This is a genomic window from Peribacillus sp. SIMBA_075 (assembly GCF_046534585.1).
The window spans coordinates 57,672-143,210 of record NZ_JAWRYN010000011.1 but is presented as its reverse complement, the minus strand read 5'-3'; the positions used below and the strand labels follow the sequence as shown (position 1 = coordinate 143,210).

Annotated in this window: 87 protein-coding genes, 4 pseudogenes and 3 riboswitches; of the genes and pseudogenes, 77 read left to right on the top strand and 14 right to left on the bottom strand. The window is 41.0% G+C overall.

Translation table 11 applies throughout. The features are described 5' to 3' along the window. From SB775_RS11370 to SB775_RS11360, 3 genes and pseudogenes are all read left to right on the top strand, one after another. Positions 1 to 392 (top strand): DMT family transporter (locus SB775_RS11370; protein ID WP_410861656.1); only part of this gene is annotated, 392 nt, incomplete at its 5' end. A 39-nt stretch (positions 393 to 431) separates the two neighbouring features. After that, complete coding sequence (locus SB775_RS11365; protein WP_410861655.1) at positions 432 to 746, top strand: DMT family transporter; 315 nt, start codon at positions 432 to 434, stop codon at positions 744 to 746. A gap of 74 nt (positions 747 to 820) precedes the next feature. Then, positions 821 to 1,354 (top strand): annotated as a pseudogene (locus tag SB775_RS11360) (D-serine ammonia-lyase); the annotation flags it as partial. Here the strand turns inward: SB775_RS11360 and SB775_RS11355 are convergent. The 3 genes and pseudogenes from SB775_RS11355 to SB775_RS11345 all read right to left on the bottom strand — a co-directional run. Next, positions 1,355 to 1,685, bottom strand: a pseudogene (locus tag SB775_RS11355) (transposase); the annotation flags it as partial. 380 nt (positions 1,686 to 2,065) lie between these two features. After that, entirely contained in the window at positions 2,066 to 2,611 is a 546-nt protein-coding gene (locus SB775_RS11350; RefSeq protein WP_410861654.1) for a chromate transporter, read from the bottom strand. A gap of 71 nt (positions 2,612 to 2,682) precedes the next feature. Then, positions 2,683 to 3,312 carry a chromate transporter gene (locus SB775_RS11345; RefSeq protein ID WP_250211789.1) on the bottom strand — a complete coding sequence of 210 codons (630 nt, stop codon included), beginning with the start codon at positions 3,310 to 3,312 and terminating at the stop codon, positions 2,683 to 2,685. Between the two features lie 241 nt (positions 3,313 to 3,553). On the opposite strand from SB775_RS11345, the gene SB775_RS11340 reads away from it, so the two are divergent. From SB775_RS11340 to SB775_RS11330, 3 genes are all read left to right on the top strand, one after another. Next, the gene (locus SB775_RS11340) at positions 3,554 to 4,432 is read left to right on the top strand and encodes a LysR family transcriptional regulator (protein ID WP_410861653.1); all 879 of its coding nucleotides are present in this window, start codon (positions 3,554 to 3,556) and stop codon (positions 4,430 to 4,432) included. A 1,080-nt stretch (positions 4,433 to 5,512) separates the two neighbouring features. Beyond that, positions 5,513 to 6,946 carry an alanine/glycine:cation symporter family protein gene (locus tag SB775_RS11335; RefSeq protein WP_089363098.1) on the top strand — a complete coding sequence of 478 codons (1,434 nt, stop codon included), beginning with the start codon at positions 5,513 to 5,515 and terminating at the stop codon, positions 6,944 to 6,946. Positions 6,947 to 7,161: 215 nt separating this feature from the next. Next, on the top strand, positions 7,162 to 7,383 hold the full coding sequence (locus SB775_RS11330) for a YozQ family protein (protein ID WP_089363097.1): 222 nt from the start codon (positions 7,162 to 7,164) through the stop codon (positions 7,381 to 7,383). Positions 7,384 to 7,476: 93 nt separating this feature from the next. Here SB775_RS11330 and SB775_RS11325 read toward each other — a convergent pair whose 3' ends face one another. The 4 genes from SB775_RS11325 to SB775_RS11310 are packed head-to-tail and all read right to left on the bottom strand — an operon-like array spanning position 7,477 to position 10,160. Continuing rightward, positions 7,477 to 8,322: an energy-coupling factor ABC transporter ATP-binding protein gene (locus SB775_RS11325; RefSeq protein WP_089363096.1), complete on the bottom strand. Its 846-nt coding sequence runs from the start codon at positions 8,320 to 8,322 to the stop codon at positions 7,477 to 7,479. 18 nt (positions 8,323 to 8,340) lie between these two features. After that, positions 8,341 to 9,063 carry a cobalt ECF transporter T component CbiQ gene (cbiQ, locus tag SB775_RS11320; protein ID WP_286140856.1) on the bottom strand — a complete coding sequence of 241 codons (723 nt, stop codon included), beginning with the start codon at positions 9,061 to 9,063 and terminating at the stop codon, positions 8,341 to 8,343. Between the two features lie 40 nt (positions 9,064 to 9,103). Beyond that, positions 9,104 to 9,415 (bottom strand): energy-coupling factor ABC transporter substrate-binding protein, encoded by a 312-nt coding sequence (locus tag SB775_RS11315; RefSeq protein ID WP_089363094.1) that lies wholly within the window; start codon positions 9,413 to 9,415, stop codon positions 9,104 to 9,106. Between the two features lies 1 nt (position 9,416). Then, entirely contained in the window at positions 9,417 to 10,160 is a 744-nt protein-coding gene (locus SB775_RS11310; RefSeq protein WP_061462939.1) for an energy-coupling factor ABC transporter permease, read from the bottom strand. A gap of 179 nt (positions 10,161 to 10,339) precedes the next feature. Continuing rightward, positions 10,340 to 10,537, bottom strand: a riboswitch (cobalamin riboswitch). Between the two features lie 202 nt (positions 10,538 to 10,739). Then, positions 10,740 to 10,929: riboswitch (cobalamin riboswitch) on the top strand. A gap of 151 nt (positions 10,930 to 11,080) precedes the next feature. Here SB775_RS11310 and SB775_RS11305 point away from each other — a divergent pair. The 17 genes from SB775_RS11305 to SB775_RS11225 all read left to right on the top strand — a co-directional run bounded on the left by SB775_RS11305 (position 11,081) and on the right by SB775_RS11225 (position 26,266). Then, a complete protein-coding gene (locus SB775_RS11305; RefSeq protein ID WP_377384626.1) occupies positions 11,081 to 11,449 on the top strand; it encodes a (2Fe-2S) ferredoxin domain-containing protein in 369 nt (122 codons plus the stop codon). 14 nt (positions 11,450 to 11,463) lie between these two features. Then, positions 11,464 to 13,119 (top strand): precorrin-3B C(17)-methyltransferase, encoded by a 1,656-nt coding sequence (gene cobJ, locus SB775_RS11300; protein WP_377384624.1) that lies wholly within the window; start codon positions 11,464 to 11,466, stop codon positions 13,117 to 13,119. An 18-nt stretch (positions 13,120 to 13,137) separates the two neighbouring features. Then, a complete protein-coding gene (locus SB775_RS11295) occupies positions 13,138 to 14,046 on the top strand; it encodes a sirohydrochlorin chelatase (RefSeq protein ID WP_410861652.1) in 909 nt (302 codons plus the stop codon). After that, entirely contained in the window at positions 14,043 to 14,813 is a 771-nt protein-coding gene (cobK, locus tag SB775_RS11290; protein ID WP_410861651.1) for a precorrin-6A reductase, read from the top strand. Before SB775_RS11295 ends, cobK begins: the two co-directional genes overlap by 4 nt. Before the next feature lie 12 nt (positions 14,814 to 14,825). Next, on the top strand, positions 14,826 to 15,473 hold the full coding sequence (locus SB775_RS11285; protein ID WP_089363089.1) for a precorrin-8X methylmutase: 648 nt from the start codon (positions 14,826 to 14,828) through the stop codon (positions 15,471 to 15,473). A gap of 3 nt (positions 15,474 to 15,476) precedes the next feature. Then, the gene (locus SB775_RS11280; RefSeq protein WP_410861650.1) at positions 15,477 to 16,610 is read left to right on the top strand and encodes a cobalt-precorrin-5B (C(1))-methyltransferase; all 1,134 of its coding nucleotides are present in this window, start codon (positions 15,477 to 15,479) and stop codon (positions 16,608 to 16,610) included. Further along, entirely contained in the window at positions 16,573 to 17,787 is a 1,215-nt protein-coding gene (gene cbiE, locus SB775_RS11275; RefSeq protein WP_410861649.1) for a precorrin-6y C5,15-methyltransferase (decarboxylating) subunit CbiE, read from the top strand. The genes SB775_RS11280 and cbiE overlap by 38 nt, the downstream gene beginning before the upstream one ends. After that, on the top strand, positions 17,780 to 18,487 hold the full coding sequence (cobI, locus tag SB775_RS11270) for a precorrin-2 C(20)-methyltransferase (RefSeq protein ID WP_284470942.1): 708 nt from the start codon (positions 17,780 to 17,782) through the stop codon (positions 18,485 to 18,487). The genes cbiE and cobI overlap by 8 nt, the downstream gene beginning before the upstream one ends. Further along, the gene (gene cobM / locus SB775_RS11265) at positions 18,484 to 19,260 is read left to right on the top strand and encodes a precorrin-4 C(11)-methyltransferase (RefSeq protein WP_089363086.1); all 777 of its coding nucleotides are present in this window, start codon (positions 18,484 to 18,486) and stop codon (positions 19,258 to 19,260) included. Before cobI ends, cobM begins: the two co-directional genes overlap by 4 nt. Next, positions 19,257 to 20,381, top strand: a complete 1,125-nt coding sequence (locus SB775_RS11260; protein ID WP_410861648.1) for a cobalt-precorrin 5A hydrolase — start codon at positions 19,257 to 19,259, stop codon at positions 20,379 to 20,381. The genes cobM and SB775_RS11260 overlap by 4 nt, the downstream gene beginning before the upstream one ends. 13 nt (positions 20,382 to 20,394) lie before the next feature. Continuing rightward, positions 20,395 to 21,789 carry a cobyrinic acid a,c-diamide synthase CobB gene (locus tag SB775_RS11255; protein ID WP_410861647.1) on the top strand — a complete coding sequence of 465 codons (1,395 nt, stop codon included), beginning with the start codon at positions 20,395 to 20,397 and terminating at the stop codon, positions 21,787 to 21,789. A gap of 35 nt (positions 21,790 to 21,824) precedes the next feature. After that, positions 21,825 to 22,634, top strand: coding sequence for a uroporphyrinogen-III C-methyltransferase (gene cobA, locus SB775_RS11250; RefSeq protein WP_089363083.1), 810 nt, complete (start codon positions 21,825 to 21,827; stop codon positions 22,632 to 22,634). After that, complete coding sequence (locus SB775_RS11245) at positions 22,613 to 23,176, top strand: nitroreductase family protein (RefSeq protein WP_061462950.1); 564 nt, start codon at positions 22,613 to 22,615, stop codon at positions 23,174 to 23,176. The genes cobA and SB775_RS11245 overlap by 22 nt, the downstream gene beginning before the upstream one ends. 14 nt (positions 23,177 to 23,190) lie before the next feature. Then, positions 23,191 to 23,727 (top strand): cob(I)yrinic acid a,c-diamide adenosyltransferase, encoded by a 537-nt coding sequence (locus SB775_RS11240; protein WP_125162129.1) that lies wholly within the window; start codon positions 23,191 to 23,193, stop codon positions 23,725 to 23,727. A 12-nt stretch (positions 23,728 to 23,739) separates the two neighbouring features. Beyond that, positions 23,740 to 25,260, top strand: coding sequence for a cobyric acid synthase (locus SB775_RS11235; RefSeq protein WP_410861646.1), 1,521 nt, complete (start codon positions 23,740 to 23,742; stop codon positions 25,258 to 25,260). Positions 25,261 to 25,450: 190 nt separating this feature from the next. After that, positions 25,451 to 25,723, top strand: coding sequence for an HU family DNA-binding protein (locus SB775_RS11230; RefSeq protein ID WP_061462953.1), 273 nt, complete (start codon positions 25,451 to 25,453; stop codon positions 25,721 to 25,723). A gap of 375 nt (positions 25,724 to 26,098) precedes the next feature. After that, entirely contained in the window at positions 26,099 to 26,266 is a 168-nt protein-coding gene (locus SB775_RS11225; RefSeq protein ID WP_410861645.1) for a hypothetical protein, read from the top strand. On the opposite strand, the gene SB775_RS11220 is transcribed toward SB775_RS11225, so the two are convergent. After that, positions 26,263 to 27,051, bottom strand: coding sequence for a protein kinase domain-containing protein (locus tag SB775_RS11220; protein ID WP_410861644.1), 789 nt, complete (start codon positions 27,049 to 27,051; stop codon positions 26,263 to 26,265). The two genes, SB775_RS11225 and SB775_RS11220, sit on opposite strands and share 4 nt — an antisense overlap. Positions 27,052 to 27,393: 342 nt before the next feature. On the opposite strand from SB775_RS11220, the gene SB775_RS11215 reads away from it, so the two are divergent. From SB775_RS11215 to SB775_RS11080, 28 genes and pseudogenes are all read left to right on the top strand, one after another. Next, positions 27,394 to 27,861 carry a flavin reductase family protein gene (locus SB775_RS11215; protein ID WP_089363080.1) on the top strand — a complete coding sequence of 156 codons (468 nt, stop codon included), beginning with the start codon at positions 27,394 to 27,396 and terminating at the stop codon, positions 27,859 to 27,861. A gap of 11 nt (positions 27,862 to 27,872) precedes the next feature. Continuing rightward, complete coding sequence (locus SB775_RS11210) at positions 27,873 to 29,354, top strand: 4-hydroxyphenylacetate 3-hydroxylase family protein (RefSeq protein ID WP_061462954.1); 1,482 nt, start codon at positions 27,873 to 27,875, stop codon at positions 29,352 to 29,354. A gap of 30 nt (positions 29,355 to 29,384) precedes the next feature. After that, on the top strand, positions 29,385 to 30,134 hold the full coding sequence (locus SB775_RS11205; RefSeq protein ID WP_410861643.1) for an IclR family transcriptional regulator: 750 nt from the start codon (positions 29,385 to 29,387) through the stop codon (positions 30,132 to 30,134). 45 nt (positions 30,135 to 30,179) lie between these two features. Continuing rightward, positions 30,180 to 30,740, top strand: coding sequence for a 3-hydroxyanthranilate 3,4-dioxygenase (locus tag SB775_RS11200; RefSeq protein ID WP_410861642.1), 561 nt, complete (start codon positions 30,180 to 30,182; stop codon positions 30,738 to 30,740). Next, a complete protein-coding gene (locus SB775_RS11195) occupies positions 30,725 to 31,723 on the top strand; it encodes an amidohydrolase family protein (protein WP_410861641.1) in 999 nt (332 codons plus the stop codon). Before SB775_RS11200 ends, SB775_RS11195 begins: the two co-directional genes overlap by 16 nt. A gap of 10 nt (positions 31,724 to 31,733) precedes the next feature. Next, positions 31,734 to 32,195 (top strand): RidA family protein, encoded by a 462-nt coding sequence (locus tag SB775_RS11190; protein WP_089363075.1) that lies wholly within the window; start codon positions 31,734 to 31,736, stop codon positions 32,193 to 32,195. 41 nt (positions 32,196 to 32,236) lie between these two features. Next, on the top strand, positions 32,237 to 33,712 hold the full coding sequence (locus tag SB775_RS11185; RefSeq protein WP_410861640.1) for an aldehyde dehydrogenase: 1,476 nt from the start codon (positions 32,237 to 32,239) through the stop codon (positions 33,710 to 33,712). Positions 33,713 to 33,729: 17 nt separating this feature from the next. Beyond that, complete coding sequence (locus SB775_RS11180) at positions 33,730 to 34,512, top strand: 2-keto-4-pentenoate hydratase (protein WP_317777639.1); 783 nt, start codon at positions 33,730 to 33,732, stop codon at positions 34,510 to 34,512. Positions 34,513 to 34,528: 16 nt separating this feature from the next. Then, the gene (locus SB775_RS11175; protein WP_081108992.1) at positions 34,529 to 35,410 is read left to right on the top strand and encodes an acetaldehyde dehydrogenase (acetylating); all 882 of its coding nucleotides are present in this window, start codon (positions 34,529 to 34,531) and stop codon (positions 35,408 to 35,410) included. A gap of 34 nt (positions 35,411 to 35,444) precedes the next feature. Continuing rightward, positions 35,445 to 36,464 (top strand): 4-hydroxy-2-oxovalerate aldolase, encoded by a 1,020-nt coding sequence (dmpG, locus tag SB775_RS11170; RefSeq protein WP_410861639.1) that lies wholly within the window; start codon positions 35,445 to 35,447, stop codon positions 36,462 to 36,464. Next, a complete protein-coding gene (locus SB775_RS11165; RefSeq protein WP_089363071.1) occupies positions 36,461 to 37,234 on the top strand; it encodes a 2-keto-4-pentenoate hydratase in 774 nt (257 codons plus the stop codon). Before dmpG ends, SB775_RS11165 begins: the two co-directional genes overlap by 4 nt. 19 nt (positions 37,235 to 37,253) lie before the next feature. Next, the gene (locus SB775_RS11160) at positions 37,254 to 38,615 is read left to right on the top strand and encodes an MFS transporter (RefSeq protein WP_410861638.1); all 1,362 of its coding nucleotides are present in this window, start codon (positions 37,254 to 37,256) and stop codon (positions 38,613 to 38,615) included. Positions 38,616 to 39,764: 1,149 nt separating this feature from the next. Next, positions 39,765 to 40,016: pseudogene (locus SB775_RS11155) on the top strand (2-oxo acid dehydrogenase subunit E2); the annotation flags it as partial. A 42-nt stretch (positions 40,017 to 40,058) separates the two neighbouring features. Further along, complete coding sequence (gene lpdA, locus SB775_RS11150) at positions 40,059 to 41,471, top strand: dihydrolipoyl dehydrogenase (RefSeq protein ID WP_410861637.1); 1,413 nt, start codon at positions 40,059 to 40,061, stop codon at positions 41,469 to 41,471. A 465-nt stretch (positions 41,472 to 41,936) separates the two neighbouring features. Continuing rightward, complete coding sequence (locus SB775_RS11145; RefSeq protein ID WP_410861636.1) at positions 41,937 to 42,512, top strand: TetR/AcrR family transcriptional regulator; 576 nt, start codon at positions 41,937 to 41,939, stop codon at positions 42,510 to 42,512. Positions 42,513 to 42,794: 282 nt separating this feature from the next. Then, complete coding sequence (locus SB775_RS11140) at positions 42,795 to 43,631, top strand: alpha/beta fold hydrolase (protein WP_410861635.1); 837 nt, start codon at positions 42,795 to 42,797, stop codon at positions 43,629 to 43,631. Between the two features lie 241 nt (positions 43,632 to 43,872). Next, positions 43,873 to 45,114: an NADH:flavin oxidoreductase/NADH oxidase family protein gene (locus SB775_RS11135; protein WP_410861634.1), complete on the top strand. Its 1,242-nt coding sequence runs from the start codon at positions 43,873 to 43,875 to the stop codon at positions 45,112 to 45,114. Positions 45,115 to 45,349: 235 nt separating this feature from the next. Next, positions 45,350 to 46,135, top strand: coding sequence for an SDR family NAD(P)-dependent oxidoreductase (locus tag SB775_RS11130; protein ID WP_089363065.1), 786 nt, complete (start codon positions 45,350 to 45,352; stop codon positions 46,133 to 46,135). Between the two features lie 157 nt (positions 46,136 to 46,292). Beyond that, positions 46,293 to 47,333 carry an NADH:flavin oxidoreductase gene (locus SB775_RS11125; RefSeq protein ID WP_410861633.1) on the top strand — a complete coding sequence of 347 codons (1,041 nt, stop codon included), beginning with the start codon at positions 46,293 to 46,295 and terminating at the stop codon, positions 47,331 to 47,333. Positions 47,334 to 47,922: 589 nt separating this feature from the next. Beyond that, a riboswitch (TPP riboswitch) is annotated at positions 47,923 to 48,051 on the top strand. Positions 48,052 to 48,187: 136 nt separating this feature from the next. Further along, complete coding sequence (gene tenA / locus SB775_RS11120) at positions 48,188 to 48,871, top strand: thiaminase II (RefSeq protein WP_410861632.1); 684 nt, start codon at positions 48,188 to 48,190, stop codon at positions 48,869 to 48,871. A gap of 13 nt (positions 48,872 to 48,884) precedes the next feature. Next, complete coding sequence (locus SB775_RS11115; RefSeq protein ID WP_410861631.1) at positions 48,885 to 49,469, top strand: ECF transporter S component; 585 nt, start codon at positions 48,885 to 48,887, stop codon at positions 49,467 to 49,469. 12 nt (positions 49,470 to 49,481) lie between these two features. Then, positions 49,482 to 50,942 (top strand): ABC transporter ATP-binding protein, encoded by a 1,461-nt coding sequence (locus SB775_RS11110; RefSeq protein ID WP_410861630.1) that lies wholly within the window; start codon positions 49,482 to 49,484, stop codon positions 50,940 to 50,942. A gap of 16 nt (positions 50,943 to 50,958) precedes the next feature. Further along, the gene (locus SB775_RS11105; RefSeq protein ID WP_089363060.1) at positions 50,959 to 51,735 is read left to right on the top strand and encodes an energy-coupling factor transporter transmembrane component T family protein; all 777 of its coding nucleotides are present in this window, start codon (positions 50,959 to 50,961) and stop codon (positions 51,733 to 51,735) included. A 40-nt stretch (positions 51,736 to 51,775) separates the two neighbouring features. Continuing rightward, positions 51,776 to 52,387: a thiamine phosphate synthase gene (locus SB775_RS11100; RefSeq protein ID WP_410861629.1), complete on the top strand. Its 612-nt coding sequence runs from the start codon at positions 51,776 to 51,778 to the stop codon at positions 52,385 to 52,387. 1 nt (position 52,388) lies between these two features. Beyond that, a complete protein-coding gene (gene thiO / locus SB775_RS11095) occupies positions 52,389 to 53,513 on the top strand; it encodes a glycine oxidase ThiO (RefSeq protein ID WP_410861628.1) in 1,125 nt (374 codons plus the stop codon). A gap of 14 nt (positions 53,514 to 53,527) precedes the next feature. Next, positions 53,528 to 53,731, top strand: coding sequence for a sulfur carrier protein ThiS (gene thiS, locus SB775_RS11090; RefSeq protein ID WP_061462977.1), 204 nt, complete (start codon positions 53,528 to 53,530; stop codon positions 53,729 to 53,731). A 1-nt stretch (position 53,732) separates the two neighbouring features. Beyond that, positions 53,733 to 54,500, top strand: coding sequence for a thiazole synthase (locus SB775_RS11085; protein WP_061462978.1), 768 nt, complete (start codon positions 53,733 to 53,735; stop codon positions 54,498 to 54,500). Further along, positions 54,497 to 55,516: a thiazole biosynthesis adenylyltransferase ThiF gene (locus SB775_RS11080; protein WP_410861627.1), complete on the top strand. Its 1,020-nt coding sequence runs from the start codon at positions 54,497 to 54,499 to the stop codon at positions 55,514 to 55,516. Before SB775_RS11085 ends, SB775_RS11080 begins: the two co-directional genes overlap by 4 nt. Before the next feature lie 187 nt (positions 55,517 to 55,703). Here SB775_RS11080 and SB775_RS11075 read toward each other — a convergent pair whose 3' ends face one another. Then, on the bottom strand, positions 55,704 to 55,838 hold the full coding sequence (locus tag SB775_RS11075) for a small acid-soluble spore protein P (protein ID WP_061462980.1): 135 nt from the start codon (positions 55,836 to 55,838) through the stop codon (positions 55,704 to 55,706). A gap of 113 nt (positions 55,839 to 55,951) precedes the next feature. Here SB775_RS11075 and SB775_RS11070 point away from each other — a divergent pair, with 113 nt between their 5' ends. Next, positions 55,952 to 56,215 (top strand): hypothetical protein, encoded by a 264-nt coding sequence (locus SB775_RS11070; protein WP_061462981.1) that lies wholly within the window; start codon positions 55,952 to 55,954, stop codon positions 56,213 to 56,215. A 116-nt stretch (positions 56,216 to 56,331) separates the two neighbouring features. Here the strand turns inward: SB775_RS11070 and sspO are convergent, their stop codons facing one another. Continuing rightward, entirely contained in the window at positions 56,332 to 56,484 is a 153-nt protein-coding gene (gene sspO / locus SB775_RS11065) for a small acid-soluble spore protein SspO (protein WP_034312428.1), read from the bottom strand. 385 nt (positions 56,485 to 56,869) lie between these two features. Here sspO and acnA point away from each other — a divergent pair, with 385 nt between their 5' ends. The 7 genes from acnA to SB775_RS11030 all read left to right on the top strand — a co-directional run bounded on the left by acnA (position 56,870) and on the right by SB775_RS11030 (position 62,211). After that, positions 56,870 to 59,581, top strand: a complete 2,712-nt coding sequence (acnA, locus tag SB775_RS11060) for an aconitate hydratase AcnA (RefSeq protein WP_089363055.1) — start codon at positions 56,870 to 56,872, stop codon at positions 59,579 to 59,581. 207 nt (positions 59,582 to 59,788) lie between these two features. Then, positions 59,789 to 60,295: a redoxin domain-containing protein gene (locus SB775_RS11055; RefSeq protein ID WP_410861626.1), complete on the top strand. Its 507-nt coding sequence runs from the start codon at positions 59,789 to 59,791 to the stop codon at positions 60,293 to 60,295. A gap of 304 nt (positions 60,296 to 60,599) precedes the next feature. After that, positions 60,600 to 60,728, top strand: a complete 129-nt coding sequence (locus tag SB775_RS11050; protein ID WP_081108788.1) for an FbpB family small basic protein — start codon at positions 60,600 to 60,602, stop codon at positions 60,726 to 60,728. A gap of 140 nt (positions 60,729 to 60,868) precedes the next feature. Beyond that, positions 60,869 to 61,012 (top strand): acid-soluble spore protein N, encoded by a 144-nt coding sequence (locus tag SB775_RS11045; protein ID WP_048678620.1) that lies wholly within the window; start codon positions 60,869 to 60,871, stop codon positions 61,010 to 61,012. A 56-nt stretch (positions 61,013 to 61,068) separates the two neighbouring features. Beyond that, positions 61,069 to 61,314 carry a small acid-soluble spore protein Tlp gene (gene tlp / locus SB775_RS11040; protein WP_061462984.1) on the top strand — a complete coding sequence of 82 codons (246 nt, stop codon included), beginning with the start codon at positions 61,069 to 61,071 and terminating at the stop codon, positions 61,312 to 61,314. 146 nt (positions 61,315 to 61,460) lie between these two features. Then, positions 61,461 to 61,892, top strand: a complete 432-nt coding sequence (locus SB775_RS11035) for an acyl-CoA thioesterase (protein ID WP_410861625.1) — start codon at positions 61,461 to 61,463, stop codon at positions 61,890 to 61,892. A gap of 25 nt (positions 61,893 to 61,917) precedes the next feature. Then, positions 61,918 to 62,211, top strand: coding sequence for a hypothetical protein (locus tag SB775_RS11030; protein ID WP_410861624.1), 294 nt, complete (start codon positions 61,918 to 61,920; stop codon positions 62,209 to 62,211). Between the two features lie 38 nt (positions 62,212 to 62,249). On the opposite strand, the gene SB775_RS11025 is transcribed toward SB775_RS11030, so the two are convergent. Then, complete coding sequence (locus SB775_RS11025; protein ID WP_318684963.1) at positions 62,250 to 62,546, bottom strand: HesB/YadR/YfhF family protein; 297 nt, start codon at positions 62,544 to 62,546, stop codon at positions 62,250 to 62,252. A 110-nt stretch (positions 62,547 to 62,656) separates the two neighbouring features. Here SB775_RS11025 and SB775_RS11020 point away from each other — a divergent pair. Further along, positions 62,657 to 62,824, top strand: a pseudogene (locus SB775_RS11020) (NUDIX domain-containing protein); the annotation flags it as partial. After that, positions 62,809 to 63,003 carry a hypothetical protein gene (locus tag SB775_RS11015; protein WP_410861623.1) on the top strand — a complete coding sequence of 65 codons (195 nt, stop codon included), beginning with the start codon at positions 62,809 to 62,811 and terminating at the stop codon, positions 63,001 to 63,003. The pseudogene SB775_RS11020 and the gene SB775_RS11015, both read left to right, overlap by 16 nt. Before the next feature lie 499 nt (positions 63,004 to 63,502). Here the strand turns inward: SB775_RS11015 and SB775_RS11010 are convergent, their stop codons facing one another. Next, on the bottom strand, positions 63,503 to 63,646 hold the full coding sequence (locus SB775_RS11010; RefSeq protein WP_410861622.1) for a YycC family protein: 144 nt from the start codon (positions 63,644 to 63,646) through the stop codon (positions 63,503 to 63,505). Between the two features lie 493 nt (positions 63,647 to 64,139). On the opposite strand from SB775_RS11010, the gene SB775_RS11005 reads away from it, so the two are divergent. Then, the gene (locus SB775_RS11005; protein WP_410861658.1) at positions 64,140 to 64,271 is read left to right on the top strand and encodes a methyl-accepting chemotaxis protein; all 132 of its coding nucleotides are present in this window, start codon (positions 64,140 to 64,142) and stop codon (positions 64,269 to 64,271) included. Between the two features lie 63 nt (positions 64,272 to 64,334). On the opposite strand, the gene plsY is transcribed toward SB775_RS11005, so the two are convergent. Next, the gene (plsY, locus tag SB775_RS11000) at positions 64,335 to 64,922 is read right to left on the bottom strand and encodes a glycerol-3-phosphate 1-O-acyltransferase PlsY (RefSeq protein ID WP_061462989.1); all 588 of its coding nucleotides are present in this window, start codon (positions 64,920 to 64,922) and stop codon (positions 64,335 to 64,337) included. A 484-nt stretch (positions 64,923 to 65,406) separates the two neighbouring features. Here plsY and SB775_RS10995 point away from each other — a divergent pair, with 484 nt between their 5' ends. The 14 genes from SB775_RS10995 to SB775_RS10930 all read left to right on the top strand — a co-directional run bounded on the left by SB775_RS10995 (position 65,407) and on the right by SB775_RS10930 (position 83,250). Then, complete coding sequence (locus tag SB775_RS10995) at positions 65,407 to 65,817, top strand: CoA-binding protein (RefSeq protein ID WP_089363050.1); 411 nt, start codon at positions 65,407 to 65,409, stop codon at positions 65,815 to 65,817. Between the two features lie 403 nt (positions 65,818 to 66,220). After that, complete coding sequence (parE, locus tag SB775_RS10990) at positions 66,221 to 68,206, top strand: DNA topoisomerase IV subunit B (protein WP_089363049.1); 1,986 nt, start codon at positions 66,221 to 66,223, stop codon at positions 68,204 to 68,206. After that, entirely contained in the window at positions 68,196 to 70,640 is a 2,445-nt protein-coding gene (gene parC / locus SB775_RS10985) for a DNA topoisomerase IV subunit A (protein ID WP_410861621.1), read from the top strand. The genes parE and parC overlap by 11 nt, the downstream gene beginning before the upstream one ends. 486 nt (positions 70,641 to 71,126) lie before the next feature. Further along, positions 71,127 to 71,261 carry a hypothetical protein gene (locus SB775_RS10980; RefSeq protein WP_410861620.1) on the top strand — a complete coding sequence of 45 codons (135 nt, stop codon included), beginning with the start codon at positions 71,127 to 71,129 and terminating at the stop codon, positions 71,259 to 71,261. A gap of 406 nt (positions 71,262 to 71,667) precedes the next feature. Further along, positions 71,668 to 72,582, top strand: coding sequence for an N-acetylmuramic acid 6-phosphate etherase (murQ, locus tag SB775_RS10975; protein ID WP_410861619.1), 915 nt, complete (start codon positions 71,668 to 71,670; stop codon positions 72,580 to 72,582). Positions 72,583 to 72,593: 11 nt separating this feature from the next. Then, a complete protein-coding gene (locus SB775_RS10970) occupies positions 72,594 to 73,451 on the top strand; it encodes a MurR/RpiR family transcriptional regulator (RefSeq protein ID WP_061462994.1) in 858 nt (285 codons plus the stop codon). Between the two features lie 32 nt (positions 73,452 to 73,483). Beyond that, complete coding sequence (locus SB775_RS10965) at positions 73,484 to 74,851, top strand: PTS transporter subunit EIIC (protein WP_410861618.1); 1,368 nt, start codon at positions 73,484 to 73,486, stop codon at positions 74,849 to 74,851. Next, a complete protein-coding gene (locus SB775_RS10960) occupies positions 74,848 to 75,882 on the top strand; it encodes a MupG family TIM beta-alpha barrel fold protein (RefSeq protein ID WP_410861617.1) in 1,035 nt (344 codons plus the stop codon). Before SB775_RS10965 ends, SB775_RS10960 begins: the two co-directional genes overlap by 4 nt. A gap of 184 nt (positions 75,883 to 76,066) precedes the next feature. Further along, positions 76,067 to 78,007, top strand: coding sequence for a glycoside hydrolase family 3 protein (locus SB775_RS10955; RefSeq protein ID WP_410861616.1), 1,941 nt, complete (start codon positions 76,067 to 76,069; stop codon positions 78,005 to 78,007). A gap of 13 nt (positions 78,008 to 78,020) precedes the next feature. After that, positions 78,021 to 79,259, top strand: coding sequence for an exo-beta-N-acetylmuramidase NamZ family protein (locus SB775_RS10950; RefSeq protein ID WP_410861615.1), 1,239 nt, complete (start codon positions 78,021 to 78,023; stop codon positions 79,257 to 79,259). A 187-nt stretch (positions 79,260 to 79,446) separates the two neighbouring features. Next, complete coding sequence (gene nagE, locus SB775_RS10945) at positions 79,447 to 80,922, top strand: N-acetylglucosamine-specific PTS transporter subunit IIBC (protein WP_410861614.1); 1,476 nt, start codon at positions 79,447 to 79,449, stop codon at positions 80,920 to 80,922. 458 nt (positions 80,923 to 81,380) lie between these two features. Next, positions 81,381 to 81,803, top strand: coding sequence for a DUF1801 domain-containing protein (locus SB775_RS10940; protein ID WP_410861613.1), 423 nt, complete (start codon positions 81,381 to 81,383; stop codon positions 81,801 to 81,803). A gap of 66 nt (positions 81,804 to 81,869) precedes the next feature. After that, the gene (locus SB775_RS10935; protein WP_410861612.1) at positions 81,870 to 82,913 is read left to right on the top strand and encodes an oxidoreductase; all 1,044 of its coding nucleotides are present in this window, start codon (positions 81,870 to 81,872) and stop codon (positions 82,911 to 82,913) included. Positions 82,914 to 83,070: 157 nt separating this feature from the next. Then, a complete protein-coding gene (locus tag SB775_RS10930) occupies positions 83,071 to 83,250 on the top strand; it encodes a hypothetical protein (protein ID WP_410861611.1) in 180 nt (59 codons plus the stop codon). Positions 83,251 to 83,340: 90 nt separating this feature from the next. On the opposite strand, the gene SB775_RS10925 is transcribed toward SB775_RS10930, so the two are convergent. Continuing rightward, entirely contained in the window at positions 83,341 to 84,528 is a 1,188-nt protein-coding gene (locus tag SB775_RS10925; protein WP_089364485.1) for an MFS transporter, read from the bottom strand. Between the two features lie 122 nt (positions 84,529 to 84,650). On the opposite strand from SB775_RS10925, the gene SB775_RS10920 reads away from it, so the two are divergent. Further along, positions 84,651 to 85,097 (top strand): MarR family winged helix-turn-helix transcriptional regulator, encoded by a 447-nt coding sequence (locus tag SB775_RS10920; protein WP_410861610.1) that lies wholly within the window; start codon positions 84,651 to 84,653, stop codon positions 85,095 to 85,097. Positions 85,098 to 85,539: the final 442 nt, after the last annotated feature.

Sequence of the window (85,539 nt, the reverse complement as noted above, 5' to 3'; positions counted from 1 at the left end):
CGATATATGGAGAACTTCGTGGTTCAAAAATAAGTGTCAATGCCGAAGGAGCGAGCGATAAAATGGCATGGATATATATCATAATGGCAGGACTTTTGGAAATCGTCTGGGTGATCGGTCTTAAATATTCTCACGGATTCACCAAAATTATACCTAGTATAGTAACGGTAGTTATTATAATCTATAGTTTCTTTTTACTTTCAAAAGCTTTACATTCCATTCCCTTAGGAACTGGTTACGCCGTTTTTACTGGATTGGGAACGGTGGGAACAGTAGTAATTGGGATGCTTTTTTTGGGAGAGACCATTAATCCACTAAAAGTATTTTTTATGGCTTTAATGATATTGGGTATAATTGGAATAAAAACCGATCCAGCACAACCTAAGCATTAAAGGAATTATATGATTTATACATGGTTAGGGGATGATTCAATGGCTTGGTTTTTTCTTCTTATTGCCGGATTTGCCGAGATTGGTAGTGTTATAAGCCTGAAACGTGCAGACGGGTTTAAAAAATTGCTTCCCTCTGTAGCGTGTCTTTTTTTGGGGAGTTTAAGCTTTTATTTTCTTTCTTTGTCATTAACTTCTATTCCAGTGGGGACTGCCTATGCAATATGGACCAGTATCGGCTCTGTTGGAAGTGTTTTAGCAGGAATGATCTTCTTTAATGAACCTAAAAGTTTAAGATTAACCCTATTTATAATGTGTATTATTGCAGGGGCTGTAGGTATTAAAATGACTTCTTGACATTAAGGTCAGGGTTTTAAATGGCAATAAGTAGATAAAGAAAAAAGGTACGATACCTATGGAAGAGAAGAGTGATGAAAACAATTCAAGATTGGATAAAAGAATATCCTTTAATAAACGAGTTAGTTGCTACAAAGGATGTATTTTGGCCAAATCCTAAATATGAACCATTTCAAAAGGTACTTAAAAAGCGGCCACATAATGAGAAAAATGTAAAAGATGCCGAGTAAAGGCTACAGCGTTTTGCTCTTTACATTGCTAAAGTTTTTCCTGAAACAAGAAAACTAAACGGAATCATTGAATCTCCTATTGTACCCATCCCGGCGATGCATCAACAGCTATCACACATGTATGAGCATCCATTAGAAGGGACATTTTTGTTGAAATGTGACAGCCACCTTCCCATTTCAGGTTCCATTAAAGCACGCGGGGGCATTTACGACGTGTTGAAACACGCAGAAGTATTAGCTCTTAAACATGGTTTATTGACGTAGATGATGATTATTCGATCTTTGATAGTGAAAAATTTAGAAACTTCTTTTTTCCATATGTCTGCTGATGCAAGGATATGGAAAAAAGATCTTCTTAAAAGCAAAGGAGTAACGGTTACACATTGCTGATATCGAGTATTTATGCTGATTATTCTTAATCACATTTACTTTGTCCTAGTATCAGCGCGGCTTGCTTTAACATGTCATTTTCCATTTCGAGTTGCTTATTTCGCTTTCGGAGTTCCATGAGTTCCTTTTGTTCATCGGTTAGATTGTCTTTTTCCTTAAAAGAACCCGAGTTCTGACACTGACCCACCCACTTATCTAAAGAAGAAGGAGTCAGATCATACTCACGAATAATCTCTTTTCTTGACTTACCATTTTGGTACAGCTGCACAATCTGTTGTTTGAACGCTTCGGTAAATGTTCGGCGTTCTCTTTTGGCCATGTAGATTCTCCTCAAATGTAGTATCTGTAGTCTACTTGACCTTAAAAATTCTGTCCGTGTAGCCTATTCAATCAATATTTATAAAGTAACAAAGTCGCTCCTCATCTGAACTATAAATTCGAATTCTCCTGCTTGATATTTCTTTAATTTATGGAACCAACTTTTGCCCATATTGATGAACGGCGGAAAATCCACGTTCCTCCTTCATTTCCACAAAATCACGAAACTCAGGTTGTACCATCGCACCATTTTAAAAAATATGTCTGTTTGATAATGTTTCACTTGAACAAATATTTCGTTTCCATACCAATCAGTCATATTTTCAGTATGTCCAAGATTTAGAGATTACATGGAAGTGTGTTGAACGGAAAAATGAGTCGTTATGAATAGAAGACAACACCAACTAATCCAGAAAGAATAAGGACATAAGCTGGATGCCATCGTAATTTCAATAAGGCAAATAATGATAATCCAAAAACAAGTAATAAGCTTATCGTATGCCATGAAAAGTTCATAGCTATCATATGATTGGAAATGGCAAAACTTATCGCTGCAAAAAGGATTAAACTAGTGACAATGGGTCTTAGTCCATAAAACATCGATTGAATAATTGGATAATGATTCAATTTGCTGAAGAAGGTGGCTATAACGATTATGACTATAATTGCAGGAAGCAGGATTCCGAGAGCAGATGATATGGCTCCTGCTAATCCAGCAGTCGAATAGCCAACGAGAATGGCACTATTGGTGGTGATAGGACCTGGGGACATGCCGGAAATGGCAATTACATCGGTAAATTGTTGCGTCGTCATCCAACCATGCTGTGAGACTTCCGATCCTATTACGGGAATCATGGCGTATCCCCCTCCAAACGATACAAATCCGATAATAAAGAAGGTACTAAACAATTCCCATAATTCCGTCATCCTTTATCCCACGCTTTCTTGAAAATTAGTTTAAACCGATAACAGGGAAACATCACCCACCTTTCATGGACCTATATGCCTGCACCCATGAAATATTCGAAATCATTCTCTTCTTCTTTCCTTTCTTTTCGGTCCATGTTGATTTTGTAACCTAATTTCCTCTTAATAGAGATGGTCACAACACCTGCTATCGCGCCTGCTAATATAGCTAAAACAGGGTGAATGAAAAAAAGGATTGGGATCCCCACTATTAATATACCTAATGTTGATTTGTCAACAATAGCCGTTTTTCCTATCTTGATAGCCGCATAGGCGATGATGGCAACTATGGAAGCTCTAATCGATATGAATGCGGATTCTATCTTTGGATTATCCTGAATGAAAAAATACAAAATGCCGAGGAGCAGTACAATTAAAAAGGTAGGAAGTGTAACACCGATCATAGCTGCCATTGCGCCCTTCATTCCGGCAATTCGATGGCCGATAAAGGTGGCGGAGTTAACGGCGACAGCTCCCGGTACAGACTGAGATAATGCAAAAACATCCGTAACTTCTTCGCTTTTCAGCCATTTTCTCTTCTCCACTACTTCTTTTTCGATTAAAGGGATCATCGCAAACCCGCCTCCGAATGTGACAGGTGCTATTTTAAAAAAGGTCCAAAATAATTGGAGCAGTGTTTTCCATTGTCCTTTCATCGTCATCAGTCCCTTCCTATGCTGCTCTATATAAATCTTATTATTAACATATCAAAGAAAAAGGAATGGGTAAATTGCAACAAAATCATCGGGTATAACAAAACGTTATACCCAGAAGATTTATCCGTTTTATAGAATTGAATAGAATCACCTGTTCAGGGAAAATAGCGTTGTTTTTCCATTTCACCATTTACCTATATGATGCTATCATTTTATTAAACTATTTATAGACATGGAGGTCGGCGTCTTGAAATTAGAAAATCTAAAAGTGTTTTGTTTAGTGGTGGATGAAGGAAGCATAAGCCAGGCAGCGAGGTTAAGTTTCTTATCTCAACCGGCGGTAACAAGACAGATTCACCAATTGGAAAATTTTTATAACACTTTGTTATTTGACCGTGAGGAAGGGAGGCTAAGGGTGACAGAAGCAGGAAAGTTGTTATACCCTTTTGCAAAAGCTATGGTGAATGACTTCAACCATTCAAAAGAAGTGATTCAGCAATCAGTGGGCGAGTACAATTTAAACCTCATAGTAGGTGCATCCCTGACTATCGGCGAGTATTTATTGCCAAGCTTGCTGGGGAGATTTAAAAAACAGCAGCCTGAAATAAAAGTGACATTAACGATAAAAAATACCCCTCGAGTTTTGGAGGATTTATCAAACGATGTCATTGATTTGGCCTTGGTGGAAGGACTCGTGGAAAACACCGATTTTATTGTAGAAAAATTCGCAGATGACGAATTGATATTGGTTTGTCCACCCGACCACACATGGAGAGACAGAAAAGAAATCCAGGTAGAGGAATTGGGAAATGAAAGGATGATCTGGCGTGAATCCATTTCAGGGACACGACTTATCGTAGAAAACATGTTAAGGGAGCATGGGATTTTAGAAAATATAGAAAACTACATGGAGATTGGAAGTACACAAGCGATAAAAAGTGCAGTCGAAGCTGGACTTGGAATCAGTATTCTGCCAAGATTGTCATTGGCCAGGGAATTGGATCAAGGTTTTTTGCGGGAAGTCGGTATTTCCGGTATAAATATAACAAGAGATTTATGGCTAGTCAGAAAAAACAAGCGTTTTAATAAAATAGGTGTGTCTAATTTTGTGAATTTTCTTCAATAGATAACTGAAGGATCAGTCATTTTACGGTCGCATGCGTTCCTATTCACATGATGTGCAGCGTTTTTTAGGTTCTTGGTTAGTCAATCAGGATTAATGACGAGCCTTAGCATATCGTTTATGAATAAAGCGGAAGTGATTGGAACTGTTATCACTGCTGTTCATATCAGTCAGAAGGAGCAAACATATAAATTGGTTTTGTGAATTCTATCCTATTTGCAGCTGGCTTACTTCTAATTTAAGGAATCTTGTTCTTAATCTTCGTTAAACCAGTTAAAGGGGTTCTCAGGTGGACTATTAGTGCAATAGTAAAAAAACTTCTCCAATATAAAATTTTTAGAGGTATTATTTTTAAATAAAAGCTTTTCTCATTCGAGAAGGGCATTATTTGTATTTGGATATTCAGCGTCCGCATCCTTTTAAGAAATGAATACAAAATTGGGCATTACATATTTTTCCCTATGAAAATCAAAGTTGATGTTCAAATTATACTGCAAACTAATTCCCTAATTTGATAATCATTCGTTAAATCCCTTGTCTTGACATAATCCCTACAAAGAGAATTATACCTAGATTGTTTACGATTACACTTTTTTTGAATTTCATACATTGAAGCCTCTTCTGCGATGTAGATGATAACTAAATTTCAGCACGGAATTTTTCTTATATTGGGAGTGGTTTAAGAAAAATGATATGAATCCGATGTTTGCAAAAAGCCTTGCACGTTAGCCTTGAACAGAAGGTAAGAGGCTTTTTGGTGCTATATTAAAGTTTTTTGGATGATTTGGACGAAAAAGGGATTCTGCTGACGTCTGGAATGAACTAAAATAAAGTGGGGGAAGAAAGATTAATATCATAAGGAAGAATACTGAAATATTATATTTTTCTTTTGATTCCACCAATTCATGAATGAAAAAAAATGTGAGTTAGGATATAATATAATTATTGTATTGGAGATTCATTCGGGAATTTCCTTTTTTTTATGGGCTTTATTAGTTTATCTCCCTGAAGAACAGGGAAATAAATTATAGCTGTATATGTTTTTGTAATAATAATTAAAGTGAAGTAGAGGGGATTGTTTTAATGGGGATGTTAGAAAAATTTATTAGTGAGACAAATGATGTGTTATGGTCATCCATTTTGATCATCATGTTGATTGGATTGGGCCTTTATTTTTCCGTACGTACGAAGTTTGTCCAATTCAGGATGGTTGGGGAAATGTTCAGACTTTTGGGGGAAGGAGCCACGGCGGAAAAAAAGGGTGTGACATCCTTTCAGGCATTTTGCATAAGCACGGCTTCCAGGGTAGGAACTGGTAACCTTGCAGGTGTTGCCATCGCAATCACGATGGGCGGCCCAGGAGCCGTTTTCTGGATGTGGTTAATAGCATTGATTGGGTCTGCTTCAGCTTTCATTGAAAGTACACTTGCTCAAATCTATAAGGTCAAGGATGGGGATGCATTCCGCGGAGGACCTGCGTATTATATGGAAAAAGCTTTGAACGCCCGATGGATGGGTATCACGTTCGCTGTATTGATTTCGCTTACATTTGGACTTGCTTTCAACTCGGTTCAAGCCAATACGATTTCAAGTGCATTCAATGAATCGTTTGGAATCGAAAAGTGGGTTACGGGTCTCATTCTGGCTGTTGTCACAGCTGTCATCATTTTTGGCGGTATCAAAATGATTGCAAAGGTATCTGAAGTCATCGTCCCGATTATGGCAGGAGCCTATGTGATAGTGGCGTTGATTATCATCATCATGAATATTACCGAGTTACCGGGTGTTTTTGTTCTGATTTTTGAAAGTGCATTTAATGGAATAAAAGAAGTGGCTGGCGGTGTACTGGGAGCTGCCATGATGCAGGGAATCAAGCGTGGCCTATTTTCAAATGAAGCTGGGATGGGTAGTGCACCTAATGCTGGAGCGACGGCAGATGTAAGTCATCCCGTCAAACAAGGACTCATTCAGTCACTGGGTGTTTTTGTCGATACGCTCATCATTTGCAGTTCGACTGCCTTCATCATTTTGTTCTCAGGTCTTTATACATCGAAAGAAACGGATGGAATCGTCCTTACCCAAAATGCACTTGGGACGGCATTGGGGTCTTGGGCTGGTATTTTCCTTGCCATTATCGTCCTGTTATTCGCCTTCAGTTCCATTGTCGGCAACTATTATTATGGAGAGTCGAACATCGGCTTCATCAATGAAAATAAGGCTTGGTTAAACATCTATCGTATCGCAGTAGTAGGGATGGTGATATTCGGTTCGCTTGCCTCACTGAAATTTGTTTGGGGGCTAGCTGACTTGCTGATGGCACTCATGGCCATTATCAACCTGATCGCCATAGCATTACTTGGGAAGATCGCTTTTGCTGCACTGGCGGATTATCAAAAGCAAAAGAAAAGTGGAAAAAATCCTGTTTTCCATGTGAACAATATTAAAGGTTTGAAGAATGTGGAATGTTGGGGAGACCCATCCGATGATGTGGATGTGAATGTGTATAAGGAGAGCTAAGCTCTAATAAAAGCTTACAGGTAGAGCCCTTGAGAAGGGATTTTACTTGTAAGCTTTTTTTGTATGATCAAGTGATTGAAAATAAGGAAAGTCAGGCTTTTTCCTCTTTTTTCTATCATGATTGAATATTGTTTTGTTTTTTACACAAAATACCTTTGTCTTTAGTACTGCTGTCAATCGATGGTTGGACAATTTGAAAACTAGGAGTGAAAACTATGGATAGCAAGCAATCAAAAAATGAATCTTCAGAAATTGCTGGAAGAATATATGATGTCAGTGATTATAAACGGGAAGATGCTGTATCTTCGGGATTGGCTACAACCCACGAACAAGTCTCGGATACTTATGCGGAAGGCGAGATAAAAGCAGTCATTGATGATGTAAATGGAAAGGATATTGAGATTAAAAAAGAAGGATCCGAGGAAGAAGGCAAATGAAGTGATTTTATTTTTTAGGAACAAGAATTATCGACTGAAATTTTAGAAAATATTGATTTAAACCCCTAGCTTTTTAAGCTAGGGGATATCTAATTAATAAATTCTTTCTCTCTCCATTTTTCGAAGTAACTCTTCCTTCGTTCTTGGGACAAGGTCCTTTTCTGCGGGTATCCTTGATTGAAGAAGGGCTTGAAACATTTCAAAAACCCACGGCTTTTCCAGATGTGCTCTCATTAGAATGTCTTCATCAAGAAAAACGGATACAGGGTCCCCTTGGTATATGACCTTCCCATCGTTCATGACAACGACTTCATCAGCCCATTGATAGGCCAAATTAACATCATGGGTTGATAGAATTATCGTTTTGTCAGGATGGTGAATACTGTCCAGCAGAGACATGATCTGTCGGGAGAAATAAGGATCCAATCCAGCGGTAGGCTCGTCCAAGAGCCAGACATCGGGTTCCATGGCTAGTACGCCTGCAATGGCGACACGTTTTTTTTGCCCTAAGCTCAAAAAATGGGTGGGTCTGTCCTTTAATTCCGTTACTTCCGTTTGAGCCATCGCCCATTGTACTTTCTCGCGGACTACGTTTCTTTCCCATCCTAAATTCATCGGTCCAAACGAAATATCCTGTTGCACATTAGCGGAAAAAAGCTGAGAATCAGGATCTTGAAAAACGATCCCGACTTGTTTTCTTAATGATAATAATGCTTTACGGTCATATTTAATTTTCTTGCCCTTATATCTGATGGTTCCTGATGTTGGTTGTAAAAGACCGTTTAAATGGAGGAACAGAGTCGATTTGCCGGCTCCATTATTGCCTAATAATGCAATCTTTTTACCTTGTTGAACCGTTAGTGAAAGATCTTTTATAGCGAACGTTCCATCTGGGAATTGATGGGTGAGGCCCTCTATATTAAAAATATGCTCTTCCATTTTTGAATTGCCTCCAATTTACATATATCCATAAATAAAGATTAAGCTTCCTAGTATGATAATGGCGATCAGCCAATTGCGGGAGGAATAGGTGTAAGTATCATCGATAAATGATAGGTTTTCCTGATATCCTCTTGCATTCATGGCCATCGTCAATTGCGCAGAGCGCTGGAATACTCCCAAAAATAATGATGAGATTAGTAACCCGAGAGAGCGAATGCCTTGCCTTATCGAGCCATATCCAAGTCGTGAAGCTTGTGATAGGTGAATGGCCAAAGCTGTATCTAAAAAAATAAAGATGAAGCGATAGGTCAATTCTATTAAATCGATCAATAAAGACGGCAATTTAAGTTTCCGCAGCACGGATAGAATGACGGTAATGGGTGTTGTTAAGGTTAAGAAATATAAACAGCTTATACTGGCAAATACGACAGTGATCAAATTGATCACTGTACCAATGCTGTCATCGCTGATGAATATTTGCCAGTTTCCGGCTTTCCAAGACCACCATATATTGGATATTGAAGTGGGTTTGCTTGTAAAAGAAAAAAGGATTGTAATTGTACCTGATAATATAAAGAACCCCGGTAGTAAGAGTAATTTCAGATAATAAGAAAGTGGGATTCTTGCCGCAAAAATGATTAAAGCACTCATCACCGTAAAAGTGATGAGCGAAACGGCCATATCCCTTACAGTTAAGGAAAAAAGCAAAAGGGAGAGTGCAAAAATCATTTTTTCCAACGGATGTTCATCCTTTAGCCCATTGAAATAGGCATATTTATCAATGAGTAACATGCTTGGATTCTTCGGGCATGGCTTGTTTGGCTTGCTTATTCCTTTGTCTCATTACGCCAATGAAATATCCAATGAAACCAGCTCCGATTGCAGCTTGCAGCGCAAATAATAAGCTTTCTGTTTCTGCACCTGGTGGCTCCCAAATACTGTTGAACCATGGCTTATATTCCGGATGGATATTTGTGATGGCTTCTTCAGCTTCGCCGTCGGCACCGCCAAATTCCGTTCCTTGTTGGGTGATTAACGGTATGGTAGCAAGAATGACAACCAGGAAAAGCAGCAGTAAACTTTTTTTCATATTAACGGGCCTCCTTAGATAAAACTCGCAGCAATTTCAATTCGCCTAGATTGTATTTTTTTAAGAAATTCATCACAACGACTGTCAATAATCCCTCGCTGATTGCCAAGGGAATTTGGGTCAGGGCAAAAATCCCTGCAAACTTAGTGAATGAGGCCATGAATCCCCCTACCTCGGATGGAAAAGCAAGAGCAAGTTGAACGGAAGTTACCACATAGGTTCCTAAATCTCCAAAAGCAGCTGCCAAGAAAACGGCAAGAGAAAAAGACCACCCCAATTTAGTTGCGCCCTTGAAGACAAAGTAAGAAATGAACGGTCCGCATACTGCCATGGAAAATGCATTGGCCCCTAATGTCGTCAACCCTCCGTGAGCCAGTAATACAGCTTGAAATAACAGTACGATGGAACCCACGACACTCATGGCCAATGGTCCGAATAATATGGAACCCAAACCAACTCCTGTAGGGTGTGAAGAACTTCCCGTAACGGAAGGAATCTTCAGGGCCGATAATATGAATACAAATGCTCCCGATAGGCCGAGTATCATTTTTGTTTCTGGGTTTTCCTTTACTTTGGACCTAATCGACCGGTAACCCAAGATTAAAAATGGAAGGATAATGGCCCACCAGAATATGGCCCATTCAATCGGTAAAAATCCCTCCATAATATGCATGGCCATAGCACGTTTTGGTACAAGAAGCAATAAAATGACAAAATAAAGAATTTTCCAATTGTCTTTTTTCATTCTTTCTCCTTTCAACACTTTTAATTTTTTCTAATCAAGGCTTTTAGAAGAAAAGCGGCGCCCAACATAAAAAGCACTTCTCTAAAAAAGAAAGAAGTGCGTAATGAACAGGAATTCCATAGCATAAACCAACCACGGGCTATTCTGCCTGATCCGCACACCCATCCTCGTAGGCTGAAACAGTTTCACGCTTCATGGCAGGTCTCCTGGCTTTGGTTCATCATCCCATTACATCCTTCCCATCTCATTTGACAGTGGATTAACCTTAAGGCAATAGGACTTCCCTTTACAGTGGCGGGACCGCTCCGGATTTTCACCGGCTTCCCTTTTAAGCTGAATTTCCGAGAAAATTCAACACCATAAAACTTATGTAATTATTTTGAAAAATCTCGTATAGTTTATCATAAAGAAATAATTCCAGCTACACTCTCTTTTTTTTTTTTAGGCTAATAACGCAGAGAAGCGAGGCATGGTGCTGGATTTACCCTATTAAACTTTTCTAAACAGTCGGAATAAACTTTGAATTTTGCTAAAGTTGTTATATGATAGATAAAGTTAGCTAGAAATGTATAATAAAACCAAATATTTCATTTTAAAAGTGCTCTTGTGTGAATTATCAAGGGATAATAGGGAAATCGGTGAAAATCCGATGCAGCCCCCGCTACTGTAAACGCTGATGAAATTGTCGATGACCACTGGCTTAATGCCGGGAAGGGACAAAGTAAAATGAAGCGTAAGCCAGGAAACCTGCTTTTGAAATTGTATGATACTTTTCGGAGGGAAAGGTAGAAGGACTATGACGATTTTGGGAGATTCAGCATATTTGCCGAAGGCTCCTCATTCATATAGTTTTTTTAAAACCTTAACTCTTATGTTAAGGTTTTTTATTTTGCCTTTTCCCTGAACTCAGGAGGAAGAAGATGACTACTTGGAACTTGCAGGGTACTAATACGCATCTGTTGATTTGCAATGGAAGCAGTTGCATGAAAAAAGGCGGGGAAGAAGTAACCCAAGCGATTCGCGATGAAATTACTTCAAAGGGACTGGATATGAAAGTTCATACAACCAGGACACGCTGTAACGGAAGATGTAAGGACGCCTGCGTTGTAATTGAGTATCCCCAAGGGAGATGGTATCGGGTGGATACCCCAGATTACGGTCGGAAGATTGTAAGTAATATCGATGATGGGGAGTTTGTGCCACAGATGATCTACCAATTCAGTGATGGGGAAATGATCCCTAATCCAGATTTTCCTGCTCATACGGGTATTTCAAAGAACAAATCGTAAAAGGAGATGTCTTAATGAGTACTAACGGTAAATTATTCGTCGTGGGCTTTGGGCCAGGGAATTTTGAACACATTACCAAACGTGCTGTCGAAGCCCTTCAAGAAAGTGACTACATCATTGGTTATAAGACTTATGTTGAACTCATTCAGGGACTGCTTACAGATCAAACGATTATTAGTACGGGAATGACTGAAGAAGTATCACGTGCTCAGGAAGCAGTGAAACAAGCGGAGCTGGGAAAGAAAGTGGCTGTAATTTCCAGTGGTGATGCCGGAGTGTACGGGATGGCAGGGCTGGTTTATGAAGTATTGATTGAAAAAGGGTGGAAAGAAGATACTGGAGTGGGCATTGAAGTCATCCCTGGTATTTCTGCAATCAACTCTTGTGCGTCTTTACTTGGGGCACCTGTCATGCACGATTCGTGTACCATCAGCCTCAGTGATCATTTAACGCCTTGGGAACTTATCGCTAAAAGGGTGGAAGCTGCTGCAATGGCTGACTTTGTCATTGCCCTTTATAACCCGCGTAGCGGAAGGCGGACTAGGCAAATTGTAGAAACACAAAAAATTCTCCTTCGCTACCGTTCACCGGATACACCTGTCGGGTTGGTGAAAAGTGCTTATCGCGATCGGCAGGATATTGTCATAACCAATTTGAAAGATATGTTGAATCACGATATTGGAATGTTGACCACCGTCATTATTGGTAATTCATCTACCTTTTTATATGATGACAAAATCATCACACCAAGAGGTTATCAGAGGAAATATACATTGAATTCGGAAAAGCAAACATTGAAGCCGCATCAGCGTCTGCAAAAAGAAGCAGAACCGTGGGCATTAGATCAAGAAGCCGATTCCATGCAAGAAGCCTACGCTGAGCCTGATGGAGGGGTTGGATTACTTACAAAAGCACCAGAAAAGAAGGCGACTTCTTTTGAAATGGCGATGGAAGCCCTGTCTATAGTTAAGGGCCAAACCGTTCAGCAACCCATTAAGCCGTTTGTTCAGCAAAAAATGGAGTCGGTATTCGAACTTGCGGTCAGTCCAGGTGTGGCGAATAAACAATTCACTCCCAAACAAATGATGACACTTGCGGAAGTTGTCGGGGAAAAGGGATCGATGGAATACACGCCAAACCATAAGATCGTTTTAAAGATTCCGACAACGGATCCGGAAGTCATTACGGGGAAATTGCAATCAGCAAACTTTCTGTTATCGCCGATTGGAGATGTACTGACATTAAAAGCCTGTGATTTCTGTGATGGGGAAAAAGCGGAATCCATTCCTTTTGCGGATGAAATACACCGGGTGCTCGGCGGAATGAAAATGCCTAAGGAACTGAACATCGGTTTTAATGGGTGTGGAATGGCTTGTTATAGTGCTGTGATGGATGATATCGGGATTGTCTTCCGAAAAGGGAAGTTCGACTTATTTCTTGGAGCTAAACCGGTTGGAAGAACAGCCCATCCAGGTCAGCTGGTTGCTGAAGGCATTGAACCGGAACAGCTTGTTGAACTGATTACGGACATTGTCGGGGAGTATACGCAAAATGCCCATCCAAATGAGCGGCTTTTTAAATACTTCAAACGTGCAAAAAAGATACAGAGTTTTTCTTATCAGGACATTGCTCCCAAAATAAACATAGAGCCTGCGCCTTGTGAAGACTAATCAAGAGGGGGAAAGTAAATGAAAGCAGTTTTGTTCGTAGGACATGGAAGCCGCTTGGCTTCAGGAAACGAAGAAGTCCTTCATTTTATTAAAAATATGATTCCGGCAATGGATGACGGCTTTTTGGTAGAAACGTGCTTCTTGGAGTTTGCGGCACCGAATATATCTAAAGGCATTGATAATTGTGTAAAACGAGGAGCTACGGAAGTTATCGTCATACCAATCATTCTGTTGCATGCAGGACATTCGAAATTACATATCCCGGCTGAAATAGAGGATGGGAAAACCAAGTATCCAGAAGTGAAATTCACATATGGTCAAACGATCGGGGTCCACCATGATGTATTGACGATCCTGACAGATCGTCTTGAGGAAGTTGGTTTCGATACATCCTCAAAACAGCCTGAGACAGCAATTTTGCTAATCGGCCGAGGCGGCAGTGACGCTGATGCAAATAGTGATATATATAAAATTTCACGATTATTATGGGAAAAATTAAACGTGAAATGGGTCGAAAGTGCCTTCATGGGTGTAACGGACCCGCACGTGGATGAAGCCATTGATCGATGCATCCGCTTAGGGGCAAAAAAAATAGTGATGCTGCCATATTTCCTTTTCACGGGTGTGTTAATGGAAAGAATGGAAGATATGCTGAAAGGCTATCAAGAGCAATATCGTGATCGAGAATTTATTTTGGCGAAGTATTTTGGGTATCATCCAACCTTACAGAACATTTTGCAAGAACGTGTAATTGAAGCTAGCGAAGGCAGATCAAGTGGGGCGCGTGATCTGGAAAACTATCGTAAACATGTCGAGGAACATGGACATGCCCACCATCACCACCATCATGACCATGATCACGACCACGACCACGATCACGACCATGATCACGATCACGATGAGCAAGTAGTGGGGACATCAAAATGATTTTGTTCTTGGCAGGTACAAGTGATGCAAGGGAATTAGCGATTGAGATGAAGCAGGTGGGATTCGAGGTTTTGGCAACTGTTGTAACCGCGTCGGCGGCGAAGAGTTTGCAAGATGAAGGGATATCCACCCGTATTGGCCGATTAACTGCAGAGGATATGACATCCTTAATCTCTGAAAAAGGTTTTCAGGCTGTAGTTGATGCAAGTCACCCATTTGCCGAAGAAGCATCCAAAAACGCCCTTAACGGAGCAAAGGCAGCAAATGTTCCATATATTCGTTATGAGCGTGAAAGTCAACGGTTTCAGAATGATAAATTGATAGTTGTCCGTGATTATGAGGAAGCTGCCAAGCTTGCCGCTGCCAAAAGGGGAGTCATCATGCTTACGACCGGAAGTAAAACCCTAGCTGTATTCGCAAAAGAATTGCTAGGTCTCGAGAATACCAGAGTCATAGCAAGAATGCTGCCACGCATGGACAATATGGAAAAATGTGCACAGCTGGGCATTGAACAAAAGAATATCGTTGCGATTCAAGGTCCATTTTCCAAAGAATTAAATAAAGCTCTATATGAACAGTATGGCGTCACATTGATGATAACGAAAGAAAGTGGCAAGGTCGGTGCGGTTGATGAGAAATTGGAAGCCGCCTTGGAATGTGGAATAGAGACGATTATGATATCCCGGCCAAATGTCGACTATCAAAATGTCCATTCCAGTTTTGATCATGTCATTGCCGAATTGAATAAACAGCTAACTCAAAAATAGGAGGAATGCAAGATGGACTTTAAAACGGATTTTAAACCACTAACGGTAGACCCGGACAAAATATATGATTATAGCTTTGCAATGATAGCTGAAGAAATGGGGAATCATGATTTTTCCGAAGATGAATGGAAGATTGTCCGCAGGGTCATTCATGCTTCAGCGGATTTTGAATTGGGAAGAAGTGTCATCATCCATCCAAATGCCATTCAAGCTGGTGTGGAAGCCATTCGCAAAGGCAGGCATGTCATTGCCGATGTGCAAATGATCGAGAGCGGTACAGGCAAAAAACGTTTTCAAAAACATGGCGGGGACGTTCATTGCTATATTTCAGATCCGGATGTGATGGTCGAAGCGAAACGTTTGAATACGACACGGGCAATCATTTCGATGCAAAAAGCCGTAAAGGAAAATGAAGGGGGCATTTACGCCATCGGCAATGCACCTACCGCTTTACTTGAGCTCATCCGACTTATTAAAGAAGGGATAGCAAAACCGGACTTAATCATTGGAATGCCTGTTGGGTTTGTTTCTGCAGCAGAATCGAAAGAGGAACTCGCTAAGATCACGGAAGTGCCATTCATTACGAATATTGGCCGAAAAGGTGGAAGTACTGTCACAGTTGCCGCATTGAACGCGATTTCCCTTTTAGCTGATAGTTAAAAAATGGAAAAGAAAGTGAAGAAAGACCCCTCACAAATGCGTCATGGATATACGACTGGAGCATGTTCGACAGCCGTGACCAAAGCGGCATTGACCGCCTTGATCACGGGGGATGCGCTGGAGGAAGCAACGATTTCCTTGCCTATCGGCCGAGATGCCACTTTCACTATTGAGAAATATGATATATCGGATAATGCGGTTAGTGCAGAAACGATAAAAGATGCCGGAGATGATCCCGATGCCACCCATCTGGCACATATCATTTCTACTGTCAGCTGGTCGGATGTCCCTGGGATTATCTTGGATGGAGGGATTGGTGTGGGTCGTGTGACCAAACCCGGGCTTCCGGTTCCTGTAGGAGAAGCTGCCATTAATCCTGTACCGCGCAAAATGATTTTAACCACTGTGCAACAAACATTGGAAGAATTTAAGATCAATAGAGGAGTGAAAGTCGTCATCTCCGTGCCCGCAGGTGAAGAAATAGCGAAAAAAACATTAAATGGCCGCTTGGGGATTGTGGGAGGCATTTCCATTTTGGGAACAAGGGGCACCGTCGTCCCTTTTTCCAGTTCGGCCTACATGGCAAGTATCGTCCAGGCTATAAGTGTCGCCAAAGCGAGTGGTTGTGAGCATCTTGTCTTAACGACTGGCGGGCGAAGTGAAAAGTATGCAATGGGCCTTCTTCAGGATTTACCGGAGGAAGCCTTTATTGAAATGGGTGACTTTGTGGGCTTCTCACTTAAGCAATGTAAGAGGCAGGGAATAAAAAAGGTATCACTGGTCGGCATGATGGGGAAATTTTCTAAAGTTGCCCAAGGTGTGATGATGGTGCATTCAAAGAGTGCCCCGGTTGACTTCGGTTTTCTATCGGAAATAGCCCATAGCGTTGGAGCAGGAGATGATCTTGTTCTTGAAATCAAGAATGCAAACACAGCATCACAAGTTGGGGACATGATGTCGGCGATCAATAATTTTGATTTTTTTAATAAACTATGTGAATCCTGCTGTCACTCTGCCATAAAGCAAGTGAAGGGTGGCATTGAAATGGAAACGGCGATTTATTCGTTGAAAGGACAATTACTGGGAAGGGCTGTTGGAATTGAGTCAATTGATGAAATTAATCGGGATAGGGGATAACGGTCAGGAAAGCTTACTGCCGCAATATGCCCAATGGATTGAAGAAAGTGAAGTGCTGGTCGGAGGCGAGCGGGTCTTATCCTTCTTTCCGAACTATTCTGGCCAGAAGATTGTCATAAAGAGCGGTTTGAAGAAATTAGTGGAACAACTGCAGGATGAAACTCGTCCAACTGTTGTCTTAGCTTCCGGTGACCCATTGTTTTACGGAATGGGAGGCTATCTTTCCAGCAAAATCAACATGGAAGTTTACCCATATTTCAGTTCCATTCAGCTTGCTTTTGCAAAAATGGGTGAAAGCTGGCAAGATGCTTTCCTAGTTAGTATTCATGGCCGCAGTATGAAAGGGCTGGCCCAAAGGATTGATGGGAAAGCAAAAGTTGCCTTGCTTACTGACATCGAAAATAGTCCAAACCAACTGGCTAAATATCTCCTTTCATACGGAATGACAGAATATCGGGCATTCGTTGCTGAAAATCTTCAAGGAGAAACTGAAGACTCTGGCTGGTATGAACTTGATGAAATGATGGAGCGGGAATTCTCCCCGTTGAATGTTGTCATTTTAAAAAGAAAATCAGAAGGTCCAAGCTGGTCTTTAGGGATAGATGATGAAGAATTTTTGCAACGGAAGCCGGATAAAGGACTCATAACCAAAAAGGAAATTCGAGTATTGAGCCTGCATGCGTTGAAACTCGAAAAAAATAGCATAGTTTGGGATGTCGGGACGTGTACGGGATCAATGGCAATTGAAGCGGCTAAGCTTGCATCAGAAGGCCAAATCTTCGCAATTGAAAAAAATGAGCCTGATTTAGAAAACTGTTATCAAAACCAACGAAAATTCCGTACCGATATAACAGCTATTCATGGAAAAGCTCCGCAAGGCCTGGAAACTTTTCCAGACCCTGATGCGATTTTTATTGGCGGGACAGGCGGCGAAATGGTAGATCTAATCAATACTTGCTGCAAACGGCTGAAAGAAGGCGGCAGGATCGTTCTAAATGCTGCAACGATCGAGAATCTTTACCGGGCTAATGAGGCATTTGGGGAAGCTGGTTTTCACACTTCCATCATGCATGCGCAAATTTCCCGAAGTAAGCCAATATTGGGAATGAACAGATTCGTACCGCTTAATCCGGTTTATATCATTACTGCACAACGAAAGGAAGACATGAATGAGTAATCTTGGTACATTATATGGCCTAGGCGTGGGCCCGGGCGATCCAGAGCTTATTACAGTAAAGGCATTTCGCGTGATTCAGGAGTCTCCTGTCATTGCATATCCCAAAAAAAGAAAAGGGAGTAAAAGCTACGCCCATCGCATCGTTGAAGTTTACATTCGTCCTGAAGAGAAGGAAATGCTGGGCCTAGTTTTTCCGATGACGAAAGATCAAGCAATTTTGGATCGGGAATGGAACGGAACGGTTGAAAAGGTTTGGCAAAAATTATACGAGGGAAAAGATGTTGCTTTCGTTACGGAAGGTGATCCCCTTTTATATAGTACGTTCATACATATGATGAAATTGATGCAGGAGTTACATCCTGAAGTCGAAATTAAGACAGTCCCGGGCATTTCTTCGTTTAATGGATCAGCGTCAAGGTTAGGTATCGCTTTGGCGGATGGTGATGATCATGTGGCGATTGTTCCGGCAAGGGATGATTATGAAGCGATGAGGAAGGCGATTGAAGATCATGATGCTGTGGTGTTCATCAAAGTGGCAAAAGTCATCGATTTAATGATTACTGTTTTAAAAGATTTAAACTTGCTTGAAAAGGCGTCGGTCGTAACAAAAGTCACATCCGATGAAGAAGTGATTTGGAAAGTGAGTGAATTGGAAGGACTTGAACTAGAATACTTAACATTGATGGTGGTGAGAAAATGAAGATATATATTGTAGGTGCTGGCCCAGGAGATCCGGATTTGATTACTGTAAAAGGATTGAACATTCTCCAAACTGCTGATGTGATTTTATATACGGATTCATTAGTGAATGAGGAATTAATTGCTAAGGCAAAACCGGATGCTGAAGTGCTAAAAACGGCTGGAATGCATTTGGAAGAAATTGTTGGCATTATGGTTGATCGTGTTAAAGAGGGAAAGATGGTTGCCAGAATCCATACAGGGGATCCTGCTATGTATGGGGCGATCATGGAACAAATTGTCCTATTGAAGAAAGAGGATATTGGTTATGAGGTGATTCCTGGCGTAAGTTCAGTATTCGCCTCGGCAGCGGCAATAGGAGCAGAGCTGACTATCCCGGATTTAACCCAGACACTCATTTTGACGAGGGCTGAAGGACGTACTCCTGTTCCTGAATTTGAGAAGTTACGTGATTTGGCAAGTCATCACTGTACGATTGCCCTCTTCTTGAGTGCGACCTTGACTAAAAAAATCGTTAAAGAACTCAAGGAAGCCGGTTGGAAGGATGATACGCCGGTCGCAGTCATTCAACGGGCAACATGGCCGGACCAAAAAATAGTCCGTACCACGTTAGTTAATTTAGATGATGATATGCGTAAAAATGGTATCCGCAAGCATGCAATGATTTTGGCTGGATGGGCGTTAGACCCTACTATCCATGATAAAGATGAATACCGTTCAAAACTATATGATGCGAGTTTTACCCACGGTTTCAGAAAAGGTGTTAAGCCATGATCATTGAATTGAAGGAAGAGGAACTTGCTCCCATTAAACAGTCTCATGCTTATGCGATCGTGGCAATTACAAAGCATGGTGTCGAGCTGGCACGAAAATTACATACCGTTTTTTCGAATTCCGATCTATATTACATGAGCAAGTTTGAAAAAGGGGACGAAGAGCATAAACAGATCCAGCTTTTTTCGGGAAGCGTCCGTATGCTTTTACCAGCTTTATTCAAGGAATATAAAGGAATCATATTAATTATTTCACTCGGGGCAGTCGTCCGGATGATTGCTCCCATTTTGAAGGATAAGAAAACGGATCCAGGTGTGGTTGTCATTGATGACAAAGGGGAAAATGTTATAAGTGTATTGTCAGGGCATCTTGGCGGAGCAAATGAACTGACTAAGGAAGTTGCTGCTGCCCTTGACGCGAAAGCTATAATCACTACGGCTTCGGATGTACAGAAAACGATTCCTGTCGACTTATTTGGCCAGCGCTTTGGCTGGATTTGGGATTCAGCAGAAAAATTGACGCCAGTAAGTGCGTCCGTTGTAAATGAAGAGCATGTTGCCGTTGTACAGGAGTCAGGTGAACGGAACTGGTGGTCGTATGAAACGCCATTACCTGAACGCATAATCATATACCCTTCAATTGAAGAAGCGCTTCAAGCGAAGCCACAAGCAGCTCTGGTCGTCACTCACCGCATGCTTAGCCAGTCGGAAAAGAGGATCCTGGAAAATGGGATCGTTTATCGTCCTCAAGTAATTGTTCTTGGTATCGGGTGCAATAGGGGAACATCGGCTGCTGAAATTGAGCAAGTGATTACAGAAACGCTAGAGGAATTATCGTTTTCCTTAAAAAGCGTTAAAGCGATTTGTACAATTTCCTTAAAGAAAGACGAAATTGGCTTGATTGAAGTAGTTAAGAAATATGGCTGGGAATTTGTATATTATGAACCGGAAGAGCTTAATCAAGCTCAAATCGAAGCGCCATCCGATACAGTTTTTAAATATACAGGTGCATACGGTGTGAGTGAACCGGCTGTCAGGATTTATACTAAAGCTGAACAATTGGAGCTGGTTAAGAAAAAATCGGGGAATGTAACCATATCAGTTGGGATCATTCCTTTTTAAGGAGGGAATATAAATGAACGATAGAAGATTGGTGATTGCAGGTACCGGAAGCGGTGTCGGGAAAACGACATTGACCATCGGAATCATGGCAGCCCTCCAGAAGAAAGGCTATACCGTTCAAGGGTTCAAATGTGGTCCTGACTATATTGATCCAACCTATCATACCGCAGTTACAGGACGAATTTCACGCAATCTTGACAGTTGGATGTTTGAACACGATACCGTCCGAGAAATTCTTAACAAAGCAAGTAACGGAGCTGATATCTCGATCATCGAAGGAGTCATGGGCTTTTTCGATGGCAAAAGTCCTTTAGCCAATACAGGATCGACGGCTGAAATCAGCATGATCACCCAAAGCCCTGTCTTGTTGATAGTCAACTGTGCCAGCATGGCGCGAAGTGCCGCAGCCATTGTAAAAGGGTTTCAGGACTTTTCAACCGGTCCGAACATCATTGGGGTAATTGCCAATCAAGTGGGAAGTGTAGGGCATTACCAAATTGTCAAAGCGGCCATCGAGCAAGAATGCGATGTTCCGGTGCTGGGATATATGAAGCGGGAATTGGATATTGATATTCCTAGCCGTCATTTGGGCTTAATTCCTGCTATTGAGCGCGGGGAACTTGACCCGTTTTTCGATAAGCTTGCACACTTAGTCATGGAAACGATTGATATCGATCAGTTGTACCGTTTGTCCATGACTAGCGCCGTTTCCAGTGGGAATTCAAATATATTTCAGCACCAAAATAAAAAAGGCGTGTGCATTGCCGTCGCAAAAGATGCGGCCTTTAATTTTTATTATCAGGAAAACCTTGAGTTGCTTGAAGCGAATGGGGCAAACATCAAGTATTTTTCTCCATTAAAAGGGGAAGAAGTTCCATTGGATGCTGATGGTTTATACCTTGGAGGCGGTTTTCCAGAGGAATTTGCAGCCGAACTTTCTGGTCATTTGGGTACTATTAAATCCATCCGAAGCTCTATTGAAAAGGGGTTGCCGACTCTAGCGGAATGTGGTGGTTTCATGTTTTTGAGCAAATCAATTGAAACAACTTCCGGAGAAACGCACCAGATGGCAGGGATAATACCAGGCAGGATTAAGATGCAGAAAAAACTTGCAGCACTTGGATATCGTGAAATTACAGGAACACAAAGCAATTTTTTGATCAATGAAATTGAGCAGGCAAAGGGTCATGAGTTCCACTATTCGACATTTGAAGCAGATGGTGATCTTACACATGCTTATGAAGCCAAAGGCAGATTCGGTTCGAAACAAGAAGGGTGTGTATTAGGTAACCTTGTTGCCGGGTATACCCACTTTCATTTTGCTTCCAATCCAAAACTTGCAAAGAACTGGATCGATGCTTGCTTAAAACAAAAAAACAGATCTACCCAGGAAACTATCATCAAGTAAAAGGTATTTTTTGAAGATTAAGAGGAGGCACGAGCATGAAACCGGGAAAAGTACATCTGGTCGGTGCGGGTCCCGGAGATCCGAAACTGATTACGGTATATGGACTGGAATGTATCCAAAAGGCGGATGTCATCGCATATGACAGGCTTGTCAATCCAGAACTATTAACCTATGCAAAAGAAAATGCAGAACTGGTGTATTGCGGGAAATCACCAGGGAAACATCATCTCATTCAAAATGAAATTCATGAACTTCTTGTGGAAAAAGCCTTACAGGGGAAAAATGTCACCCGGCTAAAGGGCGGAGATCCATTTGTCTTCGGTCGGGGCGGTGAGGAAGCTGAGATACTGGCTGCTAACGGAATTGAATATGATATAGTCCCGGGAATCACAGCGGGTATCGCGGCTCCGGCTTATGCGGGCATCCCGGTTACCCACCGTGAACATGCATCAAGTTATGCGATTGTGACAGGACATGGCCGTGATTACAAGGGACAGGATAACCTGAATTGGCAGGCATTGGCTCAAGGCATCGATACCATCGCTTTTTATATGGGGATAGGTAATATGCCGTTTATATGTGAAAAATTGATGGAGCATGGCAGGGACGGTAAAACGCCAGTGGCTGTCATTGAATGGGGCACGACAGATAAACAAAGGACGATCACCGGTACGTTGAGTTCGATTCCTTCGCTTGCTATAAAAGAAAAAATTCAAAATCCGTCAATCTTCCTAGTAGGCGATGTCGTCCAATTAAGAGAAAAAATCCAATGGTTTGAAAGAGTGATTGAATCAGAATCCATTATAGAAGGGAATGAGTCGGAATGTCCATCATTCAGGAATTGAAGGAACGCAGGGCAATAAGGAACTACGAAGATAAAGAAGTGGAAGATGAAAAAATCAGGATGTTATTGGAAGCGGCTACCTATGCCCCTAACGACCGATTACGTGAACCTTGGGGCTTTTATGTAATCAAGGGTGAAGCGAAGCACCGTTATGAAAGATTGGCAGAAAAGTATTTACATGAACGCTTCCCGACCAAACCAAAATTGATTGACAGTTCACTGGAAGTTGTTAAGACTACACCGCTCATCATTGTTGTGACTTCTGATATTTTGCCGGATGATCCAGATTCATCCGAAGATAATGTATTTGCCTCTTGTTGTGCCGTCCATTCGATGTGGCTTGCCGCAAAAGAACTGGGTCTTGGGTTCGTTTGGCGTACTAGAGGAGTGGGTCTTGTCAGGGATGAACGACTTCACGGGTTTATCGGTTCACCGGAAAACAAAAAAGTGATCGGCACCATTTTTGTCGGATATCCAAAAGGTGATCAACCAATTCCTGCTACTCAAAGGACTTCATACATAGAAAAAACAGTTTGGTTATGAAGGTAGGTGAGCGAGTGGCACGCAGAGGATTAATGCTTATTTATACGGGAAATGGGAAAGGGAAGACGACTGCCTCATTAGGGGTGACTTTACGGGCAATCGGCAGAGGAATGAATGTCAAATTCCTTCAGTTCATAAAATCTCCAGAACGTACATATGGAGAAGCGTTGGCTTTAAAAAAACTAGGCGTTGAAATGGAACAGCTTGGTATTGGTTTTACCTGGACCAAAACACCAGATGAGCATCGAAGCGCATTATCGTTAGCTTGGGAAAAGGCGAAACAGGCCCTTAGTGATCCTGACATTGATTTACTCGTTTTGGATGAGTTGAACAATGCGTTAGCCATATCCAAATTCCCTATTGAAGATGTCTTGCCATTGGCTGAAATCATCGAGGCGATTCGTAATCGTCCCGCTCATATGCATATAGTCATTACCGGTAGGGATGCCAAGCCAGAGCTTATGGAAATGGCGGATTTGGTTTCATCCATTGAGGCGACCAAGCATTATTATGACGAGGGTATCGGAGCTGTCAAAGGATTAGAGTTTTAGGGGGTGAGCGGAATGAAGGCACGGTCCATCATGATACAAGGGACGTCATCTGATGTAGGGAAAAGTTTGATTTGCACGGCATTTTGCAGGGTATTTTCCAATAAAGGATTACGTGTCGTCCCATTCAAATCACAAAACATGGCATTGAATTCTTATGTAACCTTGGATGGCGGTGAAATCGGACGGGCGCAGGGAGTACAGGCGGAGGCAGCACGAATCACGGCAACAACTGATATGAATCCGATATTACTGAAGCCGAAGAAGGATATGGTTTCGGAAGTCATCGTGCACGGAAAGCATTTTCTTGATATGAATGCAAAAAGCTATCGGAATCAGTTTGTCCAAGAAGCCATGCCCATCATCCGTAAATCGGTGGAAAAACTTCAAGATGAATATGACATCATCGTACTGGAAGGCGCAGGAAGTCCAGCTGAAATTAACCTTAAGGACCGGGATATTGCGAATATGCGAATGGCCAAACTCGCGGATGCGGCTGTCATTTTAGTGGCAGATATTGACCGTGGTGGCGTATTTGCTTCCATCATCGGGACACTTGCCTTATTGGACAAAGATGAACGCGATTGTGTAAAGGGGATCATCATCAATAAATTTCGTGGCATGCGTGAACTGTTGGACGATGGCATTGATTGGGTGGAAAAGGAAACCGGGATTCCGGTTCTCGGAGTGCTTCCCTATTTAGACGTAAATATCGAAGCGGAAGATTCACTGGCACTCTCTTCTTTACGTTTTAAAAAGCCTAAAAAGGCTGAGTTTCCGATCGATGTTGCCGTCTTGAGATTTCCGCGGATCTCCAATTTTACAGATGTGGATCCTTTTTTTGATGAACCCGGAGTGGGTGTCAGGCTAGTAGGAAGTGTCCATGAGTTAGGAAATCCCGACCTTCTTATTTTGCCGGGTACGAAAAACACGATGGAAGATTTAGAGTGGATGAAAAGTGTAGGCTTGGATGAGGCCATCAATGACCTGCGCGAACAAGGAACGGTGATCTTTGGTATATGCGGCGGTTTTCAAATGCTAGGGACTAAACTTTTCGATCCTGATGCAGTAGAAGGTAACGGTGAGAATGCAGAAGGGCTTTCGCTTCTTCCAGTGGAAACCGTATTTCAAGCAGAAAAGAAAACGGTACAAATGGAAGGTGTCCTTTCTGATGGGATGATAATGGAAGGTGAAATGAATCTTAACGGTTTCGAAATACATTTAGGCAGAACGACATTGAAGCCACAAGTAAGACCTTTTCTTTTATTGAAGGATGGAAGAGAAGATGGAGCCATTTCCACTGACAATAAGGTAATGGGAACATATCTTCATGGTATTTTCCATAATCGCTTGTTCACTAGATTACTAGTTAACCAAATTCGACGGAACAAGGGGTTGGAGGAAGTGAAGGAAAACGTTCGAAGCGACTCAGAGCGAAGGGAAGAAGCATATAATCTTTTGGCTTCCCATTTAGAAGAAAACATTGATATGGAAACCATCTATCAATGGCTGCAGCTTGAAACCACGGAAAGCTGAAAAATGGTCTCGGCAAAATCATTTTATCCTGTTGATCAAAGCCTTTTAACCTATATGAAATGGACTGGAAACACATTGGTATAAGGGTAAACTTCCTTTTAATTAGCCATATTAAGTGACAGACGTATATAAGATATGTTATGTTGTCTTCTCTACATACTTTAAGAATATAAAAGGATGAGGTGTTCATATGAATAAAACAGAATTAGTGAGTAGTGTGGCAGCACAAGCTGAACTAACAAAAGACGACGCAAAAAAAGTAGTGGATGCATTGTTTGAAACAATCACGACTACACTTGCTAAAGAAGAAAAGATCCAACTAGTTGGTTTTGGTACATTTGAAGTGCGCGACCGTGCAGCTCGTACAGGAAGAAACCCACAAACAGGTGAAGAAATACAAATTGCAGCTAGCAAAGTACCCGCTTTTAAAGCAGGTAAGGAATTAAAAGAAGCTGTAAAATAAAAAAATGAACAAAGAAAAACCTGGCGATCAATATTCGCCAGGTTTTTTGTTTACTGCCTGATTTTCATTCCAAATAGGGTTGGTGACAAGATATGGATTATAGGATGTATAAAAGCTCTTGATTTAACGTATTAGTTGGCATAAATCCATCGTGTTGAAAATGTGGTGATTTTGGATGATGATGGCTATTTAATCTTTCTTTATCAATTGACCAAAGAAAGAAAATAAGCTCAATCCATGAAAAAAAGGAAGACAGTCATGGAATGTAACACAAATGAAAAGAATTTATAGTACTTATTAATAAGGTTTAAACTGAGGCTATGTTAGGCTAAATGAATAACAAGCTTTAAAACCAAAATAAAAGAGGTGATAAATATGTTGAAGAAGATAATGAAAAAAATCAAACAACTTTCCCAAGGCAGCAGTGAGCGAAGGAATGGTCATTATCGCCGAGGCAGCAGTAGCAGCAGCAGAGGATATAAACGATCCCCCATGAGTGGAAGTGACCGCTACAAGAGAAAAGGGCGGGGCAGTAGCAGCTAATTCAATTCCTTTGACTCTAATGCTGCATGCAGGTCCATTGAGATTTCTTGGATATCAGAATAAGGTTCTTGGATGCTAAATAACCTTTTGAGTATGTGCACGGTATCTTTTTCCAACGAAAGCTCTTCTGTCCAAGGGAGAGCCATTTTATTTTTGGAAGTGTATGTCGTATAAAGTACATATAAGAGTATTTCTCCCAAGTCGTAAAAATCCTGCCTTTTCAGCTGCAAAATGGCTTCTTTTGCGAGATCGGCCGAAACGGCACGTTTAGACAAACCAAAGTCTATCAAAATGGGCTGATTGTCTTTAAGTAAGATATTTGGTATACGTAAATCTTGATGGAAAATATAATGGCTGTGCAGATAAGATACTAATTCGACCAACTCACCAAGAAATAGTAGAGACTCTTTCTCATTGAACGTTATATGATTCAAAAAAATATGGTCTTCCAAATTATCCCCTTCAATGAAATCCATCACAAAATAATAATTTCCGTCTTGTGAAAATTTCTCGTGAAATTTAGGCATTTCTTTATGATTTAACATTCGTAATATGGAGATTTCATTCTCAAACTGTTCAATCTCTTTTTTGCTGCGGCGTTTACTTGTCCGGAGCTGTTTGATTACGGTATTCACATTCGTTTTTAAATCAATGCAAAGATAGATAATACCGTAGCTACCTGTTCCTATTACAGCCGTTACTTCGTAGCGGTTTTTCAAAACCACGCCTTTTTTTAAAGGTATATCCACAAAAAATTGATAGATCTTTCGAATGGAACGCAACATTGAAACTTCCCTCACCACTTTCATATATTTGAGTGGAAAACTCAAAAGACCATTATGATAACTAAACTGGAAATATGAATGATCATGGATAGTGTACCATTGATTTTTGATATTGCGGTAATGAAAGTCTTTTCTTCGGTAGTGTCCTTTTACACGATATTCAATAAAATGTTGATCAATATATATATGGAAATAGATTCCTCATCGATGAAAAAAGATCAAATTAAAGATGACTATTGAAAATAAAAAATTTTCGTAATTTCATATTATGAAATTATTGGATTTTTTAAATTTTTAAGTTTAATATAATGAATTCATAATCAAAGAGTAGGAGGTGAAAAGATGGATGGGCGCGAGTTAAGAAATTGCTTTGGTAAATTCCCAACCGGAGTTACGATAGTGAGCTGGTTTGATGGGAAAGTTCAAAATGGCATTACTGTGAATTCATTCACTTCGGTTTCCTTGGATCCCCCGCTTGCTTTAGTGTCAATTCATAAAGAAGCAAAAGCCTGCAATAGCATGAAAGATAGAGCATTTACCATTAATATTTTGTCGGATGAACAAGAATCCATTGCATGGCAATTTGCGGGCAATAAACGGGAAGCACTTGAAATTGACTGGGATAACAAGGGGATTTCACCAAAAATAAAAGGAAGTGTCGCCTGGATGGAATGCAAACCATGGAAAGAATATGATGCGGGTGATCATGTTTTGTTCATAGGTGAAATCCAGGGATTACATTTCGAAGACTTGGAAGCGCTTACTTTCTATCAAGGGAAAATGGGGTCTGCTAAACAACTCGTAAAATAAGGGGGATTCTTATGGGCATTAAAACCGGCGAAGAATATATTAATAGAATTAAATCCAGAAAGCCAGAAGTCTGGCTTGGTGGAAGAGTGGTTGAGGATATTTATAATGAACCAATTTTTAAACAGCCGATACAAGAAATTGCGAAGTTGTATGACATTCAACATGACCCGGAATATCAAGATGAAATTACCCACATTTGTAAAGAAACCGGAGAACGTGTTAATAATGCTTTTTTATTCCCGAAGACTTCGGATGACCTGCAAAAAAGAAGTAAGTTATTTGAAGTGTATGCCAGGATGACATATGGACTTATGGGGAGAACGCCTGACTTTTTAAATGTTGTAGTCACTTCCATGGCGCATAATTCCTGGTTTCTTGATAAATACAACAAAGACTGGTCTAAGAACATCAAGGATTATTATACCTATATTCGTGACAATGATTTATTCCTTACGCATGCAATCATTAATCCTCAAAATGATCGAAGTAAGGAATCTCATGAGCAAAAAGAAACATATACACACTTGGGGACCGTTGAGGAAAAAGAAGAAGGAATACTTGTCCGCGGTGCAAAAATGTTAGCAACCCTGGCTCCCATTACTGATGAAGTAATTATCTATTCTTTCCCGGGATTCACACCAGGAGATGAGCGTCATGCGGTAGCATTTGCGCTGCCGATCGATACGCCGGGACTGCGCATAATCTGCCGGGAACCAATGCAGGACGGAACACGCTCGATGTTTGACCATCCACTGGCCTCACGCTATGAGGAAATGGATGCCCTGCTTGTATTTAATGATGTATTGGTTCCTTGGAATCGCGTCTTCTTATACAACAATGTAGAGGCGGCAAACCGCTTGTATCCAATGACAGGAATCGCTGAACAGCCTGCACACCAATCAGGTGTCCGTGGATATATTAAACTGGCATTTGCCGTTGAAGTTGCTTGTAAAGTGGCAGACTCTATCGGAGTTGATGGATTCCTGCATGTCCAACGTGATTTGGGTGAACTTGTTCAATCCGTCGAAGTCATCCGTTCACTGCTTCGGGTAGCGGAATATGAGTACACGATTAATGACTACGGTGAGGCCCGGCCAAATCCAGATGCCTTGGAATCGATTCGCGGTTTCCTTCCAGAGATGTATCCCCGTGCCATAGAGGTTATCCAGACAATTGGGGCTGGCGGGCTGTTGATGTCACCGACAGGGGCGGACTTTGATAATCCGGAATTGCGCTGTGATATCGATAAATATTATGGAGGACGAAGCGGAGTTTCAGCGGAAGAACGCGTAAGGGTGTTTAAACTTGCCTGGGATTTATGCGGGGAAGCATTCGGGCAGCGCCTCCTTCAATACGAGCGCTATTACACGGGTGATCCAGTTCGGAAAAGAGCCATTTTTTATAATAAATATAAGAAAAACAAAAACTTCACCATGGTAGATGAAGTGCTTAACAAACCGATACAAGTAGCCATCGATGCGATCAACCAGTAATTTTAATAGTTGAATAGGGAGGGGGGCGTCATGATTTCGTCCGTTGAGAAGGTAATAAAGATACTTGATTTATTCACTAATGAAGAACCCTCACTTGGAAATAAGGAAATTGCTGAAAAATTGAATATGAGTCCAAGCTCATCACATCATCTCGTGAAAACGATGTGTAAGGAAGGGATGCTGATCCAGGGCAAAGATCGAAAATACCGGCTTGGGTGGAAGTTACTTGAGTGGAGCAGTAAAGTCATGTATCAGCAGGATATTCATTATGAAGCAGGACCTATTTTAAGTAATCTTGTCCTGCAATTTAGAGGGAATTCTCATATTGGGATGTTTCACGAAGGCGAAGTCAGGTTTGTGATGAAAATGTCGTCCCCTCATGCTGAGCATATGACCACATATATAGGAGCAAGAAAACCAGCGTATTGTACGAGCAGCGGGAAAATATTACTTGCTTTTAACCCATCCTTTATTCAGCCTACGCTTGCAAAAGGGCTTTTGAAGCACTCAACAAATACGATTACTTGCATTAACCAATTGAATGAAGAATTAAAGGCCATCCGCAAACAGGGATTTGCGATCAGTGATGATGAAAATGATTTTGGGTTATATGGGGTTGCTGCCCCCATTAAATCCTACAATGGTCAAGTTATTGCAGCACTTAACCTTGTCGGAGATCGAAATTATATGATTGGGAAAGAGAAGACGAATATTATTCAATCTGTAATTCGATCGGCACAAATGATTTCAAAACAGGTTGGTTATATGTCGTTAGTGTGAATTTTCGCAAATATTACGAAAATGAAAACGGGAGGTAGTTTATTTATGAAGGGATATGCTCAATCTTTAAAATTACAGGCTAGATCATTAAATGTAATGAAAGTTATTGAAGACAATAAAAATTTATTGAAGCCGCCGGTTAATAACAAAGTACTTTGGGAAGATTCCGAATTCATTGTCATGCTTCTGGGTGGCCCGAATTTCAGGCGTGATTTTCATGTTGACCCTTCAGACGAGTTATTTTATCAGATAAAAGGCTCCTGCTATGTAGAATGCATCACCCAAAACGGCGAGCGTGAAGTAGTGGAGGTGAAAGAGGGGGAAATGTTCATGCTGCCAGCTGGTGTACCCCATTCCCCTCACAGGGTATCGGATACATACGGCATTGTTATAGAGCGCAAGCGTGCAATAGATGAGCTTGAAGATTTCGTTTGGTTCTGTGGGAAATGTAATCATGAGATGCACAAAGTTACAATCCAATTGACGAATATTGAGGTTCAGGTGAAAGAAGCCATTGAGGCTTTCAATGGAAGTAAGGAACTTCGCACTTGTCATGAATGTGGTCATGTTATGTCAGAAAACGTTGAGGCTTGGAAATGCGAATAGATTTTCATACTCATATTCTGCCGTTGGATCTGCCGGACTTAACCGGAAAATTTGGTCAGGGACGCTGGCCGGTGTTAGAGCAGAAATGTTCATGCGGGGCGGATATTATGGTAAGCGGGAAGCTGTTCAGGAAAGTGACTGACCAGGTATGGGACCCGGAAAAACGCATTCAGGATATGGATGCCGAAGGAGTCGATATGCAGGTGCTGTCTCCGGTGCCAGTGACATTTTCATACTGGGCGCCAATAGACCAGGCGCTATACATGTCCCAATTCCAGAATGATTTCATTGCTGAGACTGTGAACAGGCATCCTGACAGGTTCATCGGTCTCGGGACTGTTCCGCTTCAGGATTTGAAAGTGGCAATTGGCGAAATGGAACGCTGTAAATTTGAACTTGGTTTGGCGGGGATTGAGATTGGTACAAACGTAAACGGAGCGAATCTAGATTCACCTGTTTTATTAGAATTCTTCCAAATGGCTGAAAAATGGAATGTCCCACTGTTTATACACCCTTGGGAGACAATGGCAAAAGACCGAACGGAACGGCATAACCTTATGTATACAATCGCGATGCCGAGTGAAACCGCACTGGCGGCAGCAAGCATTTTATGGAGTGGCGTCATGGAAAAGTTCCCGGATCTGAAACTATGTTTTGCTCATGGCGGGGGCTCATTCCCATATATTTTACCGCGGATAGATCAGGGATGGGAAGTATGGCCTGATTTAAGAAAAACCTCAATGCCGCCAAGCCATTATGCACAAAAGTTTTATTTCGATTCCCTGAACTATGATATCCGGAATATTCAGTATCTGGTTGAACGTTTTGGATATAAGAAAGTGCTGATGGGTTCCGACTATCCATTTTTATTAAGAGAAAAGCCTCCAGGAAAAGTAATTGATGAAGCTCTAAATCTTTCAGATGAAGTGAAAGCGAATCTTCTTGGGAAAAATGCATTGAGGTTTTTAAATTTGGAATCGTGAGGGGAGAAGCATGGAAAAACAGATTAAAGCACCGGAACAAGTTCTTGAGGAACTTGGAATCATGCTTGATATGCCAAGGGAAGCGGTCGGCAACTACGTCAGCCACGTACGGGTGGGAAATTTGATTTTCACATCCGGACAAGGTGTTGATGATTTTCACGGCAAGCTTGGCAAAGAGCTGACGGAAGAAGAAGGGTATCAGGCAGCGAGGCAGTCAATGATTAATCTTCTGCGGGTGCTGAAGGCTGAGCTTGGTGAACTATCCAGAGTGAAGAAGATAGTCAAAATTCTCGGCATGGTTAATTCAGCTGAAAATTTCACAGGACAGCCTAAAGTTTTGAATGGCGCATCAGACCTGCTTGTTAACGTGTTTGGAGAGAGGGGAAGACATGCTCGGTCAGCGGTGGGAATGGCCCAGCTTCCAAATAATACTGCAATTGAAATTGAAATGATTGTGGAAATACAAGATTGAGACCTTTTGCAATTATCTCAATAAAGAGAGAGGGATGTTTCATGCAAGCAGCAAAAGATAGTATAAATACTGTTAAATCAATAGATTGCCGGCACTTTATTAACGGGGAATTCCTGAATCCAAATCAATCTAAAACTTTTGACAATATCAATCCCGCAACGGAAGAAAAACTCGGATGGGTTGCTGAAGGAGGAAAAGAGGAGGTGAATCAAGCTGTTTCTGCAGCAAGGCTTGCGCTTAAAGGTCCTTGGAAATCTTTTACCGATAATGAACGCTCTGCGGTTCTAAGGCGAATCGGCGATCTCATTTTAGAAAAGAAAGAAGAACTGACCATGTTGGAGACCCTCGATACAGGGAAACCGTATAGCCTTGCACTAGAAATGGACATCAAGCGTGCAGCTCACAATTTCCATTTTTTTGCTGATTATATCACCACACTTGGTAATGAATCCTACAATCAGAACAACATTGCCCTTCATTATTCGATTAGACGACCCGTAGGGGTGGTAGGGATGATTAATCCTTGGAACTTACCATTGTTATTGTTGACATGGAAGTTGGCACCATGTCTGGCAGCCGGCAATACTGCCGTTATGAAACCAGCTGAACTGACCCCGATGACAGCGACAAAATTGATGGGAATTTGTAAGGAAGCCGGAGTTCCGGACGGGGTAGTCAACCTTGTGCATGGATATGGTGTAAATTCAGCTGGAGCCGCTCTAAGCGAACATCCTGACGTTGATGCGATAACATTCACTGGGGAAACAAAAACGGGAACAGCGATCATGAAAGCTGCCGCACCCACGTTGAAAAAAATCTCTTTTGAACTGGGCGGGAAAAATCCGAATATTGTGTTTGCAGACTCGAATCTCGATGAAGTGATCGAAACGACATTGAAATCAAGCTTTATGAACCAAGGTGAAGTTTGTTTATGTGGATCACGTATCTACGTTCAACAAGGATTGTATGACGAATTCCTTGAAAAGATGGTTGTGCGTACAGAAAAATTGAAAGTCGGGGATCCGTTTGATTCCGAAACGGAAGTAGGAGCGGTAATAGGAAAAGAACATTATAAAAAAGTGATGAGTTACATTGATCTGGCGAAAGAAGAAGGAGCGAAAATATTAACTGGAGGAAGAAGAGCCGGTCAGTTTGAAAAAGGTTTTTTCATTGAACCGACAATCATTGCCGGGGTAACGCGTGAATCCCGTTGCGTACGGGAAGAAATTTTTGGTCCTGTGGTAACGGTCATGCCTTTCGAAACGGAAGAAGAGGTCCTGGAGCACGCTAATGATACTCATTACGGACTGGGGGCAACGATTTGGACCAATGATTTAAGGAGGGCGCATCGTGTCGCTTCTAAAATAGAAGCGGGTATCATTTGGGTGAATACCTGGTATTTACGTGATTTGCGCACACCTTTTGGGGGCATGAAGCACAGTGGCATCGGCCGTGAAGGTGGGTCTCATAGTTTTGAATTTTACAGTGAATTGTCTAACGTCACGATTAAATTATAAAGAAGGAGGGTAGCATCATGATCGTTAGTTTAACAGAATGGTCTGCCAGGTTTTTGAAAGCGGAAAAAACAGGAATAGGAATTTCAGCCCCCACCAATGAAATTCCGGATTTGAATGTGGAGGATGCCTACCAAATTCAGCTTGAAACCATTCGAAGCAAAATTCAGTCCGGTCTGGAAGTATCAGGTAAGAAAATAGGCTTGACTTCAAAGGCTATGCAACAGGTTCTTGGAGTAAATGAACCAGATTACGGACATTTACTTAATGGGATGAAGGTGCAAAATAACGGATATATTCCCAGATGCCGGTTAATTCAACCGAAAGTGGAGGCAGAAGTGGCTTTTATTTTAAAGAAGGATCTGCACGGTCCAAATATTACGGTTGATGATGTAATCGAAGCCACTGATTATGTGGTTGCTTCGATCGAAGTCGTTGATAGCCGTGTGATGGACTGGAAGATTAAACTCCAGGACACTGTGGCGGATAATGCATCATCGGGCTTATATATTCTGGGAGATCGCAAAATTCACTTGAGTGAAATCGACCTCCCTTCCATTCAAATGAGCCTATATAAAAATGGCGAATTCATGAACCAAGGGACGGGTGATGCAGTACTTGGAAATCCAGCAACGTGCGTAGCCTGGCTCGCAAATAAACTAAATGGGTTTAAAGGTTCATTGAATGCGGGCGAAGTCATTTTATCCGGTGCATTATCCGCAGCAATCGAAGCGAAACCAGGTGACCGTTTTTCTGCTGACTTTGGAGATAAACTTGGAAAGGTCTCGGTTAATTTTGAGTGAAAGGAGCCCAGCGGCCTTGAAAAAACTAAAAGTGGGTATTATTGGATCAGGGAATATCGGCACGGACTTAATGATGAAAATTCATCGGTCGGATGTTCTCGAAATGTCGGTAATGATTGGTATCGACAAGGAATCAGAGGGTTTGAAGAAGGCTAGGATGCACGGACATCATGTCATTGAAAATGGCATGGATGGATTTTTGGAAAAGTCTGAACTCGCAGACATTTTATTCGATGCCACATCTGCTAAGGCGCATGTTTTTCACTGCGAAGCCTTGAAAAAGATGAACAAGAAGCTGATAGACTTGACACCTGCCGCGATCGGACCGTTTATCGTTCCTTCCGTGAATTTAAAAGAAAATTTGAATGAAGCGGTTGTTAACATGATTACATGCGGCGGTCAAGCGACAATCCCCATCGTTCATGCAATCAGTCAAGTGGCCCAAGTCGAATATGCCGAAATAATTGCGACAATTTCCAGCAAGAGTGCCGGTCCCGGAACTCGGGCTAATATTGATGAGTTTACCCAAACGACGGCAAGGGCCCTGGAACAGGTGGGTGGAGCAAAAAAAGGAAAAGCTATCATTCTGCTAAATCCGGCCGAACCGCCGCTCATTATGAGGGATACCATTCATTGTCTGCTTCAATCAGATTCCTTTGATGTGGAAGAGATAACAACGTCTGTCAATAAGATGGCGGAAAAGGTTTCTGAATATGTTCCAGGTTACCGTCTTAAGACAGAGCCGATATTTGATGGGAAACAAATAACAGTCCTTCTGGAAGTGAAAGGATTAGGTGATTTTCTTCCCGTATATGCAGGTAATTTGGATATAATGACGGCCTCAGCTGTAAAAGTAGGGGAAGAGATCGCTAAAAGCCAATTCGAACATTATGTTTGAAAAAAGTAATCGGAACTGTAAAGGTGGGGTTCATTTGCGTAAAGATGTATTGGTGACTGAAGTTGCATTGCGGGATGGGAGCCATGTAGTGGCACATCAATATACAATCGATCAAGTAAAGAACATGACTGGGAAACTTAGTGCTGCAGGTGTCCCTTATATTGAAGTATCGCATGGGGATGGCCTAGGCGGATCATCCTTGCAATATGGATTTTCAAAAGTGAATGATATTGAATTGGTGGAAGCCGCTGTTGAAGCTGCCGGAAAATCGGTTATTTCAGTGCTTTTAATTCCTGGTATCGGGACAATTGATCAATTAAGGGAAGCTGCTCACGTTGGGGCGAAAATGGCGCGGATTGCAACCCACGTAACGGAAGCGGATGTCTCAAAGCAACATTTGGAAGCTGCGAAACATCTCGGTATGGAAGCAATCGGGTTTTTAATGATGTCTCACATGGCATCACCGGAAAAACTTCTTGAGCAAGCCAGTTTAATGGAATCCTATGGAGCAGATGCTGTGTATGTTGTTGATTCCGCTGGATCTTTTTTGCCAAATGAAGTCAAGACGCGGATCAGGTTATTAAAATCAAAACTGAATATCGATATCGGTTTTCATGCTCACAATAATTTATCTCTTGCTGTGGCAAATTCCCTTGTGGCAATTGAAGAGGGGGCAAATAGGATCGATGGCAGCATTCGCTGTCTCGGTGCAGGTGCTGGCAATACCCAGACCGAAGTGCTTGTTGCCGTGCTGGATAGGCTGGGTATCCGTACTGATATTGACTTATATAAAATGCTTGATCTTTCGGAGGAAGTTGGAAATACGATCATGCCAAAGCCCCAGGAAATAACAGACTCGAGTTTAATCATGGGTTATAGTGGCGTTTACTCCAGTTTTTTATTGCATGCAAACAAAGCGGCGAAAAAGTATGGAGTGGACGCCCGGGATATTTTGATGGAGCTGGGTCGACAAAAAGTGGTTGGTGGTCAGGAAGATACGATAATTGAAGTAGCTGAGCAAATGGCGCTGCAGAAGGAGGGGACTTTAAGATGAAACTAGTTCAACTAGCAAAACGGGTAGCCGAATCGCAAAAAAATGGCCGTGAAATGGATAAGCTTACATTATCCAATCCTGAACTAACAGTAAATCAAGCATATGAAATTCAGAAGTTGAGCATAAATGAGACGATCACTGGTGATAACAGATTCATCGGGTGGAAGATGGGCTTGACCAGCAAAGCCAAACAACAGCAAGTAGGGGTAGAAGAAGCGATCTATGGCAGGTTGACATCTGCCATGGAACTAACCAAACCAGTATTAAAAGTAGGCGAATTCATTCATCCAAGAGTGGAACCCGAATTTGCTTTTTTATTCAAAGAAGAACTGAAAGGTGCAAATATAACGGCGAAAGATGTCTGGCCGGCTGTAGAATGCGTATTTCTAGCTTTAGAGGTTATTGACAGCCGTTATAAAAATTTTTCCTTTACACTTACAGATGTAGTAGCGGATAATGCATCCTCAGCTAAGATTTTGCTTAGCAATCAAGCTTTTTCACCGTATCACACGGACTGGGCTCAAGCAGAAGTTAGGCTTTATCAAAATGGTGAAATACAAAAGAAGGGTCTTGGAGAAGCTGTACTGGATCATCCGATTCATTCGATTGTGGAACTTGTAAAAATGATTAGCCGTGAAGGACTATCCATTCAGGCTGGAATGATTGTTTTAGTGGGCGGGATTACAGATGCCATTCCCATACAGGCAAACGATGAAGTTATAGCTGATTATGGTGAATTAGGGAAACTGACTTTACATGTTATAACGTGAACTAAGAGGAGGGAATTAATTGCGTGAAGTAAATGCCTCAGAAGTGGTGGGTAATAGTAAATTTGGCTGTTTTCATTTAATGGTCTTTATGTGGTGTTTGTTCGCAATTACCTTCGATGGATTTGATATAGCCATGTATGGAGTAGGTTTGCCTTTGATGATGGAGGAATGGAACTTGACGCCAGTGGAAGCTGGCGGAATAGCAAGTTATTCATTGTTCGGAATGATGGTAGGAGCCCTTATTTTTGCACCCCTGGCGGATAAAATGGGGAGAAAAAGAGTGCTTGCCATTTGCATCTGTATATTCAGTGTTTTTACATTACTTTCAAGTTTTGCCCCAAACCCTGCCTTTTTCTCGATTATGCGATTTATAGCAGCCTTGGGAATGGGAGGATTAATGCCAAACGTTATCTCCTTAATGGCGGAATATTCACCCAAAAAGAACAAGGTGCTCATTGTAACCTCTATGTACTGTGGATATTCCATAGGAAGCATACTGGCCTCTTTAATTGGAATGTATGTGATGGAACAAATGGGCTGGAGGGTTTTGTATTGGATTGGGGCGCTTCCCTTATTGGCACTTCCTTTTTTCATGAAGCAATTTCCTGAATCCCTTTCCTATTATGCTATTCGAAAAGAAGGGGTAAAGCTTGCCGGAATTCTGAACCGCATTGATCCAGAGGGCGACTATAAAGATTTGGACGATTATGAGTTTGCCAAAGTCCAAGAAAGGGCAAAGGGCTTTCCAGTCAAGAAACTCTTTGAAGATAAGCGTACTCTTAGTACATTTGCGTTTTGGGTAGCTGCCTTTAATTGTTTACTTATGGTATACGGACTCAATACATGGTTACCAAAAATCATGCAGCAGTCCGGATACGGCCTTACATCCAGTTTATCTTTCAATCTTGTATCGGGGATAGGGCAAATTGGCGGATCGATAATTGGAGGGTACTTAGTTGGAAAAATGGGCCATAGAAGAGTGCTTGTATCCCTCTGTGCCATTGGTACGGTCTGCTTTGTAATATTAGGATTAACCTCAAATGTAGTAGCGTTATATAGTTTAATCGCTTTTGGAGGTGCCTGTACAGTGGGTACGATGAATTTGGCCAATACGTATATTTCCGAGTATTATCCACGGGAGATAAGGACCACCGGGATAGGCTGGGCCTTGGCGTTTGGCAGAATTGGAGCGATTGTTGCCCCTACATTAATAGGTTTATTGCTGGCTGCAAACTATTCGTCACAAAATGCATTTATGGCCTTCACAGTTCCGAGCATAATGGCGGCCTTGGCGTTACTGGTTGTAAAAGAGAGGTATGGTAGCTATGATAAACCACAGATGGAGGAAAATATAAAACTAAAAGCAACATCGAATGTATAAATAATATTATACTTTCTTCGGGTAGTGGATGGCCTATATGTCAGGTGACAGTCATGCAGACTGTTCCCTGACATATAGGCCATTTTTTAGAAAATAAAAGAATTCACGAGTAAACCGACTGAATTCATGAGTAAACTTTCCGAAATGAATACCCCTTTTGTTATAGTATTTGCTTGGCAATAAATGTGGTAATCTCCTTACAAATATGTGGAGGTTATTTTATGTGATAAAAGGGAGCAACAAAAAGTAGTCCCGAAAACACAGTTTTTATCGTGTATTTGGAGCTACTTGACGTTTAAATAATTACTTTGCTTATTTTCTTTAGTGCTGCGACATAATTTTAAATTATATTTTTCGAACATCAGAAATTGACGTTTATGATTTTGGTACAACTTTAGGCTTAACCTTAGGATTATCCTTTCTAGAAGTAAAGATCACTAAAGAGATAAGAATGTAAAGGGTTGGTGGAGTCAGAAGTTCTCATTAAAGCACTCCAATTGGATTAACCTCTTATGTTCGTTCTGGCCGAGAACACCTTGATTCGGTACATAAAATCCCTTAAGGAATGACGGATTATCCAGATTATGAAAAAAGGTGAACGCGGCTCGCGAATTGATTTAAGCGTATAACAAAAAGTGCATTAAAGTATTATCATGTTCAATACTTGACATAAACGGTATTAATGATGTTAAATAATAAAAAAGACCGATTGTTCTTTTTTTAGAAAAGGAGGTTAGAAAAGATGAATAAAGGGGAACGAACGAAAAAATTTATTATTGAGCAATCATCGTCTTTATTCAACACAAATGGCTATAATCCACTTCTATCCCTGAAATAATGAAGGCGACAGGAATAAAAAAAGAAGGTATATTAAAAGCGATTCTTTTCTAATTCAGTTATTGATTCTTTTTTTTGGATAAAAAAAGACCGTTTGGTTTTTTTAGTGAGTTTATATTCTATAAGAAAATGATGACGGGTGAAATACCTGAATATCCAGTTGCAAAAGTGCTTGGTTTTAAGGGTTGTAGATGTGTGAAGAAGGCAGAGTCGTTATTGGGATGGGACTTTATGGAATATATCGAAATCTAGGGGGGGCATGCTACTTGTGGGTTACTGTGATAAAGCTGCTGCGATGGAATATGCTTTTGCAAACTTGCACCGAATGAAATGAGGGGTGCATCAGTAAGATTTCAGACATTGGTTCAGCTGACTGACAATGGTTTACAACTGTTATTACCACCATCCTGAAATAGCTATTCGTTGGTTGGCCGTATTGCTTAGCAACCAATTGTTCCAGATGGTTAAATTCTAATAGCGCCTGTACTTACTCTTTCATTAAGGTTTGACCACAGAAGGATCGACGGAGCTACAGCGCTGAATGCAATGAATCATATTAAGTGATTATTAATCGACCCAAAACTATTGTTAATGGAGGCGTAAGTAATGGTTGTCGGAAATTTCCCAATTGAAACAGATACTATAGTCATCGGTGCAGGTCCTGGGGGTTATGTAGCAGCAATTCGTGCTGCCCAGCTGGGACAAAAAGTAACAATTGTTGAAAAGGAATATTTGGGCGGTGTATGTTGTAATGTCGGCTGTATTCCTTCAAAGGCATTAATTGCCGCTGGTCACCGCTATGAAACAGCTAAGCATTCGGATGCATTTGGGATAACAGCAGAGAATGTAAAGGTTGATTTTTCAAAAGTACAAGAGTGGAAAGCTAGTGTAGTGAAAAAGTTAACTGGCGGTGTCGAAGGACTATTAAAAGGAAATAAAGTTGAGATTGTACGTGGTGAAGCATTCTTTGTAGGCAGTAATTCATTACGCGTAATGGGCGAAAAAAATGCTCAAACATACACCTTTAAAAATGCAATTATTGCAACAGGATCGCGTTCAATCGAGTTGCCTACATTTAAATATTCAAAACGCGTTCTAAATTCGACTGGTGCCCTCAGCTTAAATGAAGTTCCTGAAAAAATCGTTGTTATTGGCGGCGGTGTTATCGGAATTGAACTTGGCGGTGCCTATGCAAACTTTGGTACCCAAGTAACGATTTTAGAGGGTGCAGATGAAATTTTAGGCGTAGGTTTTGAAAAACAAATGTCAGCCGTTGTTACGAAGAGTATGAAGAAAAAAGGTGTAGAATTTTATACCAAAGCAATGGCAAAAGGTGTAGAAGAAACAGAAAATGGCGTCACTGTAACCTTTGAGGTAAAAGGCGAAGAACAGCAAATAGACGCTGATTATGTGTTTGTAATGGTTGGACGCCGCCCGAATACGGATGAAATAGGTCTTGAACAAACAGGCGTAAAAGTGATTGACCGTGGACTTATTGAAATCGATAAGCAATGCCGCACGAATGTTCCTAATATTTATGCAATCGGGGATGTTGTTCAAGGTCCGCAATTAGCACATAAGGCATTCTATGAAGCAAAAATTGCTGCTGAAGCGATTGCCGGACATCCATCTGAAATTGATTATATAGGCATTCCAGCAGTCGTATTTTCAGACCCTGAGCTTGCAACTGTAGGTTATACTGAACAACAAGCAACAGATGAAGGTATTGAAGTAGTAACTGCAAAATTCCCATATGCGGGAAATGGACGTGCGTTGTCACTTGACAGCACAGAAGGGTTCGTTAAGCTTGTAACTCGTAAAGAAGATGGACTTATTATCGGAGCGCAAGTTGCCGGAGCAAATGCATCAGATCTCATTTCGGAGTTAGCTTTGGCTGTTGAAACAGGATTGACAGCAGAAGACATCGCTTTGACAATCCATGCCCATCCCACACTTGGAGAAATGACAATGGAAGCTGCCGAAGTTGCACTTGGAACCCCAATTCATATCATTAAATAATTTATGGATTATGTGCCGAATTAATCAATATAAGCAAAAGTAAACTTGCAATCTGTACTCCAGAAAAGCGCCATTTTCTTGAATAACTAAAATATGGTCTCAGTCGTAAAATCACTTTTGAATTGAAGGGGAGTTCAATAAAGAACTCCCAACCATTACTTTTAATGCGTTATACGTATTTTGAGGAATAAGATGCTTTTTGCTTTCATCGGCATGAATAAGTTCTAACAAGTTTGAAATTAATGTTTTTCACCATCATTAATAATTCTTTACTGGTCGTTCTTAAATTGATATGCTTAAAGCAAGCTACAGTTTTGTTTCCCTTTCCAAATGAGAATGATCATTCTTTTATTCTGAAGAATTGATTGAGGGAGGGGTGATATAAAATTGTTGCGATCTAAGTACGTCAAATGATTCTCAGACCTTTTCAGAAGTAAGAGATAATACGTTCTAAGGTGGGACTACATGGCTAGAAGTAAAGAATTTGATGAAAAAGAAGCATTAAGGAGAGCAATGGAGCTTTTCTGGCAGCAGGGTTATGAAAAAACATCCATGCAAGATTTGGTGAACCATATGGGCGTTCACCGTAGAAGTATCTATGATACATTTGGTGACAAGCATACGTTGTTCATGAAAGCATTGGAACGCTATGACGAGATAGTAGAAACCCAAATTGACACGCAAGTAAAGCAGCTCGGTTCGGTCAAGAAGGCTATCAGGCGTTTATTTGAGATGGTGATCGACACAAACGAAAAACAACAGATCGGATGCTTGACAGTGAATACAGCAGTTGAATTGTCTTTGCATGACGAAGAAGCAGCAGAAAAGGTTGTGGAGAGTTTTACCAAGGCAGAAAGTCTGCTGTATGAGCTATTGTTGCGTGGTCAAAAATCGGGGGAAGTATCCGAACATCATGCTGCGGAAAGGCTCTCCCAGTTTATCCATAATTCATTAGTGGGATTACGCGTCTTGGCGAAAACCACCGATGACAAACAAAAACTGGAAAACATTATCGACATAACACTGTCTGTCTTGGATTAAGTTTTCTTTTTTTGATAATTTAAGAACGACCATTCTCAAGTTATAAGTGTTTCAACGGCACCCACACTTGTCAAAAAGCCAACAAGCCAAGTGTGTGCGTTAACGCTTGCTTATCCAAAGTGCAACATTGTGATGAAATAATAACTAGAAGCAGATAATTTCGCCGTATTAGTAATGAACATAACTGGGAACTATTCGCGTAATCAACAAGTTAATCATTGCGTAAGGCGATGTCTCGCTTAAACAACTACCCGAACGATTAGTTCGAAAGGAGAAAAAATTATGTCAACATTTACTATTCCAAGTACAACAAGATATGTCGAAGCGGAGGGAATTCGGTTTGCCTATAGGAAGTTTGGCAAAGAAACTGGTATTCCACTGGTGTTCTTTATCCACTTCCGAGGAACAATGGAAAACTGGGATCCCGAGCTTATTGGGGCTCTAGCTGAAGATAGACCCATTATTCTTTTCGATAATAGCGGTGTCGGTGAAACCAGTGGCGAAACTCCTTCTACTATAGCTGAAATGGCCAAAGATGCAGCGTCCTTCATTAAAGCACTTGGTTTACAACAGGTCGATGTGCTTGGCTTCTCAATTGGTGGGTTCGTAGCTCAGGAGTTAGTATTGCAACATTCGAATTTAATTCGCCGCATAGTATTGGCGGGTACCGCTCCACAATCAGGCGTTAATAAATTTCGGCAGGATGTTAATGAGGCTATGGCTAGCGAAGATGCTAATGGCGCCTTCGAAAGATTCATGTTCCTTTTTTATAATCCTACCGAAACTAGTCGCGCGGCTGGAAGTGCTTCACTGAAGCGTATTATTGCCCAGAAAAAATTTGAAAGTTCGCTGCAGGTACGCGACGCACAATTGAAGGCGATAGAACAGTGGGCTGATCGGTTACCTAACCAATCGTATGAATGGTTGCATAAGATTAAGCAACCAGTGCTTGTAACTAACGGTGTTGAGGATATCATGGTTCCTACCGAAAACAGTTACATTCTTGCTCAGCAACTACCTAACGCACAGCTCATCATTTACCCGGACTCCGGGCATGGACACCTGTTCCAATACCCTGAACTGTTTGCCGCACATGTGAAGCTGTTTCTTGATGCATAGTCTCAGGTGAGATCGTCAGTTTTTCCTCTCCGTATAGCGAGGCACCAACTTATTATATCCTGATTCTTACAGTTGGTGATATTTACATTAAAGAATGTGATTTTAAAATGAAGGATTAGAATCGATTAAAATACATTTACCCTAAATTAAAAGATGGTCAAGTCGGTATAATATTTGTTAACAAAGGAAGAGTATAGGTGCTCTTTTATATAAAAGAAATTAATTGAGGTGAGAGAAAAAAATGAAAAATAACAATACTATCTTAGCAAATTCTCTACAACTCCCAAATGGAGTAAACATCAAAAATCGATTTTTTAAATCAGCCATGAGTGAAACACTAGCGACAGCTGATAATAATCCTACACAGCCCTTAATTACTTTATACGAAACATGGGCAAATGGCGGTGCGGGGCTTCTGGTGACAGGAAACGTTATGATTGATAGACAAGCCTTAGGGGAACCTGGAAACGTTGTTATTGAAGATGAGCGTGACTTAGACAAACTCAAGAAATGGGCAAAAGCTGGCACGCAAAATGGAACTCACCTTTGGACGCAATTAAATCATCCTGGAAAACAGTCACCTAAGACCATATCAAAGGAACCTGTCGCGCCAAGTGCTGTCCCACTTTCTGGGGAAGTTAAGGACTTTTTTAATAAACCGCGCGCCCTTACTACACCGGAAATCAAAGACCTGATTATACGCTTCGGAAATGCAGCTAAAATTTCAAAAAATGCTGGATTTACAGGTGTTCAAATTCATGCAGCCCATGGATACCTAGTTAATCAATTTTTATCAGCATATCATAACCAACGTACAGATGAATGGGGTGGAAGTTTAACGAATCGAATGAGATTTTTAATGGAAATTTATCAGGAAATACGTAATCAAGTAGGCGAGAACTTCCCCATTGGTATCAAGTTAAATTCCACTGATTTTCAACGAGGTGGTTTCACGGAAGAGGAATCGATGGAGGTTCTTCAGAGAATATCTGAAGTGGGTATTGATTTAATTGAAATTTCCGGGGGGAATTACGAAAATCCCAAGATGATGGGGGGCGAAGTGAAAGAAAGTACAAAGAAACGGGAAGCTTATTTCTTGGAATATGCTAATAAGGCAAGAAAGTTAGTCTCTACACCATTAGTTGTTACAGGAGGGTTTCGTTCTCAAGAAGGTATGACTGAAGCTATAGCCAGTGGGACGATAGATATGGTTGGCTTAGCAAAACCATTTGCACTTGTACCCGATCTACCAAACCAAATCTTTGAGGGGAAATATGAAACGGTAAAGATTAAACCAATTAAGACAGGAATTACAAGTTTAGATAAAAAAGCGTCATCTATGTTAGAGCTAGGTTGGTATGAGCAGCAATTAGCACGAATAGGCAAATCAAAACTTCCTAAACCTAATTATAGTGTTTGGTTGTCCCTACTTCACAATATTTCTAAGAATGGACTTTCAGTGTTTAAAAAAAGAAGAGCATAAGAGTATCTACTTCATGTCAATGAAATCTTTTGAGAAAACTGTTTGCGTTATTATTTTTCACCTTACTAGAATGTTCGTTCTTTAATGTTGGGCGAGGCTGGCAACTTTTCTTGAGTACGGTCCGACCAGAGGATTCTGCTGTATGGCTAAACACCATCCATAGTCACAATCTGGGGTTAGAAAACGCTGCAAAACGGTTTAAAGTTTTACACTAAAAACAGAGGTGGATTGCAAAATGAGAAAAACTGTACTTATCACTGGAGTGTCGGGTGGGATTGGCCAAGAGCTGGCGGATCGTTTCGCCAAAGATGGACATGATATAGTGCTGGTGGCGCGGAGCGAGGGTAAACTTTTGGAACTAGCGAAGGAATATCGGAATAAATATGGCATCCAAACGACAGTCATCGCCAAGGATGTCGCATCACCCGGCGTACCGGAGGAGATTGTCGCGGAGCTTAAGGAGAAGGGGGTTGTCGTCGACTATCTTGTCAATAATGCCGGCTTCGGTTTGTACGGGACATTCTTGGAAACGAAGTTGGAGCAAGAGACGAATATGATTGATGTCAATATCAAGGCTCTGACTGTTATGACGAAGTTGTTCTTGCCAGATATGGTCAAACGGGGCCAAGGAGGCATTATGAATGTTGCTTCATTGGTGGGTTTTTTCCCGGGACCTATGATGTCGGTTTACTACGCGACGAAGGCGTACGTGCTGTCGTTCACCGAGGCTCTCGAGAACGAGGTGAGCGGCACGGGTGTTACTGTGACGGCACTATGTCCGGGGCTGACGTCAACCGGATTCGTCGATCGCTCGGGTATGGGCGCCTCGAAGCTGTTCCAGAGTGGGGCCATAATGGAGGCCGGGCAGGTGGCTGAGGAAGGGTACCGAGGCTTCTTGCGCGGGAAGACACTCATTATGCCAGGGGCTCGCAACCGGTTCGTGGCGTTCATTCCGCGATTAATGCCGCGCAAGATGATGACCCGTATGGTCAGATCCATGCAGGACAGAACGGGGGATTGACCTTATGGAGGGCGGCCAGGATTGGCTGTTGATTACGGCCTGACAACCCAGCCAAGGGCTCCCAACTTATCCGAACGATGCTCTCAGCAAAGAACGCAATTACTAATCTGTTGTGGATATATTCTACAACACTATTTCAATTATTTGGAGGTCAATTATGAATTATTCTCAATCAATTCAAAACTTGTTTAAACCATTCGCATTCGGAAATACGACGCTGGCAAATCGTATAGTGATGGCACCGATGACGAGACAATTTTCTCCTGAAGGAGTGCCTGGTCCGGATGTGGCCGCCTATTATCGCCGCAGGGCTGAAAATGGCGTTGGACTTATCGTGACAGAAGGTACGGTGATTAATCATTCGGATTCGTCCAATCAAGCCAATGTACCGCATTTCTATGGCGAAGCTGCATTAAACGGTTGGGCAAACGTCGTGGCTGCTGTACACGAAGTAGGCGGACGGATTATTCCGCAGATTTGGCATATGGGTGCGCGAGGCCATGTTGGCGATTATTCGGAATTGGATATCGCCGCAATCGTTCAAGCCTTTGCGCAGGCAGCATTCGAAGCCAAGCGGCTTGGCTTCGACGGCATTGAGCTTCACGGTGCGCATGGATATTTGATCGACCAATTCTTCTGGGAGAAAACGAACCCGCGTACCGACAGCTATGGCGGCGACATGGTTGCCCGCACCCGCTTCGCGGTCGAGGTCATCGAAGCTTGCCGCCGTGCCGTCGGACCGGAATTCCCGATTGTGCTGCGGTTCTCGCAATGGAAGCAGACGGATTTTACAGCGAAACTGGCAGCAACGCCGGCGCTGCTGGAACGGTTCCTGACGCCACTTTCCGATGCGGGCGTCGATATTTTCCACTGCTCGACCCGCCGTTTCTGGGAGCCTGAGTTCGAAGGCTCCAATCTGAATCTCGCCGGATGGACAAAAAAGCTGACGGGTAAACCGACGATTACGGTTGGATCGGTCGGTCTGGATAACGATTTTACGAGTCACTTTACGGAAGGAAAGAGTGCCAAAAATACCAAGATCGACGGGTTAATCGAAAGGCTTGAACGTGAAGAATTTGATCTGGTAGCCGTGGGTCGGGCATTAATGGTTGATCCTGCTTGGGTAAACAAGATTCGTGACGGCCGAACAGCTGAATTGGTTCCCTTTACATCTGAGTCAGTGAGAACACTTCATTAAGCCTCCGTTTGATTAGTTAACACAAGATACATTCTGGAGTTTATGGATAAAAGTGCTATACGATTGCCGCACAGCGAAGCATATGGAGATTTATGACAGCGATAAAGTTGTAGGGACTGTAGACGAAAACTATGAATTCAAATTAAGAGATCCAATCTATCCAATACTTTGATGCATAATATTTTGTTATGTCTGTCTTTAAAAAAGACTCTTTTCGTAAAGATTGTTGTTTTTAAAACGAAACTATTTAAGGTTGATTGGAGCGGAAGTGCGAGACTCCTGCGGGAGCACCGCCCGCCCCGCGGAAAGCGAGCATCTGGAGGGGAAATCAACCACAACTCACTACCTGGTAAATAGCAACAAAGTATGTGAAAACAGCCTTAAAAAAAGAGGATAAGAGTATCTTATTATTCCATAGAGAATGGGGGGCTGCGGCATCCTCTTTTCTTCATCCTTAGCGTATTAGAAGATTGAAAGACTAGTAATCCAAAAGATTAATAATGAACATCTTTGATTGAAAACTTTTCTAATACGTTTGACAATTGGATTTATCGTGTTAATATAAAGGCAAATGAAATATATATACAATTTGTACCACTAGGGGTGCTTTATAGGTAAAAACTGATTTTACCTGAGAAGCTGAGATTAAAGTATGACTTTAAGACCCTTAGAACCTGATCTGGTTTATACCAGCGTAGGGAAGTGGGGTCTGGGACAATACGTTTCTGTATTATTTCAAGTACAACCACTTTCTTTACGTTAAAGAAAGTGGTTTTTTATTTGCAAAAAAAAGGGGTTATAAAAGGCTTTTATCCGTATCATTCATAAAAAAATAGAATTTGGAGGTAATGGACATGAAGTTTTCAGAGGAAATCCGCCAGGAAGTTGATCATATTTGGGAAGCTAGCTTTAATCACCCGTTTGTTGCAGGAATAGGAGATGGCACATTGCCAATAGAGTGTTTTCGTTTTTATGTCAAGCAGGATGCCTATTATTTATCTCATTTTGCTAGAGTTCAAGCTTTAGGAGCAGTCAAGGCTACAGATTTACATACAACAAGCAGGCTTGCCGGCCACGCACAGGGAACATATGAAGCGGAGTTGAAGCTTCATGAAAATTTTTCTGAGAGATTAGGCATCACCAAAGAAGAACGGGAAAGTTTCAAACCTGCCCCGACTGCCTATGCTTACACTTCCCATATGTATCGTGCGGCATATTCTGGACATTTAGGTGACGTTATTGCGGCTATCTTGCCATGTTATTGGCTGTATTATGAAATAGGTGAAAAGCTGCAAGAGTGTAAACCGGAAGAGCCGATTTATCAAGAATGGATAGCAGCTTACGGCGGAGAGTGGTTCCGCTCTTTGGTAGAAGAACAAATTGCCAGGCTTGATGAGATTGCTGAAAAGGTAACAGATGAAGATAAGGAAAGAATGAAGGAGCATTTTATCCTTAGCAGCCAATATGAGTACTCATTTTGGGAAATGGCTTATCGTTTAGAGACATGGCCTGTGCATAAGGAAACACTAGAAGTATAAAGGAGATTGAAACATGAAAAAAGGATTGAAATTAACGGATATATTAGTCACGATCGTGATTGCCGTAGCATTTGGAATCGTTTATATCCTTTGGGGTTCGATTTATTATTCTGTTAAACCATTAGGATTACATCTAGATCAACTTATTTATGGAATGTGGTTTATAGCTGGCCCCGTCGCCTTTTTGATTTTACGGAAACCGGGTGTGGCACTTCTGGCAGAGATAGCTGCAGCTTCAGGTGAATTCTTTCTAGGTTCACCATGGGGGCTGTCCGTACTCTTATATGGGGTGGTCCAAGGTTTGTTCGCTGAACTGGTATTCATGGCGTTCAAATATAAAAAATTCAATATGCCGGTGGCCGTTTTAGCTGCGATAGCTTCCTGCCTTGCATCAGTAATAATGGATTTTGCCTACGGGGAAATAGGTGCTCTCACTCTTTGGAATTTATCGTTATTCATGATAGCGAGGTTTGTGGGTTCCATATTCTTTGCAGGTGTAACTGCTTATTATCTAGTTAAAGTCCTGGAAACAACAGGAGTAACTAATCTAGTTCGTCCAGTTTCAAGTAAAGATTATGCAGAACTGGACCAAAAGTAGAGGTTGATGGCCATGAAACCAATCGTTTCTGTTGAGAAGTTAAGAATGAAATTTCCAGGTGATGGGTCTTTGATTTTCAAGGACCTATCCGTCTCGATTGATAAAGGTGAAAAAGTTCTATTGTTGGGACCATCAGGATGTGGTAAGTCGACTCTTTTGCAAGTGTTAAGCGGATTGATTCCGAATTCCATCGAAGTCCCGATGAAAGCGGAGAAATTGAAATGCGCTTCTTCATGGGGATATGTTTTTCAAGACCCTGATAGTCAGTTTTGCATGCCATTTGCCGATGAGGAAATTGCCTTCGTCCTTGAGAACCTTTCCGTCCCTAAAGAAGAAATGAATGAGAAAATCCAAAATCATATTCGTAAAGTAGGATTGAACCTAGGCCATACAAGTATAGAAACATTATCAGGCGGGATGAAACAGCGTCTGGCAATCGCTTCAGTATTGGCCCTTGAACCGGAAGTGATATTTTTAGATGAACCAACCGCCATGCTTGATCCGGAAGGAACTAAAGAAATCTGGGATTTGTTGAAGGAAGTCGGTCGAGACAAAACGGTAATTATCGTCGAGCATAAAATCGACCATGTTTTAGAATTCATCGAACGAATCGTGCTTTTTAACGGTGAAGGTGAAATCATGGCTGATGGTCCAAGAGATACCATCCTTTCACTATATAAAAAGGAAATGAAAGAACATGGAATTTGGTTCCCTGGTGTTTGGGATGAATATATACAAGAGAATGCCCCCATTCGGGAACAACAATTTGCAGACGGTTCACCCTTAGTGCATGTGCAAGGCTTTAGCGGTTTTCGGAATAAAGAGGAAAAAATCAAGGTTGAAGAATTGATGGTCCATTCAGGGGAATGGATTGTAATCAGGGGAGAAAATGGCGCGGGAAAGAGTACTCTTTTGCATGCACTGATGCAGTTCATAAAAACGAATGGTACGTATGAATTAATGGGAGCCCCTATTAAAAGGATGAAAAATCTAACCGATCATATGACGTTTGTCTTTCAAAATCCTGAGTTTCAGTTCATTGCAAATTCTGTATATGAAGAGATTGCTTATTCATTGCGAATTGGAAAAAGGCCACAACAAGAAATAATGGAGAGAGTTCAATCATTGCTTGAAGTGTTCCGCCTAGAGGCCCATCGGGATAAACATCCATTTCAATTATCAATGGGTCAAAAGCGTCGCTTAAGCGTAGCTGCCTCTATCGTCATAGACAAAAAAATCATTCTCTTGGATGAGCCTACCTTTGGCCAAGATTCGAAAAATACCTTTGCATTACTGGAATGGTTTGAGGAATATCGAAGGCGCGGAACAACAGTGATCATGGTAACTCATGACGATCATATTTCGAGAAACTTTGCAACCAGGATCTGGACGGTTAAAGACGGAAATGTAATAAGTGATGAAAAGGTCAACACGCAATCCGGATTTATGGAGGCCAAAGTTTTATCATTTTAAAAGGAGTGTCATGTAGATGAATGTTTCAAGTGCAGAAACATGGCTCCATAAGGTTAATCCAAGCCTTAAACTATGCGCATTGCTTGTTTTATGCATTGTGGCATTATTCATTCATGATCTGAATTATATGATGAATGTGACCATTGGTGTTTTATTCTTATTTTTGTGTTTTACGGGGCATTCGATGAAACGCATCTTACTTTTGTCAATCCCTTTTTGTTTCATTTTTATATCCACTTCTCTAGCAATGATTTTATTCGGTAAAGGTGAGACACTTTGGTTTAAGTGGGGTCTTATATCGATTACGGAAGAAAGTTTCATGAGGGGATTACTGGTAGGCTTTCGAGCTTTGCTTTTTGCGGCACTTGGTTTAACTTTTTCCTTGACGACGAGACCTGTGAACTTGTTTTATTCCTTAATGCAGCAAGTTAAGCTTAAACCGAAATATGCTTATAGTTTCATGGCAGCTTTAAGGCTCATCCCCATCATGATGGAAGAGTTACAAACGATACGAAACGCGATGAAGGTACGCGGTTTCGAAAGGGGAAAAGGGATCAGATCGGTATATTATAAAATGAAAGCCTATTCCATCCCATTGTTATCCGGAAGCATCAGACGTGCTCACAGAATCGCGGTTGCGATGGAGGCGAAGCGATTTACAGACACTCGGGATCGAACATACTATTATGAATTTGGGTTTTCAATAAAAGACCATGGATTCATTCTGTATTTTATCATCCTGCTGTTGGCAGGGTTTTATCTATCGGTTCATTTCCCGCTACTACCTATTTGATTTTATGAGATTGCAAGTTTACTAGTTAGGGGTTCTAAGTATGAATGCACAAGAATTGCATATTATTTCTACTGGAAAACAGCCAATTGAAAAGTTCGTAGAAATCGCTTCAAACATTCAGGAACATGTTGATTTCTTCTATCTAAGGGAAAAAAATATGAATGCATCAGAACTCTATCGAGCAGTGACCCTGTTACATAATAATAAGATTCCGCTTTCTAAGATCATCATTAATGACAGGGTGGATGTAGCCTGGGCGCACAAAGTATTTGGTGTGCAATTGGCTTTTCATAGTTTAGATGCAGGAGTCGTAAAAAGAGCATTTCCAGGGATGAGTGTTGGCTGTTCGATCCATTCCATGGATGAAGCAAAAGCCGCTTTTTGCTACGGTGCCAATTACGCGATATATGGTCATGTTTTTGAAACGGATTCAAAACGCGGTCTTCCTCCTAAGGGAGTTGAGGAGCTACATGCAATCACAAAAAATGTCAATCTTCCGATTATTGCAATAGGCGGAATAACACCCTCCAATTGTCAAATCGTGCGCGATGCTGGGGCACAAGGAATTGCAGTCATGTCAGGTGTGCTTGAAGCGGAAAATCCGGTTAGAGCCGTTAAAGAATATTCGAAGTCTTTAGGAAAGGAGACATAAGATGAATTCCATATATGATGCAATCATTGTTGGGGGAGGAGTAATTGGTGGATCCATTGCTTTTCAATTAGCCAAACGAGGTAAAAAGGTCCTTTTATTGGAAAAAGATAGACTTGCCAGTAAAGCTTCCAGTGCTGCAGCCGGGATGTTAGGAGCACAGGCTGAGCTGGATGCAGATAACCCGCTCTTTACATTGGCAAGCCGAAGCAGGGGGATGTTTCCTGCACTGTCGAAAGAATTGAAAGACATAAGTGGAATAGACATCGAATTAGTGAATAAGGGTATGTTTAAGGTGGCGCTTACGGATGACCAGGTTGCAGAGTTGAAGAAAATGATCAAAGTCCAGCAAGATGCGGGACTTGAGGCGGAATGGTTATCTACTGCCGAAATAAGGAAAACGGAACCGCTTCTTTCGGATGAGATTAAGGGAGGCATGTTCATTCCGGGGGATGGACAAGTTTCAGCAACAAGTCTGTCGCTCGCTTTTACTAAATCTGCAGCTGCCCTTGGTGTGGATATAAAGGAATTTGTCCATGTTTTTGATTTACGTACGGAAAATGGATATGTAAAAGGAGTGTCCACTAATATAGGCGAATTTTCAAGTGAAAATGTAATTGTGGCAAGTGGGGCTTGGAGTGCTTTCCTCCTTGAAAAGTCAGGAATAAACCTCGATACCTATCCGATAAAGGGGGAGTGCTTCTCCGTCCTGACTGATCGTCCATTGCTTGAAAAAACGATCTTTTCACATGGCTGCTATCTTGTACCCAAAGTTGGCGGGAGAATCATTGTCGGGGCAACGGTAAAAGCGAACACTTTCGATCAAAAGGTAAGTATGGAAGGGATCTCAACGTTAATAGAAAAGGCAACGCAATTGCTTCCGGCAATTAAAGAAACCGAGTGGGAAAAGACATGGGCAGGTATACGCCCCCAAACAGGGGACGGCCTTCCGTACTTTGGTGAACATCCAGCATACAAAGGACTTTTCATTGCAACGGGTCACTTCAGGAATGGTATCCTGCTTTCTCCAATTACAGGTGTACTTATTGCGGATATTGTGGAAGGGAAGACAAACCCTGAATGGTCCGCTTTTCGATTGGAGCGTTCGATACAGACCCAATTTTCATAATGGAGGTGAATGAATTGGAATTGATTATTAACGGGGAAAAAATACGGATTCCTGCTGATGAGTCAACAGTTACAGGACTTTTGCAACACTTTAATTTACATCAAAAAGTAGTGATTGTTGAATTGAATGATGAAATATTAGCAAAAGAAAATCAAAGTGAAACACTTTTGTCAAATGGGGACAAGGTCGAGATTGTACATTTTGTAGGAGGCGGATGATATGTTAAAGATTGGTTCTTATGAATTTTCTTCTAGGTTATTATTAGGTACTGGGAAATATCCAAACTTCGATGTTCAAAAGCAATCAGTGGAGGTTTCGGAGACGGAAATATTAACATTTGCAGTTCGGAGAATGAACATTTTCGAAGCCAGTCAACCAAATTTTTTAGAAAAGCTTGATTTGAAAAAATATACACTCCTTCCCAATACAGCAGGAGCCAAGACGGCAAAAGAAGCAGTGCGCATAGCCCAACTTGCTAAGGCTTCTGGTTTATGTGACATGATTAAGGTGGAAGTCATCGGCTGTCAAAAAACACTTCTGCCTGATCCGATTGAAACCTTAAAAGCTGCTGAAGAATTAGTGAAACTGGGATTCACTGTATTACCCTATACTTCGGATGATGTTTTGCTTGCAAAACGCTTGGAAGAAGTGGGCTGTCATGCAATAATGCCTGGTGCTTCACCGATTGGCTCAGGTCAAGGAATTATAAACCCACTGAACTTGCGATTCATCATGGAACAATCAGAGGTTCCTGTAATTGTTGATGCAGGGATTGGAACACCCTCCGATGCGGCAATCGCCATGGAATTAGGTGCGGATGGCGTGTTGCTTAACACTGCAGTTTCCGGAGCAAAAAACCCAATCAAAATGGCGAAAGCAATGAAACTTGCCATTGAGGCAGGTCGCATGGGTTATGAAGCGGGCAGAATAGAAAAAAATGAATACGCCATTGCAAGCAGTCCAGTTGAAGGAATGAGCATTGGATGACTGAACGTTATTCACGACAAGAAATTTTTGGCCCTATAGGGAATGAAGGACAATTGAAAATTCGCAATAAACACGTTTTGGTGATTGGAGCGGGTGCTCTCGGTACGGGAAGTGCAGAAGGCCTTGTACGAGCAGGAATTGGGAAACTGACCATTGTTGACAGAGATTATGTGGAGTGGAGCAACCTGCAAAGACAACAGCTTTATTGTGAAGAAGATGCTGAAAAAAGAATACCGAAAGCTGTGGCAGCGAAGAATCGTTTGAATGCGTTAAATTCAGATGTTATCGTAAAATCGCATGTTGCGGATGTTTCGGTGGATGAACTGGCAAAGCTCGTTGAAGGCGTGGATTTAATATTGGACGCCACAGATAATTTCGATACCAGGATGCTAATTAATGATAGCGCACAAAAATATAAAATACCCTGGATTTACGGGGCCTGTGTAGGGAGTTATGGGATAAGTTACACGGTGATCCCAGAGGTGACCCCATGCTTGAATTGTTTGCTGGAAACGGTTCCGATTGGAGGACTGACCTGTGATACGGCGGGAATCATTAGTCCTGCTGTTCAAACGGTCGTTGCCCATCAAATGACGGAAGCCTTAAAAATCCTTGTAGAAGATTATGCATCACTTAGAAACAAGATCGTTTCGTTCGATCTTTGGAAAAATGAGCATTCGTCCATAGATGTAGCGAAATTAAAAAAAGACAGTTGTTTGTCTTGTGGGACAAATCGTACTTATCCGCATCTATCCTATTCAAATCGTATAAAGACTGCCGTATTATGCGGGAGGGATTCTGTCCAGATTCGGCCGGCGATCAAACTTGAAAGAGACTTAGCGGAACTTGAAAAAAATCTGTTTGCACAAGGTGGCAAAATCGTTAGAAATCCCTATTTACTTTCATTTTCAATCGGAACCCATCGAATGGTTGTTTTTAAAGATGGACGTGCTTTGATCCATGGAACAAAAGAAATCTCAGAAGCCAAAACTTTATATCATCGTTATTTTGGCTGAATAACTGTAATGAACGGATCTGAAATCCAAGGTAAAGTGTTTTAAAGAGGTACCGATAATTTCTGCATTATAATAGGAAGTTATCGATCATTCTTCTTGCGACTTGATTGCTGAGTAAACATCAAACGAAAGCGGTGTCTGCCTTAAGGGCGGCACCGCTTCGTTATGGAACGTTTATAAAAGCTGCCTACATATCATGACTGCTATTATGCTTCTGACGGGAGTGCTGTCTATTTTTTACCTTATGAGAACCGCTTAACGGTGCAGGTTGACCTGTGTTATTCCCTTTAGGTGCGTTGTTTTTACCATCATTTTTGTTCATGTCCGATCCCTCCTACTTCTTAAGATAATCAGTCCGTGAAATTTTATTCACATACATATATTTGCAAACCTCGTACATGCTATGGATGGACACTAATTAAGGAGCTGAACCAAATGCAGGATAAACAAGATAAGCGAAGGACATTCCAGGAAGCCCAGCAAAGCTATCAACAAGTATTTGATGTATATTCATCCATCGAGAAGAACGCACCGAATTACGGAACGGAATTGAAACATGTGAAGCAGGAGGTGAACGAGGCCTATCAGCAAATTCAATCTGCTTTAGTCACCGCTTCCGAGCATCAGAGAGAACAATTGAAACAATTCGAGCAGGATATTCAGGCAATCGTCAATGAGGTCAATTCAGAGGACTATTGAGTGACTGGTTCTATCCGGCGTTTCCTGTTTTTAGAATGGAATAGGCTTCTTGAAAAATGCAGTAAATCTGCCATTTCAAAAAGCCTATCTTATTTAAAGCCTAGAAATGAGGGAAATCATTGGTTTTTCTTTCTTTTTTTATTATTTTGCCTTTGCATTTCCGATAATGGCGGTTCATTTCCCAGTTCATCATTATACCCAGCTCCATTACCTTGCGCTTTTGCAGCATTCATACCTGGTATAACATGATTTGCCTTTTGTTTTGTCATTTCGACACCTCCACCCATAGAATGCGATAATGTTGAATGATTATGTATGAATGACCAATATGTTTTACTGGAATAATTTATCAGGCCAAAAATAGGGTATTTTCGATAAATTGCATATCAGTAAGGCTTCCTAAATGCACTTTAATATGTGGGGAATTTTTTTCTATAAGAGAAACTTATCAAAAACAATAACTTTCTTGTTATTTACTTATACTCATTTCTATATTAGTATTAAGTTGAAGGAAGAGTTAGGGTGGGAGAAGAGAGAAGAAATTCGACATACTAACTTTTTTTACTTATATTTATAGTAGACATGGTTTCAGAGAACCAGGTTTTACTTTTATGTGCAGAATAAGTTCTGACAGTTTAATTGGGGGTAATATTCATGACGAAAAATGACGTATACCAAGCGCGTAAATCCTTTGAAATTGAAGGGGAACGCTACAACTACTACAGCCTAGACGCTATTGAAAAAGCAGGGGACGGCCAAGTATCACGCCTTCCATATTCCATTAAAGTCCTACTTGAAGCAGTACTTCGCCAAGTAGACGGAAGAGTAATCACAAAAGAACACGTTGCGAACCTTGCTAAGTGGGGAACAAGTGAGCAGCAAGATATAGATGTTCCGTTCAAGCCTTCACGTGTTATCCTACAAGATTTCACTGGTGTTCCAGTTGTTGTAGATTTAGCTTCTCTACGTAATGCATTCGCTGCACTTGGTGGAGATCCTGATAAAATCAACCCGGAAATTCCAGTTGACCTTGTAATCGACCACTCTGTACAAGTTGATAAAGCAGGTACAATTGATTCTCTTGATGCCAATATGGATCTTGAATTCGAACGTAATGCAGAACGTTACCAGTTCCTAAGCTGGGCTCAAAAATCATTCAATAACTACCGTGCGGTTCCACCAGCAACTGGTATCGTTCACCAAGTTAACCTTGAGTACCTTGCGAACGTAGTACATGCGGTTGAATCTCCAAACGGCGACTTTGAAGTATTCCCTGACTCTGTATTCGGTACAGATTCACATACTACTATGATCAACGGTATTGGTGTTCTTGGTTGGGGTGTCGGCGGTATTGAAGCAGAAGCAGGTATGCTTGGACAGCCTTCATACTTCCCAGTACCAAAAGTGGTTGGTGTGAAACTAACTGGTCAACTTCCTAAAGGAACAACAGCTACTGACCTTGCATTGAAAGTAACCCAAGTTCTTCGTGCACACGGCGTAGTTGGTAAATTTGTTGAGTTCTACGGCCCTGGAGTAGGATATCTTCCACTTGCTGACCGTGCAACAATTGCTAACATGGCTCCTGAATACGGTGCTACAGTCGGTTTCTTCCCAGTTGATGCAGAAGCTATCGATTACATGCGCTTAACAGGCCGTGATGAAAAACAAATTAAAGTTGTTGAATCTTACTGCAAAGAAAATGGATTGTTCTACTCTCCTGAAAACGAAGATCCAGCTTACAATGATGTTGTGGAAATCGACCTTTCAGCAATTGAACCAAACCTTTCAGGCCCTAAACGCCCGCAAGATTTGATTCCACTTTCTCAAATGAAACAATCTTTCCATGATGCTATCAATGCACCTATGGGTAACCAAGGTTTCGGCATGGACAATTCTGAATTGGATAAAGAAGTAACTGTTAAATTTGCCGATGGTAAAGAAACGGTAATGAAAACAGGTGCGATTGCAATTGCTGCAATCACAAGCTGTACGAACACTTCTAACCCATACGTAATGCTTGGAGCAGGTCTTATTGCTAAAAAAGCAGTTGAAAAAGGATTGACTGTTCCGGATTATGTAAAAACATCATTGGCACCAGGTTCTAAAGTTGTTACTGGTTACCTTCGTGATGCAGGTCTTCAACCATACCTTGATCAATTAGGGTTCAACGTAGTTGGTTATGGCTGTACAACATGTATCGGTAACTCAGGTCCATTAGCGGACGAAATCGAAGCAGCGGTTTCTGAAGCAGATCTTCTAGTAACTTCAGTACTTTCTGGTAACCGTAACTTTGAAGGTCGTATTCATCCACTAGTGAAAGCAAACTACCTTGCTTCACCTACTTTGGTTGTGGCATATGCTCTTGCTGGAACTGTGGACTTTGATCTAAACAATGATTCACTTGGTAAAGATAAAGATGGCAACGATGTATATCTTGCTGATATCTGGCCATCACAAGAAGAAGTTAACGCTGCTGTTAAAGCAACAGTTACACCGGAATTATTCCGTAAAGAATACGAAACAGTATTCAACGATAACAAACGTTGGAATGAAATCCAAACAAGCAACGAAGCAATTTACGCTTTCGATTCTAAATCAACATACATTCAAAATCCTCCATTCTTTGAAGGATTATCACCAGAACCAGGTTCAGTTAACCCACTTTCTGGCTTGCGCGTAGTTGGTAAATTCGGTGACTCAGTAACAACTGACCACATTTCTCCTGCAGGTGCAATCGGTAAAGATACACCAGCTGGTATCTACCTTCGTGAAAATGGTGTGAAACCACGTGACTTTAACTCTTACGGTTCTCGTCGTGGTAACCATGAAGCAATGATGCGTGGAACATTCGCAAACATTCGTATCCGTAACCAAGTTGCTCCAGGTACAGAAGGTGGTTACACTACTTACTGGCCAACAGGCGATGTAATGGCTATCTATGATGCTTGTATGAAATACAAAGCTGATGGAACAGGTCTTGCTGTCATTGCTGGTAAAGACTACGGTATGGGAAGCTCTCGTGACTGGGCTGCAAAAGGTACTAACCTTCTTGGCATTAAAACAGTTATCGCTGAAAGCTTCGAGCGTATTCACCGTTCTAACCTTGCGTTAATGGGTGTTCTTCCTCTTCAATTCAAAGAAGGCGAAAACGCTGAAACACTAGGATTAACTGGTAAAGAAGCGATTGCTGTTAAAATCGACGAAACAGTTAAACCACGTGATATCGTAACAGTTACAGCTACTGATGAAGCTGGAAACGTAAAAGAATTTGATGTACTTGTTCGTTTCGACTCTGAAATCGAAATCGACTACTACCGTCACGGTGGTATCCTTCAAATGGTATTACGTAATAAATTAAAAGGCTAATTTAAGCTTTTGAGAGCGGCAAACCTACATGTGTAGGTTTGCCGCTTTTTTTTGTGTCAAGTTTATGAAACATTGAGAGATCATGATATGATTTAATAGAATTGCACTTTTCCGCATACCCTTTTATTGTTAAGATGGAATAGGGAAGTTGTTCTATTTCTGGAAATGGACTAATATTTTTATTGTAATGGGACTAGGGGGACGAGTATGATTAAAAAGATTATTGCTTCGGTGGTCTTACTGTCACTTATTACGATAGCGATCGTACAGGCGATGGATAATGAACCGAGAGGAGTGAAAATTGGAGCTAAAGCACCGGATTTCACCCTGAAAACTTTGGATGGGAAACAGGTTGAATTATCGGATTATAAGGGGAAAAAGGTAATGCTGAATTTTTGGGCAACGTGGTGTCCGCCTTGTAAAAAGGAAATGCCGGATATGGAGAAATACACACAACAAGCGGGTGATGATGTTGTCATACTAGCAGTCAATATTGACCCTGAAAATGATGTACAAGGATTTGTGGAGGATAATGGAATTTCTTTTACCATACCGCTTGACAGTCAAAGTGCAAAAGAGGCAGTGAATGATCGCTATAAGATTTCGAGCATTCCGACGACTTACTTCATCGACAAAGAAGGCATTATCAGGAATAAGGTAATTTCAGCCATGACATTAAAAGATATGGAACGAAATATAAATAGTATGCAGTAGGGCAATCTTATAAAGTTTAAAGTGATTTACGACACATTACAAAATCTGACGGAACCTTATGAGGTTCCGTTTTTATTGTTTGTTAACAAAGTTGTCAAAAATTAATGGAAAAATCAAAAAAATTAAAAAAATATAGTTAATGTTTATGAAAAAAGGGTTAAAGTATAGAGAGTGGAGAAATTGGATTTTTATCAGATTAAAAATCTGATAATTATGACAATTAATGGAGTGAAGACCATATAGTCATAATTTTACGTTAATTAGGCAATGCTGAATAGTATATTAAAAATAAGTAGGTGAAAGCATGAAAAAAAGAAAAAGGACATTTGAAGAATTAATTAAAGAAAACAAAAAGGAATTATTGATGGACGTTAAACAAATGGAAAGACTTGAGGAACGTCTGGAAAAAAAACATATGCAAAAGGCTGAATAAATTTTGCAAAAGATTCCTTAAAAAGAGCCAATGCCATGAAGGTCCCTTCAAAGTGCTGGCTCTTTTTTCATGGCTTTTTCAAAAACTGGCATTCATGAATTTCCGCTTTTTTATCCATGATAAGAGGAGGAGGCGATAGAATGGGTAATCCAAAAAAAGATTCCAAACACTTTAGACCGAGCCATCAAGGGACACAACCGATAGCAGCGGGTGGGAATAACGGTAAGAAAATGCAGGACAAATCCGGCAAACATGCTCAGGTCATTCAAACTAAAGGCGAGTAACCAGGGGATAATAATCGTAATAATATTATGTAAACAAATAACGTGAGGTGAAATTAATGGGCTCATATAAACACAACCAGGATAACCGTTTAGATAATGTTGAAAAAATTCAGGATGCAATTCAAAATACAGAAGAAAACATAAACGCTGCAAATGAAACGTTATCATTTTCTTCAGAGGTGGAAAAAATGTCAATTAAGGCCAAAAATGACCGAAGAAGAAAGAGCATCGAGGGAATGAAGGAAGAAATGCAAGATGAACAAGAAGCACGGGAAAGCGGTTATAATAACGATAATATTTAACAAATAGGTAATGGGGAGAAAGAGGTGCGTAATCTTTCTCCCCTTCTTTATAAAGTGAAGCAGACAGTTGAGACAGCTTAAATGAAATTTGAACAGTTGTTATGTTAAAATGTTTATTGCAATAGAAATGAAAGTGGGGAAACAAAATGTTCATAGCTGAAAACGAAATTGAAGTGCGGTATGCAGAGACGGATCAAATGGGTGTCGTTTACCATGCGAATTATTTTATATGGATGGAACTAGGCAGGACAAAATTGATAAATGATTTAGGGTTTTATTATGCTGATATGGAAGCGGATGGCATCCTCTCACCTGTTATGGATATTCAGGCTTCGTATAAAACCCCTGTTAGATATGGTGATAAGGTAAAGGTTAAAACCTGGATTGAAAAATATGACGGCTTACGGGTCATTTATGGATATGAGATCGTAAATGAGAGAAATGAAGTGGCGGCTACAGGTCATTCTTCTCACGTTTGCGTTAAAAAGGAGACCTTCCGCCCGATATCCATTAAACGGATGTTTCCTGATTGGCATGAGGCCTATGAGAAAAATAAAAAGCAGGATGAATTGGTTTAATGACAATCATTGAGGTGATTAAAAAATGGCTTTTGGGATTAAACGGACAGACGTAGTAACCTGGAAGCAGAAAATCGATCAAGGTCAAATAGCTTTTTTAACTCATTATTGGCTGGACGACCGATTTCCTGGTTGCAAGACGGTTACAAAAGTGGGATGCAAAGATTTACGGCGTTTATCGGAGTGGGGTAAGAAATACGGGCTTAAAAAAGAGTGGATTCATCACAGGAAGGATGGCTACTCGCATTTCGATCTTTTAGGGGACAAGCAAAAGGAAATTCTTAGGGCGGAGAATATTAAAGAGCATCTGCTCGATTGAAACAAGAAAAAACAGCAGTTTACACCGCTGCTTTATTGTCAAGCACTCTTTTCATAGTGAAATTCAGGTTCAGTCAGTTTTTCATTAAAAGTAATAAGTAAATCGTGACCATCAAAGTACCATAAATCTTTTTCTTCTACATAAAAATTAATCTCATTCATAGTTGTTATGGCTGCTGCAGTTTCAGGTTCTTCTTTCATGATACCTAATGAAAAGCCGCTTTGGACGGAACTATGCCCGCCATATCTTACATAAAAGCGCAAATGAGAGCCTTCTTGAAGCCCCAGCTCATCAATATACCACTTAGCTGCTTGATCGGAAATGGTCAGTTTCATACTAATTCTCCTTCCTAGAGGTTCGTTATTTAAGTATAAAGTAATTATGAAGTAGATGCGAATAATGTGGATTTAAGAAAGGAAACGACTATCGCCAAAGGAATCCGAATAGGCATAAATTCAATGGTATAGGCGGGAAAATAGAACAAGGTGAAACCGTCGATGAATCGATGGAACGCGAAATTCTAGAAGAAACTGGAGTGAAGGTAAAGGTTATGGCCTTTCGAGGGGTTGTGACATGGAATCAAACGGGTGGGAATGTATGTTTACAGAGCTGAAGAGGCAGGAGGCGGGCTTTCTTGCCTGTGATGAAGGGGAACTTGCCTGGAAGCCATATCAAAGGGTTATGGAGGCAAATGAAGTTGTTTCCAACATAGAGTATTATCTAAAAGATAAATTACAGGATGACAGCCACAGGAATTTGCCTGTTCCTAAGCCGTTGCCTGATTTAATTTAAATGACTTTCACCAATTGAAAAACCGCCAATAAGCGGTTTTTTTGTATATTTAATGGGTGACAAATATTCTGGAAAGTATATATTTGGATGATAAAAGTGAAATGCCATCTAATTAATTTCCTTATATAGAGGGGGCAGCTGATTGCGGAAAACAGAGCTGTTAAAATGGAGTACAGAAATGGTGTTGCTTTCATTATTGGCTCAAAAGAAAATGTAAGGGTATGAGATGATCGAACAGCTCAAACAGTTAAGTGATGGTTATTTACATTATAAAGAAAGCATGTTTTATATCCAGCTTTAAAAAGACTGGAGGAGAAAGAGTATGTAAATAGTTACTGGCAGGACATAAGGAACGAAAAGGAAAAATTATTATGCGACGAAGTTGGGTATTGCTCAGTTTCAAGATCAATTGGAAGAATTGAACGCCTTTCAAGGGTAATCCGTAAGGTCGTTTCACACCTATATGAACGCACACAAAAATAGCTGCAGATTCCTGCAGCTATTTTGTATTTTCTTGTGCTTCAGCCTCGGCAAGCTTTCTCAGCAAGACGGGTGTAGGCATATGCATGATTTGCTCTAAAGGCAAGTTAAGGGACTTGGATAACTTTATTGCGGTTTCCGGTGATATTTGCAATGGCTTCATGGCGCTTTCTCCAATCAATTTTTATTAGCTAATTCCAGTTTAGCCTCTGTTCTCCAATTATTCAATCCTTACTTGACCATTTCTCCATCAAACAAAATCCATACTATTCTTTTGATGGGAAGTTAATGAAGAAAAATTCCAGTACCTTATACCTTGACAATAGAATTGGATCGAAGGCAGAATTGGGTTTTTTATGGTTCGAATGAACTGTATATTTTCAATTGAATGGATATAAAGCCCGTATGATTTGATGGAATATCTTAGATTCGTCTTATCGTGATTTACAAGATCAGGGGGAGTGGGAAAATGGGGATTTTCATAAATTGAAGCCGAAAAAAGCAATCTGGTTTCAAAAAGCAAAAGAGACAGAGGGTATATTGGATGTAAGCAGTGAACAGGTGAAACTTCAGGTAACCTTGTTATTTTCATGAAAAATGTTGATGAAAACCGTTATATTAAACCAAGACAAATTTACTATCATTGAACTAAAGCCATCGAGGCAGCGCATGCAGGCGAACATGGTAATGGATTTGCGGCTGTTTCGAATGAGCTCAGGAAACTTGCTGAACAGACAAAGTCGATAGCTGAAATGGATGCAATCGTGCAAACATCAAATGAATTATAGAATGGAAAAAAGCCCGTGCGCCGGACGGGCTTTTTCCCATTTAAATATCCTCAAGAATTTCTCTTACAGCCATTTGACTTTGGGCTCAGTTTTATCGATAATTCGTTTAATGTTCGCCCGATGCCGGTAAAAAATGAAAATCGTTAATATACCGATTACAATAATAAGGGCCAAATCATTTGTATGAAACACTAAACTGTATATAAGAGCAAGAAGACAAGCAATCATCGAAGAAAGCGAGACATATTTGGATATGTATAAGGTAATGAAGAATATGATGACGGCAATGACAAAAAGTAATGGTTCATAAGCAAGAATGACACCGGCAGAAGTTGCCACAGCTTTCCCGCCCCGAAAGTTTGCGAAAATGGGAAACATATGCCCAATGACGGCAAATAAGCCAGCTAGCAATAAATTCATTTCCACGCCTAGCAATAACGGGAGAAAAGTTGCTAGAGTTCCCTTTAGTATATCCATGGTAGTAACGGTAAGCCCTGCCTTGACACCTAGTGTCCGGAAGGTATTTGTCCCACCCAGATTTTTACTGCCATGCTCCCTAATGTCGATTTTGTAAAAGGTTTTACCGATAATTAAACCGGAAGGAATCGAACCAATCAAGTAGGCAGACAGTATAGTGATGAATGTAAGCATTGTATGACCCTTTCTTTATAGAAAAATCTTCTTATTTTTATCACGATTAAGAGGCTGTTTTTTCCCTTTTTCGGAAATAAACTGAAGGAATAGCTAAAAAACAACCTAAAAATACCTGATATGCTTCTCTTATTGTAACATTTTCGTGACAAAATGGTACGGATGTCCAAAAAAAATCCATTGAAAAATGAATTTTCCTTGATGAACATCCGTCTTTTGATATACGTTTAAGTTCATGAAGGGCAAAAGGTTTATGTTTTCTTTTTTTCGTAAATATAATGAAGAGTACCTAATTGTGTATAATGATACAATACGCGGTAGCCTGTATGAACATAAGTGGTGCACACCTTTTCGAAACCTATTCTTTCTTGTATAATGGTTTTTCTTAATAATGGTAATACTCAGCTTTACTCTGTGAAATATCTTTGTTAAGGAATACTTTTTAAGCAATTATTACATTTTATGATAAAGGGGATTGATAAGAATGATACAAAATCCAAGTAGAGAAGAAATGGGTCAGATGTTAAAAAAATCGAAGCGCATCGCTGTTGTTGGTTTATCAAATAACCCCGAGCGTACTTCTTATATGGTATCGAAGGCCATGCAGGATAGCGGGTATGAAATCATCCCTGTAAACCCAGCTGTATCTGAAGTGCTGGGTGTCAAGGCAGTAAAGTCACTTAAAGATATTGAAGGGCACGTCGATATCGTAAATATTTTTCGCCGTTCAGAATTCCTTCCCGGGATTGCCAAAGAATTTGCAGAAATCGATGCTGATATCTTTTGGGCGCAGCTAGGGGTAGAAAACGGGGAAGCCTATAATTTTTTGAAAGAAAAAGGTTATACTGTCATCATGGATCGATGCATAAAAGTAGAACACGCCCTTACTAAGTAGAGTGAAAAGAGCGGAACTTCCGCTCTTTTTTAAAGGAATCGCAATGTTTAGCAGTGTAAAAATCAATAATGCTAGCCATGGCGGAGGTTGAGAACGGGCGGCATATCCATGCAATTTAAGAATAATTTGATTAAAAAAGTAAAAGTATATTTGCCAAATGAAAAATTACCGCTACAATTAGAACGGTAGCTATGACACGTTTCAACAAAGTGAAAAGATCCAACCAAGGGTGCTAACGCTAATAAAAGGGACGAAAAAATAGAACACTTGTTCTTTGTTCGTAAAAGTATTATACTTTTAATATGATATTAACGTATGAATTAATTTGTTAAAGCTAGTGAGTCATTTCATTGCAGTATGATTTGGCCCGGAAATTGTGTTTAGTAAGGAAAGGGGAATTTCTGTGGCAAAGAAAGTAAAAACAATCGAGTACAATGATGATGCAATTCAGGTACTGGAAGGACTCGAAGCGGTCAGAAAACGTCCCGGTATGTATATCGGCAGTACTGATGCACGCGGACTTCATCATTTAGTGTACGAGATTGTAGATAACTCCGTAGATGAGGCTTTGGCTGGATATGGAGACCAAATTAGTGTGAAAATACATAAAGATAACAGTGTAAGTGTGTCAGATAAGGGGCGTGGAATGCCTACCGGTATGCATAAATTGGGTAAACCTACGCCTGAAGTCATTTTGACTATTCTTCATGCTGGCGGTAAATTTGGACAGGGCGGATATAAAACGAGCGGAGGCCTTCATGGAGTAGGTGCCTCGGTCGTCAATGCGTTGTCTGAATGGCTTGTCGTGACAATCAAAAGGGACGGGTTCATTTACGAACAACGGTTTTTCAATGGCGGAAAGCCAGAAACGACTCTTGAGAAAATCGGTAAAACCAATCAAGCTGGTACCAAAATCCACTTCAAGCCCGATCCGAAAATATTTTCGGTGACAACTTTTAATTATGATATCCTTTGTGAACGTCTCCGTGAATCGGCATTTCTTCTAAAAGGCATGAAAATTGAATTGACGGATGAACGTAACGACCAGCAAGAAACTTTTCACTATGAAAATGGAATAGAAGCTTTTGTGGATTACTTGAATGAAGAAAAAGAAACCCTTCATAGTGTTGTCAGTCTGGAAGGGGAACAGAATGGGATTGAAGTCGATCTGGCCTTTCAATTCAACGATGGTTATTCAGAAAATATTTTAAGCTTTGTAAATAATGTTCGAACAAAAGACGGCGGCACCCATGAGATTGGCGCAAAGACGGCCATGACGAGGGCATTTAATGATTATGCCAGAAAAATGGGGCTATTGAAGGAAAAAGATAAAAACCTCGAAGGTACCGATATACGCGAAGGATTGTCTTCAATAATTTCTGTACGTATCCCAGAAGAACTTCTTCAATTCGAAGGACAGACCAAGAGCAAGCTTGGAACCAGTGAAGCCCGTTCTGCAGTCGATTCCATCGTGTCAGAGCACTTAGCCTACTTTTTTGAAGAAGATCCGACCACGAGTACCCTGTTGGTCAAAAAATCGATTAAAGCTTTCCAGGCCCGGGAAGCAGCACGCAAAGCGCGTGAAGATGCAAGAAGCGGGAAGAAACGGAAAAAATCCGATGCCATCCTTTCTGGAAAATTAACGCCAGCTCAATCTAAAAATCCTGAACGGAATGAACTGTATCTTGTAGAAGGGGACTCTGCAGGAGGTTCCGCAAAGCAAGGTCGTGATCGCCGTTTCCAAGCGGTACTGCCATTACGTGGTAAAGTTATCAATACGGAAAAGGCCAAACTAGCGGACATTTTTAAAAACGAGGAAATAAATACGATCATCCACGCTATCGGGGCAGGGGTCGGGGCAGAGTTCAATACGCCGGACACCAACTATGATAAAGTGATCATCATGACTGATGCCGATACGGATGGGGCCCATATCCAAGTGCTTCTGTTAACATTCTTTTACCGCTATATGAAGCCATTGATAGAGTCAGGAAAGGTTTACATTGCCTTGCCTCCTTTATATAAAGTGAGTAAAGGGACCGGAAAGAAAGAAATCATTGAATATGCTTGGAGTGATGAGGAACTTCAGGGAGCGATAGACAAGGTAGGGAAAGGCTATATGATTCAGCGCTATAAAGGGCTGGGTGAAATGAATGCCGATCAATTATGGGATACTACCATGAACCCGGAAACCAGGACATTGATACGCGTGAAGATCGACGATGGTGCCCGTGCAGAAAGACGTGTGACAACGTTAATGGGGGACAAGGTTGAACCGCGCCGTAAATGGATTGAAGCCAATGTCGCTTTTGGTCTCGAAGAAGAATCGAATATTTTAGATAATGAAAATATGTCGATTGAAGAGGAGGTCATTAACGATGGCATTTGAAGAAACGTTTAGAGATTTGCCGCTTGAAGAGGTAATCGGAGACCGCTTCGGGCGATACAGTAAATATATTATCCAAGATCGGGCACTGCCAGATGCAAGGGACGGATTAAAACCGGTACAGCGCAGGATATTGTATGCGATGCATGTAGAAGGAAATACACAGGAAAAAGGATTTAGGAAATCAGCAAAAACAGTCGGTAATGTAATTGGTAACTATCACCCCCATGGAGATTCATCTGTTTATGAGGCGATGGTCCGGATGAGCCAAGACTGGAAGCTTCGGAAAGTCATGGTTCAAATGCACGGAAACAATGGTAGTATTGATGGCGATCCGCCTGCTGCGATGCGGTATACTGAAGCCAGGCTTTCATCGATCGCCTCAGAGATGTTACGTGATATTGAAAAAAGGACTGTAGATTTTGTACCGAACTTCGATGATACTTCGGAAGAACCCATTGTATTGCCAGCAATGTTCCCTAACTTGCTTGTAAACGGATCCACAGGAATATCTGCCGGCTACGCAACGGAAATACCACCACATCAAATAGGTGAAGTCATTGATGCAGCCATTATGCGAATCGATAAGCCTGAAGCGACAGTCGCTGATTTAATGACGGTCATTAAGGGGCCGGATTTCCCTACAGGCGGTATCATTCAAGGAATTGAAGGCATTCGTAAAGCCTATGAAACAGGTAAAGGGAAAATCATCATTCGCGGCTTGGCGGAAGTGGAAACGATTCGCGGCGGCAAACAGCAAATCGTCATCACTGAAATCCCATATGAAGTCAATAAAGCGAACCTTGTTAAGAAAATGGATGAGTTCCGTCTTGACCGGAAAGTTGAAGGCATCGCTGAAGTAAGGGATGAAACGGACCGTACAGGACTGCGTATCGTCATTGAATTGAAAAAAGAAGCGGATGCAAATGGAGTCCTGCATTATTTATATAAAAATTCCGATCTTCAAATTGCTTACAATTTTAATATGGTCGCGATTTATAAAAAACGGCCGACATTGATGAGCCTGCCAAAAATGCTTGATGCGTATATCGATCACCGTAAAGAGGTAATTGTGAATCGTTCCCGTTATGAGTTGCAAAAAGCACATGACAGGGCACATATCGTAGATGGTTTAGTGAAGGCTTTGTCCATATTAGATGAAGTCATCTCTGTCATCCGTGCGTCAAAAGATAAACGGAATGCCAAAGATAACCTCATTGCTAAATTCGCTTTTACAGAAGCGCAAGCTGAAGCCATTGTTTCCTTACAGTTATATAGGCTGACAAATACTGATATTACGGCACTTGAAGCAGAGGCAGCGGAATTGAAGAACAAAATTGAGGAATTGACCAAGATTCTCGGCAGTGAAAAAGTCCTTCTTCAAGTAATAAAAAAAGAACTTCGATTCATTAAAAAGGGCTTTGATGACGGACGGCGTTCCAAAATAGAAAAAGAAATTGAAGAAATCAAAATTAATCTTGAAGTCTTGATTGCGAGTGAAGACGTGATGGTGACAGTGACGAAAGAAGGGTATGTTAAACGGACGTCATTACGGTCATTTGCAGCTTCAGGCGGTCTTGATTTTGGTATGAAGGATTCCGATCGCCTGCTCCAGAGGCTGGAGATGAATACAACAGATGTCCTGTTGCTTTTCACATCCAAAGGGAACTACCTCTATTGTCCGGTTCATCAGCTTCCTGACATTCGATGGAAGGAAACAGGTCAGCATATCGCGAACATCATTCCGATTGACAGAGAAGAACAAATCATAAAAGCGATTCCGATCAAAGATTTTACCCTGCCGCAATTCTTAGTGTTCATCACGAAAAATGGTATGGTTAAAAAGACTGAAATAGCTTCTTATAAAGCACAGAGACATTCAAAACCGTTGGTTGGTGTCAATTTAAAAGGTGAAGATGAACTGGTCGATGTCCATCATACCGATGGACAGGCAGACCTTTTCCTAGTCACTCATAACGGCTATGGTTTATGGTTTGATGAAGAAGAAGTAAGTATTGTCGGTGTCCGGGCAGCAGGAGTCAAAGGGATTAATTTGAAGGAAGATGACTATGTCATTGGCGGAAAGGTTTTAGCCAAGGATAGTAAAGAATCGATCTTTATAGTTACCCAGCGCGGAGCCATCAAGAAAATGAAATTAACCGAGTTTGAAAAAACGAGCCGGGCAAAACGGGGTGTCGTGGTCTTGAGGGAATTGAAATCAAATCCTCATAGGGTCATTGGATTTGATACCATTAACAAAACCGACAGTCTATTCATTCTTTCTGAAAAGGGAAGCATTGAAACCATCCATGCCGCTTCATTAAAAAATCATGATCGTTACACGAATGGATCTTTTGTTTTTGATGAAACGGTTAGTGGAAAAGCGAAAGAAATGTGGAAAATATCATTGGAAGATGACTCTGCCATTGAGCAGTGAATCATTTTTAAAAACGGGATGCTGATTATAATCGGCATCCCGTTTTATATTGTAACAACAAATGGACAGTAAGTAGTTGATATGCAACAGTTATATCGGTCAAGAAAATACCCCGGTCATCACCATGTATATTGACTTCATTCTGTGGTTACCTTCTTAAGTCAAAAATGACTTATTGAGTCATTTTTAAATCCTTGTATTACGACCTTAAAAATCTTACTCGAGCCATAAATAATTCAATTTTGAATTTTAATTTCGATTGAATCTAGGTAGTATAACGATTCCAATTCAGCAATTAAATGGATCACGGGCATTCCAAAAGAGTATTATAGTGAACCGGCAGTGACCGAGAGCGGAAAATACAGTAACCGTTCGGATTACCGGAATTATAAAGGGTATATCGAACCTTTTACAACATAGGCTTGGAATATTTTCGGCAAGAAAAATGCCGCGTTACCAACTTATTCTCAATAGGGTAAAGGCTGGATGAAAGCCGTTCTTCCATATTGGGAAAAGCAAGGCTGTGTCGATTATAATTCGTCGATTGATGAAAATGGAGGATTTGCACCAACAATTGTCGTAGGCGCAGTAGAATTCGGGAAAGTTGCCCCCATCCGTTAACTGGGTCAAGGGATGGAGGTGTCCCGGGTCCGGCGAAATATCCTAGTTTAGCATTTTGTTATATTACTTTGAGTGTACCGTTCCCAAATTTGGGGAACAGTACACGTTTTTAATTGTAGAAAAAGTCAGGACAAAAAAGAAGGATCCTATGAGGGAATTACGGCACATTAATAGGCTATATATCCACGATTATATCCAGAGTAATGAAATTTTCATGGATTCCGGATAATGTGCAATGGCAATGGTTTTTTAGGAAATAAATGAATGCTTACTAAAAAACATCACAAAAATATCTTGTATCTAAGTAATGAAAACGCTATCATTGAATATAATATGAAATATAATTTCATTATTATCTATTGAATAATGAAATTATATTTAAGTAATTGATAATAGGAGGATTCAATTGTCTATGGAAGAACATCTGCGTTCATTAACGACTGAATTACGGAACGAAGATACGATGAATATCGATAGTGTAAATACGATGGAAATCATTTCAGCAATCAATAAGGAAGATTTAAAAGTGGCAGCAGCGGTCCAGGAGGTTTTGCCAGAAATAAAAACGGTAGTTGAATGGGCTTTAGAATCATTAAAAAAAGGTGGGAGACTCGTATACATCGGTGCAGGAACGAGTGGAAGACTCGGTGTGCTGGATGCCGTGGAATGTCCACCGACATTCAGCACACCACCTGATAGGGTGCTTGGCATAATCGCAGGAGGGGAAAAGGCGTTCGTTCGAGCCATCGAAGGAGCGGAGGATAAAGAAGAGTTTGGGGAATGTGATTTAATCGACGTGGATCTAACAGCAAATGATACGGTTATTGGCATTGCGGCAAGCGGCCGTACCCCATATGTGAAAGGCGCTTTACGTTATGCAAGAAAGGTTGGGGCTAAAGCGGTGGCATTATCATGCAATAAAAACGCGAGCATCACAGAAGCAGCTGATATAGGGATTGAAGTGGTGGTCGGACCGGAAGTCTTAACAGGTTCCACAAGAATGAAAGCGGCAACCGCACAGAAAATGGTCCTCAATATGATCTCAACGGCTACCATGATCCGGTTGGGAAAAGTCTATGAAAATCTGATGGTTGATGTAAATGTCAGTAATCAAAAACTGAAGGATCGTGCAATTAGCATCATAGAAACTTTAACAAATGCTGACTATGATCATGCTTTGAATATGCTTGAAAAAGCAAATAATCAAGTTAAACCAGCGATAGTCATGATAAAAACGTCAACAGATTATGATAAAGCAATGGAGTTACTAGAAAAAGCGGGTGGAGATGTCAGAAAAGCCATTTCGATCCATGAAGATTAAGGAGGGAAGCAATGGCTACAGGAGGATTATCCATCATACAGACGATGTTGAGCAAGCTCCCGCAATCAGAACAAAAACTAGCAGAATATATTCTTCAGAATCCTCATGAAGTTGTGAACAGCACTGTACAGGAATTGAGTACTTCTGCTCAAACAAGCGGGGCTGCTGTTATTAGGTTGTGTAAATCGCTCGGAATAAAAGGGTTTCAAGATTTGAAAATAAGGATTGCCGGAGATTTGATGAAGACTGTTGAACAGGGCTACAGGGATATCGAGCCCTCAGAATCACTGTATCGGATTGTTGAAAAAACAACGAGTAATTCAATTCAGTCCATTCGAGACACATCTGAAATAATCGATCACGACACTCTGAAACAGGCGATAACGTTGATGCTGAACGCTAAAACTGTCCACTTTTGCGGAGTGGGTGCCTCGAATATAGTTGCTGCAGACGCTCAGCAAAAATTACTTCGCATCAATAAAGGGGCAACGGCTTTTACGGATATGCATTTAGTTGCAACCCTGATTGCAAATGCTGATGAAAATGACATCGTTTTTGCCATTTCATTCTCCGGGGAAACACCTGAAGTTGTCAATATACTGAAGCTTGCTAAAGAACGTGGTGTCAAAACGATCGGGCTGACTCATTTTGGCCAAACAACGGTATCTTCCCTGTGTGACGCCACACTGTATACATCCTTTTCGAATGAAGCACCATTTAGGAGTGCAGCGACATCATCAAGATTGGCGCAGTTATATATGATTGATATTTTGTTTTTGGGGATGGCTTCAGAGCAATATGAAGAGACTGTCCAATATATTGATAATACCAAGTCTGCAATCAAGTCGATGACGGATCGTTATAAATGAATATTACGAGATTTGACAAAGGGGGCTTTTAAATGGGTAAGGGGGATAAGTACGCCAGTTTGGCAGAAGAGTTATTGGGGAAATTAGGCGGGGCATCAAATGTTGCCGATGCTGCACATTGTATGACCAGACTAAGGGTATTGCCAATCGATCGTTTAAAAGTAAACATGGAAGAAATAAAAAATACGGAAGGTGTTCTGGGCGTCATTGAAGAGGAAACGATACAAATCGTCCTTGGGCCAGGCGTGGTTAACAAGGTTCATACAGAATTTGAAAAGCTTTTGGAATCTTACGGCGGTTTGAACTTAAAAGAGGTGGCATCGAAGAACAAATCAGAGAATGATAGAAAAAATGCAAAACCTTTTAAACTTTTTTTACGCAGGATTGCAAGTATTTTCATCCCTTTAATTCCCGCCTTAGTGGCATCCGGTTTGATTACCGGTATAACAAAAGCGACCGTTCAAGCGGGGTGGCTTGCAGCAGAATCGCAATTAGCCATCATATTAACCGTTATTGGATCTGGTTTGTTTGCCTACCTGGGGATTTTGGTTGGGACCAATGCCGCCAAGGAATACGGCGGATCCCCTGCACTTGGTGCGTTGGCGGGTATCTTGGTCATCAATCCGGCTGTCGGCGACATTTCCCTGTTCGGTGAAAATTTGCTCCCTGGCCGCGGTGGGTTGATAGGAGTTCTCTTTGCCGCTATTTTCATAGCCTTGGTGGAAAAACAGGTCAGGAAATTCATTCCTCAATCACTTGATATCATTTTGACGCCAACCATCGCTTTACTCATTACTGGGATTGTCACTTACATTGTTTTTATGCCGGTAGGAGGGTTTTTATCGGATGCCATTACGACAGGGTTATTGAATGTGTTGGACTTCGGCGGTGTTGTGGCTGGATTCGTGCTTGGTGCGGCCTTCCTGCCCCTAGTCATTACTGGTTTACATCAAGGTTTAACGCCTGTCCATCTAGAATTGATCAATTCTATCGGGGATGATCCGCTGCTTCCCATTTTGGCAATGGGTGGTGCAGGCCAAGTTGGGGCGGCATTTGCCATCTATATGAAAACGAAGAAAGCGAGTTTAAAGAGGGCAATCGGCGGAGGCCTTCCTTCAGGGATGCTTGGTATCGGCGAACCCCTTATATTTGGAGTGACTCTGCCACTGGGCCGGCCTTTCTTAACTGCCTGTTTAGGTGCTGGAGTAGGCGGGGCATTCCAAGCACAATTCGGAATTGCGACGTCGTCCATTGGTGTTTCTGGACTGCCGCTTACCTTTTTAGTGCATCCAAATCAAATCGGTCTATTCTTGGCTGGGTTGTTCATTTCCTATATAGCAGGATTTATTTTTACGTATTTGTTTGGATTTAATGATGAAATGGCTGTTGAATTCAAATGATCGGAATCTCTTTTTATCTACAGGACCCACTTGCAGAAGCACAAATCAACCATGCTGCTAACCTAGGAGTGAAAAGGGCCTTTACCTCGCTTCATATTCCTGAAGAAAAGGGTGACCTCGTAAAGAGGATGATCAGGCTTTTAAAGCTTTCAGAGTCCTATGGAATGGAAATCCATGCGGATGTGTCATTAAACACTCTTGATCATTTAGGGATTGGCAGATTTACGGATTTAAGGCAATTGGGTATTAAAGGTATTCGACTTGATGATGGGTTTGATCGAGAAACTGTTACATCTTTATCCAAGGTGTTTTCCCTCTCACTGAATGCAAGTACGTTAAATGAAGATGAACTTCTAGCCATACTCGGGAGCGGCGTAGAACCGGAAAGTTTGATAGCTTGGCATAACTTTTATCCAAGGCGTGAAACGGGCCTTGAGGAAGAATTCTTTCATGAACAAAATCGAATATTCAAGAAATACGGTATACCGATCTTTGCTTTCATCCCGGGTGCTGGAAGTAAACGCGGTCCTCTTCATGATGGCCTTCCGACGCTTGAAAAACACAGGTTAATGAATCCTTACGCTGCCGGTGTTGAGCTATTTCAGCATGTGGACGGAGTTTACGTAGGAGATCAAGGAACCGAGAATAATTTGCTTGAGAATCTAACTGTCTATAAAAATCTCAATATTCTTTCTATTAGAATGGAATCCCAACTTTTGCAAGGCGGTCAGTATAAATTAAGGCCAGATGTTTCTCAAGATGTTTTCCGGCTGCAAAATACCCGCGTCTCAGCAAATATCGTGCCGAGTAATACAGTTACACGCAGCCTTGGATCCATAACGATGGACAATGATGCTTACGGAAGGTATCGGGGAGAGATTCAAATTTGCAGGAGAGACCTGGAGGCTGATCATAGAGTCAATGTGATAGGGCGAGTAATAGTTGAAGATATTCCCTTGCTTTCCCTTCTAAAACCTGGTCAATCCATAGAACTGTTGAGTGAAGGGAAAGTGAGATCGAACGATCTATGATACTGGGATAAACGGATTTATTACATGAAGACTTGTTAAAGAGGCGGCTGATGGGATTCCGGATGCTGCCTTGATTTCTTTATAGGATCTATTTAGATCATTTCCATTCATTTACCCCTTTCATGGTACTGGATATGGAAGTGTTACTACAAGAACTTAAAGGTAAACAAGGGAGGAAGCCTAAATGATAATAAGGATATGTGTCCCAGCTGGAATCGCATTATTCTTGGTTATATCCATTCTGGGAGGGAATGCGGCTGCAACGGGATTAGAGAACGAAAATTCAGCACCGGATGTTCAGAAAATCGTTGAAAACATGACAGTTGATGAAAAAGTCGGCCAAATGCTCATGCCGGATTTTCGTAATTGGAAAAAACAAGAAGAAGTGAAGGCCACAGGGTTTATTGAAATGAACTCAGAAATTGCAAGCATCATTAAAAAATATCATCTAGGCGGTGTGATTTTGTTCGCTGAGAATGTAGTCGACACCGAACAAACGGTTCGGCTCACGGATGGTTTGCAGATGGCAAGCCAAGACCTTCCGCTGTTCATAACGATTGATCAGGAAGGTGGAATCGTAACCCGCCTTCAAACCGGAACGAACCTTCCAGGTAATATGGCGCTTGGTGCAACCAGAAATGAGAATTACGCTTACCAAACTGGAGAAATCATCGGGAGGGAACTGTCGTCACTTGGCATAAATGTCAATTTTGGGCCGTCTGTCGATGTCAATAATAATCCCGGAAATCCAGTTATTGGCGTTCGCTCCTTCAGTTCTGATCCGGAACTTGTATCAAAGTTGGGCATTCAAACGATAAATGGATTGCAAAACCAGAACATGATAGCAACGGCCAAGCATTTCCCTGGCCACGGAGATACAGCAGTCGATAGTCATTATGGTCTCCCTCTTGTCTCTCATGATAAAGAGCGCTTGCGTTCCATCGAGTTGGTTCCTTTCCAAAAGGCCATCGATGCTGGAGTGGATATGATGATGACTGCACATGTTCAATTCCCTGCATTCGACAACACTACGTATATCAGTAAAAAAGACGGTCAAGAAATTATGGTTCCTGCAACATTGTCACATAAGGTCATTACAGAACTTTTACGTGGAGAAATGGGCTTTGACGGTGTTGTGGTTACAGATGCTTTGAATATGAAAGCCATCGCGGACAACTTCGGACAGGAAGAAGCTGTGGTCCTTGCCCTGAAATCAGGTGTTGATATTGCATTGATGCCTGCACAAGTAAATTCGCTCCAAATGGAAAAGAATATAACCACTGTATTCAATGCAGTGAAGGCAGCAGTGGAAAGCGGCGAAATTCCTATAGCTCAAGTCAATCAATCTGTAACGAGGATACTTGAACTAAAAGTGAAAAGAGGGATTTTAAACCCTGATAAAACTCCAATCGATAAAAAGATCAAAACCGCACTTCAAGTGGTCGGGAATGAAGATCATCTGAAAAAAGAAACGGAAATTGCGGAAGATGCCATCACACTATTAAAAAATGAAGGCAGAACTATGCCTTTCAAACCTAAGAAAAATGAAAAAGTTTTGGTGCTTGCTCCTTTTGATGATCAAGTTGAATCAATGTCAAGGAGCATCCGCGAATTAGCTGATAAAAAGAAAATAAAGAAAGTCCAAATAACGGGTATAAGTTTTTCGGAAAAGTCATTTACAGATGAAGTGGCTAGACTTATTGATGAATCAGACTTTGTCATTACTGGTTCCTATATTGTCAAAAACGATCCGGCTGTCAATGATGGAGTGATCGATGATAGCGTTCAAGATTCTTCGAAGTGGGCAACAGCCTTCCCAAGAGCGGTCATGAATCATGCTAAGAAGCAAGATAAAGAATTTGTTTTAATGAGTTTAAGAAACCCTTATGATGTTGCAAATTTTGAAGAAGCGAAAGCGGTGCTTGCTGTTTACGGATTTAAAGGGTATTCGAATGGGCGTTATAGACAGCCAAATATTCCGGCAGGCATTTCGACGATTTTTGGAGGATCAAAACCTAAAGGAACTTTGCCGGTCGATATACCATCAGTGACTAAACCCTCTGAAAGCCTTTATAAACTTGGATATGGATTAGATATTAAATCAAAAAAACCCATTAAAAAATAGAGGGGGAAATAATTTGAAACGAATGATTATATTATTTACCATTTGCCTGTTTGCTTTCGGCATCGTTTCCTCAAAAAGTGTAACGGCTGTTAAGGAGAAGAAAAATCAAAAGGTCAGTCCCGGAATTGAAGTCCTTTTAAAAGAAGAAAAGAACGTGTTAAGAGGAAAGAAAGTGGGGCTAATTACGAATCCAACTGGCATCGATTCTAAATTAACCAGCATTGTCGATCTACTACATGACGATCCGGATATTAATTTGACTGCGTTATTTGGTCCCGAACATGGAGTGCGCGGAGATGCGCAAGCTGGTGCTAGTGTTGAATATTATATTGATGAAAAAACAGGTTTGCCCGTCTATAGCTTATATGGTAAAACGAAAAAACCGACACCTGAAATGTTAAAAGATGTTGAGGTCCTTGTCTTTGATATCCAGGATGTCGGAACACGCTATTACACTTATATCTACACGATGGCTTATGCAATGGAAGCAGCAAGAGAAAATGATATTCCCATTATCGTGCTGGATCGGCCGAACCCACAAGGAGGGGAATCGGTAGATGGACCTGTACTTGAACCAGAATTCTCATCGTTTGTTGGTATGTACCCAATTCCTCTTAAACATGGGATGACAGTTGGTGAACTCGCGACTTTGTTCAATAAGGAGTTTAAAATTGGAGCCCATCTAAAGGTCATCAAGATGAGAGGCTGGAAACGAGATATGGATTATGACGATACTGGGCTTCCTTTTGTCTTGCCGTCACCGAACATGCCGACCGTATCCACATCATTCGTATACCCCGCTACAGGATTGATCGAAGGAACGAATGTCTCGGAAGGCAGAGGGACGACTAAACCATTCGAACTGATTGGTGCTCCCTATATAAACAGCGATGAACTTGCTGGGAAGTTAAATGCATTACGGTTACCTGGCGTAAAATTCAGGGCCGCCTCTTTTACCCCTACGTTTTCAAAGCATGCGGGTAAACTCAGCCATGGAGTCGAAATTTATGTAACGGATAGAGCGGAATTCAAGGCTGTTCCTACTGGACTTCATATCATCAAGACCATCCATGATCTATACCCAGATGATTTCGAATTCCTTGCAGCGAACAATTTCAACCTATTGATTGGCAATGGCTGGGTAAAGTCAAGGATTGAAGAAGGTTCATCAGTAGATGAAATCATGAAAGAATATCAAGTAGAGCAGGATGCTTTTAAAAAGGTTCGCAAAAATTACTTGCTCTATAAATAAAAGTGAAAGAAAAGTCCGGTTGGACTTTTCTTTTTTTATAAACTTTCGATGGAGGAGTAAATCGCTAAGACTTTATTCCTGAATATAGTCAAATTTATAAATGAAATCAAGTTCTAAAATGGAAGGAACCGTTGTCTAATAGAATATAGGGTTTGCCCTAAATCAGTAATTGTCAGGAGGAAAGCGCATGAAAAAATATCTTCAAAAAATTGGACGTTCCTTGATGCTGCCAGTAGCCGTATTGCCGGCAGCCGCCATTTTAATGGGGATCGGTTATTGGATAGATCCAGCAGGATGGGGAGCCGGAAGTCCGTTAGCAGCTTTCTTAATAAAAGCAGGTTCTTCGATCATTGACAATATGGCTATCTTGTTTGCTGTAGGGGTAGCGTTGGGGATGTCGAAAGGAAAAGATGGGGCCGCTGCTTTGAGCGGGCTGGTAGCCTATCTGGTCATAACGACATTGCTTTCCACGGACTCGGTAGCGATGCTGCAGGGAATTGATGCAAAAGATGTAAATCCAGCATTTGAGAAAATAGAAAATGCATTTGTCGGAATTCTCTCAGGACTTGTAGCTGCAGTTATGTATAATCGGTTCAGTAAGGTCGAGCTGCCGGATGCACTCGCTTTCTTTAGCGGTAAACGACTTGTCCCCATCCTTACTGCTGTTGCCATGTTACTGGTTTCCCTTATATTATTCTTCGTATGGCCACTCATCTACTCCTGGTTAGTTATATTTGGAGAAGGAATAAGTGAAATGGGTCCTGCTGGAGCAGGACTCTATGGATTCTTCAATAGGCTGCTGATACCAACAGGTTTACATCATGCGTTAAACTCCGTTTTCTGGTTCGATGTAATAGGGCTTAATGATATCGGCAATTTCTGGGCTGGAACAGGAATAAAAGGAACCACAGGCATGTACCAAGCAGGATTCTTTCCCGTCATGATGTTCGGGTTGCCAGCTGCGGCTCTTGCCATGTACCATACGGCAAAATCCCATAAGAAAAAACAAGTGGCATCATTAATGCTCGCTGCAGGTTTCGCTTCGTTTTTTACAGGTGTTACTGAACCATTGGAATTTGCTTTCATGTTTGTCGCACCTGCCCTTTTTGTGGTGCATGCTTTATTAACCGGAATTTCGTTAGCTATAGCTGCGACCTTCCAATGGACAGCAGGGTTTGGTTTTAGTGCAGGATTCATTGACTTTGTTTTAAGTTCAAGATTGCCATTGGCAAATGAACCTTATATGCTCCTTCTTCAAGGACTGGTTTTCGCCGTTATCTACTATTTCTTATTCCGCTTCTTGATAATAAGGTTTAATTTAATGACTCCCGGAAGAGAAGATGATACAGAAGATGAGCTTGATGGTGGAGGAGCGAATGCACAAGCAGATAGCAGTCTAGACGGGTCTAATCAGAGTAAATTCTTTGGGATGGCCTCTGCAATTTATGAGGGGCTGGGCGGAGACGCTAACGTAACAACTGTAGATAACTGCGTTACCCGTTTAAGAGTTGAAGTGGAGAATATGGGAGCTGTCGATCAGAATAAAATCAAATCAACAGGGGTTGCAGGAATTAATATCGTTGGTCCCCAAAGCATTCAAGTCATCGTAGGGACACAGGTGCAATTCATAGCCGATGAAATTGAAAAGATCCGACGGCAATAGGGAACCGGTTAAACTGTTATTTTGCTCTCCAATTCCCTTCTTTCATGCAACTATTGATTTACTCTAATCTACGGTCAGTATTGTTCCTTCTCATCTTTTCTGATCGTAGAGATTTTTATGAAAAAGTACCGTATTAAACGTACCAATAAATCGATTTTCATTTAATCGATTCCTAATATAGTAAATATACCTTTATACACTTTGCCCTTAAATTAGAATAAAACGAATCGATGTTCTATAATATATTAAGGGTATTGTATTAAAGGATTTGCCATGAGGCTTGGAGAATTAGTAATGAAGCTCGTCCGTCATGCAATTGAATGGTTAGGATTTCATCGGAAATTAATGTTTTAGCTGCATACATACACGTCACCGCTAAAAACACGATCGTCTAGGGTATTAAGTTTTTGGCAAAGGAAATCTTTTGAATTTTTACTAGTATAGGAGAGGTTCCGGTCATGTATAAACCAAAAACCAAAGAAACTGACAGCAGTGTCACTGAGTTCATTGAGAAAGTCGATAATCTAAAAAAACGTGAAGACGCATATAAATTATTAGATATTTTTACCGAAACGACAGGTTTTGAGGCAAAGATGTGGGGACCGAGCATCATTGGTTTCGGTACCTATCATTATAAATATGAATCTGGTCACGAAGGTGATGCCCCTCTAGTTGGCTTTTCACCTCGTAAAGCAAAATTCAGTCTATATTTTACTCCGGGCGACAAAAGAAGGGTAGAATTGTTACAGACATTTGGAAAACACACCACCGGAAAAGGATGTGTATACATCAATAAAGTGGCAGATATCGAAATTAATGTTTTGAAAGAATTGATTAATCAGTCTGTAAAGTTTTTGAGAGAAACATATCCGGACAAATGATGAAAAATAAAGCATAAAATCAGTTTTATGATTGTATCAGAGGAACAAGAAAGCGAGAGGGAACGAATGAGGAAAATTAAAGTCGGTATAGTTGGGTATGGATTGTCAGGGGCTACATTTCATGCGCCATTACTAAGTGTTTTAGGGGAATTTCAAATAACGAAAGTAGTCAGCTCCAAAAAGGAAAAAGTCCAAAAAGATTTGAAGGATGTAGAGGTGGTAAGCAGCTTAGAGGATATTCTTGAAGATGCGTCCATCGATTTGGCTGTTATTACAACACCGAGTGGTTTACATTATGAAATGGCCAAGCAAAGCTTGTTAGCCGGGAAGCATGTCATCCTGGAAAAGCCGATGGTAGTGGAAGCTTGGGAGGCAGAGGAGCTCATTAAGATTGCCGAGGAAAAGAATCTGCTATTAAGCGTCTATCATAACCGGAGATGGGATAATGACTTTTTGACGGTTAAAAAACTTATTGATGATGGAGTGCTTGGGGAAATCAATACATACCAGGTCCATTATGATCGATTCAGGCCGGTGGTCAGGGATAGATGGAGGGAAAAACCAGGGCCAGGAACAGGTATGCTATTTGATTTAGGATCACATCTGATCGATCAAGCCTTATATTTGTTTGGATTGCCGCAATTCGTTTGGGCAGATGTATTTTCGCAAAAAGAGAATGCCCAAACGGATGATTATTTCCATGTGATATTAGGATATGAAAAGCTGAGAGTGATATTGCATTCAGGCTCGATCGTACCGGTTAATGGACCGCGGTTTCAAGTGCATGGAAGTAAAGGATCATTTATCAAGTACGGTCTTGATTGCCAAGAGGCGGCGTTGAGTGAGGGGAAAAAACCGGTGGATGGCTCTTGGGGTTCAGATGATCCTGAGTTTTATGGCAAGCTGGTTACCGTTGAAGGTGAAAATGAGACACATGAAACCATTGAAACTCTGCATGGTTCTTATTTAACGTATTACCAGGCAGTTGCCGATAGTATATTGAACGGGAAAAAAGCTCCAGTCACTGCTCAGGAGGGGCTATCGGTCATTAAAATCATTGATGCGGCTTTCGAAAGCAGTAAGGGGAAGAAAGCGGTTTTTATTAAATGAAATCCATTTGCCCCTTATAACAATATGAAATGAGAAGAACGGGATAAAAAGCGGCCTAATTCCCTTCCAAGCGGAAAAAGGCCGCTTTTTATTATGGTCAAATGCCTGATTTCCTGGTTTATTAGGGAAATCAAACCTATATATATCGCATATACTCGTGAATTCGAGCTTTCCAGAAGATTTTGAGCTGTTTACGCACGAAATTGGAGCAAATACTCAAGAGATTGAAGCGTTACTCGTGAGATTCGTGCATTTACTCGTGAAATTGGAGCAAATACTCGTGAGATTCGTGCATTTACTCGTGAATTCGAAGCAAATACTCGTGAATATCTATTAAGGATATAAAAATCATAACAAAAACCCCGAATAGCGGCAGCTACCCGGGGTTTTTGTTAAATGAATAAAATTGATAGTACCTTCTTCAGGTCTAGGATAATGCCTTTGCATGAAGAGATCGCTTTTGCCAAGCCATAGTGATCATCAAAGTGATGAATAAGAGGAAAAGGCCCAACATGAACGGATAGGTAATGTGCACATCATACATCATTCCGGCAAGTGTGGGTCCGAGCACATTTCCGATGCTCATATACGCATTATTCATACCCATTGCAAAGCCCTGCTCATTTCCTGCCATCTTGGAAATCAGTGTGTTAAGAACTGGACGTAAGATGGAGGTGGAAAGGAAGATGATAAGTGAGATTAAAAAGAAAATCAGGTAACTTGAAGCAAAAAGTGATAGGAGGAAACCGATGGCTGCAACACTGATAAAGATATTCAGCACATTCACTTCCCCAAAACGGCGTACAATCCGGTCGACGACAAACAATTGTACAATTACACTGACGATACCTGTGGCTGTAACCATTACGGCGATGTCCTTAGGACTTGAATTGAATTGATTATCAAGATAAAGCCCAATTACAGACTCATATGCCATTAAACCAAAGCTCATTACAAGTGTAATGATGAGTGGGATGAAATAGGGCATTTTCACGGATAGGGCAATCTTCCGAACCATCGTTTCAGATTTTGCATCCATGGGTTGAGTAACTTGTGCCGTTTCGCTTTCTTTTAAAACAAAAATGGAAAATACCACTGCCGACAGGGATACAAGCGCGGAAATCAAAAAGGGAAACTTCAAGCCAAAGTCAGCTAGAAATCCTCCAATTCCCGGACCGACTACAATACCTAGGGACATGGCGGCAGATACTAAACTATTGCCCTTAGCGCGCTGATCAAATGTGGTGATATCAGCTACATAAGCAAATATTGCCGGTATAAGCAATGCGGCACCGATCCCGCCGATGATACGCGAAGCATATAATAACCAAATGGAATTGACTGCATAAAAAATAAACATGGATAATGTCAAACCGACCAACCCATAAATAATCATTTTTCTGCGCCCAAATTGGTCTGTCCATTTTCCGGCAATTGGTGAAAAGATAAGTTGTGCACCTGCGAAAATGGCAATCATTAGGCCAGCGGCGGTACCGCCTTGATTAATGGAGGCAAGATATGCTGGTAAAATGGGAATGATGATACCGAAACTTCCTATTGCTATAAACATATTGATCATTAGGATAATGATCTTTTTACGTTGCTCTGCTGACATGTACAGCCTCTCTCTCTCTTTATAGATCAATAACCATTTTAATTCGTATGGTTAATTTTTTGATACGTTAATTATGTTATAGTTTTAGATGGATAGTTGTCAATAAGAAAGGATTGTCAAACATGCATTCAGGTGAATTGTACAATTTACATATAGAAATCAAAGAACTAAGCAGTCTCTCACAGGAATTGGTGGAACCGTTATTGGTTAAATATGATTTAACCTCAGTACAGTATCGGGCATTGCAATTAATAGTCTTCAATGAATCCATGGCCGTTAAATATGTTTCGAATCATTTGAAGATCAAACCTGCAGCAGGAACTGCGCTAATTGACCGGCTCGAACGGAAGAAATTGATTGAGAGGGTACACAGTGAGGATGATCGGCGGGTCGTTTTTATCCAATCAACCGAAAGTGGAAGGAAAACCTATCATTCCATCAATAAGTGTTTCGCCAAAATCTTTCGTGACTTTTATAGCGTCTTAAGTGAAGAGGAAACGGAACGGCTTAAACAAATTGTGGGAAAACTGACCGAACACGTAACTTCTCGCATAGAGAATAAAATATAGTTTCCTGGCATGTACAGGTTCCATTATATATAGAAAGAAAGGCACTATATTAATTTTCATTTTGGTCTTTTTGAAAAATACGTATTAAAGCAGTGAAATTCAGTATAGCTTCACTGCTTTTAGGTAGTTAATTATCTGAATAATCAATTAATTTTTGAGAGTTTCTTTTGAGTTTATAAAATGACAGCATTGAAAATAAGATCTTCTTCAGGAAAAAATAGCGGGCATTCATTTACTTTGTGACAATTCGTTTTAATTTTAAAGACTTATTGGGCATCCCCTTAATTGATCACTCTATATAAGTAGATTTGCAATGGATAAATAATGAATGATTTTTTAAAAAAAGTGAAATTAAACATTATAACGTTATATTGATTAGTTTATTGAAATGTGATAATCTATTCCTGTAAGAAAATTAAATGAATTCTCACAATTGAGCACC

Excerpts from the sequence above, each read along its gene's own strand:
- SB775_RS11365 (WP_410861655.1), top strand. The coding sequence starts at position 432 with ATGGCTTGGTTTTTTCTTCTTATTGCCGGATTTGCCGAGATTGGTAGT.
- SB775_RS11350 (WP_410861654.1), bottom strand. The coding sequence starts at position 2,611 with ATGACGGAATTATGGGAATTGTTTAGTACCTTCTTTATTATCGGATTT.
- SB775_RS11345 (WP_250211789.1), bottom strand. The coding sequence starts at position 3,312 with ATGACGATGAAAGGACAATGGAAAACACTGCTCCAATTATTTTGGACC.
- SB775_RS11335 (WP_089363098.1), top strand. The coding sequence starts at position 5,513 with ATGGGGATGTTAGAAAAATTTATTAGTGAGACAAATGATGTGTTATGG.
- SB775_RS11330 (WP_089363097.1), top strand. The coding sequence starts at position 7,162 with ATGGATAGCAAGCAATCAAAAAATGAATCTTCAGAAATTGCTGGAAGA.
- SB775_RS11325 (WP_089363096.1), bottom strand. The coding sequence starts at position 8,322 with ATGGAAGAGCATATTTTTAATATAGAGGGCCTCACCCATCAATTCCCA.
- SB775_RS11315 (WP_089363094.1), bottom strand. The coding sequence starts at position 9,415 with ATGAAAAAAAGTTTACTGCTGCTTTTCCTGGTTGTCATTCTTGCTACC.
- SB775_RS11310 (WP_061462939.1), bottom strand. The coding sequence starts at position 10,160 with ATGAAAAAAGACAATTGGAAAATTCTTTATTTTGTCATTTTATTGCTT.
- SB775_RS11305 (WP_377384626.1), top strand. The coding sequence starts at position 11,081 with ATGACTACTTGGAACTTGCAGGGTACTAATACGCATCTGTTGATTTGC.
- cobJ (WP_377384624.1), top strand. The coding sequence starts at position 11,464 with ATGAGTACTAACGGTAAATTATTCGTCGTGGGCTTTGGGCCAGGGAAT.
- SB775_RS11295 (WP_410861652.1), top strand. The coding sequence starts at position 13,138 with ATGAAAGCAGTTTTGTTCGTAGGACATGGAAGCCGCTTGGCTTCAGGA.
- cobK (WP_410861651.1), top strand. The coding sequence starts at position 14,043 with ATGATTTTGTTCTTGGCAGGTACAAGTGATGCAAGGGAATTAGCGATT.
- SB775_RS11285 (WP_089363089.1), top strand. The coding sequence starts at position 14,826 with ATGGACTTTAAAACGGATTTTAAACCACTAACGGTAGACCCGGACAAA.
- SB775_RS11280 (WP_410861650.1), top strand. The coding sequence starts at position 15,477 with ATGGAAAAGAAAGTGAAGAAAGACCCCTCACAAATGCGTCATGGATAT.
- cobI (WP_284470942.1), top strand. The coding sequence starts at position 17,780 with ATGAGTAATCTTGGTACATTATATGGCCTAGGCGTGGGCCCGGGCGAT.
- cobM (WP_089363086.1), top strand. The coding sequence starts at position 18,484 with ATGAAGATATATATTGTAGGTGCTGGCCCAGGAGATCCGGATTTGATT.
- SB775_RS11260 (WP_410861648.1), top strand. The coding sequence starts at position 19,257 with ATGATCATTGAATTGAAGGAAGAGGAACTTGCTCCCATTAAACAGTCT.
- SB775_RS11255 (WP_410861647.1), top strand. The coding sequence starts at position 20,395 with ATGAACGATAGAAGATTGGTGATTGCAGGTACCGGAAGCGGTGTCGGG.
- cobA (WP_089363083.1), top strand. The coding sequence starts at position 21,825 with ATGAAACCGGGAAAAGTACATCTGGTCGGTGCGGGTCCCGGAGATCCG.
- SB775_RS11245 (WP_061462950.1), top strand. The coding sequence starts at position 22,613 with ATGTCCATCATTCAGGAATTGAAGGAACGCAGGGCAATAAGGAACTAC.
- SB775_RS11235 (WP_410861646.1), top strand. The coding sequence starts at position 23,740 with ATGAAGGCACGGTCCATCATGATACAAGGGACGTCATCTGATGTAGGG.
- SB775_RS11230 (WP_061462953.1), top strand. The coding sequence starts at position 25,451 with ATGAATAAAACAGAATTAGTGAGTAGTGTGGCAGCACAAGCTGAACTA.
- SB775_RS11225 (WP_410861645.1), top strand. The coding sequence starts at position 26,099 with ATGTTGAAGAAGATAATGAAAAAAATCAAACAACTTTCCCAAGGCAGC.
- SB775_RS11220 (WP_410861644.1), bottom strand. The coding sequence starts at position 27,051 with ATGTTGCGTTCCATTCGAAAGATCTATCAATTTTTTGTGGATATACCT.
- SB775_RS11215 (WP_089363080.1), top strand. The coding sequence starts at position 27,394 with ATGGATGGGCGCGAGTTAAGAAATTGCTTTGGTAAATTCCCAACCGGA.
- SB775_RS11210 (WP_061462954.1), top strand. The coding sequence starts at position 27,873 with ATGGGCATTAAAACCGGCGAAGAATATATTAATAGAATTAAATCCAGA.
- SB775_RS11205 (WP_410861643.1), top strand. The coding sequence starts at position 29,385 with ATGATTTCGTCCGTTGAGAAGGTAATAAAGATACTTGATTTATTCACT.
- SB775_RS11200 (WP_410861642.1), top strand. The coding sequence starts at position 30,180 with ATGAAGGGATATGCTCAATCTTTAAAATTACAGGCTAGATCATTAAAT.
- SB775_RS11190 (WP_089363075.1), top strand. The coding sequence starts at position 31,734 with ATGGAAAAACAGATTAAAGCACCGGAACAAGTTCTTGAGGAACTTGGA.
- SB775_RS11185 (WP_410861640.1), top strand. The coding sequence starts at position 32,237 with ATGCAAGCAGCAAAAGATAGTATAAATACTGTTAAATCAATAGATTGC.
- SB775_RS11180 (WP_317777639.1), top strand. The coding sequence starts at position 33,730 with ATGATCGTTAGTTTAACAGAATGGTCTGCCAGGTTTTTGAAAGCGGAA.
- SB775_RS11165 (WP_089363071.1), top strand. The coding sequence starts at position 36,461 with ATGAAACTAGTTCAACTAGCAAAACGGGTAGCCGAATCGCAAAAAAAT.
- lpdA (WP_410861637.1), top strand. The coding sequence starts at position 40,059 with ATGGTTGTCGGAAATTTCCCAATTGAAACAGATACTATAGTCATCGGT.
- SB775_RS11145 (WP_410861636.1), top strand. The coding sequence starts at position 41,937 with ATGGCTAGAAGTAAAGAATTTGATGAAAAAGAAGCATTAAGGAGAGCA.
- SB775_RS11140 (WP_410861635.1), top strand. The coding sequence starts at position 42,795 with ATGTCAACATTTACTATTCCAAGTACAACAAGATATGTCGAAGCGGAG.
- SB775_RS11135 (WP_410861634.1), top strand. The coding sequence starts at position 43,873 with ATGAAAAATAACAATACTATCTTAGCAAATTCTCTACAACTCCCAAAT.
- SB775_RS11130 (WP_089363065.1), top strand. The coding sequence starts at position 45,350 with ATGAGAAAAACTGTACTTATCACTGGAGTGTCGGGTGGGATTGGCCAA.
- SB775_RS11125 (WP_410861633.1), top strand. The coding sequence starts at position 46,293 with ATGAATTATTCTCAATCAATTCAAAACTTGTTTAAACCATTCGCATTC.
- tenA (WP_410861632.1), top strand. The coding sequence starts at position 48,188 with ATGAAGTTTTCAGAGGAAATCCGCCAGGAAGTTGATCATATTTGGGAA.
- SB775_RS11115 (WP_410861631.1), top strand. The coding sequence starts at position 48,885 with ATGAAAAAAGGATTGAAATTAACGGATATATTAGTCACGATCGTGATT.
- SB775_RS11110 (WP_410861630.1), top strand. The coding sequence starts at position 49,482 with ATGAAACCAATCGTTTCTGTTGAGAAGTTAAGAATGAAATTTCCAGGT.
- SB775_RS11105 (WP_089363060.1), top strand. The coding sequence starts at position 50,959 with ATGAATGTTTCAAGTGCAGAAACATGGCTCCATAAGGTTAATCCAAGC.
- SB775_RS11100 (WP_410861629.1), top strand. The coding sequence starts at position 51,776 with ATGAATGCACAAGAATTGCATATTATTTCTACTGGAAAACAGCCAATT.
- thiO (WP_410861628.1), top strand. The coding sequence starts at position 52,389 with ATGAATTCCATATATGATGCAATCATTGTTGGGGGAGGAGTAATTGGT.
- SB775_RS11085 (WP_061462978.1), top strand. The coding sequence starts at position 53,733 with ATGTTAAAGATTGGTTCTTATGAATTTTCTTCTAGGTTATTATTAGGT.
- SB775_RS11080 (WP_410861627.1), top strand. The coding sequence starts at position 54,497 with ATGACTGAACGTTATTCACGACAAGAAATTTTTGGCCCTATAGGGAAT.
- SB775_RS11075 (WP_061462980.1), bottom strand. The coding sequence starts at position 55,838 with ATGAACAAAAATGATGGTAAAAACAACGCACCTAAAGGGAATAACACA.
- SB775_RS11070 (WP_061462981.1), top strand. The coding sequence starts at position 55,952 with ATGCAGGATAAACAAGATAAGCGAAGGACATTCCAGGAAGCCCAGCAA.
- sspO (WP_034312428.1), bottom strand. The coding sequence starts at position 56,484 with ATGACAAAACAAAAGGCAAATCATGTTATACCAGGTATGAATGCTGCA.
- acnA (WP_089363055.1), top strand. The coding sequence starts at position 56,870 with ATGACGAAAAATGACGTATACCAAGCGCGTAAATCCTTTGAAATTGAA.
- SB775_RS11055 (WP_410861626.1), top strand. The coding sequence starts at position 59,789 with ATGATTAAAAAGATTATTGCTTCGGTGGTCTTACTGTCACTTATTACG.
- SB775_RS11050 (WP_081108788.1), top strand. The coding sequence starts at position 60,600 with ATGAAAAAAAGAAAAAGGACATTTGAAGAATTAATTAAAGAAAACAAA.
- SB775_RS11045 (WP_048678620.1), top strand. The coding sequence starts at position 60,869 with ATGGGTAATCCAAAAAAAGATTCCAAACACTTTAGACCGAGCCATCAA.
- tlp (WP_061462984.1), top strand. The coding sequence starts at position 61,069 with ATGGGCTCATATAAACACAACCAGGATAACCGTTTAGATAATGTTGAA.
- SB775_RS11035 (WP_410861625.1), top strand. The coding sequence starts at position 61,461 with ATGTTCATAGCTGAAAACGAAATTGAAGTGCGGTATGCAGAGACGGAT.
- SB775_RS11030 (WP_410861624.1), top strand. The coding sequence starts at position 61,918 with ATGGCTTTTGGGATTAAACGGACAGACGTAGTAACCTGGAAGCAGAAA.
- SB775_RS11025 (WP_318684963.1), bottom strand. The coding sequence starts at position 62,546 with ATGAAACTGACCATTTCCGATCAAGCAGCTAAGTGGTATATTGATGAG.
- SB775_RS11015 (WP_410861623.1), top strand. The coding sequence starts at position 62,809 with ATGTTTACAGAGCTGAAGAGGCAGGAGGCGGGCTTTCTTGCCTGTGAT.
- SB775_RS11010 (WP_410861622.1), bottom strand. The coding sequence starts at position 63,646 with ATGAAGCCATTGCAAATATCACCGGAAACCGCAATAAAGTTATCCAAG.
- plsY (WP_061462989.1), bottom strand. The coding sequence starts at position 64,922 with ATGCTTACATTCATCACTATACTGTCTGCCTACTTGATTGGTTCGATT.
- SB775_RS10995 (WP_089363050.1), top strand. The coding sequence starts at position 65,407 with ATGATACAAAATCCAAGTAGAGAAGAAATGGGTCAGATGTTAAAAAAA.
- parC (WP_410861621.1), top strand. The coding sequence starts at position 68,196 with ATGGCATTTGAAGAAACGTTTAGAGATTTGCCGCTTGAAGAGGTAATC.
- SB775_RS10980 (WP_410861620.1), top strand. The coding sequence starts at position 71,127 with ATGAAAGCCGTTCTTCCATATTGGGAAAAGCAAGGCTGTGTCGATTAT.
- SB775_RS10970 (WP_061462994.1), top strand. The coding sequence starts at position 72,594 with ATGGCTACAGGAGGATTATCCATCATACAGACGATGTTGAGCAAGCTC.
- SB775_RS10965 (WP_410861618.1), top strand. The coding sequence starts at position 73,484 with ATGGGTAAGGGGGATAAGTACGCCAGTTTGGCAGAAGAGTTATTGGGG.
- SB775_RS10960 (WP_410861617.1), top strand. The coding sequence starts at position 74,848 with ATGATCGGAATCTCTTTTTATCTACAGGACCCACTTGCAGAAGCACAA.
- SB775_RS10955 (WP_410861616.1), top strand. The coding sequence starts at position 76,067 with ATGATAATAAGGATATGTGTCCCAGCTGGAATCGCATTATTCTTGGTT.
- nagE (WP_410861614.1), top strand. The coding sequence starts at position 79,447 with ATGAAAAAATATCTTCAAAAAATTGGACGTTCCTTGATGCTGCCAGTA.
- SB775_RS10940 (WP_410861613.1), top strand. The coding sequence starts at position 81,381 with ATGTATAAACCAAAAACCAAAGAAACTGACAGCAGTGTCACTGAGTTC.
- SB775_RS10935 (WP_410861612.1), top strand. The coding sequence starts at position 81,870 with ATGAGGAAAATTAAAGTCGGTATAGTTGGGTATGGATTGTCAGGGGCT.
- SB775_RS10925 (WP_089364485.1), bottom strand. The coding sequence starts at position 84,528 with ATGTCAGCAGAGCAACGTAAAAAGATCATTATCCTAATGATCAATATG.
- SB775_RS10920 (WP_410861610.1), top strand. The coding sequence starts at position 84,651 with ATGCATTCAGGTGAATTGTACAATTTACATATAGAAATCAAAGAACTA.